Source organism: Nocardia sp. GCM10030253 (assembly GCF_042675075.1).
Classification (GTDB): Bacteria; Actinomycetota; Actinomycetes; order Mycobacteriales; family Mycobacteriaceae; genus Nocardia.
In genome coordinates this window covers 339,538-452,186 of sequence record NZ_JBHTDL010000012.1, presented here as the reverse complement: position 1 = coordinate 452,186, position 112,649 = coordinate 339,538, and the positions used below count along the sequence as shown (strand labels likewise).

The following is a 112,649-nucleotide window of genomic DNA, read 5'->3' as shown; positions in this document are numbered from 1 at the left end:
GTCGAGCAGATTGCGACCTCTTGTCACGTGTGCGGGTGACAACTGCGGGAGTGTGTTCGGCTCGTGTCCTGACAGTCTGTCCGATAAATTCAGGTCCGCTGCGAAGTCGCCATCATTCGAGACGATATTGCGGTCCACCGCTCGTACCACGTCGGTGAACGTCCAAATATCTTCGGCGGAATTATCAGAGGCTGTTCCCAATGAATTGACCAGGCGCGCCTTGATCGACTGCGCAACGTTGGAGACCAAACGACTGAACAAAGAGATCCACTATTTCGACTCGAACTGCTTCAGGCTGTAACCGTTTTTCCGGTGCCCGTTGCAACGCATCGCGGCACCTGGGCAGAAAGTCTCTGCAAGCTCGGACCTGCCATCGTCGATGACCTCCATTTCTTTCTGACCAGCCTTGTGGACAACTCCCCGGATCCTACGGCCAATGTCTTCGCTGCGCGCAGCGTCCGGTAAGGCTGCTGACCGGCGATACGGCCCCCTCCAGCCACTCGCTCGCTACTGAAACCGGACCAGCTGGAACAGGGCGCGGAGTCGCCGGAATTGATGCGGATGCTCCGCCCGCATGGCGGCTGGGGCGCGTCGTGTGGGAGTCGGCCACACGCGGCTTTCGGTTGCTAGCGACCGCGTCCGGCCGCGACGCCGCCGAGGAGAGTGTCGATGACGCGGCTCGCGAGGGTGTCGGGGTCGGTGGTTGTGTCCAATTCGGTGGCGCCGTGCACGGTTTCGGTGATCAGCGCAAGGTAGACGCGGCGCACCCAGGTCAGGTCGGCATCGGGTGCGATGACGCCTTCGGTTTGGGCGCGGACAAGTACCGCATCGCATTTCGCGAAGACATCGGCCTGGATCCCGGCGACTTCGGCGTCGGTCACATCGATGCGATCGAGGGCGTACGCGGCGCCATACTTGATCTGGATGACGTTGGCCGTTGCCTGATGCAGCGCGACCAGCGGCGGTGCGGTCTGTGGCCGGGCCGCGTCGACGGCCGCGTCCATCCGCCGCCATGCGGCGACCGCCATGGTGCGCACCAGATCCTCGCGGTTGGCGAAGCGTCGGTGCACCGTGGTCCGCGCGACTCCGGCGGCTTCCGCGATCTGTTCCAGTGTCGCGTTCGGGTTGTCGCTCAGCACTCGCTCGGCCGCGTCGAGGATGGTGCGCACAGTGCGTTCGGCATCGGCGCGCAGTGGTCGTGCGGAGGTGGACGGCATGGGCTCCTCTTCGCTGATATCTGCTGAACATAGTACATCCGGAGAGCTGTTCCAGATTTATGTGCAACATTGATGTTGCAGTTTCTGGAAATATGGCTACTGTTGTGTTGCATCCGATCGAAGGAGTCAAACATGACCCGCTCTGGAAAAACCGCTCTCGTCACCGGCGCTTCCTCCGGCATCGGCGCCGAGTTCGCCGCCGCCCTTGCCGCCCGCGGCGACGATCTCGTCCTGGTCGCCCGTTCGGTGGACCGCCTGGAATCCCTTGCCGCCGAACTCCGCGACCGCCACGGCGTCCGAATCGAGGTCATCGGCCAGGACCTCGCCGAGCCGGACGCCGCCACCCGCATCGCGAACGAGCTTGCCGCCCGGCGGCTTTCGATCGACACCCTCGTCAACAACGCGGGCTTCGGTAGCGCGGGCCGCTTCGAGGAGCTCTCCACCGACCGCGAACACGACCAGCTGATGGTCAATGTCGTAGCGCTGGCCGGCCTCACCCGCCGCCTGATCCCCGGCATGCTCGAACGTGGCAAGGGCGAAATCGTCAATGTCGCATCGACCGCCGCCTTCCAGCCTGCGCCCTACTTCGCCACCTACGCCTCGGGCAAGGCCTTCGTCCTCAACTTCAGCCTGTCGCTGTGGAGCGAATACAGCGACCGTGGCATCAAAGTCCTCGCCGTCTGCCCCGGCCCGACGGAGACCCCGTTCTTCGACGTAGTCGGTACCCGAAAGGCCGCCATCGGCGCCCCGATCGGCAGCACGACCCAGGTCGTGCGCTCCGCTCTGCGCGCACTCGAGCGCAACAAGGGCTACGTCGTCCCCGGCGCCCAGAACTTCGCCTCGGCCCACCTCATGCCCCGCCGCCCACGCACTTTCGTCGCCCGCATCGCAAAGCTGGTCACCCGTGGCGTAGCCGACGCCGCAAGCCAAGCGAGTGTGACGCGTGCTGCCGTCTGACCCCGGAATGGCATGCCTGCCGGGCGTGTTGCGCGCTGTCGTCTGACGCCGGAATTATCCGCGGTGGCATGGGCCGCCCAGAAGCCGAGAGCGCTCGCGAACGAAACATGGCTGCGTCGAACGCCTGATCTGCCCGAGCAGCTCCTCCGTCGTGTCCCGTTCGTCGGGAGTGTGGCTGGGTGGGCTGCCGGGCGGGGCGGGTGGCGTCGGGTAGGCCGGGGGAGATGAATGCCGCTGGCGGAGAGGTGGTGCAGTATCGACAGTATGGGCCCCACCACGGGACCGCGTGTCCCCGAGAGCATCGACGACTTCCGTGCGTCGGCCGGCACCAGGCTGCGCCGATTCCCGCACATCGAGGTCCCGGATGCACCGGACATCCGCCGCGCCGCAGTCCTGCTCTGCGTCGTCGAGCAGCCTGCGCTGTCGGTGATTGTCATCAAACGCGCCTACCGCGGCCGCAACGCGGGACAGTGGGGCCTGCCCGGCGGCCGTGTCGACGCAGGCGAGACCATCGAGCAGGCCGCAATCCGCGAACTCCACGAGGAACTCGGCCTCACCGCAACCCCCGCCGATCTCCTCGGCCGCCTCGACGACTTCCCGGCCGCCTCCGGATTCGTCATCACCCCCATCGTCGCCGCCCTCCCGGACGCCTCCGCGCTCGATCCGAGTCCCGATGAGGTCCACTCCGTGCACCTCGTGGACCTCGCCAGGCTGGCCGAAGACGATGTGCCGCACTGGGTTCACCCGAACGAGGCCCTGCGACAAAGCGCCCTCACCGACAACGGGCTATCGGCAACTCCCGAAGGTCCCGGCCTACTCCAAATGCGCCTCGCGGCGAACATGACCATCCATGCCCCGACGGGCGCAATGCTCTGGCAGTTCCGCGAAGTCGTCTTACTCGGCCGCGACCCCGACGCCGCCCGAATCGCCCACTTCGCCCAACCGGATTGGACCCGCCACTAGCGGTGCCGGGAACCGTGGCCACCGCGCTGAGACATTCCGCCAGAACGGGAATGGCCCGGCAGGTAGCCGAATGCCGCATCGGGACCGGAAGCTCCCGACTCGGCATTCGGCTCAACGGTGAGAAATCAATCCGCCCAAACGGATTCGATCGGCGTCGCCTCCGTGGGCGGCGGGGTGGGGGTGGCACTCGGGGTGCGGGAGAAACGCGGGGCCGGTGCGTGCTGGACGACGCCGTCGAGCTCGATCAGACCGGTGCGGGCGACGATGTGTGGGTTCTGCTCGGCCTCGGTGAAGGTGAGGACGGGGGTGGTGCAGGCATCCGTGCCGTCGAAGATCTCGGCCCACTCGTCGCGGGTCTTGGTCTTGAACTTCTCGGTGAACAGCTTCTTCAGCTGGTCCTGCCCGTTGGGGTCGATCTGCATCGGCAGGCCGTCGGGATCGATCTCGAGGCCCTTCAGCAGCTCGGCGTAGAACTGCGGCTCGATCGCGCCGACCGCCATGTACTTGCCGTCGGAGGTCTCGTAGGTGTCGTAGAAGGCCATACCGGTATCGAGCAGGTTGGTGCCGCGCTCGTCCGACCACAGGCCCATGCCGCGCATGCCCCAGATCATGTGCGAAAGGGCAAGGGCGCCATCGATCATCGCCGCGTCGATCACCTGGCCCTTGCCGGAGTTCTGCCGCTCCACGAGCGCGGCGAGGATGCCGAACACCAGGAACATCGAGCCGCCACCGAAGTCGCCGACCATATTCAGCGGCGGCACCGGCCGCTCACCCTTGCGGCCGATCGCGTTGAGCACACCGGTCAGCGAGATGTAGTTGATGTCGTGGCCCGCGCGGTCGGCCAGCGGGCCGTCCTGGCCCCAGCCGGTCATCCGGCCGTAGACCAGCCGAGGGTTGCGCGCCAGCGTGGCATCCGGTCCGAGACCCATGCGCTCGGTGACGCCGGGGCGGAAGCCCTCGATCAGCACATCGGCCTTCTCGACCAGTCCGAGCACCTTCTCGATATCGGCCGGATCCTTCAGATTCGCCTCGACAATGGTGCGCCCACGCCACTGCGGCCGTTCCATGAAGCCGGGCAGCAGGTTGGGCCGCTGCACCCGCACCACGTCGGCGCCGAGGTCGGCCAGCAGCAGCGCCGCGTGCGGACCCGGTCCGATACCGGCCAGCTCGATGACCTTGATGCCCGCGAGCGGGCCCTGCTCACGGGGATGGCGGCCGGCGGAGCCGGCGGGGTGGGTAAACCCTGTGGCGATGGATGGTGTGCTCACGCCCTACCTCGGTTCGTCGTTGATCCTGTGCACCGGCGAAGCGGTGCGTCCGCCCGGGAGCGGCCCGGGGTGTATTGACAGTATGACAATAACGTCGGATCGCCCGTTCGGACCCTCGCTGTGCTCAGATCCAGCCGAATCGGTTGACCACGACGAGCCTATGGAGCGCGGTCTCCAGCCATGTCGACCGTCGGTCCACGATGGCGAGCGCAACTCGTAGCCGACAGCTCCTCTCAGCGGTTCGGGTCGAACGGTTCGGTGCCGAGGACCAGCGAGAGTCCCGAGATGCCGGAATGTGCTCGGGCGTAAGCAAGTTCGTGGCTCATGTCACCGATGCTGTTGACGATCGGCAAACCGATGCCAAGAGTCGACAGTGTGCCGAGGGCATAGCCGTTGCGGTCGAGGAAGGCGCTGCCGCTGTCGCCGGGTATCCCTGGCATGGTCACGGTCAGCGCGTGTGTCCAACCGGTGGTAACAAGCCCGTCGGCCTTGCTCTGGCCGGTCCGAGGGGACAGTTCGGCGATTCCGAACCGCAGGCCGGAGTTGCCGTAACCGTAAACGCGGTCACCGATGCCGGTTCCGGTGGTGTTGAGGCCGACGGGACCACCCCAGTACGGCACGCTCGGGTTGACCTTGCGGATGTCCTCGGGGGCGACCTTCACCAACGCGAAATCGTTGTAGGCGCAGGTATTGTGGTCCTGCTCGCCGTTCTGCTGCATGGCCAGCCAGCTGCTATAGACCAGATGACCGGTACCGACGACCTCACCCGGGAACGTCAGTAGGCTGCCACGGTTGAAGGTTACCGCGGTGCCGAGGGGGAGACTGTCAGCGATGCAGCCGTCGGGGTCTATCAGGTTCCCGATACCCGTACCCGCGCAGTGTGCGGCCTGACCGAGGTACACGTTGCCGGCATTGTCGACGAAGGTGTAGTTCGCTGTGCACTGTCTCGCACCCTGGGTGTTGGTCTGCACCCCGGGCGTTACGGTGGCGGACGCGGCGGACGCCCATCGGTGCCCCGACTTATCTGCGGCAAGGGTGAACTGCTCGGCGCTACCGCTACCGGGCCACGGCTGTGACGACGCAGTGCCGCATCCGGCAATGAGAATCGCGCCGGTGGCTGCGACGACGGCGGTCACGGTGACCGCGAGCGCACGGTAGAGAGTGGATCGCTGCATGAATATTTCCCTTTCACTGTGATGTTCGACCGCTCTACTGCGCCGTGGCCTCCTGGCGTGGCACCCATGGCGATATTAGTAGCTGATGCTTAGCTGAACGTCGGATAGGGTCGCGAGAACGCGGACCCGCTGTCGGCTGGCAACAGGTTTCGGCGCATGCTGCGTGGACCCGAAATAGAGCCGGGGCAGGCCGCGCAAGACCGGCACCAATACCTTTGCGCCCAAGCGCTCGGCCTCGGCAACGGTGGTGCTCACGTCGGCCACCTCCACGCGGAACCAGCCGATACGCCAGAATTCAGGCAGCGTGACACGACGCCACTACCGGAGGGACCAGCAGTGAGTATGTGGGGTGAGGTCGTTGTCGGCCTGGTAATTCTGGTGGGACTGTTGGGGATAATCGTCCCGATACTCCCCGGTGTCATCCTGATCTTCGGCGCGATCGCGGTCTGGGCGTTCGTCGAGGGCGGCGCTACCGCGTGGACCGTTTTCGCCGTCAGCACCGCGTTCCTTGTGCTGTCCGGGATCATCAAATACACCTGGCCCGGCCGAAAGATGAAGGACGCGGGTGTCTCCAACCGGGCCCTCTTCCTCGGGGCGGTCCTGGGCATCGTCGGGTTCTTCGTGATCCCGGTGGTCGGTCTGTTCGTGGGTTTCGTTCTCGGCGTCTACCTTTCGGAACTCCAGCGCCTCCGCGAAAACCAACAGGCATGGCAGGCAACAGTTCACGCGCTCAAAGGTGTCGGCCTGTCCATGATGATCGAACTGTTGGGCGCGCTGCTGGCGACAGGAGTCTGGGTCATCGGCGCGATAGTGACGTAGCCGAATTCACCTGGCCCGCAGTATCGGCGGGGTCAGGGGTGACGCAGTCCGCGGCCGGATCCATGTTCTGGACGCGGTTCATCTTCGCGAGGCCCGCGACGCGGGGACTATTCGATCGCCGGAAACGGGATGGTGTCGGCCACTGTTTCGAGTTTCGGAAGTTGGTCGCGGCGCAACGGCAAAGTCGGCTGCTCCGCGCGGAACAGGGGAGTGGTCGGGTTGACATCGGCGGGGATTTCGCGTGCGCGTGCCGGGAGCCGGTAGAAGGCGCGGGCGTTGTCTTCGAGGACCTTGAACATATCGGTGCCGACGACGTCGCAGATCAGGTCGACGTCGGAGTCCTCGAAGGGGCGACCCGCGCGAGTGCCGGGGAGGTCGGTGCCGAACATGAGGGCTTCGGGGTTGACGGCGTGAATGCGGCGCAGTGTGTCGGCGACGTTCATGGCGACGCGGCCGAAACCTGTTGCCTTCACGCGGGCGCCGCGGTCGACCAGGTCGAGCAGGTACGGCAGGCCCTCATCGGACATGCCGAGGTGGTCGATGGAGAGGGCGGGGAGTTTGGAGATGACGGGCTGTAGCGAGCCGAGCATCTGACCGTCGATGTACACCTCGACGTGCCAGCCGACCAGTTCGTGTGCGCGCAGTGCCTGCAGGGTCATCCCGGTGATGTCGGCGGCGGCGCGCTTGAGGTTGAAGCGCAGCGCGCGAACGCCGATCCGGTCCAGTTCGATGATCTCGTCGTCGGTGGCGTCGAGATCGAGGCGGGTCACGCCGACCCAGCCTTCGCCTAACTCGGCGAGTGCGGCCTTCAGATAAGTCTGGTCGTTGCCTTGGAAGGAGCCGCTGACCACGGCACCACCGCCGATATCGAAGCGCGACATGCGCTTTCGGTAGTCGGCGATGGTGAACGGGTCGGGCAGGTAACCCTCGTTCTCGGCCAGCGGGAACCGCGGGTCGAAGATGTGGAGATGGGCATCGAACACTTGTACAGAATGCCTCAGTGTCGGAGTTTTCGCTGCCGCAGACGTGACAGTTATTCCGCTCCCCGCAGGGATTGATCCTGTGCGATCAGACCTTGCGGCCGCTCAGACCTTGTTCGGCTCGCTGGCGCGCAGCATGTCTTCGCGCTCGACGACCTTGACCCGCTCGCGGCCTTCGGGCTCGCCGAGGGCGCGCTCGTGCGCGTCGAGGCGGTACCAGCCCTGCCAGGTGGTGAACGGGATGCCCTTGCCCTCGAGGAACTCGGTCACCGCGTCCAGCTCCGGCTGCGCCGCCGGGGTGAAGTTCGTGCTGTCGTCCAGCAGGCAGGCCACGGTCTCGTTGGCGTCGCCCTTGGTGTGGCCGATGAGGCCGACGGGGCCGCGCTTGATCCAGCCGGTGACGTAGGTGGCGGGCAGGTAGCGCTCGGCGCCGTCCGCGTTCTCGTCGCCGATCACGCGACCCGCCTCGTTGGGCACGGTGCCAGCCTGGTCGTCGAACGGCAGGTTGGTGAGGTTCTGCGACAGGTAGCCGACCGCGCGGTACACGGCCTGGACGTCCCACTCCCGGTACACGCCGGTGCCCTTGACGTTTCCGGTGCCATCGAGCTGGGTTCGCTCGGTGCGCAGGCCGACGACCTGGCCGTTCTCGCCGATGATCTCCGATGGGGACTCGAAGAAGTGCAGGAACAGCTTGTGCGGCCGGTTGCCCGCGTCGCGGATGGCCCACTGCTCGAGGGTGTTGGCGATCATGTCGACCTGCTTGGAGTGCCTGCGCGCGGCCTCGGAGCCCTCGTCGTAGTCGATGTCTTCGGGATCGACGATGACCTCGATGGTCGGCGAGTGGTCCAGCTCGCGTAGCTCCAGCGGGGTGAACTTCGCCTGGGCGGGACCGCGGCGGCCGAATACGTGGACCTCGATCGCCTTGTTGGCCTTGAGGCCCTCGTAGACGTTCGGCGGGATCTCGGTGGGCAGCAGTTCGTCGCCGGTCTTGGCGAGCACCCGCGCCACGTCCAGCGCGACGTTGCCGACACCGAGGACGGCGACCTTCTCGGCCTCCAGCGGCCAGGTGCGCGGGACATCGGGGTGCCCGTCGTACCAGGACACGAAGTCCGCCGCGCCGTAGCTGCCGTCGAGACCGATGCCGGGGATGTCCAGGGCGCGGTCGGCGTTGGCGCCGGTGGAGAAGATGACCGCGTCATAGAAGGTGCGCAGGTCGTCGAGGGTGATGTCGGTGCCGTAGTCGATGTTGCCGAGCAGGCGCACCTGCGGCTTGTCGAGCACCTTGTGCAGGGCGGTGATGATGCCCTTGATACGCGGATGGTCGGGCGCGACGCCGTAGCGGATCAGCCCGAACGGGGCAGGCATGCGCTCGAACAAGTCGATCGACACTTCCGCATCGGATTTCATCAATGCGTCGGCGGCGTAGATACCGGCCGGTCCTGCGCCCACGATCGCGATGCGGAGCGGGCGGGTCGCTGCACTCTGTTCGGTCATCTCTTACGCGCACCCTTATGGTCGAAAACAATTAATGGCGTCGGTCTTAGCCTAGGCTAACTCGACGCGCCGCTGTGGTTGCCCCTGGTATGCGGACACTGGCGCTGGCTCGCTGGCATATCGGCTATGACAGCAGGCCGCAATCTCGCGATTCTATCGGTGGCCCGGAGGGCCGCCCGCGCCGGTGCGGTGACCTTCGGGATGTCACAGCGGCCTCCGCTTCACTGCGTACCCACGGCGCGCCCCGACATACACAGTAGCGACGCCGATCGTCCGCGACGTGTCGCCGAGTTCGGGGGCGGGCGCCGGATACCCCCGCGGACCAGGGATCATCGTGGACATGACCGATCAGCGAGACACCGACGGCGACCAAGTAATCGAGGTCGATCAGACCGACTCCCGCTCCGCGTGGCCGTTCATCGCGGCCGCGGTGGTCGCGGCGGTCGTGGTCGTCGCGATCGTGCTCGGCGGACTGCTGTCACCGGCTGAGAAAAATGTCACAGAAGCCGACCGGATCGCGGCCGCGGTCCGCAACTACGCCGACGCACGCGGCCGTTCGGATATCACGCCGCCGCCAGGTGTGGCCTGCGACGGATTCGACGAGGGCAAGTCATCGCTGGCGCCCCAACTCGGCGGCATCGAAACCGGAAAGTCGGTCGAGATAACCAAAATCGAGAATCCGATGGTCAACGGGAATCGGGCGAAGGCGACGGTGACGACGAAGGTCGACGGCAAGGAGACGCCCGCGACCTGGAATCTGACGCGATCCGGCGACCGTTGGCTCATCTGCGGTTGACTCGTCCTGCGTCGTGAACTGGGGTTTGACAGGGTGACCCCCGCCCAGGCAATCTCAGAACCAGGTCATGAGAACCAGCGTCAAGCCCCGGCTTGCTGGTCGGCAACCCTCCTCCGCGGCGGGGTGCTCCGGGTGACGACCTGGCCGCGCACCGAAACCCAGGTGCGGCAAGAGCGGATTCACAGGAGGTCCACATGAGTTATGCCGGTGACATCACCCCACAGCAAGCGTGGGAACTATTGCGGGACAACCCCGAAGCCGTCCTGGTGGACGTGCGTACCGAAGCCGAATGGCGCTTCGTCGGAGTTCCCGACACCACCTCGATCGAGCGCCCGACGGTGCTGATCGAGTGGGTCGACGGAACCGGCACCCGCAACAGTGCCTTTGTGGAGCAACTGACCGAGGCACTCGACGGCCGCGACCCGGAGGCCCCCGTGGTGTTCCTGTGTCGCTCCGGCCAGCGTTCCGCGCATGCCGCCGACATCGCGACCAGCCTCGGGATCGGCCCGTCCTACAACGTGCTGGAGGGCTTCGAGGGCGGCCTCGACGCGACCGGCCATCGTGGCGGTTCCGGCTGGCGGGCCATCGGACTTCCGTGGCGGCAGTCGTGATCACCGGCGGTTCCTTCGACAAGCCGCTGCCCGAGGGCGTCGGTCCGGCGACCCTCGGCGTGCGAGGTGGCTTGCGGCGCTCCGGTTTCGAGGAGACGGCCGAAGCGCTGTACCTGACCTCCGGCTTCGTCTACGAGAGCGCCGAGGCCGCCGAGGCCGCGTTCACCGGCGACGTCGAGCATTTCGTCTACTCCCGCTACGGCAACCCGACGGTCGCCATGTTCGAGGAGCGGCTGCGCCTGATGGACGGCGCCGAAGCCTGCTTCGCCACGGCCAGCGGTATGTCCGCGGTCTTCACCGCGCTTGGCGCGCTGCTTGGCGCCGGTGATCGACTCGTGGCCGCGCGCAGCCTGTTCGGCTCCTGCTTCGTGGTGTGCAACGAGATTCTGCCGCGCTGGGGCATCGAGACCGTCTTCGTCGACGGCGACGACCTCGACCAGTGGGAGCAAGCGCTGTCGGTGCCAACCCAGGCGGTGTTCTTCGAGACACCGGCCAACCCCATGCAGACGCTTGTCGACGTGCGCCGGGTCACCGAACTCGCACACGCGGCGGGCGCGAAGGTGGTGCTGGACAACGTTTTCGCCACACCGCTGCTGCAGCGCGGCTTCGAACTCGGCGCCGACGTTCTCGTGTATTCCGGCACCAAGCACATCGACGGCCAGGGTCGGGTGCTCGGCGGCGCGATTCTCGGCGAGCACGATTACATCGACGGCCCGGTGAAAAACCTGATGCGCCACACCGGCCCCGCGCTGAGCCCGTTCAATGCGTGGACTCTGCTCAAGGGCCTGGAGACCATGCCGCTTCGGGTGCGTCATTCGACCGCATCCGCGCTGCGCATCGCCGAGTTCCTCGAGGGCAACAAGTCCGTTGGCTGGGTGAAATATCCCTTCCTGGAATCACATCCGCAGCACGCGCTGGCCACCAGCCAGATGAGCGGCGGCGGGACCGTGGTCACTTTCGAGTTGAACGCACCCGCTGACGAGGGCAAGAAGCGCGCCTTCGAGGTGCTCAACCGGTTGCGCATCGTGGACATCTCCAACAACCTCGGTGACTCCAAGACCCTGATCACCCACCCGGCCACCACCACCCACCGCGCCATGGGCCCGGAGGGTCGCGCCACCATCGGCCTGACCGACGGCGTCGTCCGCATCTCGGTAGGCCTCGAAGACGTGGAGGACCTCCTCGACGACCTGGACCACGCCCTCAGCTGAGTCCTGAACGGCGAGCGGGACATGGTCGTGGCGAACGTCGGGTAGCGAACATGTCATGTCCCGTTCGGCGACCCTCCTGTGGCGGGACCGGTTGGTGCCTACCCTGGAGGTATGCGGATATCGGTGGCTGCGGACGAGTTCGTCGGGGTGGCTGAAGAGCTGATCGAGGAGCTGCATCGGCGTGGGCTCGAGACGGTCGCGCATGGAGCGCTTTCCGAGGTGGAGCGCGACGACTGGGCCTGGGCCAGTGAGGCGGCGGCGCGCGATGTTGCCGACGGGCGAGCCGAGCAGGGCATCGTTTGCTGCTGGACCGGAACCGGTGCGTCGATAGCGGCGAACAAGGTGGCCGGTATTCGGGCCGCGCTGTGTGGCGACGCCGCCACCGCGGCCGGTGCGCGCAAGTGGAACGACGCGAATGTCCTTGCGCTGAGCCTGCGTACGACCTCGAAGGCCGTGTTGACGGAGATCCTCGACGCGTGGTTCGAGGCGACGCCGAGCCACGAGTCCGACGATCGGGCCAATATCGCCCACCTGTCGAAGATCGAGCGCACGCGCTGAGCGGCTCCGCAGGGCGTGCGCCCGAAGTATTGACAGCATGTTGTCAAACATGACAGGATACTGTCATGCCTACGCAAACAGTTCACATGGCCGTTTACGACACCCTCGCCGACTGGGAGGTCGGTGCCGCCACCGCGCACATCAACAAGCAGAGCTGGCACAGGGAACCCGGCAAGTTCCAGGTCAAGACCGTCGGGCTGACCTTGGATCCGATCACCACGATGGGCGGGATGCGGATCGTGCCGGATGTGGTGCTCGCCGATCTCACACCCGCGGACAGTGCGATGCTGATCCTGCCCGGCGCGGAAACCTGGGAGACCGGCGAACTCGACCCGTTCGCTCGTAAGGCCGCGGAGTTCCTCGATGCGGGCGTTCCGGTCGCGGGTATCTGCGGTGCGACCTTCGGACTGGCGAAGCAGGGTCTGCTCGACACTCGCGCACACACCAGCAATGTCGCGGAATACCTTGCCTACAGCGGATATTCGGGTGGCGATCGCTACCTGGACGAGCCCGCGGTGACGGACGGTGATCTGATCACCGCGGGCGCGACCGCGCCATTCGACTTCGCTCGCGAGGTGCTGCGCAGGCTCGGTGTGTACGAGCCGCACGTACTGGATGGCTGGTACCGGCTCTTTGCGCACAGCGATCCGGCAGGCTACGCCGTGCTCGCCGAGTACGAGGCGCAGCTCGCCGGAGCATCCCACTGAGGGACAATTCCACGGCGATCCGATCGGACGGTCGGATCGCCGACGATCCGCACCGAGGAGATGGCATGGCCGGTACCGAAATCCGCGCGGGGCAGTTCCGGCACGAGGCGGCCTGCTCGGCATGAGCGATACGCCCGAACAGGAGCTCTTCAGCACCGCCGCGATCATCTCGTTCCAGCTGAACGGCCAATTCCTCACGATCGCAGAGGAACTGGCGCGGCCCGCGGGCTTGACCGCCGCCTGGTGGCAAGTGATCGGGGCGGTGCTGCACGAACCGCTTCCGGTGGCGGGCATTGCCAGGGCAATGGGCATTACTCGCCAGAGTGTGCAGCGCATCGCGGACTTGTTGGTGGACAAGGGACTTGCCGAATACCGCCCGAACCCCGCGCATCGTCGCGCGAAGCTGGTCGCGATCACCGACGCGGGCCGCAATGCCATAGCCCGCATCAACCCACAGCACGCCGTCATCGCCCAGCGCCTTACCGCCGAACTAGGTCCCGAACAGCTCGCCCTGACCGTGGACGCCCTGACCAAACTGTCGGCCGCCCTCGACGCCATCGCCGACACCGAATCCTGATCGACAGGCCGAACACCCCTTGTTGTGGCTGAGCACCCTGTGTACCGGGTGTTCGGCTGGGATGGGGGGTGTTCGGACGCGGATCTATTCGAACGGGGTGCTGGTGCGGCCGACCAGGTCGGCGACCGAGTCGACTACCAGGGTTGGGCGGTAGGGGTACTGCTCTACCGACGCGCGGGTGGAGATACCGGTGGTGACCAGAATGGTCCGCATGCCCGCCTCCAGGCCGGAAACGATGTCGGTGTCCATACGGTCGCCGATCATCACGGTGGACTGCGAATGCGCACCGATCCGGCGCAGTGCCGAACGCATCATCAGCGGGTTCGGCTTGCCGACATAGTACGGCTCCTTGCCGGTCGCGCGGGTGATCAGCGCGGCGACCGAGCCGGTCGCGGGCAGTAGGCCGTCGCGGGACGGGCCGGTGGCGTCCGGGTTGGTCGCGATGAAGCGCGCGCCCCGCTCGACCAGGCGGATCGCGGTGGTGATCGCCTCGAAGGAGTAGGTGCGGGTCTCGCCGAGCACCACATAGTCGGGTTCGCTGTCGGTCAGCACGTAGCCGATTTCGTGCAGTGCTGTGGTGAGCCCGGATTCGCCCACCACGTAAGCGGTTCCGTTCGGGCGTTGGTCGTTGAGGAAGGTGGCGGTGGCCAGGGCGGAGGTCCAGATGGCCTCCTCCGGGATGTCCAGACCGGTGTGCCGCAGCCGGGCCTGGAGGTCGCGCGGGGTGCGGATCGAGTTGTTGGTGAGTACCAGGAACGGGATCTCGTTGGACCGCAGCTCCGCCAGGAACTTGTCGGCGCCGGGGATCATGTGGTCCTCGTGCACCAGCACGCCGTCCATGTCGGTGAGGAAGGACAGGATGGGCTCATCGTTTGCGGTCACCAGACAATTGTCCGCTATGGCGCAGCCGGACGAAGTCCGCCTTCGGTTCGCGCCGGGCGGAGCGAAGGCGAAGCAGCCGCCTGATGCGCGCGATCGTGGGGAAGGACCGCTCGGTGCGACCCTCCACCCATCGCCGACTGTCACTGACTATGGTCGAGGGCGGTCGTGAAAACTTGTGCGCAAATGCGGCCGTCGGCCCGGCGGGAGGTCCGCACGGCAATGGCGGCCGGGTGAGGCACCGTCGTGCGGCGCTGATCCGCGCAAGCGGACTACAGCGACACGATGCAGCGTTGATACGGCCGGAAACGGAGTGCGGGAACGCCCGCACACGAACCGTGGCAGCTAAGCGACAGGAGTGGCGCACATGGGTGAGCTCAAGCTCGGGTACAAGGCATCAGCAGAGCAGTTCGGACCTCGGGAGCTGGTCGAGATCGCGGTGCTCGCCGAGGAACACGGGCTCGACAGCGCCACCGTCAGCGACCACTTCCAGCCGTGGCGGCACAAGGGCGGGCACGCGCCGTTCTCGCTGGCCTGGATGGCCGCGGTCGGCGAACGCACCAAGCGCATCCAGCTCGGCACCTCCGTGCTCACCCCGACCTTCCGCTACAACCCCGCGGTGATCGCGCAGGCCTTCGCGACCATGGGTTGTCTGTATCCGGACCGGATCATGCTCGGTGTCGGCTCCGGTGAGGCGCTCAACGAGATCGCTACCGGATTCACCGGCGAATGGCCGGAATTCAAGGAACGTTTCGCCCGCCTGCGCGAATCGGTGGACCTGATGCGCGCCCTGTGGACCGGCGAGCGCACCGACTTCGAGGGCCAGTACTACCGCACCGTCGGCGCCTCGATCTACGACGTCCCGAAGGACGGCATCCCCGTGTACATCGCCGCGGGCGGCCCCCTGGTTGCCCGCTACGCGGGCCGCGCCGGCGACGGTTTCATCTGCACCTCCGGCAAGGGCATGGATCTCTACACCGAGAAGCTGATGCCCTCCGTCGCCGAGGGCGCCGCGAAGGCGGGACGCACCGTCGACGACATCGACCGGATGATCGAGATCAAGATCTCCTACGACACCGATCCCGAACTGGCCCTGGAGAACACCCGCTTCTGGGCCCCGCTGAGCCTGACCCCCGAACAGAAGCACAGCATCACCGACCCCATCGAAATGGAAGCGGCCGCCGACGCCCTCCCGATCGACCAGATCGCCAAGCGCTGGATCGTCGCCAGCGACCCCGACCAGGCCGTCGACCTCATCAAGCCCTACCTCGACGCAGGCCTCAACCATCTGGTCTTCCACGCCCCCGGCCACGATCAGCGCCGCTTCCTGGACCTCTTCCAGCGCGACCTGGCCCCTCGCCTGCGCATGCTCGGCTGAGCAACGAACGACGGACAGGCGCATGGCCGTACCTTCGGCGGTTGCCGCGGCCATGCGCACAGCGCGCGGTGCATTTCCGAGCCACCTGCGGGCCCCCAGTTCTGGGGCGTCGGATTTTGTTGTGCTGGAAGCTGTTCCAGGGAATGATCCGGTCATGTGATGAACAGACGAATTAATGGAGCTATCCTCCTGGCCGCGTCCGCTGTGGCCGTAGTGTTTGCGCCCGTGACCGCGGGCGCCGCGACACCGTTCAATGCGCCTGAGGTCACCTTCGCGGGCACTGGAACAGGGACAGTGACGGCGACGCTGCGCAATCCGAACGACCGGGGTCAGTGCTGGGCGGAGGCCGGAGTCGGCCCCGAGAACAACCACGTGTTCTTCGGTGGCTCCCGCCCGGAGTCGCTGGCCAACCCCGGCCAGACGATCAAGACGTCGTTGGAAGGTCTCGAGCCCGGGACGACGATCACGGCAAGGGGCGGCTGCGTGAACGGCGCGGAGTTCGAATTGTCGGAGCTGGTCACTGTCACCGTCCCCGCCGGCAAGCCCGCAACCGGTAGCTTCGGGGGCTAGCGGCATCGAAGGTGTGGTGGCGGCAATCTCATAGCCGCCACCACGCCACCAAGTCCTTCGAGGGACCAGGACCGGCGAAAACCCGTGGGCCGGAGAATCTCAGGCGCGGGTGAGAGTGAAGATGCGCAGGTCGCGGGTGGTGCGCGAGCGGTAGGCCTCGTAGGCGCCGGTGATTTCCACGAAGCGCGCGAAGACCGCGTCCTTGTCCTGGTCTTCGACGGGGGTGGCATGGACCTGGATGCGCTCGCCCGCGATGGCGACCGTGGCCTCCGGGTTCGCCAGTAGGTTGTTGGTCCAGGCCGGGTGCTTGGCCTGCCCGAAGTTGCTGCCGATCACGTACAGCTTGTCGCCGTCGTGCACATAGAGCAGCGGCTGGGTGCGGGGCTGGCCGGACTTGCGGCCGATGGTCGTCAGCAGGATGACCGGCGCGCCGATCGGGCCGAGCACGGTGTACTTGGCGTCGGTGCGTTCGAGGAGCGCCCGATCCAGCGGCGTGATGGCGCGGATGAACCAGGACCCGGGCTTGGTTGCGGCGAACTTGTTCGCTACGCGGGAAAGGACATTGGTGCGCGAACCCCACTGCTGGTTCGGGAACTGCTCAGCCATGTCCGGACTATAGGTGACGTTCTCGCCTCCGCTTGCCCGGGCACGTCTATGGACGGACTTCGTCGGCTGTGCCGCGGACTTCATCGGGCTTGGCTCTACCGCGTCCATGACCTGATCGGAGCTCAGCGCGGCGGACCACCCGGTCGTATCGGCGCCCGAGATTTCGCCCGTGATGAGGGTCTCGCCGGCCGGTTATGGTTGCCACGCGTTCACTAAGCTTTCGAATATGGCCGATTCTGCTCTATCCGCTGTGTACATCGCGTCTCCGGAGGGTGACACCGGAAAATCGACGGTGGCGCTCGGGGTACTTCAGATGCTGTGTGCGACCACCGCCCGGGTCGGGGTGTTCCGGCCGATCACTCGATCGACCACCGAGCCGGACTACATCCTGGAGCTGCTGCTCGAACACAGCACCGCCGATATCGACTATGTGCAGGCCACCGGGGTCACCTACGACCAGGTGCACGCCGATCCCGACGCCGCCATCAGCGATATCGTGATGCGCTTCCACGAGGTTGCCAAGGTGTGCGACGCGGTGGTGGTGGTCGGCAGCGACTACACCGATGTGGCCAGTCCGAGTGAGCTCCGTTTCAACGCCAGGATCGCGGTGAACCTGGGCGCCCCGGTGCTGCTTGTGGTCCGCGGCTCCGGCCGCACCCCGGAGGAGGTGCGGCATCTGACCGAGCTGTGCGCGAGCGAACTGGCTCTCGAACACGCACAGCTGGTCGCGATCATCGCCAACCGCTGCGATCCGACCCAACTCGACAAGGTGTGCACAGCACTGCGTGGCTTCGATGTGCCGTCCTGGACATTGCCCGAAGTGCCGCTGCTGATTTCGCCGACCATGGCCGAGCTGTGTACCGCGATCGACGGCGAAATGTACAGCGGCGACCCGGAATTGCTGCAGCGTGAGGCGCTGCAAATCATGGTCGGCGGCATGACGGCCGAACATATTCTGGAGCGACTTGTCGACGGCGTGGTGGTCATCGCGCCGGGCGACCGCTCGGACGTGCTGCTCAGCGTGGTGAATGCGCATGAGGCTGAGGGTTTTCCTTCGCTGTCGGGCATCATCATGAACGGCGGCATGTTGCCGCATCCCGCGGTCGCGCGACTGATGACCGGTCTCAAACCGAAGCTACCGATCCTCACCACCGAGCTCGGTACCTACGACACTGCCAGCGCCGCCTACCGCACCCGCGGCCGGATGGCTGCGGGCAGCCCGCGCAAGGTCGACACCGCCCTTGCTCTGATGGAGCAGCGGGTCGATGCCGCGGATTTGTTGCGGCGCATCGACGTTCCGCGTAGCTCGGTCATGACGCCGCAGATGTTCGAGTACCAGCTGATCGAGCGGGCGCGCGCGGACCGCAAGCGCATCGTGCTGCCCGAGGGCGATGACGACCGCATCCTGCGCGCCGCGGGGCGGGTGCTGCAACGCAAGATCGCGGACCTGGTCATTCTCGGCAACGAGGGTTCGATCCGCGCCCGCGCCGCCGAACTGGGCGTCGACATCGATGCCGCGCAGGTGCTCGATCCGGCTACCTCGGGATATCTGGACGATTTCGCCGAGGAGTACACCGAGCTGCGCGCACACAAGGGTATGACCGTCGAGCGGGCCCGCGAAACCATGACCGACATTTCGTATTTCGGCACCATGATGGTCCACAAGGGCATCGCCGATGGCATGGTGTCCGGCGCCGCGCACACGACGGCACACACCATCCGGCCGTCGTTCGAGATCATCAAGACCACGCCCGGCGTCGCTACGGTGTCCAGCGTGTTCCTGATGTGCCTGGCCGACCGGGTACTCGCCTACGGCGACTGCGCGGTGGTCCCAGATCCGACCTCCGAGCAACTGGCCGATATCGCGATCTCCTCGGCGGGCACCGCCGCCCGGTTCGGCATCGAGCAACGGGTGGCGATGCTGTCGTACTCGACCGGCGAATCCGGTAGCGGCGCGGATGTGGACAAGGTGCGGGTGGCGACCAAGCTGGTCCGCGAACGCGCGCCGGAACTGTTGGTGGAGGGCCCGATTCAATACGACGCGGCGATCGAGCCGACCGTCGCCACCACGAAGCTGCCGGATTCCGAGGTGGCGGGCCGCGCAACGGTGTTCGTGTTTCCCGACCTCAACACCGGCAACAACACCTACAAGGCGGTCCAGCGCAGTGCGGGCGCGGTCGCGATCGGCCCGGTGCTGCAGGGCCTGCGCAAGCCGGTCAACGATCTATCGCGCGGAGCCTTGGTCGCCGACATCGTCAACACCGTCGCGATCACGGCGATTCAGGCGCAGAAGGAGTGAATGGGCGTGTCCCGTGGCACAGGGAAGGCGCAATGCGGAACATCCATGCCGTGATCATGGTTGCTGACCGTGTGCGAGAGCACCGCGGGACACAGGAGGCATCATGAGCAGCGCGAGTGCCGATGATCTGGTGCTGGTGATCAATTCCGGCTCGTCATCGATCAAATATCAACTGCTGGACCCGGAGACGGGTTTCGTCGCGGCCTCCGGCATGGTCGAGCGGATCGGCGAGCAGAACGCGGGGATCGAGCATCATGCCGACGGGAAGACCGTCGAGCATCACGGGCCGATCGCCGATCACACCGCAGGGTTGCAACTGGTCTTCGACATGTTCTCCCGGAGCGGACGCGACCTGGCGAGCCAGGGGGTGCGCGCGATAGGCCATCGGGTGGTGCACGGCGGCGAGGTGTTCTACCGGCCGACGCTGATCGATGATGCCGTGGTCGCGGCGATCTCGGACCTGTCTTCGCTTGCGCCGCTGCACAACCCGGCGAACGTGGCAGGCATCGAGAGTGCCAGGAAACTACTGCCGGGCGTACCGCAGGTCGCGGTATTCGACACGGCGTTCTTTCACGGCCTGCCCGATGCCGCCAAGACCTACGCCATCGATGCGAAGGTGGCTGCCGCACAGGGTATTCGGAAGTACGGTTTCCACGGCACCTCGCACGAGTACGTCTCGGGGCGGGTCGCGGAGCTGCTCGATCGCGATCCCGCTGAGCTGAATCAGATTGTCTTCCACCTGGGTAACGGCGCTTCGGCATCGGCGATCAGGGGCTCTCGTCCGGTCGATACGACGATGGGTCTGACGCCGCTCGAGGGTTTGGTGATGGGCACCAGGTCCGGCGATCTCGACCCCGGCATCGTGCCACACCTGATGCGCTCGGCTCACCTGGATATCGACCAGGTCGACGAGCTGCTGAACCGTAACTCGGGCCTCAAGGGACTGTCGGGTGTCAACGATTTCCGCGAGCTGCAACGGCTGATCGACGAGGGCGACGCCGCGGCGAAGCTCGCCTATGACGTGTACATCCACCGGCTGCGCCGCTACCTCGGCGCGTACCTGGTCGAACTGGGTGGCGTCGACGCCATCACCTTCACCGCGGGCGTCGGGGAGAACAGCCCACAGGTTCGCGCCGACGCCCTTGCCGAGCTCGCCCGCTTCGGTATCGCCGTGGACCCTGTGCTCAACAGCGCGAAAGACCGTGCGGCCCGGCATATTTCGGCACCGGGAGCCGAGGTGGCCGTGCTGGTCGTCCCGACTAACGAGGAACTGGCCATCGCCCGCGCCGCGCAGCGCGTGGTGGCAGCCGGGCAGGTCTAGAAACCTTCACGAAATCCTCATGGTCGGTACGCCACCATTGGTATCGGATCAAGTTCGCCGGCCCACCGAGATCCCGGGCGACCCGATCCGCGTGCTATCGGGTTCGCGATGCCCTCGCCCCTCCCGAACTGCCCGCTCCGGCTGCCCCCGGAGCTCGCTGGATGTGCGCGGATCCTGGGTTCTCGGTGTGCCACCGCTAGCGACTGCTTGCAGGTCGCTCGAAATCACACAGCGACAGCGATCCGACCCGGCCGGTCTTCCCTCCCGGCCGGGTTTTTTCTCAGATCCAGGTCTTGGCTCGGATGGCGTTGGCCAGATCGACCAAGGCGTAGCGATGGTTTCGGCCCGGTGCGCTTCTGGCCAAAGCGCGCAGGTTTGTTTCGGTGCCTTCGCGCAGGTCGCGGTCGGTGAAGGGGGCGCCGAACAGCGTGGCGTCCTGCCGCTTCGGCGTATTTCCCGCTTGCAGCCAGGCCAGCGCCGCGCCGAGTACCAGGACGCGCATCTGGACGGCGCGGCTCTCGCCCTTCGGGATGGCAAGTATGCGGGAGGCGGCGATGTGCAGTGTCGTTTCCTCGAGGTCGGCCACCGGTGCCGCGGTGAGCAGGAGCAGTACGGAGGTCATTCGAGCGGTGGTGTAGTGCCGCGACGCGGCGGGAACCTCGTCGAGCGCCTGCACCGCATCGGCGACCCGGCCCGCCGCGGCCAGCTGCCTGGCCAGGCCGAATGCGGCGCTCACCACCGCGCGATCGGTGCGCCATACGGTGTCGTAGAACTTCTCGGCATAAACCCGCCATTGCTCCGGATCGTCGGAATCCCAGTGCTGCAGTATCAGTTCCGCCGTGGCAGCCAGCGCCAGCTTCGGCGCGATCTCCCCCGGCAGCACCTGCAGCACCGCGTCGAAACTGGCGAAAGCCTTCTCGTAGTCCAGCTCCAGCAACTGGGCCTGGCCGATATGCCAATCGATACGCCAGTCATGATCGGCGGGTATCCGCGACAGCATGCCCAGCACGGTGGCCGACTCGCCGAGGTCGAGTCGCACCCGCGCCTCGGCGATTGTCAGCTCCAGATCCATTGTCTCCGGTGCGTTGTCGGGATCGGACTCGGCGCGCTCCCGCGCTTCGCGCAGTGCTTCCAGTGCCTGCTGTGGGTCCGGGTGCACCGCGGCGGCGAGCAGTGGTGCGGATGGATCCATCGGATCGATGAGCGGAACAGGAAGCGCCGCGGCGACATCGCGCGCCCGGAGCTGACTGCTGCGGCCGATTCCGTCGGCGTAGGCATCGGTCTGACTGATCAGCTCGTCGGTGCCGAAACTGGCGCGCTGCGGGCTGAACACCGTGGACAGCTGCGGATGTTCGGTCCCGGTCTCGCCGGCCAGAATTTCCCGCAACACCCCCGCCAGCTGTGCGGACATGGCGCGAGCGGAGGGGAAGCGGTGCTCGGGATCGGGATCGGTCGCCGACAACAGCAACCGGTGGAAGAACTCGTGGCGCTCGAGCACGGGATATCCCGCGGCGTCGGGAATTCCGTCGAGATAGCGGCCCTGCTCCATCGGCATGCTCAATGTAAGCACGGCAAGCGTCCGCCCGACGGTGTAGATGTCCGACGCCACAGTCGGTCCGGTCCTTGCGATTTCGGGAGCCTGGAAACCCCTGGTGCCGTATAGGTTTCCGTACGCTTCGAGCGTGGCGACAGCACCCAGATCGATCAGCTTCACCTGATCCTCGGTGACCATGATGTTGTCGGGCTTGAGGTCGTTGTAGGTCAATCCGATCGAGTGCAGGTAGTCGAGCGCGGGCAGGATCTCCAGCAGATAGGCAATGGCCTCGGCGACCGGCATCCGCTGGTGCCGCGGATAGGTGTCGAGGATGTCGCGCAGCGATTTGCCGCCGACGTATTCCATGACGATGTAGCCGACCGTCTCCCCGTCCTGGCCGGTGTGCTCGACGAAGTTGTGGATCTTGACGATGCTGGGATGCGCTACCTCGGCAAGGAATTGGCGCTCGGCAACGGCAACGGCCTGGGCCTCGCCGTCACCCGCGTGCAGCAGGCCTTTGAGTACCACCCAGCGGTCGCTCACATTGCGGTCGATCGCCAGATAGATCCAGCCGAGCCCGCCGTGGGCGATGCAGCCCTGGATCTCGTATTGGTTCGACACCAGGTCACCAGGGTGCAGTGAGGGCCGGAAGTCGTAGGGCGCGCCGCAGGTTCCGCACGTTCCCTCGGTCGTTGAGGGCCGGATCGCGGTAGCCCGGCCGACCGGACTGCCGCAGCGCCAGCAGAAGCGTCTGCCTTCGGAGACAACGGGATCGGTGAGCATCGCATCGAGCGGATCGGCGGGCACGATGGTCGGGATCGACACCAATCCAGCGCCGAGCCTGCGGACCGTCGGGCGCGAGCGGACGGTGCGCACGCTGCGGCCGGAGGTCCGCATCGTGGCATTCGAATTCGGCTCCGACTGCGGCCGCCGAGTGTCGACCGAGAAATCGGCCGCCGTGCAGCCGGCGGCTGCGGATTCGGCCATGGTGCCCGACCCGCTGTTCTGGTCGGCCGCCGGTCGAGCCGCTTGGGTGCCTGCTAGGTCGCTGTCGGCCGCATCCGCCTGCTGGGCAGGCGATTCATCCCCGCCGGAACCGGCGGAATTGTCCGGGGCAGCACCATGCTTCGTCGTCATCGGCGGTCAGTCCAGATAGGTTGGCTCGGGTGGCGCGGGCGCGGGGCCCAGCACCGAAAGCCACTGCCGATAGATTCTGGTCCAGGTGCCGTCGGCCCGGATCCGCTCCAGCGTCCCGTTGACGGAACGCACCAGATCGTTGTTGCCCTTGGGGATGCCGAGGCCGTACGGCTCGACGCTGATGCTGCCGCCGACCAGATGAGTGTAGGGATCCTGCGCGGCCAGCCCGGCCAGGATGGCGTCGTCGGTGCTCACCGCGTCGACCTGGCGCTGCTGCAGAACCACCAGGCAATCCGCCCAGGTCGGCACCGAGAGGATGGTGGCGCCGGGCTGTTCTTGGCGGATCCGGTCCAGCGAGGTGGTGCCGCGCACCACGCACACTCGCCTGCCCGCGAGGTCGCTGAGGCCGTTGATGCCCGAGTTCTTCACCGCGAGCACTCGCTGGTTGGCGCGCAGGTACACGGTGGAGAACGAAACCTTCTGCCACCGTTCACAAGTGATCGTCATGGTCTTGGCGACCAGGTCGACGGTGTGATCCTGCAGGGCCTGCTCCCGGTCGGCGGAACCGAGACTGCGGTATTCGATCAGATCCGGGCTGCCGAGCAGATCGCGCGCGACCTCCTTGGCGATATCGGCGTCGAAGCCGACGACGGCACCACTGACCGGATCGCGGAAGCTGAACAGGTTGCTGCCCGTGTCCAGTCCGACCACCAGCCTGCCGCGGGCGCGGATGGCGTCGATGGTCGGCCCGCTGGCCCCCGAGGTCGGCCGCAGGCTGGCGGTCGGATCACCGCACTGTGATGTGGCCTGCGGTGTGATCGGCGTATTCGGTAGCACGGGAATGGCTTTGGCGGGCAGCGGCGGTTCGTTGTAGCGGACCGTCTTGGCCGGTGCGGACGAGATCGAGTCGCTGGCACAGCCGCCGATAAAGGCGACGGCGACGAGGGCGGCGGCCAGGATGCCGCGGGTCGTGGTCATCGGTACTCCCGCAGTCGAGGCCAGAGGCCGAGGCCGACCCAGCCCGCGGCAAGAATGCCGAGCACCATGGCGCCGGTAGCCAGGAAGTCGAGTACTCGGGCACCCTGGGAGATCTTGCCGCGCAAGGTGTCCCTGGTATCGGCAAGTGCCTGGCCGAGCGACGCGTCCAGTGCCTCCACTTGCGCGGCGGCATCCGCGGTGCCGGGGCCGGTGGCGACGGCCGCGGCGCCGTTGAAGTCGCCGTGGGCAAGGGTTTCGTTCATCCGTTGATGCGCGGCGCGCCAACGCGCGAGTGCGGTACGGGCAGTCGCGACGTCCCCGGCCGCGGGCGCGCGCGTCGGGTAGCCGTCGAGCAGTTCGGTGAGCCGGGCGATGCTGTAATCGTAGGTGCGGTCGTAGTCGCCGGTCGCGTCGCGCCGTACCAGCTTCAGTGTTTCGGCGGAACGCGCCTGCTGGGTCAGGATTCGACTCTCGGTCAACCGGGAGGCGGGCACCGCGGCGCCGTCGCGGCCGCTGATCATCGATCCGGCCGAGATCGACCCGGCAACCACGGTCCACACCAACAGGATCAGCATCGCGCCCGAGGCGAGCAGCAGTCCCGGATTGATCACGCGATGCCAGCGCTTGGCCAGCTCGACCTGTGCCCAGATCAAGAATCCCAATGCGAGTATCAGCAGCACGATGGCGGGCCATGGCGGCCGCACATGATGGCGTTGGGCCGCGTCGACGGCGCCCGACCGGTGGTCCTGCAGTTCCTGAGCCATCGGCAGCAGTATCGTCTGCATCTGATTCGATGCCTCGCTCAAATACGCCGCGCCGACCGGGTATCCGCTGCGATTGTTCGCGCGGGCCGTCTCGATCAAACCCGAATACACGGGCAGGCCGGTGCCGATGCCGGTCCGTAGTCGGGCGTCGGGGTCTGCAGCTTCTACGGGGGCGTGTCCCGACAGGGTCACCAGCTCCTCGGACGCCTCGCCGAGTGCCTGGCTGTATCGGTCGCGCACGGCTGCCGGTTCCAGGCCGCCCGAGATGAACGCGGTACTCGCCGCGGCGTCCGCGATGGACAGCGTGGTGTAGAGGCGCTGGGCGGATTGCGCGTCCGGTTCTGTGTCGTTCAGCAGGATGTCGAGCGCCTGCTGCCGATCGCTCACCGTCGCCGCCGTCACGATGCCTGCCGCCAGGCATAGGCCGATGAGGACCAGGGCGATCGCGATCAGCCGCCCCGGTGAGGACTGCGCGAACGATCGCAGATTGGCCGGGTCGAGATGCTCTCGCACCGCCGAGCTGCGCGCCGCACCGAGATGCTTGCGCGCGGGCTCGGTAACGACCGACGGCGGCTGCGCAGCCGTCGCCTGCTCGGTGCGAGCCATCTCCACCTCCCCGGTTTTGTGGCGCACGTACGCGCCGTGTCGGAGTTTATTGTGGTCTTACCGGTGCCGTGGCGTGTGAAACACCCCTGCCACGGCTGGATGAGGATGGGTTTGCAGATGCGTGGTGACGGTGACGGTTGGTCGCGCGACCCGGACGGCTTGCGACACTGGGGCCGCTTCGGCGCCGCTGGGCTGCTGCTTCGCGCTCCGCTCGCTGGCGGTGGTTCTGCCGTGTTGTTGCAGCATCGCGCGCTGTGGAGTCATCAGGGCGGCACCTGGGCGCTGCCCGGCGGCGCCCGCGACAGCCACGAAACTTCTGTGCACGCGGCGGTGCGCGAGGCATGGGAGGAGGCGGGGATCAATCCGGCCGATGTCCGGGTGCGCGGGGAGCGCGTCACCGCGTCCTCGTCGAGCGGCTGGACTTACACAACCGTGGTCGCCGATGCCGTCATGACCCTGCCGACCAGTCGCAACCGCGAGAGCACCGCGTTGGCCTGGGTGCCGGAGGACGAGGTCGAGGCCCGGCCGCTGCACCCCGGCTTCGCCGCTTCCTGGCCGTCGCTGCGTGCGGCCCCGGCCCGCGTCTTCCTCACCGATGTCCCGGATGCTCCCGCCATCACGGCCGCGTTGCCCCGCACGGTCGACCTGGCCGACGAAGGTTTTGTCTGGCTGCACTCCGACCCCGAAGGCCCCGGCGGCTACGCCCGCATCATCGATCCGATGGTGGTGGACGCGGTTGCCACGGACATACCGCCGGATCAGGACTCGGCCCCGGTCGCCGTTGCGGTCGATCCGATCCTCTCGCTCACCCGTGTTCAGGTGCTGTCCTGACCGCTAGGCATTTTCGAGTAGCACGGCCTTGAGCTCCCGCGCTGCGGCCTCCGGATCGCGGGCTTCGGTGATGGCCCGCACCACGACAATGCGATCGGCCCCCGCCTCGAGCAGTTCCGGCAATCGCGGGCCGTCGACACCGCCGATCGCGAACCAGGGCCGGGTGGGGTGGGCGTCGGCGGTGGAGCGCACCAGATCCAGCCCGGCGGCCTGACGGCCCGGTTTGGTCGGCGTCGTCCACACCGGGCCGGTGCAGAAGTAATCGATGTGCTCGTCGACAGCGGCGAGTCCGGCCTGTGCGCGATTGTGGGTAGAGCGGCCGATCACCACGTCGGGTCCGAGGATGCGCCGGGCGTACCAGGGCGGCAGGTCACCCTGGCCGAGGTGCAGCACATCGGCGCCTGCCGCCAGCGCGATATCGGCGCGGTCGTTCACCGCGATCAGCGCACCGTGCCTGCGGGCTGCCGCCTTGAGTTCGGCAAGCGCGCCGAGCTCAGCCTTGGCCTCCAGCGGGCCGAACTTCGCCTCACCGGGCGAGCCCTTGTCCCTGAGCTGAATGATGTCGACGCCGCCCGCGAGCGCCGCTTCGGCGAACTTGGCCAGATCGCCCTTATCCCGACGAGCGTCGGTGCAGAGATAGAGCCGTGCGGTTGCCAGACGCTCCCTGGGCGGTAGGAGCCGGTACGGGTGGGAGGGTTGCACGCCCTCGACCGTAGCCGCGCTAACGTGGGGATGCGAATAGAAGGCAGGTGAAACGGATGCGGACTTTGGCTGTCGTCGGTGGCGGCGCCATCGGACTCGCGGTGGCCTGGCGGACCGCGCAGGCGGGCTGGACGGTCACCCTTTTCGACCCCGCCGTCGGGTCCGGCGCTTCCTGGGTTGCCGGTGGCATGCTCGCACCGCTGTCGGAAGGCTGGCCGGGGGAGGACCGCGTCCTCGAATTCGGTGCCGCCTCGCTGGCCCGCTGGCCGGATTTCGCCGAGCGTATTCAGGCCGCGACCGAGGTATCGGTATTCGTCGCCGACGAAACACTGACCGTTGCGCTGGACGGTGCCGATGCCGCTGACCTGCGCACCGTGGCCGACTGGGTCGGCAGTCGCGGCTACGAGCTGCGACTGTTGGATCGGGCAGGCGTGCGTGCGCTGGAGCCCGCGCTGGCCCGCACCGTGCGCGCCGGTCTGCTCGCACCCGCCGAGCCCGCCATCGACAACAGGCGTCTGCTGGATGCGCTGCGGCGGGCCTGCGTGGCCGCGGGAGTCGAGTTCCGCGGCGAATCGGTCACCGATCTCGATGCGCTGCCGCACGATCAGATCGTGCTCGCGGCGGGCGCCGCCTCCGCCGGGCTGTGGCCCCAGCTACCGGTTCGCCCCGTCAAGGGGGAGATCCTGCGCCTGCGGCATCGGCCGGGCGCGACGCCGCCGCCGACGCGGGTGATCCGGGCCCGCGTGCACGGCAGGCCGGTCTACCTGGTGCCGCGGGCGGACGGAATCGTGGTCGGCGCAACGCAATACGAGGCAGGCTTCGACACCGCGGTGACCGTGGCAGGTGTTCGCGACCTGATCGCGGATGCCGAGGCGGTGCTGCCCGGTATCGGCGAATACGAATTGGCCGAGGCCAGTGCGGGTTCGCGGCCGGGGACCCCGGACAATCTGCCGCTGATCGGCAGGCTCGCCGACCGGATCGTCGCGGCGACCGGCCACGGCCGCAACGGCATGCTCGCCGTACCGCTCACTGTCGACGCGGTGCTGAGCCTGCTCGGTGGAGCGGTGCTCGCCGAGGCGGAAGCCGCCGATCCGCAACGCTTTTCGGCGCCGGACGCGCCGTCCTTATCGTCGTCCGCAGGAGGAATTCGATGACCGCGACCTCATTCCCCATCGGTGTCACCGTGAACGGTCAGGACCACGAGTTCGCCGAAGCACTCACGGTGCGTGAACTGCTCGACCGTCTCGGGCTGCCGAACCAGGGCGTCGCGCTCGCGGTGGACGGTGCGGTGTTCCCGAAGTCCCGCTGGGGCGAGCCGGTCGGCCGCGGCTGGCAGATCGAGGTGCTCACGGCGGTCCAGGGTGGCTGACGCACTGGAGAGCGGGGGCGCGCTGGAGATCGCGGGCAAGCGGTTCGGCTCCCGGCTGATCATGGGTACCGGCGGCGCGGATAACCTCGCCGTACTCGAGGAGGCGCTGATTGCCTCTGGCACCGAACTCACCACGGTCGCGATGCGCCGAGTCGACGCGGTCGGCGGCACCGGTGTGCTCGATCTGCTGAAGCGCCTGGACATTACGGCCCTGCCCAACACTGCGGGCTGTCGTACCGCCGCCGAAGCGGTGCTCACCGCGCAGCTGGCGGCCGAGGCGCTCGACACCAACTGGGTGAAGCTGGAGGTGATCGCCGACGAGCGCACCCTGCTGCCCGACCCCATCGAATTGCTCACCGCCGCAGAACAATTGGTCGACGCCGGTTTCGTAGTGCTGCCCTACACCACCGATGACCCCATTCTGGCCCGCAGGCTGGAGGACGCCGGCTGCGCCGCGGTGATGCCGCTAGGCGCCCCGATCGGCACCGGCCTCGGCATCGGTAACCCGCACAATATCGAGATGATCGTCGCCGCCGCGGGCGTCCCCGTCATCCTCGATGCGGGCATCGGCACCGCGAGCGACGCCGCATTGGCGATGGAACTCGGCTGCTCGGCCGTCCTGCTGGCCACTGCGGTGACAAGGGCCAAGCGTCCCGCGCTGATGGCCGCCGCCATGGCCGACGCCGTCCGCGCGGGTCATCTCGCCCGCCAGGCCGGCCGCATCCCCAAGCGCTTCTGGGCGCAGGCGTCATCCCCTGCACTCGCTGATCAGTAGGGGACATCCGCAGGCCCCTCGGGGTCGAGGTCATCCTCGAGGATGATCCGACTCGACACTTTCTATTGACGCGCCCGGCTCGTTTTTACGGAATGCTGGTGGTCATGATCGAACTGAGGGGCCTGACCAAGCACTTCGGGCAGACCGTAGCGGTTCAGGATCTGTCTTTCACCGTTCGACCCGGACAGGTGACAGGCTTCCTTGGACCCAACGGCGCCGGTAAATCGACCACTATGCGGATGATCCTCGGGCTGGACAAGCCCACTGCGGGCACCGCACTGATCAACGGCAAGCCTTACCACGAGCTCGACCACCCGCTGCGAGCCGTCGGCGCGCTGCTGGACGCGAAATGGGTGCATCCCAATCGCTCGGCGCGTGCCCACCTGCAGTGGATGGCCGCATCCAACGACATCGCATCCTCGCGCGTCGACGAGGTGTTGCGACTGGTCGGCCTGTCCGAGGTGGCGGGCAAGACCGCGGGTGGTTTCTCGCTCGGCATGTCGCAGCGGCTCGGCCTGGCGGGCGCACTGCTCGGTGATCCACAGGTGCTGCTGTTCGACGAGCCGGTCAACGGCCTCGACCCCGAGGGCATCCTCTGGATCCGGCGGTTCATGCAGCGGCTGGCCACCGAGGGCCGCACCGTGCTGGTGTCGAGCCATCTGCTCTCGGAGATGGCGCAGACCGCCGAGCACCTGGTCGTGATCGGCAAGGGGCAGTTGATCTCCGATACGACCACTCAGGAATTCATCGAACGCGCCTCGGAAGCGTCGGTGCGGGTCCGCAGCCCGCAGCTCGAACAGCTGCGCAGCGTGCTCACTTCCAACGGCATGACCGTGCGTGAGGACGGTGAGGGCACCGACGGCCCAGCACTCGTCGTGGCGGGTGTGACCAGCGATGACGTCGGCAAGCTCGCGGGCGCGAACGACATCACGCTGTTCGAGCTCACGCCGCAGCGGGCCTCGCTGGAAGAGGCATTCATGCGGATGACCGGCGGCGCGGTGCAGTACCACGGCGAAGGCTTCGATCAGGTGATGGGAGGTGCGCTCTGATGGGCGTGCTGGCAGCAGAACGAATCAAGCTCACCTCGACCAGGTCGCCCTGGTGGTGCTCGGCCATCATCGTGGTGCTCGGCATCGGATTGTCGGCGCTGTTCGCGCTGGTCGTGCGTTCCGCGGGTGACAACCCCGCCGAAGGGACGCCGACGCTGGACATCGGCACCGCGACCGCGGGTGTGACCGGCTTCGGCATCATGGTCCTGATGATCATGTCCGCGCTGACGGTGACCAGCGAATACCGCTTCGGCGTGATCCGGACGACGTTCCAGGCGGTACCGAACCGGACGAAGGTCCTCGCGACCAAGACCGCTCTGGTCGGCGGCTTCGGTGCGGTGCTCACCACCATCATCGCGCTGATCGCCATTGCCGTCGCCAAGGTGGTCGGTGGTTCGAAGGCGGCCGCCGATATTGTCCTCGAGGATCATTGGCGCTCGGTGTACGGCATCCCGATCTACGCGTTCCTTGCCGTCGCACTCGCCATCGGAATCGGTGTGCTCGTTCGGCAGTCGGCCGCGGCGATCTCCCTGGTTGTGTTGTGGTCCTTGCTGATCGAGCCGCTGCTGAGCGCATTCGGCAGCTTCGGTCGCAATGTGGCGCCGTTCCTGCCCTTCCAGAACATCACTCGCTTCGTGAGCTCTTCGGAGTCCACCGCGAACTGGCACTGGGGCGTGTGGGGCAGCCTGGCCTACTTCACCGCCTTCGTGGTGATCGTCTTCGGTGCGGCGCTGGTGGCAGTCAACCAGCGCGACGCCTGATCCGAGAACTACCCGAGTAGCCCTACCTCGCCACTCGGGTGTGGGGCGCGTGACCTTGTCGGGAGGACTCGCGCGCCCTTCTCACCGCCTGCCACTGCCCGGTGGACGGTGTGACCGCCGGTCCGGTGTGTGAATCCCCTTCCACACCGGGCCGGCGGTCTCGTTTCAGGACAATTGGGACCGCTTGTGAACATCCCGGAAACTGTGAAATAGGACGCTTCCCTCTGGAATCCGTGCTAGGTAGCATCGGTCCCAGCAACCATCACGTTATCCATCGGCGGACCCAATGTAGTGCCCGCTCCGTCCGATCGAGAGGTTGCCGGTGACGACAATAAGTAACCCGCCGACGGTAGGTCGGCTGAGATACGCTCGGGGCGTGAGCGAAACACCTTCCGGCGGTGCTGAGCCCGGGTCGGGGCCGGAGGAGACCGGCGGCGTGCCGCCGGAGGTAGTCATCCCGCTGGTACCTGCCGACGAGGACGATTCTCCGCGTCGTCCGGCTCCAAAACTTCGCAGGGGGCAGCTTTCCGCACTGATGAACGCGGCCAATCAGCGACCGGATCTGATCGGCGCACTGCGCAAGGCGCGCGAGCAGCTTCCAGGTGATCCGGCTTTCGGTGACCCACTGTCGGTTTCGGGTCCTGGCGGCGCTCGCGCGGTCGCCCGCGCTGCGGACAAACTGGTCGGTGACACACCTAGCGCGGCCCGCGAGATCGGCTTCGGCGCGCTGCAGGTCTGGCAGGCCATGCTGGAGCGAGTCGGTCGCGGCAGAGGTAGCCAAGAGATAACTGTGATGTTCACCGATCTGGTGGCGTTCTCCGGTTGGTCGCTGTCGGCGGGCGATGAGGCGACCCTTGAACTATTGCGGGTGGTTGCGAAGGCCATCGAGCCGCCGATCGCCGATCGCGGCGGTCATGTCGTCAAGCGCATGGGCGACGGCGTGATGGCCGTATTCACCTCGGCCGATCGCGCGGTCCGCGCCGCGGAGCACGCCAAGCGCAACCTGGCCGGCGTCGAGGTCCGCGGCTATCGCCCGCAGATGCGCGTCGGGCTGCACACCGGTTCCCCGCGTGAGATCGGTGGCGACTGGCTCGGTGTCGACGTCACCATCGCGGCCCGGGTGATGGAGGCGGGTGGCAACGGCAACACGATGTTGTCCGAGGCGACGCTGGAGTCACTGCATCCCGAGACGCTGGAGGAACTGGGGTACACGGTGAAGCCGTATCGGCGCAGTTTCTTCGCCGCCCCGCTCAGTGGCGTCCCGGAGGATTTGCGGATCTTCCGGTTGTCGTCGAACTGACGGGTGGTCGCGTGGCCGCCTACGTCATCCAGGCGATTGCGCCTGCCGCAGCGAGTACCGCACACACGGCCAGCGCGATCGACAGTGGGCGGACGGTCTTCCAGGTGGAGTAGGCGCCGCCGAGGAGGAATCCGGCGAGGGCGAGCAGGAGGATGGAGGACACGCCGGGGAGCTTACTCCCAGCGTGTGGGGGCAAAGGGAAGCGTGTGCAATTAACAAGCACGCGTGCTTGCTTTTTTCTCGCTCGGATGTGATGCTGGTCTCCGGTACGCGGACTTCACTGGTGCGGCAACGCGGCTGCGCCGGGACGGTTCGCCGCACAGGAGGGCTTCCAGCCGATGAGTGGGCATTACCCGTCCCGGGTCCACCCGTCTCGAGCCGTCGATAGGACTGCTTCGACGAAAGAGGAGTCGCGTCCGGAGGTGATGGGGCTGTGAGTGGGCATTACCCGTCCCGGGTCCACCCGTCTCGAGCCGTCGATCGATCGGTTCGACGAAGGCGGAGTTGCGTCTCGAGGGGATCGGTATGAGTATGCTGGCCGCCGATCCGGAGGTGATCCGGATCGGCAACTGTTCCGGGTTCTACGGCGATCGGCTCAGTGCGATGCGCGAGATGCTCGAGGGCGGGCAGCTCGATGTGCTCACCGGCGACTATCTCGCCGAGCTGACCATGCTGATTCTTGGCCGGGATCGAATGAAGGATCCCAGCCTCGGCTACGCCAAGACTTTCGTGCGCCAGATCGAGGACTGTCTCGGGCTCGCGCTCGAGCGCAACGTCCAGATCGTCACGAACGCGGGCGGTCTCAATCCCGCCGGGCTGGCGCAGAAGCTGCGCAAGGTCGCCGCGGATCTGGGCCTGGACGCGAAGGTCGCCCATGTCGAGGGTGACGACTTGCTCGGCAGAGCAGGCGAACTCGGCCTCGGCGCACCGCTGACCGCCAATGCCTACCTCGGTGCCTGGGGCATTGTCGAATGCTTGAACGCGGGCGCGGACATCGTGGTCACCGGTCGCGTCACCGACGCCTCGGTGATCGTCGGCCCGGCCGCCGCCCACTTCGGTTGGGGCCGAGCCGATTACGACCAGCTGGCCGGTGCGGTGGTCGCGGGGCACGTCATCGAATGCAGCACCCAGGCCACCGGTGGCAACTTCGCCTTCTTCAAGGAGCTGGCCGATCTCGGCCGCCCCGGCTTCCCGATCGCCGAAGTGCGCAGCGACGGCAGCAGCGTCATCACCAAGCATCAGGGCACCGGCGGCGCGGTCACCGTGGACACCGTCGAAGCGCAGCTGATGTACGAAATCCAGGGCGCGCGCTACGCCGGACCGGATGTCACCGCGCGGCTGGACACCATCCGGCTCGGTCAGGACGGCCCCGACCGCGTGCGGATCAGCGGTGTGACCGGCGAGGCACCACCGCCGCAGCTCAAGGTTTCGCTGAATACACTCGGCGGTTTTCGCAACGAGATGGAGTTCATCCTCACCGGATTGGATATCGAGGCGAAAGCCGAACTGGCGCAACGTCAGCTGGAGTCCTGGCTGCCCGTGCGGCCCGCGGAGCTGACCTGGACGCTGGCTCGTCTCGATCGACCGGACGCCGAAACCGAGGAGCAGGCCAGCGCGCTATTGCGCTGTGTGGTTCGCGATCCCGACCCCAACAAGGTCGGCCGCGCATTCTCCAATGTGGCGGTCGAACTGGCCTTGGCCAGCTACCCGGGCACCAGCTTCACCAGCCTGCCCGGCAACGGCTCGCCATACGGTGTGTACACACCCGGATTCGTCGATGCCACCGAGGTTCCGCACGCGGCAGTGCTCCCGGAGGGCACCCGGGTCGACATCGCGCCCGCATCCGATACCGAGGAACTCGCCGAACTCGCCGAACCAGAACTTCCGGAACCGTTGGCCACCAGCGAGACTCGCCGGGTACCGCTCGGCACGATCGCGCTGGCGCGCAGTGGCGACAAGGGTGGCAACGCCAATATCGGCGTCTGGGTACGCACCGATGACCAGTGGCGCTGGCTCGCGCACACGCTCACCGTCGAACGGATCAAAGAGCTACTGCCCGAAGCCGCTTCACTGACCGTCACCCGGCATGTGCTGCCGAATCTGCGTGCCGTGAACTTCATCATCGAAGGCATGCTCGGGAAGGGCGTGGCCTACCAGGCCCGATTCGACCCGCAAGCCAAGGGGCTCGGCGAATGGCTGCGCTCGCGTCACATCGACATCCCATCGGAGCTGTTGCAATGAGTGAGCACTACCCGCCAAGCGCCCACCCGTATCGAGCCGTCGACACGACTGCCTCGACGCAAGGGGAGTCGCGTCCGGAGGTGATGGGGCTGTGAGTATTGCGGTGAGTCCCTGGAACACCCCCGAGCGCCGCGAATTGCGCGCCACCGTACGAGGTTTCGCCGTACGGGAGGTGCTCCCGTACCTGGACGACTGGGAGCGCGACGGCGAGATTCCGCGCGAACTGCACAAGAAGGCGGGTGCGCTCGGCCTGCTCGGCATCCAATTCCCGGAATCCGCCGGCGGTTCCGGCGGTGACGGCATCGACGCCATGATCGTCTGCGAGGAACTGCACCAGGCAGGTGGCTCCGGCGGCCTGTTCGCCTCGCTGTTCACCTGCGGTATCGCGGTGCCGCACATCATCGCCTCCGGCAACGAAGACCTGATCGAGCGCTTCGCGCGCCCGACCCTGGCCGGTGACAAGATCGGCTCACTCGCCATCACCGAGCCGGGCGGCGGCTCCGACGTCGGCCACCTCACCACCACCGCGCGCCGCGACGGCGACCACTACATCGTCAACGGCGCCAAGACTTACATCACCTCGGGCGTCCGCGCCGACTTCGTCGTCACCGCGGTGCGCACGGGCGGCCCTGGTGCCGGCGGTATTTCGCTGCTCGTCGTGGAGAAGGGCACGCCGGGTTTCACGGTGAGCCGCAAGCTCGAGAAGATGGGCTGGCTTGCCTCCGACACCGCCGAGCTGTCCTACGTGGATGTCCGTGTCCCGGCGCAGAACCTGGTCGGCGCGGAGAACTCCGGCTTCTATCAGATCGCTGGCGCATTCGTCAGTGAACGCGTTGGCCTTGCGGTGCAGGCATATTCGCAGGCCCAGCGCTGCCTGGACCTGACCCTGGAGTGGGTTCGCAACCGCGAGACCTTCGGCCGCCCGCTGATCAGCAGGCAGTCCGTGCAGAACACGGTGACCGAAATGGCTCGTCGCATCGATGTGGCCCGGGTCTACACCCGCGACGTAGCCCAGCGCAGCGCGAACGGCGAAACCGATCTGATCGCCGAGGTGTGCTTCGCCAAGAACACCGCCGTCGAGGCGGGCGAATGGGTGGCCAACCAGGCCGTGCAGCTGTTCGGCGGCCTCGGCTACATGCGCGAATCCGAGGTGGAACGGCAGTACCGCGATATCCGCATCATCGGCATCGGCGGCGGCACCACCGAAATCCTGACCGGCCTGGCGGCGAAACGATTGGGGTACCAGTCTTGACGACACTACGCACGACGCTCGATACCGGATCGCCGGAGTACACGGCGGCCGCCGAGGCCATGACCACCAAGCTCGCCGAGGTGGAGGCCGAGTTCGCCAAGGCGATCGCCGGTGGCGGCCCGGACAAGCTGGCCCGACATCGCAAGCGCGGCAAGCTGACCGCGCGCGAACGCATCGAGCTGCTCATCGATGAGGATTCCCCGTTTCTGGAGCTGTGCGCGCTCGCCGGATGGGGCAGCGAATTCCACGTCGGCGCGAGCACTATCGCCGGAATCGGCATCGTCGAGGGCGTCGAGTGCATGATCGTCGCGCCCGACCCGACGGTGCGCGGCGGCACATCCAATCCGTGGACGCTGCGAAAGACCTTGCGCATCAACGATATCGTGCGAGAGAACCGGCTGCCGGTGATCTCGTTGGTCGAATCCGGTGGCGCGGACCTGCCGACGCAGAAGGAAGTCTTCGTTCCCGGCGGTCGGATGTTCCGCGACCTCACGCAGGCCTCCGCGGCGGGCATCCCGACCATCGCGCTGGTTTTCGGCAACTCGACCGCCGGTGGCGCCTACATCCCCGGCATGTCCGACCACGTGGTGATGATCAAGGAACGCTCCAAGGTGTTCCTCGGCGGCCCGCCCCTGGTCAAGATGGCCACCGGTGAGGAGTCCGACGACGAATCGCTCGGCGGCGCCGACATGCACGCGCGGGTCTCGGGTCTCGCGGACTACTACGCGCTCGACGAGCAGGACGCGATCCGCATCGGACGCGCCATCGTCAAGCGGCTCAACTGGAAAAAGCAGGGGCCCGCGCCACGCACCGAGGTGATCGAGCCGCTGTACGACCCGGCCGATCTGCTCGGCATCGTCCCGCCGGATCTGAAGATTCCGTTCGATCCGCGCGAGGTGATCGCCCGCATTGTCGACGGCTCCGATTTCGACGAGTTCAAGCCGCTCTACGGCAGCAGCCTGGTCACCGGATGGGCCGAACTGCACGGGTATCCGGTCGGCATTCTGGCCAACGCGCGCGGCATCCTGTTCTCCGAGGAGTCGCAGAAGGCCACCCAGTTCATCCAGCTGGCCAACAAGTCGAACACCCCACTGTTGTTCCTGCACAACACGACCGGATACATGGTCGGCAAGGAGTACGAGCAGAAGGGCATCATCAAGCACGGCGCGATGATGATCAACGCCGTCTCCAACTCGAAGGTGCCGCACATCTCGGTGCTGATGGGCTCCTCCTACGGTGCCGGGCACTACGGCATGTGCGGGCGCGCCTATGACCCGCGCTTCGTCTTCGCCTGGCCCAGTGCGAAGTCCGCCGTCATGGGCGGTGCGCAGCTGGCCGGTGTCATCTCCATCGTCGGGCGCGCGGCCGCCGAGGCGAAGGGTCTGCCCTTCGACGAGAACGCCGATGCCGGAATGCGCGCCATGATCGAGGCCCAGATCGAGGCCGAGTCACTGGCCATGTTCATGTCCGGACGGCTGTACGACGACGGCGTGATCGACCCCCGCGATACCCGCACCGTATTGGGAATGTCCTTGTCGGCCATTCACAATTCCCCGATCAAGGGCGCCGATGGCTTCGGCGTCTTCCGAATGTGAGGGCAAACATGACAGCATCGCGAAGCGATTCGATGAGGGGTGGTGGCCGGGCGACGGGTGGGCTCACGAACGTCCTGGTCGCCAACCGCGGCGAAATCGCCCGCCGGGTATTCGCCACCTGCCGCCGCATGGGCCTGGGCACCGTCGCTGTCTATTCCGACGCGGATGCCGCCGCACCGCACGTCGGTGAAGCCGACGCCGCAGTTCGTCTTCCTGGCAATACCCCCGCGGAGACCTACCTGCGCAGCGAGCTGATCATCGAGGCCGCGCTGGCCACCGGTGCCGATGCCATCCACCCCGGTTACGGATTCCTCTCCGAGAATGCCGATTTCGCGCGTGCGGTGCTCGCCGCGGGTCTGGTATGGATCGGCCCGCCGGTCGAGGCCATCGAGCAGATGGGCTCGAAGGTCGCCGCCAAGAAGATGATGGACGCCGCCGGTGTGCCCGTGCTCGCCGAACTCGATCCGGCCGAGGTCACCGAGGCGCATCTGCCCGTGCTGATCAAGGCCTCCGCGGGTGGTGGTGGTCGCGGCATGCGTGTGGTGCGCAGCCTCGGCGACCTGGAACCCCAGATCGCCGCCGCACGGAGGGAAGCCGAATCCGCGTTCGGCGATCCGACCGTATTCTGCGAGCGCTATCTGGAGACCGGCCGCCACATCGAGGTCCAGATCATGGCGGACACCCACGGCGCCATCTGGGCGGTCGGCGAACGTGAATGCTCCATTCAGCGCCGCCATCAGAAGGTGATCGAGGAAGCGCCCTCGCCGCTGGTCGAGCGCACTGAGGGCATGCGCGAGCGCCTGTTCGAGGCGGCGCGGCTGGCCGCCGGTGCTATCGGCTACACCGGCGCGGGCACCGTGGAATTCCTCGCCGACGAGCAAGGCGAGTTCTTCTTCCTGGAGATGAACACCCGCTTGCAGGTGGAACATCCGGTGACCGAATGCACCACCGGACTCGATCTCGTTCGGCTGCAACTGGATGTCGCGGCCGGGGTCGCGCTGCCGTTGTCGGCACCCGCGATGCGAGGGTATTCCATCGAGGTCCGGTTGTATGCCGAAGATCCCGCACACGACTGGCAGCCACAGAGCGGCACCGTCCATCGGATCGACATCCCCTCGGTAATCACCGAATTCGATGTGCTCGACAAACCGGGAGTGCGACTGGACACCGGCGTCGTCGACGGCTCGGTGGTCGGCGTGCACTACGACCCGATGCTCGCCAAGGTCATCTCCTACGCCGAGACCCGCGCCGAAGCGGCTCGCCTGTTGGCGACCGCCTTGCGGCGCGCGAAGATTCACGGCCTGGTCACCAACCGGGACCTGCTGGTCCGAGTGCTGCGGCACCCGGCGTTCCTGGCGGGCGACACCGACACGGCGTTCTTCACCACCCACGGATTGGATACGCTGTCCGCGCCCTTGATGTCCGAAGCCGATGAGGCACTCTCGATCGTCGCGGCCGCACTCGCGGACGCGGCGGCGAATCGCAAGGCGGCCAGGGTCGGTGGCGGTCTGCCGGCAGGCTGGCGGAATCTGCCCTCCGAGGCGCAGCGCAAGTCGTACGAGAGCCGGACAACCGGCACCCACGACATCGCCTACCGTCCCACCCGCGCCGGCGTAACCGTCGATGGATATGACGGCCTTGCCCTGGTCGAATCGACGCCCGATCGGGTGGTGCTCGCGGTCCCCGGCGAACGCGGTGCGGTCCGAAGGTATTTCGATATCGCCCGCTACGACGATCTGGTCTGCGTGGACTCGCCACTGGGACCGGTCGCCGTGCGCAGGCTGCCGCGCTTCAGGGACCCGGCCGACCAGGTCGCCACCGGCTCGTTGCTCGCGCCCATGCCAGGCAGCGTGATTCGGCTCGGCGCCGAGGTCGGCAGCCGGGTCGAACAGGGCCAGCCCATCCTCTGGCTGGAGGCGATGAAGATGGAGCACACCATCGCCGCACCCGCCGACGGCGTGCTCAGCGCCCTCAACGTCACCGTCGGCCAGCAGGTCGAGGTCGGTGCCGTTCTCGCAGTCGTGGATCCAGTCGACGAAGACAACCAGGAGAAGGACTCATGAGTTTTATCGAAACCGAGGAGCAGAAGGCGCTACGGGCCGCGGTCGCCGCCCTCGCGTCGAAGTACAGCTACCGCGACTACGTGCTGCCGAAGGCGCGCAAGAACGAACCGCTCACCGAATTGTGGGACGAGGCAGGCAAACTCGGCTTCCTCGGCGTGAACCTGCCCGAGGAGTATGGCGGCGGTGGCGCGGGCATGTACGAGCTGTCGCTGGTGATGGAGGAGCTCTCCGCGCAGGGCGCCGGTCTGCTGCTGATGGTGGTCTCCCCGGCCATCTGCGGCACCATCATCAGCAAGTACGGCACCGAAGAGCAGAAGCGGGAATGGCTCGGCAAGCTCGCCGACGGCACCGGCAAGATGGTCTTCGGCATCACTGAGCCGGACGCCGGGTCGAACTCGCACCAGATCACCACCACCGCGCGCCGCGACGGCGACGACTGGATCCTCAACGGCCGGAAGATCTTCATCTCCGGTGTGGACCAGGCCGAGGCCGTGCTCATCGTGTCCCGCACCGAGGACCACAAGACCGGCAAGCTCAAGCCCGCACTGTTCATCGTGCCGACCGATGCCCCCGGGTTCGTCAAGACGCCCCAGGAAATGGATATCATCGAGCCGGACCACCAATTCACGCTGTTCCTCGACGACGTGCGGCTGCCGTCGGATGCCTTGGTCGGCAAGGAAGATGCCGCGCTGATGCAATTGTTCTCAGGTCTGAACCCCGAGCGCATCATGGGTGCGGCCATGGCCGTCGGTCTCGGCAGGTACGCCATCGATCGCGCCGTCGAATACGCCAAGGAGCGCACGGTGTGGAAGACGCCGATCGGTGCGCACCAAGGTATATCGCATCCGCTTGCCCAGGTGAAAATCGAGGTGGAGCTGGCCAAGCTGATGATGCAGAAGGCAGCGACGCTGTACGACGCAGGTGACGAGATGGGCGCGGCCGAGGCCGCGAATATGGCGAAATACGCTGCGGCGGAGGCGAGTATCAAGGCGCTCGATCAAGCCATCCAGACCCATGGTGGCGCGGGCCTGACCAAGGAGTACGGCCTCGCCGCTATGCTCGCCGCCTCGCGGATCGGCCGCATCGCGCCGGTCAGTCGTGAAATGGTCCTGAATTTCGTCGCCCAGTACTCCCTCGGCCTGCCCAAGTCGTACTGATATCGCAGAGGAGGCTCGATGACCGAGACATCCACAGCGCCGTACGTGCGCTACGAGGTCCGTGACGGGTTCGCGGTACTCACGCTCGATTCACCGCACAACCGCAACGCGCTGTCCTCCAAGCTGGTCGCCGAGCTGCTGAAGGGCCTCGACGACGCGGCGACCGATCCGGCGGTGCGGGGAATCGTGCTCGCCCACACCGGCAATACCTTCTGCGCGGGTGCCGACCTGACCGAGGCGAGCAACGCCGATCCGGCCGTGGCCGCCGACGAGCGCACCCGTGTGATGATCGGTGTGCTGCGCGGAATCGTCGAAGTTCCGAAGCCGGTGATCGCGCAGATCGACGGCAATGTGCGTGCCGGTGGTATGGGCATCGTCGCCGCCTGCGACATCGTGGTCGCCGGGCCCGGCAGTAGTTTCGCCCTCACCGAGGTGCGAATCGGTTTGGCGCCGTTCATGATTTCGCTGACGCTGCTGCCGAGGCTCAGCCCACGCGCGGCAAGCCGCTACTACCTCACCGGGGAGAAGTTCGGCGCCGACGTCGCCGAGCAGATCGGTTTGGTCACCATCACCGCCGAGGATCCGGCGGCCGAGGTGGCGCGGCTGACCGCGGAACTGCGCAAGGGGTCCCCGCAGGGCCTCGCCGAGGCCAAGCGGCTGGTGAATGCGGCCATCCTGGCCGAGTTCGATGTGTCGGCCGAGGAGCTCGCCAAACGTTCCGCGAGCTTCTTCGGAACCCCCGAGGTGCACGAGGGCATGACGGCCTTCCTGCAGCGCCGCCCACCGAGCTGGGCAGAATAAGCCCATGGCGACACCCCACGGACCCAAGCAGGACCGCAGCCGGGCAACCCGGCAACGGCTGCTCGAGGCGACCATCGACTGCCTTGCTGAAAAGGGCTGGGCGTCGGCGACGGTGTCGGTGGTCGCCGAACGGGCCGGGGTGTCGCGTGGTGCGGCGCAGCATCACTTCCCGACACGGGAAGATCTGATCACCGCGGCATTGGAGTACATGTTCGATACGCGGACCGATCAGGCGAGGGCAGAGGCCGACACGGTCGCCGCCGTCGCCGACGGTGTCGCGCGCACCGAGGCGGTGGTGGCCGGACTGGTCGAGTCCTACACCGGCCCGCTGTTCAAAGCGGCACTCCAGGTGTGGACCCATGCCGCCGCCGATCCGGCCTTGCGCGAGCGGATCGTCCCACTCGAAGCCAAGTTCGGCCGCGTCTCGCACCGGCGCGCGGTGGCCGCATTGGGTGTCGACGACTCCGATCCGGTGACCCACCACCTCGTCCAGGCCACCCTCGACCTGGCTCGCGGTCTCGGTCTCGCCGACGTCCTCACCGACGACTCCGCCCGGCGCAAGGAAATCGTTCAGCAATGGGCGGCCACCCTGCACGCCGCCCTGAATGCGCCCCGCTGACCCAAGCCGACTAGCCAGCGGGTCGAACTTCGCTTGTCGACCTGCGCAAAGCTGGCGTTACGCACAGTATTTCGGTGACTCCGCGGCGCAGGCAACCAGGCCGACGCTGATTACGGGCGGTGTCGTCTCGGTCGGTGTTCGGGGTGATGTCACACTCGCCTCGGCTGTGTCGTCCTCTCTGTGAACGCGGAACACCGCAGCCGAACACAGGAGGAATCATGTCGAACACCAAGAAGATCGCAGTGGCCGGAGCGACCGGACGGCTGGGCCGCCACGTGGTGGATGTGCTGAACGAGCAGGGCCACGAGGTTGTCGCGTTCTCCCGGAAGAATGGGGTTGATATCGAGACCGGCGCGGGGCTGGTCGAGGCGCTCGACGGGGTCGAGGTGGTCATCGACGCGTCCAGCACGCCGTCCCCCGACAAGGACATCGCGACAGAGTTCTTCCGTGCCGCTGCCAAGAACCTGCACGAGGCGGGGCAGAAGGCAGGCGTCGAGCGGTTGGTTGTGGTGTCCATCATCGGCATCGATGGTTCGGTCGCGGGCTACAACGCCGCGAAGCTCGCCCATGAGGCGGCGTTGCTGGAGGGGCCGCTGCCGGTGCAGATCCTGCGGGCCGCGCAGTTCCATGAGCTGGTCGAGGTCATGACCCAATGGGGAACCCAGGGTGACGTGGCGTACCTGCCGAACATGCGCACCCAGCTGGTTGCCGCTCGCACGGTCGCGGAGACGTTGGTCGAGCTGGCCGTCAATCCGGTTCCGGAGTCGACCGACGGACCGTTCCCCGAGGTCGCGGGCCCGCAGCCGGAGACGATGGCGGGCGCCGCCGCGACGCTGGCGGCCCGCGTCGGCCACCCGGCTCAGATCCAGGAGAGCAGCGACCAGGCCAACCCGGACCGCGAGCAGTTCGAAAACGGCGGCCTGCTGCCCGGTGCGCACGCCAAGCTGGCGGGACCCAGCTTCGCCGAATGGGTCGAGGCCAACTACGCCGCGGTCAACTGACGGCCGTAATACTTTCCACCCGAACACAATTCGCCCGGCGACGAGTCGCCGGGCGAATTGCGTTCCTGCTCATTTACATCACGCATCAAGCCTGCGGCACGACACTTTTCACAAGATTGTCCGGGAGCTGCACGTGACTCAGTCTCTACTGTGGGTTAGCAGAGTCCTTGTTGCTGGAGGTGTGCGGCATCGATCGCGTAAGACGTGGAACCGATGAATACGCCGAGGAGCCCGCCGATGATCGCTCCGGGGATGGCGCCGATGAAAAAGAGGGGCAGGCCCACGATTCCACCGAGGACGGCGCCTATCGCCGCGCCTACCGCCGTTCTGATCTCGATGGTGTCACCCAGCAACAAGCACTTTTCGATCTCGGTCGCACGCGGAGTCGGTTCGGATGCGGCGGCGATCGGATCGGGCGATTCCGCTGGTGCGGCTGATGCGGTGGACGCGAATCCGACGGCGAGTGCGATCGCGACCAGTGCGCCGACAACAGTTACGACGAGTCTCGTAATGGTTCTCACGATTTCCCTGATTGTTCGGTGTTGACACGTGACCTGATGGTGGCTGCGGCCCCGACTGGCGTCGTCACGCGCGGTCCAATCATCGCTGGAGTCCGCAGTCCGCGAGGGTTTTCGGATGAAAGCCTCAAAAATAGGAATGCGCCAATAGCGAGGGCACCCTGATCGCCCGTATCCGATGCACCACCGGACACACCTTCTTCGAACCGAGCACCCGCTACACGGGGTGTCCGGCTATGGCACGGGGTGTCCGGTGGTGAGCTCGCTAGGCGGCTGGCGCGCCCGCGCCGATTCGATGAGACGGAATCGACGCGGGTCGGGGCAGGTCAGTGCGCGACCGTCAGGTTGTACATCGTGACGCCGTCTACCTCGGTGGCGGTGAAGTTTTCCTGCACCCACTGCGTGATCTCGGCGCTGGTCGAGGTTCCGGAGGAACCGGGGCCGCGGCCGCCGCCGATGAAGTAGTGGATTTTCCCTTCGGCTACATACTGTTTGAACTGCTCGAGGGTGGGCGAGGGGTCGCTGCCGTTGAAGCCGCCGATCGGCATTACCGGCAACTCGGTGGCCAGCTGGAACCCGGCCGCACTGTTGGAGCCGACCGCGGCCGCCACCCAGGTGTAGTCGCCGCTGTTCTGTTGCAGCTTCGCGGATACCTGATCGCTCGGTTTGCTTGCCATGAGCATATTGCCGGGGCCACCATCCGCGCCGCTTGTCTGGGTGCCGGATGCGCCGGTCTGGGTGCCGGGCGTGGTGTTGTTGTTGGGCGATGGCACACCGGGTGCGCCTGTCTGGCCGCCACTTGGTGCAGCGCCGGTACCGCCTGGCGGCACACCCGGTGCAGCGTTCGTACCGCTGGCAGATCCGGGGCTGCCATCAGTCGGTCTTGCTCCGTCACCGGGAATCCGGCTGTTGGACTGTGGGTTTCGCCCATCCGCGCCACGGGGTCCGCCATCTGGGCCGTTCGGTCCGAACCCGCCCGGTCCATGCCCACCGCGCCCGACATTCGGCCCGGCGGACGGAATCGATCCCGTATGTGCCGTCCCGATCGTGTGCACGGAGTAGGCGACCGGCCCGGCCAGCCCGACCAGCGCGACAGCCAATGCCGTGACGATGGAAAGCTTCCGCGGCATGGGGAACGCCACGGCCACGGTCGCCATCACCCCGACAACCAGCACGGCCCATCGCAACCACGGCACGAAACTCGCACTGCGCGACAACAACATCCATGCGGTCGCCGTGGTGAGTCCGACGGCGAGCGCCAGCGTCAACCGAACCCACAGGCGGTTGCGACCCCGCCACAGCAGCACCGCTCCCGCACCGACCAGCGCGGCGACGGCCGGAGCCAAGGCCACCGTGTAGTACTGGTGGAAGATCCCCGCCATAAAGCTGAAGACCAGTCCGGTCACGAGCAGCCAGCCACCCCAGAGGATCAGCGCCGCGCGTTGGGTGTCGGTGCGAGCAGCTTTGCCGCGCAGCAGGATTCCGGCAACCAGCGCGACCAGCGCAGCCGGAATGAGCCAGGCGATCTGACCGCCCTGGGCGGGCTCGAACATGCGGGTGATGCCGGTGCTGCCCCACATCCCGTTGCCACCGGCCGGAAGTTCGCCGCCGGGCCCGACGCTGCCGGTCTCATCGCCGTTCAATCGGCCGAGTCCGTTGTAGCCGAGGGTCAGTTCGAGGATCGAATTATGCTGCGAGCCACCGATCCATGGCCGTGATGAGGCAGGCCAGAGTTCCACGATCAGCAGCCACCATCCGGCTCCGGCGATCATCGCCGCACCCGCCGCGAGCAACTGCGATATCCGCTTGCCGAGCTTCGGCGGACCGGCGCTCGAGTAGGTCAGTGCCAGCGCGGGCACCACGAGCAGCACCTGCAATTGCTTGGTGAGGAAACCGAACCCGATGAGCAGACCGGTCAGCACCAGCCAGCGGGTGCGGCCGTCCGCTACCGCCCGTGTCATCGCCCATGCCGCCGCGATCATCAGGAATACCAGCAGCGCGTCCGGGTTGTTGAACCGGAACATCAGCGCCGCGACCGGAGTCACCGCCAGCACCAGCCCGGCAAGCAGTCCGGCGGCCGGGCCGAACGGCCTGCGCACTGTGGCCCACAGCACTGCCACCGAGGCAACGCCGAGTAGTACCTGCGGAACCAGAATGCTCCAGCTGTTGAGCCCGAAGGCCCGTACCGACAACTCCATCAACCACAGCGAGGCAGGCGGCTTGTCGACGGTGATCGAGTTGGCCGCGTCCGACGAGCCGAAGAAGAATGCCTGCCACGACACCGAACCGGCCTGCACCGCAGCGGAATAAAAGGAATTGGCCCAGCCGCTCGCACTGAGATTGCACAGGTAGGCGACCGCGGTACCGATCAGCAGCAAGACCAATGCGAGGTATTGCCAGCGGGTATCGCGCTTGCGCGACGGTTCGGCAACCGCCGAGGTCGGCGGCGGATTGATCAGCGTGGTAGTCATCGGTGATCTCCTTCGCCGAGGTAGTCCTTGGTAGCCATCGCCGGTCGGTCGCCCGGGTTCCGGAAGACCCACCTGAGGCCGACGAATCGGGTCAGCGTGGCGATCAAGTTGGCCATCACCAGCACGAACAACTCGAGATGGACCGTCGCGCCGGGTGCCCAACGGTGCAGTGTGAACAGCGATCCGCTGGTCAGCGCCAAGCCGATCCCGAAGATCACCAAGCCTTGGAACTGGTGCGACACCGCGCCGCGCGACCCGCGCACCCCGAAGGTGAAGGCGCGATTGGCGGCAGTATTGCCCACCGCGGTGATCAACAGTGCCAGGAAATTGGCGGGCTGCGCGCCGAGGAACGATTGCAGGACAACGTAAAGCAGCAGGTAGGCCAGGGTGCTCAACACCCCGACAATGGCGAAGCGCACCAGCTGCCCGACCATGCCGAGCGGCACGCCCGCCACCAGCGGCTCCCGCCCGATCGCCTGACGCAACTCCTCCAGCGGCAGCGCACCGGTGGCCAGCGCACGGCCGAGCCGCCCGATGCCGCGCAAGTCCTTGCGCGCGGTGTCGACGATGTCGACGCGGCTGTCGGGGTCATCGATCCAGTCGACCGGCACCTCGTGAATGCGCAACCCGGCCCGCTCCGCCAGCACGAGCAGCTCGGTATCGAAGAACCACTCGCCGTCGCGCACCAGCGGCAGCAGCCTGCGCGCCACCTCGGTGCGCATTGCCTTGAATCCGCACTGTGCGTCCGAAAAATGTGCCTGTAGTGAGGCTTTCAGCAGCAGGTTGTAGCAGCGGGAGATGATCTCGCGCTTGGGTCCGCGCACCACCCGCGACGATGCGCTCAGGCGGGTGCCGATCGCCAGGTCGGAATGGCCGGAGATGAGCGGAGCAACCAGCGGGAGCAGCGCATTGAGGTCGGTGGACAGATCGACGTCCATGTAGGCGACCACTTGGGCGTCGGAATGCTCCCACACGGCCCGCAAGGCCCGGCCTCGCCCTTTGGCGTCCAGATGCACTACGCGCACATCGTCGAGTTCGTCCGTGAGCAGCCGCGCGACCTGCATGGTGTCGTCGGTGCTCGCATTGTCGGCAATGGTGATGCGCGCCGGGAACGGAAACCCGTCGCGCAGGTACTCGTGTAGCCGACGCACGCATACTCCGAGGTCGGTCTCCTCGTTGTAGACGGGGATCACCACATCCAGCACTGGTGTGATCACCGCTTCGGTCGGTTCCGCCAGGTGCACGGCGGTCGCGGTTTCGGTCATGTCGACTACCTTCGACACCCGCGCTGGCGTGCACCTGGGTCCCAGCTGTGAGGTTGCTGGGGAGTGGTTCTATCGGCGGCGCCGAATGCGCACGACACTGTCCGTGCGCCGCCCGACCTGGCCATCCGGTCCGGTCACGTCGCGCTCGACTTCGTCCGCCGTCTCGACCTGCCACGTCTCCTTGTCGAGGCCGAGACCGTCGACGACCTCCGCAATGGTCGGGAAGTGCACGTCGAACGGCGCCTCGTGCTCGTGCACGAACGACGGCCACCCCGCATGCCCCGCGATCAGCAGCACCCCGCCCGGCGTTACCGCCGCCGCGGACCGTCGCAGCACCTCGGTCCGCTCGTCGGCCTGCGCGACGGGCGAGTGGAAGAACTGCGCGGACACCAGATCGAAGGACCCGCCAGGGAACGACTGCGTCAGATCGTGTTCCGCCCAGACGATCCGGTCTTCGACCCCCGCATCCCGCGCGTGCCCGGCAGCTCGCCGCAAGGCGGTCGCGGACACATCGACCGCGGTGACCCGCCACCCCTGCCCGGCCAGCCAGATGGCGTCGCCACCTTCTCCGCAGCCGAGGTCGAGCGCGCTTCCTGGTGTCAGTGCGGCAACTTCACGTACCAGCAGCGGGTTGGGATTGCCGGACCAGACCTGGTCGCGGTCTCGGTAGAACTCCTCCCAGAACTGCTGGGTGGCGCTCGATTCAGAGGTCTCGGTCATGGGTTGGGCTCCTGTCGCGGTCGCAGGCGAGTGGTTGTCCACCGCCATCGAATGATGGACGCGCCGTCCTGCGCAGGGCCACTTTTCTTGCTGTTTCGGCAAAGCGCGTCAACTGTGGCCCAGTGCACTCCTGCTCTGATGTCACACATCGGGGGGCTACTCAGTCATCTAGACAGAACACCGAATACCAACGAAGCGATTGGGCTGACCCCAGTCGGAAATGATCGGAGAGACCAATGACGTCGACCATCCTGCTCACCGGCGGCACCGGCACCCTGGGCGGCCATGTCACGCCGCTGCTGCGGGAGGCCGGCTACCCGATTCGCCTGCTGAGCCGCGGCAACCGCGAGGCTACCGAGGGCATCGAATACGTGACCGGTGACCTGCTGAAAGGCGAGGGCATCGAGGCCGCGGTCGCCGGGATCGACACCATCGTGCACCTCGCGGGCGGCCCGAAGGGCGATGACGTCGCGACGCGGAATCTGGTGACGGCCGCGGCGGCGGCTGGAGTGAAGCACTTCGTGCACATCTCGGTCATCGGCGCGGACACCATCCCGCTGGGGTACTTCCAGGCCAAGCTCGGCGCGGAGCGCGCCATCATCGAGTCGGGATTGCCGTACACGATCCTGCGTGCCGCCCAGTTCCACGACCTGGCGCTGAAGACGGTGCGGGCGATGGCGAAGATGCCGATCGTCCCGGCTCCGAACGCGATCCGGTGGCAGCCCGTCGATTCGCGTGAGGTCGCCGCTCGACTGGTGGAGTTGGCGAACGGCACCCCGGCGGGTCTGGTGACCGATCTGGCGGGCCCGACGGTGTACACGTTGCCGGACCTGATCCGCAGCTACCTGAAGGCCGCGGGCCAGCGCCGCCCGTTCCTGCCGATCCGCGTGCCGGGTAAGGCGGGCAAGGCCTACCGCGCGGGCATCAACCTGAACCTCGACAGCGCCCAGATCGGCAAGCGCACGTGGGAAGACTTCCTCGCCGAACAGCTGGGCTGAAATCCCGCTCTCCAGCGGAAAGCCGGCATCCGAGCCACCCGCCGTAGCGTACGGTCAGGGGAACGGGACCGTTCAGGTCTCCAATCGAAGGACTCCGATGTCCGATAAATCTCCGCGCAGTGGCATGACGAAGAAGTCCGGCAAGTCTCTCAAGGAAAAGCGAGCGGAGAAGAAGGCCAAGTCGGCAGGGGATGCGGCCACCGAGTCCACTTTCCTGCCCAAGAAGCGCTGACTCCCGAATATTTTTGGTCCTGCTAGTCGAAGTCGATCTCGACATGGTCGGTCAGCGGTACCGACTGGCAAGCGAGGGTGAGGCCGAGGGCGAGGTCGGCGTCGACGAGGGTCTCGTTGCGCAGCATTCTGACCTTGCCCGCGCGCACCGTGCAGGCGCATGCGCTGCATTCGCCCGCACGGCAGGAGTAGGGCGCGTCGTAGCCGTTGGCGAGCAGGGTATCCAGCAGCGTGGACGTTCGTGGCCATGGCAGTTCGATCGTCCGGCCGTCCAGCTGCACGGTGGCGGTCGCGACGGCGTCTGCCTGCCACCGGCTCGGCGCGGCCGCGGCCGCCACCTCGATATCGGCGAAGGGGTCGCCGGTGAGTGACTGGAATTTCTCGTGGTGAATGTGCTTGTCCGGCATATTGATCGCGTGCAGTGCGGCCGTGCAGGCGGTCATGAAGGGGCCCGGTCCACAGAGGAAGGCCTCGTAGGCCGGGTAGGGGACGAGCAGATCGCGCAGGTCGTCGGCCGACGGCAGTCCCCGTTCGGATTCCAGCCAGTGCAGCACGGTGCAGCGGTCGGGGAATTCGGTGGCGATATCGTCGAGTTCCGCGCCGAAGATCACCGAATGCGCGTCGTCGTTGGCATAGACCAGTAGTACTGTGCCGGAGCCCGCGATCAGCGCGGATTTGGCGATCGACATGATCGGCGTGATCCCGCTGCCCGCGGCCAGCAGCAGCAGATCCGCGTCGAGCGACTTCGGGACGAAGACGCCCGAGGGCGCGAGCACACGCAGCCGCATACCGACCGAGGCGTTGTCGCACAACCAGTTCGACGCATATCCACCGATCGTGCGCTTCACCGTCACGATGGCGTCGTCGTCGAGATAGGGCGAGCTCGACAGCGAGTAGCAGCGCGCTACCGACCCGGATTGTTCGCTCGGCACCTCGAGGGTGAGGAATTGCCCTGGGTGATAACGGAATCGAGACACCAGCTCGTCGGGGATCTCGAAGACCAGCGAGACCGCGGCGTCGGTCTCCTTGATCACTTCGACGATCTCCAGCGTGTGTACGTGTGAATTCGCCATGGCGGGCGCCTACAGCTCGATGCCGAAACGTGCCGCCGCACGGCGGCCGAGCCGATACAGCGGCACACCGAGATCCTCGTAGCTCGGGCCGAGAACCCGTGGGATGAGGTCGAAGCCCCGTGCGTCGGCGCCGATCAGCACCCGGGCCTTGTTTCGCCGCACGCCGCGTAGAATGATCTTGGCCGCCGAGCTCGGGCGCGTCATCGTGATCGACTCGAATCCTTTACGCACCGCCTCGATGTCGGTGCCTTCGGGGATGCCGCGCGCGCTCACCGCGATATTCGTCTTTACCCCACCGGGGTGCACACATGTCACGCCGACCGGATGCCCGGCGAGCCGCATCTCCTGTCGCAGCGCTTCGGTAAAGCCGCGTACCGCGAATTTCGCCGCATTATAGGCACTTTGGGTGGGCACCCCGATGAGCCCGAACACCGATGACACATTGACGATGTGCCCGTCTCCCGACGCGATGACATCCGGCAGGAAAGCCTTGGTGCCGTGCGCGACACCCCAGAAGTTGATGTTCATCAACCAGTCGAAGTCGTCCCACTCCATGTCCTCGACATCGGCGCTCAACGCCACGCCCGCATTGTTGATCACCAGATTCACGCCGCCGAACTCGCCGCGCACATCGTCGGCATGGGCGTATACCGCCGCCCGGCGCGCGACATCGAGCTCGTAGGGAATCGCTGTCGCACCGAGCTTTTCGCAGCGACCGGCGGTATCGGCCACCGCGCCGGTATCGATATCGGACAGCGCAAGCCGGGCACCATGCCGCGCCAACTCCAGCGCGAGGGCGCGGCCGATCCCGGACCCCGCACCGGTGATGACGGCAACTTTGTTCTCGAAGCTCTTCATGACCTCTCCTCGCGCTATGACGTGATCGAAGTGGGGAAGGACTGGGCGGGAACGTCTTCCAGCACGATGGTCGGCCGAACCACCGGACTCGACCGAGAGCCGAAGAATTCGTACTCGGCGGGGTTCACGCGCCTGGTCTGCCGCCAGTACTCCCAGGTGAAGCCCGACCACAGCGTCCGGTTGTTGCCGTGCTCGTCCAGATACCAGCTCTTGCAGCCACCGGTGTTCCACACCGAACCGGCCAGCCGGTGCTGCAGCCGCGCGTTGAACCTGTCCTGGGCGGTGCGATGGGGTGCCAGCGCCACCGCGCCCTGCTCCCGCAACTGCCGAATCGCCTGCAATACGTAGTGGATCTGCGATTCGATCATGAAGATGATCGAGTTGTGGCCGAGCCCGGTGTTGGGGCCGAGCAGGAAAAAGGCATTGGGCATGTCGGCCACCGTGATGCCGCGATGCGCCTGCACGCCTTCCTCGGTCCATCGCCGCGTCAGGTCGACGCCGTCGCGTCCGGTGATCGAGAGGTTCATGAACGAATCGATGACGTGGAATCCGGTGCCATAGATAATCACATCGACCGCGCGCTCGACACCGTCGGCCGTGACGACGCCGCCGGCGGTGAGGTGGTCGATCCGCCCGGTCACCAGCTCCGTCTTCGGATCGGCGAGCGCCGGATAGTAGGTGTCGGAGCCGAGCAGCCGTTTGCAGCCGGCCCGATAGTCCGGCGTCACCTGTGCACGCAACACCGGGTCGGCGATCTGGCGGTTGATGTGTCGCTTGCCGACCCACTCCACCGCTCGCAATAGATCGGGCCGACGATTCATGGCATAGGCGCCGACCTCGGCGGTCCAGTAGATCCCGTTGCGCACCGCGAAACGCAGCCAAGGCACCCGGCGCAACGCGCGCCGGAACCCCTCGGAGAAGACCACGTCCGCCCGCGGCAGTACCCACGGTGGCGTGCGCTGGAACACCATCAGCTCGGCAACCTCGTCGACGATCTCGGGCACGAATTGGATTGCGCTCGCACCGGTTCCGATCACCGCGACCCGCTTCCCCGCGAGCGTGACACCGTGATCCCACCGCGCGGAATGGAAGGCCGCACCGGTGAATTCCGCGCTGCCCGCGAACTCCGGAACGCTCGGCACGTGCAGCGCGCCGATCGCGGAGACGATGAACTGTGCGACGTACTCCTGTCCATCGATGCTGAACGCGTGCCACCGCTGCTCGGCATCGTCCCAGTAGCCGCGGTTCATGTGCTGGTGGAACCGAATGTGTTCGCGCAGGCGGTATTTATCGGTGACCTCCTTCAGATAGTCGAAGATCTCCGGCTGCTGGGAGAACAGCCGCTGCCAGTTCGTCCGTGGTTCGAACGAGTAGGAGTACAGGTGGGTGGGCACATCACAGGCACACCCCGGATAGGTGTTGTCCCGCCAGGTTCCGCCGATCTCGCCCGCCTTCTCCACGATCAAGTAGTCGCCGATCCCGGCCTTGTCCAAGGCGATGGCCATGCCGAGCCCGGAGAATCCGCTGCCGATGATCAGCACTCTGGTGCGAACCGGTGCCATAGTCATGCCGCTTTTCGGTCGAATTCGTCGAGTACGTCCTGCGGTACCGTGCGCGAGAGCTTGTAGAGCAGCCGTGTCACCGCGCCGTCGAGCATCCCGACCTCGTGGGCGAACCGGAGCAACGGCTCACCGGCGAAGGTCGCGTTCACCCGATAGTTCGGCGAGGTGAAAGCCGCGAGAAAGCCATGCAGCGGGCTGATGCCGACAGACCGATACACCTTGGGATTCACCAGCACCGGATAGACGCCGAGCACCATGACCGCAAACAGCAAGCGGTGAAAGGCATTCGACACCGGACCACGTGCCTCGATGGCCCTGACCAATTCCTCGCGCGCATAGGTGATGTGCCGCGCTTCCTCCAGCACATGAATCTTCATCAGCTGGCGCACGTGCGGTTGTACATCGGTGTCGTTCAGCGCCTCCCGCTGCAGTCGATCGAGAATCTCTTCGATCAACAGCGTGCCCGCGTACGCCGACGGCCCGAGCGGGATCATGCTGGTGAACCGGAGCAGCCTGCGGCCGAGGCCGGGCGGCACGTACGGTGGCAGCCCGGTGAGGTTCACCAGCCTGCTGAACATGGTGGAATGCCTTGTCTCCTCACCAATTTCGGCGAGCGCGTAGCGGGTGTGGTCGTCGGCGAGCCCGTCGCCTTCCAGCACCGTCCGCAACAGCATGGTGCTCAGTCCGGCTTCGGCGACGATTCCGAAGCTCAGCACGCTCACCAGTTCGTGCAGGCCGAGTTCGGTGCGCTGTTCGGGCGTCAGCCGATCCCACAGTTTCGTGCCGTACAGCGACTGTCGATGCTCGGGCACCCAGCGCTTGTCCGGTGCGATCGGTGCGTCCCAATCGATGTCGAGCTCGCCGTCGTAGGCACGCTCCGCCGATGAGCGCAACAGTCGCTGTGCGGTCTTCTGCCGGTCGCCGACGGTCTTGCGCCGCACGGATGACGCGCCGGCGGTGGTGACGATCGAATGTGGTGTATCGGTGGGCATTTCACCGCTCTCCTGCCTGTGACCGGCGGCCACTCGTTGCGTGTATCGGGGATCCGTCGAGCACGCCTTCCGTGCGGAGGAAGCGACGGAAGGTCGAGGTGGCGTTGCGGGCATTGCGGCGGTAGGTGCCGCCGGTCACCGCGGCGGCCACGCCGATGATCGGGTGGATCCGCACCGCGCGGTACACGTCGGGATGGATCAGCACCGCGTAGGCGAGCGTTGTCATCGTGGCCAGCACCCATCGATGCAGTGCGGTGCCGATGGGACCGCGAGAAGCGATGGTGCGCAGCAATTCCTCGCGAGCGAGCTCGATGTGCCCGGCGCTGGTCGCCGCGTGCATCACGGTCAGCTGGCGCAGATGTGGTTGCACCCTGCCGTCCGCGGCGAGCTCGCGCAGAATCTGTGCGGACATTTCCTCGATGAGCAGCCGGAAGCCGAGTTCGCCCGGCCCCTTCGGAATCCAGAGGGTGAACTTCGTCAGCAGCCGCAATGGTTCGGGCAGCCGATAGGGCGGCAGTCCGGTGGCATTCACCAGCCTGCTGTACATGGTGGAGTTGCGGCTCTCGTCCTGGATGCACGCGAGGGTGAACCGGGTGTGGTCGTCGACGAGTTCGCGGCGCTCGACGACGTCGCGGAACATCAGCATCGACAGCATGGACTGGGCGTAGATGCCCACGCTCAACATGCTTACCAGCTCGTGTTTTCCGAGTTCCCTGCGCTGATCGGCGCTGAGTCGCCGCCAGAGCCGGGTGCCGTACAGCGATATCCGCTCTTCGGGCAGCCAGTTCTTGTCCGGGTCCGGCGCGGCGTCCCAGTCGATATCGAGGTCCGGGTCGTAGGCGCTCTCCGCGGTTCCGGCGAACAGCAACCGCCGCGCGGTGGCCTGCCGGTCGCCGATGTGGCGGCGTCGGCGTACGGCAGCGCCGGACGGCGTGGTGGCGGGCCGGAAACCGTAGTTGTGGCTGGACGTCATTGTCCCCACCAGCTCTCTCTGCTGATTTGCGCTCTAGCTATTCTACGAAACCCGCAATATCCAATACCCGAGGTACCTAATACCGACGGTTCCGTGTACATTTACGAGTGTGTCGCACGTCTCATGCGATGTCAACGCGGGAGTGTGCGTTAGGTTTTCACCGCTTCGGCGGCAGCCGGGAGGAGTCGAGATGAGCAGCGGTTTCGCCGACAATCCACATGACGGATCCGACTACATCGGGCCCGCGACCATCGTCGTGCACGACATGGAGATCCCGGTACGGGTGGAGCTACGCGGCTACCGCGAGCCGATCGACGGCATCTTCCGCTGGTTCGGCCGCATTCAGCCGAGCGACGACCTCGAGGCCGCGCTCGGTGACGAAAAGCGGACCCGGGTGACCATCCGCACCGAACACAGCGCGCGCGAGGGTTTTGTCGGTGATCCCGATCCTTGGCGCCGCTTGCGGATCATGGGCAAGAGCACGCCGCCGTTCCATGTTCCTACCGAGTTGTCCGAGGTGGAGTAAGTGGTTGGTACGGTCAATTTTGTGACGCAACGCGGCCGGGACAAAGACGAGGCGCCGCCCAAGCGCGTCGACGCTCGCACCGAGCGGTGGCGCGAGCATCGCAGGAAGGTGCGCGACGAGTTCGTCGACGCGGCGTTCCGTGCCCTGGACAAGTTCGGCCCCGAAGTGAGTATGGGTGACATCGCCAAGGAGGCAGGCGCGGCGAAACCCAAGCTGTACCGGCATTTCGAGGACAAGACCGATCTCTACAACGCCATCGTCGACCGGGTGCGCGACATGCTGTGGGAACGGATCATTTCCAGCATCGACCTGACCCACGATTCGGCCCGCGAACTGGTACGCCGTGGCGCGGCCGAGTACGTGCTCGTGGTGACCGAGCATCCGAATGTCTTCCGCTTCATGGTGCACAGCCACTTCACGCAGCAAGCCGATGAATCCGAGCGCGCGTTGCAGTCCGCCCGCCAATCGGCCAAGCGCGCCGCCGCTCTGTTCACCGGAATGCTGGAAGACAAATCGGTCGACGTGGCCAGCGTCGAACTGGTCAACTACTCGATCTTCGGTGCCGTCGCCTCGGCCACCGATTGGTGGCTGGGCGCGGACCGCCTGCAGGCACACACGATGCCGATCGAGAAATTCGTCGCCTACTTGGCCGAGATCATCTCCGCCCTCGCCGAGGCCAACGCCCGCCTGAACGGGATCGTCATCGACGCCGATCTGCCATTACATCAAGCATTTTCGAGTGTGTAAGCCGTACTGAACCACCGGTGGCGCCGACCGCGAGTGCGCGCTCTTAGCGGTCGGCTGCCGCATCCACACGAACCACGTTGTTCCTGTCGGGCCGCGTCATCGAGGCCAACTGTGTTTGCGACATGCTCAGTATGAACCGACCCACCGACAAGAAACGGCCGTCGGATCCGGTGGCAAAAGGCTGCCCTCCGTTGGGAGGGCAGCCTTTGTTGTCGTCGTGCCGGTTCATTCGGTTTTCATGGTGGCGATTCAGTTGTCGAGGGCTGCGTTGATCTTGCGGATCAGTTCGGATCCGGCCGCGCGCGGCCGAGCACCCTGGGACTGTTCGGCGGCGAGAACCGCGGTGTCGATGGTCCTGCGGAAGTTATCGATCTCCTCGGGCGCCTTGGAGTTGAGGATCTCGATCGAGGAGGTGAGAGCCGGGAAAACGATGTCGGCGATGTCGGCGAGGGTGCGGCCCTTCAGTGGCAGGCCGCGAGGCTTGTCGTTGAGTACGTGCCCGACCAGGCCGGTGGCTGTGCGCAGCGCGTTGCCCGCGGCAGTGCTGGCTTTGGTGGAGGCGATCACTGTGGGATCGCCTGCGGCGAGCAGGGTGACGACGCCGTAGGCGGCGGTCTGCAGGGTGCGGCGGTCGTCGGTGGTCAGGGTGGCGTTCATGATGTTCTCCCTTTTTCGGTTTCTGGGTGCCGTTCGTTCGGCGTGAAAATGACAATGCCCGCCGCCGCTGACATCGCGCTGACACGAACCCGGTCCCCGGACGTGGTCATGGAACCCGACCAAAACCCGTCGTCACGGGATTGCGGCCGACCGTGTCCATCGACCCGCGGCGATAGGATCACCTACTCGTGGACGTGGATACGGAAAACGGGATGGTTGCCATCCCCGCCGGGCGGGTGACGCTGTCGGATCGGCGGACCGAGCGCAGCTGGTCGGTCGAGCTCGGGCCGTATTCGATGTCGCGATTTCCGGTCACCCAGTCTCAGTACGAGCAGGTCACCGGTCAGCGGCCGAGTTCCGCGCACGGCGACCGGTTGCCTGTCGAGACTGTCTCGTGGTGGGACGCGGTCCGATTCTGCAACGCACTGTCCCGAACCGAGGGGTTGTCACCGGCGTATCGCCTCGACGCCGACGCCATCGAGTGGCTCACTTCCACGGACGGGTATCGGTTGCCGACCGAGGCCGAGTGGGAACACGCCTGCCGTGCGGGGACCACGGGTCCCCGGTATGGCGATCTCGACGAGATCGCTTGGTACCGCGGCAATTCGGATGGCCACATGCACGATGTGGGCGGCAAGCGGCCCAATGCGTTCGGCCTGTACGACATGCTCGGCAACGCCTGGGACTGGTGCTGGGACATCTACGATGCCGAGGTGTACGGCGACTATCGGGTGCTCCGCGGCGGCGGATGGTTCGACGAGCACTGGAGCTGCCGTGCTTCAGTGCGGCGTCGCAGCCACCCGAGCTTTCAGCCCGACGACGTGGGATTCCGCGTCGTCCGTTCGGTATTGACCTGATCGCGGCTTACGAGTGGCTCAAACGCCATAGCGGCGACACCGGACCGTGCCCGGCGCCGAGGTCGTAGGACGCGGCGAGGCAGCGGTAGGTCCACTCCTTGGCGAAGGCGACCGCGTCGGGGACCGAATAGCCGTTGGCGAGAGCGCAGGCAATGGCGGCCGCCAGGGTGTCGCCGCCGCCGTGGTCGTTGCCGGTGCTGATGCGTGGCGCGGAGAATTCCAGGAACTGCTCGCCGTCGAAAAGTAGATCTGTACTGAATTCGGACGAGCGCAGATGCCCACCCTTGACGATCGCCCACTGCGCACCGAGGGCGTGCAGCGCTTCGGCGGCGCGGCGCGCGCTCGGGTCGTCGGTGACCTCGATGCCGGTGATCAGCCGGACCTCGTCGAGATTCGGCGTCACCACGGTCGCGAGCGGAATGAGGGTGTGCCGCACCGCGTCCAGCGCCTCCTCGTGCAGCAGCGGATCGCCGTGCATGGACGCGGCAACGGGGTCGACCACCAGTGGAATCGTCCCGTCGCGTCCGATGCCGACCTCCCGGCTGACCGCGGCGACGGCCTCGATGATGGCGGTCGAGGCCAGCATTCCGGTCTTGGCCGCGCTGATCCCGATATCGCCGACCACCGTGCGCACCTGATCGGCCACGATCTGCGGCGGAATCTCATGAAAGCCGCTGACGCCCACCGAATTCTGCACCGTCACCGCCGCTACCGCGACGCACGCGTGCACCCCGCACAGCGTCATGGTGCGCGAGTCGGCCTGGATTCCGGCACCGCCACCCGAGTCCGTGCCCGCGATGGTGAGTGCGCGGACCGGGGTCTGTCCCTCGGATGGAAGAGGCAGCAATTTCACACCCAAGACCCTACGACCTGCCACTCCGAGAGGGGGCCCCGGAATCCCTGAAGTAAATGAAAACCATTATCATTAGCTGGTGACCACTTCATCGACCACCGACCTGCTGCCCGTCACCGTGCTGTCCGGCTTCCTCGGCGCGGGCAAGACCACGCTGCTCAACCACATCCTGGCCAACCGGGAGGGCCGCCGCGTCGCGGTCATCGTCAACGACATGAGCGAGGTCAATATCGACGCCGCGCTCGTCGCGGGTCAGGGACATCTAGACCGCACCGAGGAGAAGCTGGTCGAACTCACCAACGGCTGCATCTGCTGCACGCTGCGCGAGGACCTGATCGAAGCGGTCGGTCGCCTGGCCCGCGCGGGCCGGTTCGATCAGCTGGTCATCGAATCCACCGGCATCTCCGAACCCATGCCGGTGGCCGCCACCTTCGACTGGGAATTCGAGGACGGTTTCAAGCTCGGCGACGTCGCGCGGCTGGACACCATGGTGACGGTGGTCGATGCGTCGACCTTCCTCAACGAGGTGGCCCGCGGGCAGGCTCTTGCCGAGCGGAATCTGCAAGCGGGCGAGGGGGACGCGCGCACGATCGCCGACCTGCTCGTGGATCAGGTGGAATTCGCCGACGTCCTGCTCGTCAACAAGACCGATCTGGTGAGCGACGCCGTCGCCGGGGCGGTGGAAGCCACTGTGCGCAGACTGAATCCGCGTGCCGAGGTATTGCGCACGGAGCAGGGCATTGTGGACCTGACCGAGGTGCTCGGCACCGGACGCTACAACCCACTCGTTGCCGCCGAGGCCGCTGGATGGGACGAAGAACTGGCGGGCGGACACCTCCCCGAGACCGAGGAATACGGCATCCGCAGCCTGACCTACACCGCCGACCGGCCCTTCCACCCGGCCCGCCTCTCCGACGCGCTCGATCAGATGCGAGGCCTGTTGCGCAGCAAGGGTTTCTGCTGGATCGCCAGCCGGGCGGGGTTGGCGGCGGTCTGGTCGCAGGCTGGCCCGAACCTGGTATTCGAACCGGCCGCCTGGTGGACTTCACTGGAGGTGCCGCCGGGGCAGGAGATCGTCTTCATCGGCGTAAAACTCGACCGGGACCGGGTGCGCGAAATGTTGGACGCCGCATTGCTCACCGACGCCGAACTCGCTGCGGGACCACTGGATTGGGCCGGCTACCCTGATCCGTTCCCCGCTTGGGGTGAGCTGCACGAACACGCGTGAGCGGTGAGTGCCGCCATAGCGCCGTCGTCCGTGACAGCCGTCAGCGCGTCAGTAGTTCCCGCAGCGCGTTATCGATGAATACCGCTCCCTCGGGGTCGCTCCCGCCGCCGGTGAGATGTCCCCAGATACCGGGTACCACAATCAGTTTCGCGTCCCGCATGTGACCGACGGCCCACGCCTCGTCCTCCGGAGGGAAGTACAGATCCTTCAGGGCGGGCAGGGCTACGGTCTTAGCCGTGATGGCGGCCAATGCCGCCTCGGTGTCGCCGTCGAAACCCGGTGTCAGGCCGATGTCGGCGTGCTTCCACGTCCAGATCTGGGCGAGTAGATCGTTGGCGTCCGCCGTCGCGAAGATCGGCTCCCATAGGTTGGTGAGGAAGTCGTCGAGGGTAGCGAAGCCGACTTTCTCGTACACCCGCTCCCAATAGAACGCCTGCGACAGCGCCCAACCCGCGAGCACGCGGGCGAACGCGCGCAGGCCGAGGCGCGGCGGTTCCAGGTAGTCGCCGTCGGCGAAGGCCGCATCGGCGGTCAGGGCGTATCGCAGGCCGTCGAGGAAGACCTTGTTGTGCGGGCTGGTGTGTGACGAGCCGGTGATCGGCGCCAGCCGTTCCACCATGTCCGGGTAGCTGACCGCCCACTGGTAGGCCTGCGCCGCGCCCATCGAGGCGCCGGTGACAAGGGGCAGCCGGGTGATGCCGAAATGTTCGGTGATCAATTGGTGTTGGGCGGTGACATTGTCGAGGATGGTGACATTCGGGAACCGCGCGCGGTCGTATGGCGCTGGGGTATTGCTCGGCGAGCTGGAAAGCCCGTTGCCGAACAGATTCGGCACGATCACGAAGTAGCGGGTGGTATCCAGCGCCTTGCCAGGGCCGATCAACCACTCGTTGTGGATGTGGGTCCCCGCGAACCAGGTCGGGAAGAGAATGGCGTTCGACTTGTCGTCCGCGAGCTCGCCGTAGGTCCGGTATACCAGCCGGGCGTCGGGCACGGTTCCACCGGCGAAGGCGAAATCGCCGAGCTCGAAGATTTCGTGATCGGTCACACTCATGTCAAGCGACTATGACGCCGAGGTATTCCACGGCCGCGACCCACACATCCCAGGTCGGAGTGTGGGTCGCGGCCGGGCGGGCCGGTGGACACGAGCCCGGTCCAACGCCGCGGCACGGCTCCTGCCTCAGTTCGAGATGCCGGGAGCCTGCCGGAGGTAGGACGTGTCGGTCAGCTGCTCGAGCATGAACTCCGCGATGTCGGCGCGGGCGATCTTCAGCGCGAGTCCGGTCTCGTCGGAGGGGAATCCGCGGCGGTAGCTGCCGGTGCGCGGGCCGTCGGTGAAAGCGCTCGGGCGCACGATGGTCCAATCCAGATCGCTGGCGCGGACGTACTCCTCCTGCTGCACGTGATCGGCGTAAGCCTGGCGCAGCAGCATGCCGAACATGACGTACTTCCACAGGAAGTTCAGGTTGCCGCGGCTGTCGCCGACACCGAGGGTGGTCTGCGCGATGAGCCGCTTCACCCCGGTCCGGTTCATCGCCTCGATCACCGCGCGGGTGCCCCCGGCCCGGATGACGCCCTTGCGGCCTGCGCCGAGCGAGATCAGCACCGCGTCCTGGCCTACGACGGCCCGTTCCACCGATGCCGTGTCGAGTACGTCACCCTCGATGATGTGCAGGCGCTCGTGCTGCTGCCCGACTCCGGCCGCACTGCGGGTGAAGGCCGTCACCTCGTGACCCTGCGCGAGCGCCTGCTCGACGACCTGACGACCGACGGTGCTGGTTGCTCCGAAGACTGCGATTTTCATGATGTTCTCCTTGTTCTCGAAAGCTGGTGTGCTGTTGATGAATCCAGTACAACAGCGACGAGTCCGGTGAACCATGGCCGCGCGTCTCGATGACATACGAGACTGTCTCGGGTCTGGAAACGCACCACGGCCCGCGCTCCGCAGGCGGGGCGCGGGCCGTCGTGTGGCGACGAATGCTCAGCTGAGCTGGGCGAAGAAACCCCGAATGTCGGCGACCAACACCTCAGGCGCCTCATGTGCGGCGTAGTGCCCCGCCGCGTCGTTGGCGCCACCCTGGACAGACGCGACGTCATAGGAGTTCCAGCTGACGATATTGCTGTGATCGCGCTCGGCGAACCGGCGGATCGACTGGAAGTCGCCCTTGAACATCGCCAGCGCGGTCGGGGTCTTGGTCGGCGCGGTCGGCTGCTGCGCGGCGTGCGCGTCCTCGTAGTAGAACCGGATGGACGAGCCCGCGGTGCCGGTGAGCCAATAGATGGCCACGTTGCCGATCACGAAGTCTTCGTCCAGGCTCTCGCCGAACAGCTGCGCGTTCCAGCCGAGCAGGCCGATCGGCGAATCGCTCAGCGCGAATGCCAGGGTCTGCGGCTGCTGGCTGTGCAGGGTGTTGAAGGCCATCTTGTTCTCGTGGAACCACTGCAGGTGCCCAAGCGCGGCCATGTCGTCCTCGGACAGGCCCTCGAATTCCGACGGGTCGCCGGACGGGAACGAAAACAATTGGGTGACATGAACTCCGACGACACGCTCTGGATCGATGCGGCCGATCTCGGGCGAGATCATCGAGCCGCCGTCGTTGCCGATGGCGCCGTAACGCTCGTAGCCGAGTCGGCTCATCAGCTGCACCCACGCCTTGGCGGTGCGGTCGCGGCCCCAGCCGGTGCTGCGGGTCGGTCCGGAGAAGCCGAATCCGGGCAGCGACGGGATGACCAGGTGGAAGGCAGGGGCGTCCGCCGATTCCGGCTCGGTGAGCGGGGCGATGACGTCGAGGTATTCCAGGATCGAGCCCGGCCAGCCGTGGCTGAGGATCACCGGGAGGGCGTCGGCCCGCGAGGACTTGATGTGCAGGAAGTGGATGTCCTCGCCCTCGATCTCGGTGACGAACTGCGGGTAGGAGTTCAGCTTCGCCTCCAGCGCCCGCCAGTCGAAACGATCCAGCCAGTACTCGGCGAGGGCGCGCACCCGCTCGTTCGGAACGCCGTAGGAGTCGGCGACGCCGCTCAGCTCGTTCGGCCAGATCGCCCGCTGCAGCCGGTTGGCCAGGTCGTCGAGCTGGGTCTGCGGGATGTCGATGGTGAAGGGGCGGATGTCGTTCATGATCTTCTCCTTGTGAAACGGAATGCTTCGTTCTGTTTAAGACTCTAGCAGAACGGATCATTCCGTTTCAAGTGCTACGCTGAAGTCATGCCGAAAACATCCGAGCCCCCGGTTTCGAAGGCCCTGCCCGGCCGTAAGGCGCAGGCGGCCCGCAATGACGGGCTGATCCTGGAGGCCGCGAGGGCGGTGTTCCTCGCCGATCCCAACGCCCCGATCGCCGCCGTCGCCGAACGCGCGGGGGTCGGGATCAGCGCTCTGTATCGCCGCTATCCGAGCAAAGAGGACCTCTTGCGCACCCTCTGCCACGAGGGCCTGCGCCGCTACAACGTGGAAGCCGATGCCGCACTGGAGGACGAGGACGGCTGGCACGGCCTCATCGGATTCCTGGAGCGGGTGGTCGACGCCGACGTGCACTCGCTGGCGGTCCATCTGGCGGGCACCTTCACACCGGACGAGTCGATACTGCCCGACGTCATACATTCGGGGGAGGTGGCCGAGGAGTTGGTGCGTCGCGCCCACGCTTCCGGGCGACTGCGTCCCGAGGTGACTACCCTTGACCTCGGCCTCATCCTGGAAGCCTGCGCCGCCATCTCGATGCCCGACCCGAAGCGCACCGCCCAGCTGCGCCGACGCGTTCTCGCACTACTCATCGCGGGTCTGACGGTGGACGGCGAACTGCCGGGTCCGCCGCCGGAGGCAGGCGAATTCGCATGGCGCTGGCAGCGGCGTCAGTGACTGGCGCCCGGATAGCCGATGATTTTGCGTTCGATCGACCGTCTGCACTGATACGGACATCCATGTCCACAGATGCGAAAGGGCTCGCAATGAACTGGACACTCGAGGTCGTGATCGTGCCGGTGTCGGACATCGATCGCGCCAAGGACTTCTACTCGCAGCGACTGGGTTTCGTGGTCGACCACGACACCAAGATCGGTGACGGCATCCGCATCGTGCAGTTGACCCCACCGGGCTCCGGCTGCTCGATTGTCATCGGCGAGGGCGCAGTCCCGAAGATGGAACCCGGCTCACAGCAAGGCCTGCAGCTGGTGGTCCCCGACATCCGAAAAGCCCACGCCGAGTTGGCCGCTCGCGGCGTCGAGGTCAGCGACATCCAAATCCTCGGCCAAAGCCCAACCCCAATGCCCGACCCCCTGGACAACGTGGGCTTCCTCTTCTTCACCGACCCCGACGGCAACGGCTGGGCCGTCCAACAAATCTCCACCCGCCCCTAGCCCCTCCACCCCCGCGACCGTGGGCACCCGGTCGCCCCACACCCCCTCCCCAGCCGTACACCCAATACACGGGGTGCGCGGTTGCTACACGGGGTGTTCGGTTCTCGGGTGGCGTCGCTGGCGAGGCACCCACAGTCAGACGGCCACGTTGGCAGCTGGTGCTGCGCATCCTGACACCCCGCGTCGTAACCGTGCACCCAGTACACCGGGTGCGCGGTTACGACGCGGGGTGTTCGGTGCTTCAATCACGCCGCGTGCGGGGGCGGGGAGGAGGTTGTCAGGCGGTGAGCGGCGGGTTGTTTGCGTCGGAACGATGGGTTGCGCTGTTGTCTATGGATTGTGCTCGAGGCGTAACCACAGCCAGATGACCACGTTGGGGCGCGGGGTGTCCGGTCGGACGCGGGGTGTCCGGTCCCTCGATCACACCGCGCGTGGGGGGGCGTGTGTGGGCGATGGGGGCGGGTTGTTTGCGTCGGTGCGACGGGTTGCGTTGTTGTCTATGGATCGTGCTCGAGACGTAACCACAGCCAGATGACCACGCTGGAACTCGACGTCGCGCACCTGGCTGCGGGAGGTAAGCCGGGTACGGCACTCGTCGTGCCCAGCACTGCCCCCGGTAATTCTTGGGCGGGCGAGCCTCTCGTGGGGGGCCTTCGTGGTGGGGTTTGTTCCCGGAACGCGCCCCGCTCCGGTTGCGGTGCGGGAGAACAGGTTGCGTTGGGGTGGTTTTCAGGGCAGTGCTGGGCGCGTCGTGTGGGGTACCCGGCTTACCTTCCGCAGTCAGGTGCGCGGTGTCGGGTTCCGGCGTGAGGACTGGCTGTGGTGGCGTTGTAGAGATTTTCGAGACCAAAGACGGCTGGTGTGCGGTGGCGGGTTCTGGTGTGGGGCTGGTTGTGGTGGCGTTGTGGGGATTTCGAGACCAGAGACGGCTGGTGCTGCGGCCTGACTCTCGAAGCAGGCCGGGCTGCTTGTGGTTGCCCGGCTAGGGGGACATGGCTGTGGCGGACGTCGAGAGCGTCCACCACCATGTCCGTTCGGCGCTATCCGCGATTGGCGAGTAGGAGGGTTTGGGTGCCGCGGCCGAGGGGGCCTTTTTCGTCGAAGAGGGCGGATTCGGCCAGGCCGATGCCGTGCGGTTGGGGGTAGGTGACGGCGTCGAGGCAGACCCATTCGCCTGCGGGCTGGCGGTGCAGGGTGACGGTGAGGTCGGTGTTGATGAAGAGGTAGCGGGACCAGTCCAGGACCGAGCTGACGCCGTTACCGGAGTCGGCGGCGGCGAGGGTGCGTTCCAGTGGGCTCGGGGTGGCGCCCGCGACGATCGGGTACTTGATCCGGATCCAGCAGATCGCCGGGCCGGGTTCGGCGAATGATCCTGTGATGAAACGGTATTCGATGCCGGTGTGGAAGCCGACCGGCTGGGTCGACGGGAACACCGACGGCACGGCCTGATCGGGCCCGGGGCGGATGCCGGAGGGGAGGATCTGCGTGGGCAGGTCCAATTCGGGCTCGGCGAGTTTGAAGCGCCAGGCATTGGCCTTCATGACCGGGCCGCGATCGCTGGACAGCGTCGCCTCGATGAGCTCGACGCTGCGGCCGGGGCGTGCGACGTGCGCTTCGACGGTCAACGGCTCCAGCGGGACCGGGCCGAGGATTTCCACGGCCACCCGGCCGACCTGGAATCCCTCCCGTGGTGCGCAGCGTTCGATCGCGTAGCCGAGCAGCGCGGACGGCGGCCCGGCATGTTGGGCGTCCGGCGACCAGGGGCCGCGGGTGAGTTCGGTCGAGACGAACCGATTCGGGTCCGCCGGATCCGGGAGGTAGAAGGCGTCGGCCACGTCGTTGTCCATCCATCGGGGCCGGCATCGTTGCCGGTCGGCGAGATTTTGTGCGGTTGACGATTCTCTTGGGACGGTACTCCGGGGGCAGCGGCGGTCGGGTCTAGGCCCGGCCGAACGCGAGGGCGACGTTGTGGCCGCCGAAACCGAACGAGTTGTTGAGCGCGTAGTCGATCCGTTGGGTGCGCGGCGCGCCCGCGACGATATCGAGGTCGATATCCGGATCGCGATTGTCGAGATTCAGTGTGGGCGGGACGATCTGGTCGCGCAGGGTCAGCATGGTCAGGATCGATTCGAGCGCGCCGACCGCGCCGATCGAATGTCCGAGCGCGGATTTCGGCGCGTAGACCGACGCATCGGGCACGACGGCCGCGATCGCATTGGCTTCCGATGCGTCACCGATCGACGTCGACGTAGCGTGCGCATTGACGTGTTGAATATCCGAAACCTGCAGTCCTGCAGTACTTATCGCCTTGAGCATCGCCCGGGCGGCGCCGATTCCCTCCGGATCCGATGCGACGATGTGATAGGCGTCCGAGGTGATTCCGGCGCCGAGTACCCGGCCGTGGATGCGCGCGCCCCGAGCCCGCGCATGGCGCTCGGATTCGAGCACGACCAGGGCTCCGGCCTCGCCGAAGACGAAGCCGTCGCGGTCCCGGTCGAACGGCCGCGACGCCCGCTGCGGTTCATCGTTGCGTGTGCTCATCGCGCGCATCATGGCGAAGCTCGCGATCGGCACCGCATCGATGTGGCCCTCGACGCCGCCCGCGACGACGATGTCGGCCTCGCCGGTACTAATCAGCCGCCAGGCGTGCGCGATCGCCTCGGAACCGGAAGAGCATGCCGACACCGGCGCGAAAACACCTGCCTGTGCACCGATTTCGAGTCCGACGGTAGCGGCGGGTCCATTGGGCATCACCATCGGCACCGACATCGGCGACACCTTCCGGTAGCCGCCGACGCGCATCGCGTCGACCGCGTTGATCAGCGCGTCGCCGCCGCCGAGGCCGGTGCCGATCGCGACGGCCAGCCGCTCGCGGTCCACCGCGGGCGCGCCCGCATTGCTCCAGACGCGGCGTCCGAGCACCAGCGCCATCTGCTCGACATAGGACAGTCGCCGCTGCTCGATCCGCGTCAACTGGGCGCCGGGTTGTGACGTCAGCTTGCCGCCGATCCGCACCGGCAGGTCGTATTCGGAGACGAAATCGTCCCCGAGCATTCCGATGCCGCTGTGTCCGGCCAGCAGCGCGGACCAGGTCGCGTCCGCGTCGTCGGCGAGCGATGTGGTCGCGGCATACGCGGTGACCACGACCGCGTCGCGAGCAGTACCGGGAGTTTCTGAAGCGATTGTTACAGTCACGGGAACATGGATACCTGTACCACTCGCTACAGTCAACCCATGGCCCGTCCACTCGACCAAGCAAAACGCGCCGAACTCCTCGCCGACGTCGTGCGATACATCGCCGATCACGGCCTCGCGGACCTGTCGCTACGCCCGCTCGCCGCCGAACTCGGCACCAGCTCCCGCATGCTGATCTACTACTTCGACACCAAGGAGGAGATGCTCGTCCAGGCGCTCACCACCCAGCGCCCCGATATCACGGCCCTGTTCGTGGACGTCTCCGACGCGGCCGAACTCCGTCGGCGATTGAGCGACTTCTATACGGCGAGCCTGTCGGGCGCGGGCGCCACCAGCGTGCGAGTCCTGCTACAAGTGCTCGGTGCGGCCTGCGCTCCACACAGCCCATACGCCGCCTACGCGAACGCCGCGATCGCCACCTTCGTCGCGGCCCTCACCGATGCCCTGCGTCGCATCGCATCGATCGAAGACCCGGAAGCCGTTGCCACACTACTGATTTCTGGCCTGCGTGGCGTCATACAAGACCGTTTGATCACCGGTGACATCGACCGCGCCGACCGCGCCGCCCATCGCCTTATCGAGCAGAACCTGCGCTGACGGTTCTCTGGATAGTGAATTCGACTCTTACCGACGAGCCGACCAGGCATCGCGAATCATGGATTCGATGTCGGAAGTCGGTGCGGTCCAGCCGAGTTCGTTGCGAGCCCGGCTGCTGTCGCTGACGAGTCGTGGTGGTTCCGCGACCGCAGGGCGGTGCTCGATCGGGATGTCGCGTCCCGTCACCTGTGAGGCGACGTCGATCAATTGCCGCACGCTGGTGCCGACTCCGCTGCCGATGTTGTAGCGCACGCACGTTCCATGGTCCGGCATCGTGGCGAGCGCCGCGCCGAAAGCCTTTGCGGCATCGGCGATGTACACGTAGTCGCGGACGGAGCTGCCGTCGCCGTTGAGTGTCAGGGTAGGGCTGTCACCGGCGGCCGCCGCGAGGATGCGCGGCAGGATTCGAGTGCTGTCCGGGTCCGGTCCGCCCGCAATGTTGAACAGCCGCAGGATCACTGCGGTGAGTCGCCCGGTGCGGGATTCGGCTTCGATGGCCTGTTCGGCGGCTTGTTTGCTCGCGGCATACGGATGGGGTGGGTTGTCGGGCAGGTCTTCGGTCATCGGCTGCCGTTCAGGTGCGCCGTAGATCGCGGCGGTGGACGCGAAAACCATGGCGCCGACACCCTCCGACGCCATGGCTCGAAGCAATGCCACTGTCCCTGCGGCATTGACATCGAAATACCGCTCGGGATCGGTGAAAGACTCACGAACGCGCGTGAGCCCGGCGAGATGGCACACCACATCGATGCCATGTACCGCCGCACACAGTGAGCTCGGGTCGAGGAGATCGGCAGACCGAACGGGCACCCCGTCCGGTACCCGCGAACGGTTGTTGTGGATAAGTCCGACAACCTCGTATCCGCTGTCGCGCAACGTCTCCGTGACTGCTGCTCCGAGGTAGCCGTTCGCTCCAGTCACGAGTATCCGCACGGCGCACCTCTCCTGGCCCAGTTCTCCGCATCACCGGTACCGCCGGGTTCGAGGCCGAACCCGGCAGTACCGGGATGAGGCTACGAAACCACCGGCAAGTAGACCTTGCCGCCCGCGTCGGCGAACTCGGCGGACTTCTCCGCCATGCCCGCTTCCAGCGCCGCATTCTCGTCGAGCCCCTGACGAGCCGCATACTCCCGGACATCGGCCGAGATGCGCATCGAGCAGAACTTCGGGCCGCACATGGAGCAGAAGTGGGCGGTCTTGGCAGGCTCGGCGGGCAGGGTTTCGTCGTGGTACTCGCGGGCGGTATCGGGATCCAGCGAGAGGGCGAACTGGTCGCGCCAGCGGAATTCGAAACGGGCCTTGGACAACTCGTTGTCCCGGTCCTGGGCGTGCGGATGGCCCTTGGCGAGGTCGGCGGCGTGGGCGGCGATCTTGTAGGTGATCACGCCGACCTTGACGTCGTCGCGGTTGGGCAGGCCGAGGTGCTCCTTGGGAGTGACATAGCAGAGCATCGCGGTGCCTGCCTGCGCGATGATCGCGGCGCCGATGGCCGAGGTGATGTGGTCATATGCGGGCGCGATATCGGTGGCGAGCGGGCCGAGGGTGTAGAACGGCGCCTCCTCGCACAGCTCCTCTTCGAGCTTCACGTTCTCCACGATCTTGTGCATCGGCACGTGGCCTGGGCCTTCGATCATCACCTGCACGCCATAGGATTTCGCGATCTTCGTGAGCTCGCCGAGGGTGCGCAGCTCGGCGAACTGGGCCTCGTCGTTGGCGTCGGCGATGGAACCGGGTCGCAGGCCGTCACCGAGGGAGAAGGTCACGTCGTACTTCGCCAGGATCTCGCAGAGCTCGCCGAAGTTGGTGTACAGGAACGATTCCTGGTGATGGGCCAGACACCAGGCGGCCATGATGGAGCCGCCGCGCGAGACGATGCCGGTGACCCGCTTGGCGGTCAACGGCACGTAGCGCAGCAGCACGCCCGCGTGCACGGTCATGTAGTCGACGCCCTGCTCGCACTGCTCGATCACGGTGTCGCGGTAGATCTCCCAGGTGAGTGCGGTCGGATCGCCGTTCACCTTTTCCAGCGCCTGATAGATCGGCACGGTGCCGACCGGCACCGGGGAGTTGCGCAGGATCCACTCGCGCGTCTCGTGGATGTTCTTGCCGGTGGACAAGTCCATGATGGTGTCGGCGCCCCAGCGGGTGGCCCACACCATTTTCTCGACTTCCTCCGCGATGGACGAGGACACGGCCGAGTTGCCGATATTGGCGTTGATCTTCACCAGGAACTTCTTGCCGATGATCGTCGGCTCGAGCTCTGGGTGCTTGTGATTGGCGGGGATCACCGCGCGGCCGATGGCCACCTCATCGCGCACCAGCTCCGGCGCGACACCCTCGCGGGCCGCGATGAACCGCATCTCGGGGGTGATGATGCCCTGCCGCGCCCAGGCGAGCTGGGTGGGCGGACCGGCGACCTCCGGCTTGCTCCAGCCGTCGCGCAGCTTCGGTAGCCCCGCCTCGACGTCGATGGTGGCCGCGTCGTCGGTGTACGGACCGGAGGTGTCGTAGACGTCGAAGTGTTCGCCGTTGGTCAGGTTGATGCGACGCACCGGAATGCGCAGGTCATCGACCTCGTGATAGTGCTTGACGCTGCCCTCGATGGGGCCCGTGGTTACGGTTTCGACAGGTGTAGTCGTCATGGAATTCCTCCCTACGCCGGCATTACCCGGTCAGGTTCATACGGTCGACAGCCCTAGCTGTCCTCTCAGCCCGCTGGTGCGAGCCCCCGTTGGCGATGTGAAATTTTCCCGGCCGACCATACCCGGTCACCTAGATGCTCCGCCCGATGATCGGACGAACATCCAGCCGCCGCTCCCGCTGCCCTCTCCCGCCCCGGTAGATTCGACAAGGTGAAATTCACCCTGGAAGTGGACCTGGACGTGCTGCCCGACGGCGTGGAAGCCCCCGCCGATCTCGCCGACGAACTAGGCCGAATCCTGCGCTACTGGGGCGGAAACATGAAGCACTACCAACTGGTCGAAGGCGACGCCTCCGACATCTACAACTCCGCCTACCGCCAAGTCGGCGCCTGGCGCATCGACTGACCCGCCGCATTCTTGCTTGGTGCAGGTCATGGGCGTGATGCGCTAGCGGTCAGGTGCGGGCATGGTCAGGCGGAGGTGTTGTTGTAGGCGTCGCGCATTGCTTGGACGTCGATTTTCTTCATGCCGAGCATGGCGGTCATTGCGCGATTGACGGCAGCGGGGTCGGGGCCGGTCAGGAGCTGGTCGGCTTCCGAGGGCCAGATCTGCCAGGGGACGCCGTATTTGTCATTGAGCCAACCGCACTCGATTTCCTGGCCGCCGTCGGCGAGCAGGGTCGTCCACAGCCGGTCGACCTCTTCTTGGCTGTCGCAATTGACCAGCAGGGACATGGCGTGGGTGTAGTGGTAGTCGCCGCCGCCGTTGATGGCGGTGAACTTCTGGCCGTTGAGTTCGAAGTCGACGAGCATGGTCGTGCCGGCCTCGCGCGGGCCTGCTTCGCCGTAGGGCACGACGTTGGTGATCTTCGAGTCCTCGAACAGTGAACAGTAGAACTCGGCTGCCGGCTCGGCCTCGGTGTCGTACCAGAGGTTAGTGACGATTTTCTGCATGACGATCCTCCCGAGTGAAGTTGCGTGCATCAATGCAGACGCTACGGGGGACCGGAATTCATCGCGGGCAGACGAAAAAAACTCGTCCCCGACCAGTCCGGTATCCGGTCGGGGACGAGCGGTTAGGCGGTACTTTCGATCAGCGCTCGCGCGGGCCGATGGGGAACCCGAGTGCCCCGAAGGTGGCGTTGAGGTTGATCTCGATCTGGGACAGCAGCGCGTTGGTGTCGGCCAGCATGGACACGACGTTGTCGGTGCGGCAGCCAACCTGCTCGGGTGCGTTCGGCGCGAGGCGCGACTTCAGCCAGTTGAAGGTCTGTCCCATGCCGAGCGACGGCAGCGTCAAATGCTCGCTCAAATGGTCGCGTGTGTAGACGACGGATGCGCCGCCCGCGCAATACTGCTGGGCCAGGCGGTCGTTGGTCCACCACGGGACCGCCTCGTCGAAGACCCCCTGGTAGAGGAATATCGGCGCGGTGGGGATATTGCGACCGAGCACCGTGGCGTCGAAGACCTCTTTGATTTCGGGAACCGCGAGGAAGTCCGCGATCGGAATTGTCAGCAGCCGTTGGTAATCGATGAACATCATGGTCAGTGCGTTGCGTGGCAGGCACTGTCGCTCGGTCCGGTCCATCAGCGCCCGCCCCTCAGGGGTCAGGTACCGGTCGGCGGCTTCCTTGAACTTCGGGTAGGCCTTGCGCAGCGAGGAGATGCCGATGCCGACGAGGCTGGAGAACATTGATCCGTTGACATGCAGCAGCGAAACCACATCCGACGTCGGCGCACCGAGCGCGACGCCCTTGACGTTCAGCTCGGGCGCATAGGTCGGCTGCATTTCAGCCGCCCATCCGCTGCCCATGCCGCCGCCGGAGTATCCCCACATGGCCACCGGGGTGTTCGTGCCATCCAGGCCGAGCGGCTCGAATCGTTCGGCCGCGCGAATCCCGTCGAGGGTCATGTAGCCGGGTTCTTCGGCCACCGTGAGGTGGCCGTCGAGGCCCTCGTAGTCCGGGATCGAGATAGCCCAGCCCTGGCTGATCAACGCGGCGAGCGCGATCAGCTCGCTCTGCGAATGAATGCCCTCCGCACCCGCCAGCCCGCTGCCTTGCTGTAGTACGAACGACGGCGCGCAGTCAGGGCTGGCGCTGTCGTAGTAGAACTGCAGCGACACCAGCGGCCTTGCCCGGTTCGGGTCGGCGCCCGCGGGCAGCACCACGGTCGTGACGGCCGCTGTGGGCTTCCCGAACAGATCGGTGGTGCGGTACAGCAGCTGCCACGAGCGCACATTCAGCGGCAGCAGCGTCATGACCGCGAGCTTCACCTCCCGCGACCGCAGGATGGTCCCCGGCTCATGGGATTCGAATCCCTCGGTCGGTTGGTAGAACGAATCATGTTGCGGCAGGGGCGGTGCCGCGACTGCCGGGGCGGTGAGCCCGCCGGCCAGCAACGCGGTCGTCAGCACGACGGCCATGGTCACCGCTGTCGCCACGGCGCGTACCGCGGTCCGGCGTCTGCTGTCGGTCCGATCTCCATTGATCACTGACACGTCAGTCCTTCCCTCATCAACGTGACAGTGATTACAACATGAACTCCTGTTACCAACAAGAGCTCTTGTTGAAATTGCTCCGGCTATGGTCGAGAGATGACCCGCAGCAAATCCGCCGCGCGGCCCGAACCGGAATCGGTGCGGCGCCGGATCCGCGGCCTCGACGCCGCACAGCGCAGCGCGCAGCGACGCAATCAGCTGCTGGACGCCGCCACCGAACTGTTTGCCGAACAGAGCTTTTCGGGGACGTCGATCGAGCAGATCTGCCAGCACGCTTATGTCGGAACCAAGGGGTTCTACGACCATTTCGATAGCAAGGAAGCGTGCTACATCGCGCTGTTGGTGAAGCTCACCGAGCAGATCCAGCAACGGGTCATCGAGGGCGCGGCCGACGCCGCCGGGCTGGATTGGCCGCAGCGCGCCGCCGCCATCGTCGCCGCCTTCGTGCATGCGATCGCCGATGATCCGCGGCTGGCTCGGGTGACCTTCGGTGAGTCGGGCGGCATTTCGACTGCGGTGGAAAAGCAACGGCGGATCAATCGGCGCTGGGCGGCAGCCTTCCTGGACAATCAGTGGTCCACGGAGCCCGCGGCGGACGCCGACGATGAGCATCGTCGGCTCGCGCTGGCACTCGCCACCATCGGCGGCATGTTCGAGCTGGTCACAGACTGGCTACACCACCACGACGACGGCGGTGCGCCCGATGCGGTCGACACCCTGATCGCCGATCTCACCCGTTTCCTCAACGCGGTGGACGCGGGCCGGGCGGCCGTCGGTCAGATCGGATGATGCCGGGCTGCGCTGCGGCCGTGGATATTTCGCGAGCGATCAGCTCCGGAACGATCAGCCGGCGCCCACCCCGTCGGTGAGCGGGCGCTCCGACCCGAACGCTACCGACCGGAATTGCCGCGCCGTAGCCCTCGATTCCAGGGGGGTCAACGCGGCGCGGCAGGAAGGACGCGGCCCCGGACCTCGCCGAGTCCGAGGCGCGTGCCCGCTGGGCCGGGGGCGGTCGCGGTGATGACCGCTTCGTCGCCGTCTTCCAGGAAGGTGCGCAGTTGCCCGTTGACCGGCACCGGTTCTATACCACCCCAGGACAATTCGATGAACGAGCCGCGCTGTTGCTGTGCTGGTCCGGAAATGGTGCCCGACGCGTAGAGGTCGCCCGTGTGGGTGGCGGCGCCGTTCGCCGTGAGATGGGCCAGCATCTGCGCCGGGGACCAATACATCCGGGAATAGGGCGGATGCGAGACCACATCGCCGTTCCAGCTCACCGCCAGGTCGATGTCGAGTCCCCACGGTTGTTCGTCACGCAGGTAGGGCAACGGCTGCGGGGTCTGCTCCGGCAGTGGGATGCGCGCTGTCTGCAGCGCCGCCAGCGGGGTCACCCACGCCGACAGTGAGGTGGCGAACGATTTGCCGAGGAACGGACCCAGTGGCTGATACTCCCAGGCCTGGATGTCACGCGCGGACCAGTCGTTGACCAGCGCGACACCGAAGACGTGCTCGGCGAACTCGTCCGTGCCGATCGGCGTGCCCAGCTCAGAGCCGACCCCGACGAGGAAGCCGAGCTCGGCCTCGATATCCAGCCGTCGCGTCGGGCCGAAATCCGGTGTGCCCGAATCGGTTCGACGCTGACCGCAGGGGCGGGTGATGTCGGTGCCGGACACGACGACGGTGCCGGACCGGCCGTGGTACCCGACCGGCAGGTGCCGCCAATTGGGCAGTAGCGGTTCGGAATCCGGGCGGAACAGGCGGCCGAGGTTCGTGGCGTGATCGATGCTGGCGTAGAAGTCGACGTAGTCGCCGATCTGTACCGGCAGCGCCAAGGTCACCTCGGCCAGCGGATGCACTGCCTCGGCGAGGATTTCGCCCTCGGCCAGCGTGCGGAGCCGATCGCGCGCCACACGCCAGCGCCGCGGGCCCTGCGCCATGAACGCATTGAGACTCGGCTGCGCGAAGACCGGATCATCGAGTGCCACGGCGAGATCGATGACCGAATCGGCCAGTCGAGCGCCGACGCGATAGTCGCCATGGGCGGGCGCGAACACGCAGTAGGGCAGGTTGTCGGGTCCGTAGAGCGAGTCGGGGCGGACCTCGATGCGCTTCATCACTGCTGTGGACCCCGATTCGACCAAGTCCAGGCGTAGCCGGGATCTTCACACGCCAGCGCGCCCTCGCCGAGTTCCAGCGGCCGGAAGGTGTCGACCATGACGGCCAGTTCGTCGAAGAACTCGATGCCGATGCTGCGCTCGTAGGCGCCGGGCTGCGGGCCGTGCGCGTAGCCGCCGGGATGCACCGATACCGATCCCTGGCCGATCCCGGAACCCTTGCGCGCCTCATAGTTTCCGCCGCAATAGAACATGATCTCGTCGGAGTCGACATTGGAGTGGTAGTACGGCACCGGGATCGACAGCGGGTGGTAGTCGACCTTGCGTGGCACGAAATTGCACACCACGAAGTTGATGCCCTCGAACACCTGATGGGCGGGCGGCGGTTGGTGCACACGTCCGGTGATCGGCTCGAAGTCGGCGATATTGAAGGTGAACGGATACAAATAACCGTCCCAGCCGACCACGTCGAACGGGTGGGTCGCGTACAGCATTCTGGTGCCGACCACGCGCCCGCCCGGCCGGTGCTTCACCAGGACCTCGACATCGGTTCCGGTCGTGGTCAACGGCTCGACGGGTCCGTGCAGATCACGCTCGCAGTACGGCGAATGTTCCAACAGCTGGCCGAACTTCGACAAATAGCGCTTCGGCGGTGTGATGTGACTGGATGCCTCGATCACATACGCGCGCAGCGGTTCGGGCCCACTAGGCAGCCAGCGATGCGTGGTCGCCCTTGGAATGAGCACCTGATCGCCCTGCCGCACGGGGATCGCTCCGAAGACCGTCTCCAGCACCGCCGCACCGGATTCCGCGTACACCAGCTCGTCGCCGATGGCATTTCGATACAGCGGCGAGCCGCCCTTGGCCACCACGTAGGAGATCCGAACATCGGCATTGCCGAGCAGCAGTCGCCGCCCGGTGACGGGATCGGTCTCCGCGGGAGTATCGCCGGGAAACAGATCATGCAGCCGTAGATGTCGATGGCGCAGTGGGTGATTCGGTGTAGTGGACTGGTCGGGCAGCTCCCACACCGTCGAGTCGACGATCGCGGGCGGCAGGCCGCGGTGATATAGCAGCGACGAATCGCCGGAGAAGCCTTCCTCTCCCATCAGCTCTTCGTAGTAGAGCTGGCCCTGCTCGTCGCGATGCTGCGTGTGCCGCTTCGGTGGCACCGCTCCCACCTGCCGATAGAACGCCATGACCGCACCTCCGGCTGCGCCGCTGGTCGGATATTTGATTCCCATCGTAGTGAGAGTTGTTGCCGAGTGGCGGGAAAAACGGCCGGATCAGTGCACATTTTGCCGGGACAACACCGCACTGCGCGGCATTTCGCCTAGTCATGAGGGCAACAGCTGAACAATTTTCAGACCTGCTCGCTGAATCCCCTCGTTGGCCGGGCAATCATCGGCTTGCGTTCAGGCCTGGCGCAACGCCCGGTATACCGCTGCGCCGACAAACGCTCCGAGGCTCTCCGGATCCCATCCGCCCTCGCCCGTGAGCAGCGTGCGCACCGCGCCCTCGCCCGCCGACACCCACAGCTCCACCAGCGCCGGCAACTTCCGCTCGGCGTCCTCGGTGCCCCACGCCCGCAGGGTCGGGCGCAACAGGGTGGTGCAGCGCTCGACGGCCAGCCTGCGGCCGCGGCCGAACGAATCCGCAACGGCCGGATCGGGATTGCCGTAGAGCAGCCGCCACGCATCGGGTCGTCCGGCCGCCTGCTCCAACAGGGCGCGGAAGCCCTCGATGAACACCGTCTCGCCCGCATCGACATCGCGCGGCGGCAGTACCTGCTGCAGGCCACCGACGAGGTAGCTCTCCTCGCGCTGGATGAGCGCCTCGATCAGCTCGACGCGATCGGCGAAGCAGGCGTACACCACCGGCCTCGTCACATTCATGCGATCGGCGATGGCGGCCATGGTGACCGCGGCGATCCCGTTCTCGACAGCGATCGCCAGCGCCGTGTCGAGTACCTGCGGCCTGCGGCGCTCGGGCCCGAGATGCTGTGCCCGTTGACGCGGCTGCACGGCCGACTCGCTACCCATGGACACCAACGATATCAGCGTAGTTGCGAAGTTCCCGCTGGTCTCGCGCGCCGAAGGTAAACTTCCTACGTGCTCGAACAATAATGCTACAGTCGCGAATGAAGTCGGCCGGATCGCGCCGGTCGGCTGACCTTTTCGAGCGACCTGCAAGCAGTCGCTACCGATGCCTTTTCGAGCGACCTGCAAGCAGTCGCTACCGATGCCCTTTCGAGCGACAGACCAGTCGCTACCGATGTCCTTTTCGAGCGACAGAGCAGTCGCTACCGATAGGCCGCACCCGAGGAGCCTGGAGATGTCGAAGCAGACCGAAACCCTGTTCAACCCGAAGACCAGCGAGTTCGCCGAGTTCGACGCGGAGACCCGCCGACTGCTGCGCGCGGTGGTCGACTGGTTCGAGGCCCGCGGCAAGGCGGTGCTGAAGCAGGAGGATCGGGACCGGATCTGGTATTCGGAATTCCTCGGCTTCGTCAAGCGTGAACGGGTGTTCGCGACTTTCCTCACCCCCGCCGCCGAGGCGAACGGCGATCCGAACAAGCGCTGGGACACCGCGCGCATCGCGATGCTGAGCAAGATCCTCGGCTTCTACTCCATGCAGTACTGGTACGTCTGGCAGGTCACCATCCTCGGGCTCGGCCCGATCTGGCAGAGCGACAACGCCGCAGCCAAGCGGCGGGCCGCCGCGCTGCTGGATTCGGGGGAGATCTTCGCTTTCGGTCTCTCCGAGAAGGAGCACGGCGCCGACGTCTACTCCACCGACATGGTGCTAGAGCCCGAGCTCGGCGGCGGTTTCACCGCCAGCGGCGGCAAGCACTACATCGGGAACGGCAATCAGGCCGCGATGGTTTCGGTATTCGGCCGCCGCGCCGACAAGCCGATCATCGATAGCTCGAAGGCGCTGGAAAGCAAGCCGACGCAGGAAGATTACGAGGGGTATCTGTTCTTCGTCGCGGACAGCAAGCACAAGAACTACAAGCTGCGTGGCAATGTCGTCGACAGCCAGATGTACGTGGCCGCCTTCGATCTGGAGAAGTACCCGGTGGCCGAGGAGGACATCCTGCACCGCGGTGAGGAGGCCTTCCATGCCGCGATGAACACTGTCAATGTCGGCAAGTTCAATCTCGGCTTCGGCGCGGTCGGTGCCTGCGAACATGCCTACTACGAGGCGATTACGCATGCGGAGAACCGAATCCTGTTCGGGCACCGGGTGACCGAGTTCCCGCAGGTGCAGTCGCTGATGACCGATTCGTTCGCGCGGCTGATGGCGATGAAGCTCTACAGTGAGCGCGCCATCGACTACATGCGCTCCGCGTCGCCGGAGGACCGGCGCTACCTGCTGTTCAACGCCATCGAGAAGATGACCGTCACTCGACAGGGGCAGCGGATCGTCGAGGACCTCGCGGACGTGATCGCGGCCCGTGGCTTCGAGAAGGACATGTTCTTCCCGATGGCGATGCTCGGCCTGTTCGGGCTGCCGCGCCTGGAGGGCACGGTGCACGTGAACATGGCGCTGTCGCTGAAGTTCATGGCCAACTACATGTTCCATCCGGCCGATGCCGGATTGGTCGCGCTGCGTTATCTTCCCGGCGCGGGCGTCGCACCGAAGAGCGCGGTACGGGCGGTGTCCGGTGCGCTGAGCTGGTCGAGCAGGCATCTCGCGCCGCGTGCCGGTGCGGCGGTTCCCAAGCTGCGCAAAGAGATTGCCGGTGCCAGCTACGCGCCGGTGCCGACCCGGCGGGACCCGGCCGACGACGAGTTCCTGTTCCGGCAGGGGCCGAGCAGTGGTCTCGGCCGGATCCGGTTCAGTGATTGGCGGCCGGTCTTCGACGCGTTCGCGCACGTGCCGAATGTCGCGGTATTCCTGGAACAGGCGCTCGCGCTGCAGACCTTGCTCGCGGCGGCGGAGCCGACCGCGACCCAGCAGCGCGACGTGGACTTCCTGTTCGCGATCGGTGAGCTGTTCACCGCCGTTCCGTATGCGCAGCTCATTCTCGAGCAGGCGCAGATCGACGGCACCAGCCCGGCGCTGCTGGACCAGATCTTCGACATCTTCGTGCGCGAGCTCTCCAAGCACGCGCTGACACTGCACGCCAAGCCTGCCGCGACCAAGGCGCAGCAGACTCGAGCGCTGGACCTCGTGCGTCGTCCGATCGCCGATCGGGCCCGGTTCGACGCGGTGCTCGCGCAGGCTCGGGCACACGCCGGCGAGTACGAGATGAATCCGTAGACCCCCAAAGCAGTTGAGATCAAGCCGGACACCGAACCGCTGAAGAACTGGGTGCGCTGATCCTCAGTCGGTGAATTCGGCGATCACTGGTGCGTGGTCGCTGGCGCCCTTGCCTTTTCGCTCCTCGCGGTCGACCACGGCGTCTTTCGCGTGGGCCGCGAGGGTGGGGGAGGCGAGGATGAAATCTATGCGCATGCCTTCTTTGCGTGGGAAGCGCAGCTGGGTGTAGTCCCAGTAGGTGTAGACGCCGGGGCCGGGGGCGAAGGGGCGCATGACGTCGGCGAAGCCGGTGTCGACGATGGCGTTGAAGGCGTCGCGTTCCGGCTGGGAGATATGGGTCTTGTCGGCGAAGTATTCGACGGACCAGACGTCGTCGTCGGTCGGTGCGATGTTCCAGTCGCCGACCAGGGCGATCTTGGCCTCCGGATTGTCGGCGAGCCACTTCGCGCCGTTGTCGCGCAGGGCCGCAAGCCATTCCAGCTTGTATGTGTAGTGCGGGTCGGTCAGAGTGCGGCCGTTCGGGACGTACAGGCTCCATACCCGCACGCCGGCGCAGGTGGCGCCGAGGGCGCGCGACTCCACGACGGGGGTGCTGATCAGCGATTCACCCGCGTCCTTGTCGAAGCCGGGCTGTTCGGGAAAGGCGAGTTCCACGTTTTCCAGGCCGACACGGGAGGCGATCGCGACGCCGTTCCACTGGTTCAATCCGACGTGGGCGACCTCGTAGCCGAGTTCATCGAAGCGCTCGAACGGGAACTGGTCGTCGCGACACTTGGTTTCCTGCATCGCGAGCACATCGATGTCCTGGCGGTCGAGGAAGTCCGCGACCCGATCGAGGCGGGAGCGGATCGAATTGACGTTCCAGGTCGCGAGACGCACGGATGCCTTCCTTCACAATGGGGTATAGGACCGTTCTACCGGAGGCCGATCCGTTCAGCGAGTGCCCTCCGGCGCGGCGTATCGGTACGCGTGGTGCTCGACGAAGCCCATCTCCTGATACATCGCCATGGCCGCGGCGTTGTCGGCCTCGACCTGAATGTAGGCGTGGGTGGCGCCGCGGGTGTGCCCCCAGCGCATCAGCTCGGCGCACACCAGCGAACCGAGCCCGTGCCTGCGATGGGCCGTGGCGACCGCGACACAGGTGAGCCCGACCCAGTGGCGGCCGTCCGGCGCGGTGGTGAGCGCGCCGCGGCCGATCGCGATCGGCCGCGGCAGGCCGAGCGACGCGAAGCCCACCTCGCCGTCCTGCACCGCGGTCAGCACCTCCTGCACCGGAACCGGTCTCGAAACGTGCTGTGCTGTTGGATCTTCACCCTTGAACCGGTGCATCTCCAGCCAGGCCGCGTCGGGTGTCTGTGTCACCCGAACCATCGGCGGCCCCTGCGGGAGGACGACGGTGTCGATGTCGATACCGAGCACGGCGGTCTCGCTCCAGGTGCGCCAGCCCGGCGGCACGGGAGCGAGACGATCGGGCAGCTGCAGCAACAGCGGCAGCCCGTGTGCGGTGAACCACTCGCCGATGCGGTGCATGGTCTCCGCGCCCAGCGCTGCGGGTCCGTCGGAATTGCCGAGCGGGACAGCTGAATTGGCGCGTCCGGTGTACCCCTTTCCGGCGCGCACCAGCCAGCCGTCGATCCAGGCGTGCTCGAGCCCCGGCCAGCCATTGGCCGCGGCGGCCTCGAGTGCCCGGATCTCCTTGGTGCGAATAGGTCTCGGCCCCAATGCTTTCAGCGCGACGACCCGGTCCGCTGCGACGGATACGACCTGCCCGTCGGCGGAGCGCACCGTCGGCGGATCCAGCGAGACGAGCTCGCCGATCACATCTGTGAGCGGTTGTGGATAACCGGCGGGCAGCTGATAACGCAGCACCACTCGGCGACCGAGCGGAAGATCGGGCAGCGCAGGGTCAGTCATCGTGTCCGAACGGATCGGGAACGGTGCCGGGAATCCAGCTCAATCCGGGCACGCCCCAGCCATTTCGCTTGATCGCCTTCTTCGCGGCGCGGGCATTGCGCCCGACCAGCACGTCGACGTAGAGGAAACCATCGAGATGGCCGACCTCATGCTGCAGCATGCGCGCGAAGAAGTCCTTGCCTACGATATCCACCGGCTCGCCGTGCTCATCGATACCGGTGACCCGAGCCCACTCGGCCCGACCGGTGGGGAACTGCTCGCCGGGTACCGACAGGCAGCCCTCTTCGTCGTCATCGGGATCGGGCATGCCCTCGGGGATTTCCGAGGTCTCGAGCACCGGGTTGATCACCGCGCCCTTGCGACGTGTCATCTTGCCGTCCGCGCCGATATCGGGGCAGTCGTAAATGAACAGCCGCAGCGGCACGCCCACCTGGTTGGCGGCCAGGCCGACGCCGTTGGCGGCGTCCAGGGTCTCGTACATGTCCGCGATCAGCTCCGCGAGCTCCTCCGGCGTCTGGCCGACCCGTTCCGTCGGGTTGTGCAGAACGGGGTCGCCGACGATCACGATGGGGAGGATTGCCATGGGGCAATTATTGCGGGGCGAGCCGGGCGACGGGGCGTGAGGGTGCGTACACATCGTTGACAGGTGTTACCGGGGAGTAGTGAACACGCCGAGACGAGGATGCGGCATTCCCATCGGCCCGTGGTTGAATGATCCGCGACCTACAAGCATCATTTTTCGTCTGGTGGTTACTCGGCGAGGGAGCGAGATGGACGGCGCAGCGGCACGGAATCTTTCCGCGATCCAAGACAGCCCTTCTGCGAGCGAAGATGTCACGGTAGAGGTCTCGACACAGACCGACGACGGTGACAGCGACGGTTTGAGCCGTCGCGAACGCGAAATTCTGGACTTCGAACGTAAGTGGTGGAAGTACGCGGGGGCCAAGGAAGAGGCCATCCGCGAACTGTTCGGCCTGTCGCCGACCAGGTATTACCAGGTCCTCAACGCGGTCGTGGACCGCCAGGAGGCGCTTGCCGCCGACCCGATGCTGGTGAAGCGACTGCGCAGGCTGCGGGCGAGCAGGCAGAAGGCCAGAGCCGCACGGCGGCTCGGCTTCCAGGTATGACCCGTTGCTGTGAATAGAGACTAGGGTCGAGCAGGTGAGCTACCCGAATCCCACCTCCGGGGGACCGCCGCTGCGTGCGCTGGCGATGGTGTTGATCGCGTTGGCCATCGTTTTCGCGGGCCTCGGTGCGATGTCGCTGTCGAATTCCGACACCGACACCTCGGGCGCAGGCGAGTCGGAGGCCGCGACGCCCGCGTCACAGGTTCAGGCAACGTCCGCTGTGGTCCGGACTACAGCCGCCGCGCCGACGTCGGTGGCGGCCACCACCACCACCGCGACATCGACGACGACAACGCCACCGGCGACAACGGCCGCCCTGAATCGTGCGGTGCCGGTGCGGGTGCTGAACAACAGCCTGGTCGTCGGATTGGCGTCGCGCACCGCGAGCCAACTCAGCGCCAGTGGCTGGAATGTCGCCGAAGTCGGGAACTATCCCGGTGAGAATGTCGCGAAAACGACTGTGTTCTATGGAAATACGCCCGGCGAGCGGGAAGCGGCCGCGGCGATCGCCGCGGAACTCGGCGCCAGCGCCGTACCGCGCAGTACCGGAACCGGTGACTCGGGTTCGGGTGTGACCGTCGTTGTCACGGGTAACTGAGGTCTGAGGCCCGCCGCGACACGGCCCGGTCACTCGTGCGACACGACGGGCGTGGCATCATCTTGTCCGGAACGAACGTGTCCACCCAGCTTTACTCGTAAACTCGGTACTCGTAAAGGAGTTCCCCCAATGGCCCCGTCCACAACTCGTCGCCCGTCCTGGCGGACTGTGACCCCGGTGCTTGCGGTCGCAGTCTTCGGCCTCGCTGCCTGTTCCAACAGTCAGGAGTCGAGTGACGTCAAGGGAACCACGCCCCCGGTGTGGACCGGCGAGTCCGCTCCGGCAGCCGGAACCGGTACCGAGCACGGCAGCGCCGACGCCAACAGCGGTGTGAAGGTCGAGCTGAAGGACCCCGCGGGCGCCGCTGTCGGCACCGCGAACTTCACCAAGGACGGTCACCACCTGCAGGTCGCGGTCGAGGCTCACGGTTTGCGGCCCGGATTCCACGGGATGCACATCCACCAGGTCGGCAAGTGCGAGGCCAACTCGGTCGCGCCCACCGGCGGACCGGCGGGTGCCTTCCTCTCGGCAGGCGGCCACCTGCAGGTCGGCAGCGCCAACGCACACCCGGCCAGCGGCGACCTGACCTCGCTCGAGGTCCGGGAAGACGGCATGGCGAAGCTGGTCACCACCACCGACGCGGTGACCCTGGAGGAGATCAAGGGCAAGGCCCTGATCATCCACGCCGACGCCGACAACTTCGGCAACATACCCAACCGTTATGTCCGAGCCGACGGCGTTGCCGGCCCGGACGACACCACTCTGGCAACCGGCGACGCGGGTGGCCGTGTCGCCTGCGGCGTCATCCAGTAGCAAGGTTCGATATGGCCGGGGCAGGAATCGAGCGGGTTCCCTTCCAAGGTTCGCCCCGGCCGACGATCGGTGTCGAATGGGAGATCGCGCTGGTCGACAAGGTCACCCGTGATCTGTCGAATACGGCTGCGGCAGTCTTCGATTCGGTGGGCGACCTCCGGGCGCACGACGGCACACCGCAGGTCACCAAGGAGTTGCTGCGCAATACTGTCGAGCTGGTCACCGGGGTGCACAACACCGTCGGTGAGGTGGTCGACGATCTGAGCGCCACCATGGAAACCGTGCGCCGCGCCGCCGACCCACTCGGTGTCGATCTGTTCTGCGCGGGCACCCATCCGTTCGCCCAGTGGACGGCGCAGCAGCTCACCCGTTCAGCGCATTACGACGAGCTGATCGAGCGCACCCAGTGGTGGGGTCGCCAGATGATGATCTGGGGCGTGCACGTGCACGTCGGGGTTTCCCACCGGGACAAGGTCTTTCCGATCCTGAACTCGATGCTGCTCTCGTATCCGCATCTACTCGCGCTATCGGCGTCCTCGCCGATGTGGGCGGGTTCGGACACCGGATACGCGAGCAATCGGACGCTGATGTTCCAGCAGCTGCCCACCGCCGGATTGCCGTTCCAGTTCGAAAACTGGACGGAGTTCGAGCATTTCGTGCACGACCAGATGAAGACCGGGGTGTTCGAGCAGCTCGGCGGCATGCACTGGGACATCCGGCCCGCGCCCAAGTGGGGCACGATCGAGGTGCGCATTTGCGACGGCATCTCGACCCGCGCGGAATTGGCGGCGATGGCCTCGTTCATCCACTGCTTGATCGTGGATCTCGACCAGCGGGTCGAGAACGGCGAACGGCTGCCGACGTTGCAGCCGTGGCACGTACAGGAGAACAAGTGGCGGGCCGCCCGCTACGGCCTGGACGCGATCGTCATCGTGGACGCCGACAGCAACGAGCGGTTGGTCACCGATGACCTGATTGATCTGCTGAACCGGTTGGAGCCGACGGCCAAGCGGCTCGGGTGCGCGGACGAGCTGCGACTGGTCGCCGAGATTCCGGAGCGTGGCGCGTCGTATCAGCGGCAGCGCAAAGTCGCCGCGGCCGCCCAGGGCGATCTGATCGCGGTGGTCGACGCCCTGGTCAAAGAGTTGGACCAGTAAGTTTTCACACCGTTTCGGTCGACTGTCGTTCAGTTGGCCAGTGGGGTGGCGTTCATCCCCCGTTTACTATGGTCGACGTGCTTGTCGAAGATCCGGGTTCCAGAGTTGGAAGTGCGAAGGCACGGATGCGTGTACCGCATGCCCGGGTGTGGGTGGCGGCTGCTGTGGCCGCCGTGCCGATCCTGCTGATCGCCCTGCAAATCGTGGCCATCGAGCAGGGCTTCGAAGGGCCGCTGGAGAGCCTCTGGCACGACTACGTCGGCACACCCAAGTCCATGTCGGTGCCATGGGCCGGGCTGTTGCTCGCCCTGGTCGGTATCTCGATGCGGCGCCGAATCATCGCGCTCGGCGCGGCCGTTGCCATCGACCTGGTGTGTGCCGGAGGGCGGCTGCTGGCAGGCGATCCGGTAACCGTCGGCAACGGCCCGGTGATCGTGCTCACCGGGCTCGCGGTGCTCGCCTGGCTGCGCTGGAGCGGCATCGAGCGGCGCAACGCGCTGCATGCCGCGGCGCTCGGCGCATTGCTGATCCTCGCCACCAAGGTGGGTGATGTCTGGCTGCACGTCACGGTGATCACCAGGCCGACGGTGCTCGACGAATACGTAATGCTGGCCGACCATGCCCTCGGCGATCCGTCGTGGGTGATGGGCCGGGTAGTCGACGCGCTCGGCCCCGCGGTCTACGCGGTGCTGCACTGGGTGTACATCGAGCTGCCGGTCGCGGCGATCGTCGTCGCGGTGTGGCAGCTGCGCCGGGTGGTCCCCACCGGGCAGTGGCCGACTCACTATCTGGTGCGGACGTTTCTGGTGCTGGGGCTGCTCGGCCCGGTCATCTACGTGATCTTCCCGGTGGTGGGTCCGATGTTCGCGTTCGGACCCGACGGCAACGGGCTGCAGGTCGGCAATTTCTGGCCGGGCGTGCTGCCGCCGATCGATCGCAGCCCCGCGCCACTTCCGTTCGACGCCGCGACGCCGCGCAACTGCATGCCGTCCATGCATACGGCCTGGGCGCTGTCGGTATTCCTGCACACCCGCCGCGACACCAACGGCGAGCGGGCCCCGCTCTGGCTGCGCTGGGGCGGCGCCTTCTGGCTGCTCGGCACCCTGACCGCGACACTCGGCTTCGGCTACCACTACGGCGTCGACCTGGTCGCAGGCGCGGTGCTCTGCCTGACCGTCGAGTCGGTGCTGCGTGAACCCGAACGCGGCTGGGGCCTGTTCCGCGTCCGGCTGGTCGGCTTCGGCGCCGCGATCCTCACCACACTGTTGCTCTCCTACCGCTACCTGGCCGTCCCGATGGCCGAATACCCGGTGCTGGCAGGCACGGTCGTACTTGCGCTGCTGGCGGCGATGGCCGCTGCCTTCCATGCCACCTGGTTCGCCGGGCGTCCTGGGGTCGCGTCGACGGATCAGGAGCTCGCCGCGTCCTCGGTGGGGTGATCCCGCGGTCGGGTACCGGTCCGGGCTTTCGCCGAGACGATGGGCGCCGGGCCTGACGAGGCTGAGGCTCAGCGAGATCGGTGCTCGGCGAGTCAGGGGCCGTCGATGTCGTCGCCGAGCTCGTTGACCCGGAGCAAGCCGTCGCGGTGGCGCTGTTCGCGGTACGCGGTGCGGCCGATCAAGTGCGCGATGACCGGGGCCGTGAGCAGGGTGAACAAGCCGACCAGGACCAGCAACCAGACGTTGCCGTGGCCGCGCAGTGGGATCGCCGCGCCCCCCAGTACCAGGATCAGCCCGATCACCTGCGGTTTGGTGGCGGCGTGCATGCGTGCGAGGGTGTCGCGGAAGCGCACGATCGCGATCGCCGCGGTCAGTGCCAAGACGGCGCCGGACAGGATCAGCACGGCGGAAACCCAGTGCCACAGTGTCATCGGGTGTTTGGCGCGGATACTCCCTCGTTCACGAGGGAGAGGAAGCGCCATCCTCCTTTCAGAGGTTGGGTCGCGGGGATTTGTCGGTGGTGTCGGTTACATTGCCGGGTGTGGATGAGGTGGTGCGGTACAGCTATCGTCTGCGCCCTGGCGTGCGGGCGGAGCGGGCGCTGGTCTCGGAGTGGCATCGGTGCCGGTTTCTGTGGAATGAGGCTGTGCACCAACAAAAGTCGGGTGGTCGTCTGTCCTTCGGCAAGCTCGGGAAGCTGCTCACCGAAGCGCGTGGCCGCAACGAGTGGTTGCGGGAGGGGTCGCAGGTCGCTCAGCAGCAGACGCTGCGTACTTACGCGCAAGCCCTGGACCATTCGTTCCAGGTGAAAGGGCGTGGCCGGCCGAGGTTCAAACCACGTAAGAAGGCGCTGCCGTCGCTGGAATACACCGTGCGCGGGTTCACTATCCGCGCTGGCAGGCTGCTCCTGCCGAAAGGGGTTTCCATCCCGGTCGTGTGGTCGCGGGAATCGCCGTCGGATCCGTCGTCTGTTCGTATCACCCGGGACAGTCTGGGGCATTGGTATGCCTCGTTCGTCGTCCGCCGTGCGGTGGAATCCGTGCCGGTAGCAGAGGGTGGTGTCGGTATCGACTGGGGTGTGACTACCACGGCCACGACCACCGACACCGAGTTCGATCTGCCGTTTCTGGGGCATCGGAAGCGGTGCGCCGCGGAACTGGCGAAAGCGCAACGGCGTATGGCGCGTCGGCACAGTGGTACACGCGGCCCCCAGTCCGCCGGTTACCAGCGGGCCACCCGGCAGGTGGCGAAGTTGCACAAGAAAGCGGCCCGTCGAACCCGGCATGATTCGCGGGTGTGGGCGAAACGTGTTGTCGCCAGTCATGGGTTGATCGCTGTGGAGGATTTCAGGCCGAAGTTTCTGGCGAAGTCGACGATGGCGCGTAAGGCTGCGGACGCGGCGATCGGTGGGGCGACGCGGGAGTTGATCGAGCGTGGTGTGCGGGCTGGCCGGAGGGTGGTGTTGGTTCAGCCCGCCTTTACGACGATGACGTGCAGTGACTGTTTTGCGAGAGCCAAGCGACTGGAACTGCGCGAACGAACTTTCCGATGCCCCGATTGCGGTTATACCGCTGGTCGGGACCGGAACGCTGCCGGAGTGATTCTGGTTGTGGCAGAACGCGGCCACATCAGCGTTGACGATGTGAGACAAGCGGATCACCTCCTTCGGGTGGGTGGTTCGGTTGCGGTCTGAGCTGAGAATCTCCTGCCTTCAGGCAGGGGAAGCGTTAACGGTCGTCCCTGACTCGGAATCGGGAAACGGCGGCCGAGCCGAGGAACCCGACGAGCGCCAACGCGACGATCGCGGGAAGCACGGTGGTGTCGTCGCTGTAGGCCGCCCAGACCGCGAGCCCGGAGGCGGCGATCGCCATCAGCGAGTCGATGCCGACGACCCGGTCCAGGGTGCTCGGCCCGGCCAGCACTCGGTAGCTGGTGATCACGGCCGCTGCCGTCAACAGCACGGCGGCGACAATGGCGACGACGGTCATTTGTTCACCTCCGGTGGCTCGGTGAGCTGCCATTCGGCGGGACGCTCGAACGAGTCGATCAGCAATCGCTCCAGCCGCCGGGTGGTCCGATAGAACTTGTCCACGGCCCCCTCGCTGCCCACATCGAGCACGTGGACGAAGACGACGCGGCGTTGTTTCTCGATCTCCAGCACCATCGTTCCCGGAATCAGATTCAGCAGATCCGTGCACAAGGCGAGCACCAGATCGGATTTGATCTCCATGCGCAGCCGCAGCACGCCGGAGACCGGCGGCCGGGCCGGCCGGATCGCGAACCAGGCCACCTGGAGACTGGATTCGAGCGCGTAGTACACGCTCACCACAATGAGTTCGGCCAGCGACAGCGGGTGCAGTCGCCCGGCGACCGGCACCCGCGGCAGTGGCAGTGTCACCATGATCAGCGCGGCGACGGCGAGCCCGGCCAGCAGGTTGGCGACGCTGAGGTCACCCCACAGCGCCATGTAGACGGCGGTCAGCCAGAGCAGGATGCCGACTCGGACGGCCCGCTCCCGATTCACCGCCGCGCGACCGAGGCTCATCGGACCGCTCCCGGCTCGTCTGTTCCCGAATTACCGAGCACCGCACGGATATACACCACGGGATTGCGCAGATCCGTCGCGGCGCGGTCGGCGATGCCGAGGATAGGCCCGGCCAGCACGGTGAGGCTGAGACCGACCGCGACCAGTGCCGTCGTCGAGAGCACCATCAGCACCGGCATGCGGCCCGGGTCGGTGCGTTCGTCGTAGAGCACATCGGTCGAATCCTCGATCAGGGTCGGCGGTTTCGCGGCCGTGAGATGGCCCTCCGGCGCCTCCGACCTCGGCCGCCAGAATGCCTTGCTCCACACTCGCGCGACGACATACAGCGTCAGCAGGCTGGTGACCACCGAGCCCGCCACCAACACCAAGGCCAGCACGCTGCCGTCCGCCGCGCCCGCTTGCAACAGCGTGACTTTGCCGATGAAACCTGAGAACGGCGGTATCCCAGCGAGATTGAGCGCGGGGATCAGGAAGAGCACGGCAAGCAGTGGACTCGCGGCGGCCAGCCCGCCGAGCCTGCGCAGCGTCACCGATCCGGCCTGCCGTTCGATCAGCCCGACCACCAGGAACAATGTGGTCTGTACCAGGATGTGGTGCGCCACATAGAAAACCGAGCCCGCCAGCCCGGCCGTGGTGGCGAGCCCGACACCGAACACCATGTAGCCGATATGGCTGACCAGTGTGAACGACAGCAGGCGGCGGATATCGTTCTGCGCGATCGCGCCGAAGATGCCGACCAACATGGTGAGCAGTCCGCAGACCAGCAGCACCGAATCGAAGCCGCCGTCGGGAAACAGCAGCGTGTGTGTCCGAATGATCGCGTACACGCCGACCTTCGTGAGCAGCCCGGCGAAGACGGCGGTCACCGGCGCGGGAGCGGTGGGGTAGGAGTCCGGCAGCCAGTTCGACAGCGGGAAGACCGCCGCCTTGATGCCGAACGCCACAAGCAGCACCGCGTAGATGGCGGTGCGAGTGCCATGGGGCACCTCGCCCATTCGGATGGCCAACTGCGCCAGGTTCAGCGTTCCGGTGGCCGCGTAGGCCAGCCCGATGCCGGTCAGGAAGATCAGCGACGACAGCATCGAGACCATCACGTACGCCACACCCGCGCGTATCCGGTCGGCGGTGGCGCCGACGGTCAGCAGCACGAACGACGCGGCAAGCAGGATCTCGAAACCGACGAACAGATTGAACAGATCACCGGCGAGGAATGCCGCCGAAACACCGGCTGTCAGCACCAGATACGTGGGCCGGTAGATCGAGGTCGGCTGGCGGGCGTCGCCGTCACGGATGTTCTGGCCCGCACCGTAGAGGGCGACGACCAGCAGCACGATGGACGAGACGAGCAGCATCGCGGCGGAGAGCCGATCCACCACCAAGGTGATCCCGATCGGCGTTTCCCAGCCGCCGACCTGCACGGCGGTCGTCCCGTCCCGATCGGCCAGGTACAGCAGCAGCCCGCAGATCACGACAACGGAGGTCAGCGCGAACAGCATGAGCGAACGCTGGCTACGTGGCTTGCGTCCCAACACCAGGGTGGCGGCGGCACCGAGCAACGGGACCAGCACGGGCAGCGGTGCCAGCACGGGCAGCAGATCCGGCGACAGGCTCAATCCTCCGGGTCCTCTCGCTCGCGCCGCGCGGCGATATCGACGTCTTCCCGGTCGTTCTGGACATCCTCCGTGGTGGTGAGGCTGTAGGACCGGTAGGCGAGCGCGAGGACGAATGCGGCGAGGCCCATGGTGATCACGATCGCGGTGAGCACCATCGCCTGGGCCAGCGGATCGGCCATCCGCTCGTGCGCGTTGTCGGCGTCGCCGCGAATCGGGGGTCTGCCGCTCGGTCCGCCGACGGTCAGGATCAGCAGATTCACCGCATTGCCGAACAGGATCATGCCGAGCAGCATCTTCGACACGGCGCGTTCGAGGATCAGGTATACCCCGCAGGCCACCAGTACGCCGACGAGGACCAGCAGGGTCAGATTTGCCGTCACGACCGGAAACCGCCGTTCGCCGACGCGGTTTCGTCGGTCGACAATTCCTTGTCCAGCCGCGCGCCGAGGCTGCGCAGCACGTCGAGCACCAGGCCGACCACGATCAGATAGACGCCGAGATCGAAGAACGAGGCGGTGACCAGTTTGATGTGCCCGAGCACCGGCAGCGTCACCTCCAGCATCGCCGAGGACAGCGGCGGCGCCCCGAACAGCAGTGAGCCGGCCGCGGTTCCCGCGGCCAGTGTCAGCCCGGCGCCGAGCACGTGACCCGCGTCGACGGGTAGTGCCTCACCGAGTTCGTACCGTCCGCCCGCGAGATAGCGCAGGGTCAACGCGAGTCCGGCGGTGAGCCCGCCCGCGAAACCGCCGCCGGGCGCATTGTGGCCGGAGAAGAAGAAGTACACCGACAGCACCATGATGGTCGGGAAGACCAGGCGGGTGGTGATCTGCAGGACCATCGATCGCTCCCGGCGATCGACGAGCCGACCGGCGGGCAACCAGCTCACCAGGTCCGGGTCGTAGTTCGGGGCGTCGACGGCGCGCGGCGCGCTGCCGAAACGGCGGCTGCGGAACACCAGCGAGGCGACACCGGTCGCGGCGACAACGAGCACGGAGATCTCGCCGAGGGTGTCCCACGCGCGGATATCCACGAGCAGTACGTTGACCGCGTTCTTGCCGCCACCGAATGTGTAGGCGGCGTCAGGGATCAGGCGCCAGATCGGTTCGGTGCTGCGTGCGGCGGTGGCGAACGCGGCGAGCGCCGCCACCGTCGCGCCGACCCCGGCGGCGAGCACCGCCCTTCGCATCTTGAAGGCGGCCGTGCGGCTGTCTTCGATCTCCGCGGGGAAGGCGCGCAACACCAACACGAAGATCACCAATGTCAGTGTCTCGACCAGGAATTGGGTGAGTGCGAGATCCGGGGCGCCGTGCAGCGCGAAGATCACACCGCACCCGTAGCCGGTGCCGCCGACGACCAGGACGCTGGCCAACCGATTGCGCAGCAGCGTCGCGCTGAGCGCCATGGCCGCCATGATCGACCCGACGGCCAGTTGCAGCGGCGAATCCCACAGGCGCAGCTCGACTCCAGTGCGGGTGCCGATCGCGAGCAACACCGGCGGCAGGACGATCAGCGTGCCGAGGATGGTCGCCTGGCTCAACGGTAGCGAACCCCGCTGCACCGCACCGGTCATCCGCAGTGACAGCCGGTCCATCGCCGCGAGGGTGGCGTCGTAGGCGCGGTCGGCGTTGCCGAATCTGGGCCGCGCGGATTCTCCGATGCGGGCGCGTACTCCGAACAGCGCGATGCCCGCGGCGATGATGAGAATCGTCAGCGCGAGCGGGGCATTGAATCCGTGCCACAGCGCCAGATGTGAATCCAGGATCCCTGGAAGGGTTTTCGCGTACGGGCTCAGCAGCTCGTCTACCCATGGTGCGGCCAGGCCCGCGGCCGAGCCCGCCACCGCGAGTACCGCGGGCGCTGCCAGGAAGAGCGCACCGGGCGCATGCCAGTGTCCGTTCCCCTGGCCGTCCGGAGTCCGATCCGCCGCGCCATGCAAGTCCGCGTCGTCCGCGCCGTGCCGAGCGGTCCCTGGCTTGTCCGCGAACGCTCCCCATACGAAGCGGATGCTGTAGCCGACCGTCAGCATGGATCCGAGCACCACTCCGGTGGCAAGGGCGGCCCTGGCCGGCCCGGCGAGCGATTCGGTGTCCAGGATGGCGGTCAGCGCACTTTCCTTGCCGACAAAGCCGAGCAGCGGCGGTATCCCGGCCATGCTGAGCGCGGCGAGAACCGCGACCGCGCACAGCACCGGTGCGCGGCGGCCGAGGCCGGACAGTCGCCGTAGATCCCGCGTGCCCGCCCCGTGGTCGATGATGCCGACCACCATGAACAGACACCCCTTGAAGAACGCGTGCGCGACGATCAGTGTGACGCCGGCGAGGGCAGCGTCCGGGGTGCCGAGGCCGACCAGCAGCATCAGGAAGCCGAGCTGGCTCACCGTGCCGAATGCCAGCACCAGTTTGAGGTCGGACACCTGTAGTGACCGGAACCCGGCCAGCAGCATCGACGCCACCCCGAGGGTCAGGATCAACGGATGCCATGCCGGGCTGCTCGCGAACACCGGCGCAAGCCGGGCCACCAGATACACGCCCGCCTTCACCATGGCGGCGGCGTGCAGATACGCACTGACCGGGGTCGGCGCGGCCATCGCACCGGGCAACCAGAAGTGCAACGGCACGATCGCCGATTTGCTCAACGCCCCGATGAGCAGCAGCACCACAGCGACATTCACCGCGTTGCCGTCCGGCGGCCGCGCCCGTGCGAGCAGGTCCGACAGCAGATAGCTGTCGCTCGCCTCGCCGAGGATGATGATGCCGACGAGCATCGCGAGCCCACCCGCGCCGGTCACCAGCAGCGCCTGGATCGCCGCCCTGCGGCTGACCGCCTGCTCGGCGTTGTGGCCGACCAGCAGGAACGACAACACCGTCGTGGCTTCCCAGAAGACGAAAAGCAGCAGCATGTTGTCGCTGGTGACCAGGCCGAACATGGCACCGGCAAAGGCGACCATCTCGGCAGCGAAAATCCCGAGCTGCGGCTCGTCGTCCTCGAAATACCTGGCGCAGTAGATCAGGATCAGCGTGCCGATGCCGAGGACGAGTGCCGACATGACGGCGGCGAGGGAATCGAAACGCAGATCGATGTTCATCTCGATACTCGGCGCCCACGCGATCCGAACCTGCTGTGTGCTACCCCAATTCGCGATCACCCATCCCAGGCCGCCGAGCGGGACGAGCGCGAGAACATAGAACGCATTGCGGCCCAACGCCCGCACACACAACGGTGCCGCGAGCGCGGCTGTGGCATGCGCGAGCAGGATTGCGAGCAAACTGCACTCCGTCGGGTCGGGGCGGCGGGGTGATGCGGGTAAATCCTACGCGGAGCGCGTGTTTTCGGTGGTTCGAGCGAGTATGGCGTCGGCCATGTCGGAGCGGATCGGCTATATATCCGCTAATTTTTCGTCGTCGGTGGATTCGTCCGGTTGCGGTCGGCTGCGCGGCCGGAAGCGGTGCAGCGCGGCCAACCCGACGGCCGAACAAATCGCGATCGCGAGCGCGGTCCGACCCGGTATCGATGAGCCGGTGGAGGCGCCGTGCATCGGCCCCACGTTGTGCTGGAGCCCTACCGCGGTGACGATCGAGGGCAGGTACAGGGCCGCGATCGCCAGCACACCGCTCGGGGCGTAGCGTGGCCACGCCGCGCCGCAGCAATAGCCCGCCGTCAGCGCGAGGGCGGTGCTGCCTGCCGCGAGTACGACGGCACCATCGTTGCTCGCGGTGACGATGGCGTACCCGGCAAGCCCGGCGATCAGCGTGATCGCGAGCGCCTTCGAGGGCAGCCGGATCCCGATGAACAGTCCGACGGCCGTCAGCGCGAGCACCACAAGCACGCTCCAGCCCGGGCGAGGGGCGTAGCCGATGGCGTCGGCGGCGGGAACCAGACTCGCCGCGAGGTAGACGCCTGCGCCATCGCGGCCGGGCAGCAGCATGGCCGCGGCCGTGGCGGCGAGTGTGGTCGCGGTGACCGCGAGTCCGATATCGACCGCGTGACTGACATCGGGTGCGTCCTCGTACTGGCGGGCCAGCCATTCGGTGACGGCGAGAACGACGAGCGAAAGCACCATGGCCGCGAGGATCGGCGTCACCGGGAGTTCGACGGCAATCCGTGGTGGCCGCTCTTGCTGCGGCCGGGAACGGTTCCGGTAGGCGCTGATCACCAGTAACCAAACCGCCGCCGCGATCAGCCATCGTGGCGGAGTTTCCAGCACCCGCAACGGGTCGCGATCGGTGATTTCGAGCAATTGGGCGAGGTCGCCGAATACGAAGAAGCCCGCGCCACCCAGTGCGAATCCGACCGCGGGCGCCGGCCTGCGCAGCACCGCCGCACCGAGCGCGCCGAGCAGGACACCCGCGCACACCGCGTCCAGATAGTTCTGCGTGGTCAGCATGTCGGGTGAGGAAACGTGGCGTCCGGCAAAGTGATTGATATACATGCCGAGCGCGCCACCGAGTGCTGTCGCCCACGCCGTCAGCGGGCGGGTGAAGGTGGTCACCACCACGGCGACCGCGACCGCGACGATCACGCCGATAGCGGCGCCGCGTGGCACGCTGTTGATGAGACTGGTCATCCGATACGGCGTGCTCTCGCCCGTCCACGTGAAGGTGATCGGCAGAAACAGCGCCACGCCGGCGACCGCGGCCCCCAGAAAGGCCGTGATCGTGTCGACCGCATCGCCGATCCTGCGCACGATGCGAACATACCTGTGTGCGGTCGTTGAATTTGTGGTTACCGATACATTGCCCGGCTATGTCCGACCTGCGGAAAGGCCAGTAAGACGCCGACTATGGTGAGTTTGCCCGGTATCGGCGACACCCCCGCGCCGCACTAGCCGCGGGTGTCGGCGTAGCGGCGTAGCGACTCCACCTGGTCCGGATCGAGCGAGGGCCGCACCACTGCCCTGGCCGCCGCGACATCGGCCGCGGTGACGTCGGCGGCGTCCATATTCCGCCGCATCGCGGTAAGCGCGGCCTCGCGCAGCAGGGCGGCACAGTCGGCCGCGGAGTACCCGTCCAGGTCGGCGGCGAGCGCGGCGAGATCGACATCGTCGGCCAGCGGTACCGCCCGGCCCGCCGTGCGCAGGATCTCCAGGCGGGCGTCGCTGTCCGGCGGCGGTACGAACACCAGTCGCTCCAGCCTGCCGGGGCGCAGCAATGCGGGATCGATCAGCTCCGGCCGGTTCGTCGCACCGAGCACCACCACATCGCGCAGCGGTTCCACCCCGTCGAGTTCGGTGAGCAGGGCCGCGACCACGCGGTCGCCGACGCCGGAGTCACCGCTCTGGCCGCGCCGCGGCGCCAATGCGTCCACCTCGTCGAGGAAGATCAGTGAGGGCGCGGAATCGCGTGCGCGCTGAAACAATTCGCGCACGGCCCGCTCAGAGGCACCGACCCATTTGTCCATCAGCTCTGCGCCCTTCACCGCGTGCACGCTGAGCTGGCCGGTGCCCGCCAGCGCGCGAACCAGGAAGGTCTTGCCGCAGCCGGGCGGGCCGTAGAGCAGCAGGCCGCGCGGCGGATCGATACCGAGGCGGGCGAAGGAATCCGGATGGCGCAGCGGCCAGAGCACGGTTTCGGTCAGCGCCTGTTTGGTCTCGACCATGTCGCCGACATCGTCGAGGTCGAGGCTGCCGATCGCGAGTTCGTCGACACCGGAACGCGATAGCGGCCGGATCACCTCGAGCGCACCGAGTAGATCGTCCTGGGTCAGCATAGGGTCCGAATGTTGTTTGCTTGCACGGGATGCCGCGCGCAGCGCCGCTTCCCGACACAGCGCCGCGAGATCGGACACCACGAAACCAGGTGTCCTTGCCGCGATTTCGTCCAGTTGCAGTTCCTCCGTCGGAACCTTGCGCAGCAGCTGCTCCAGCAGTGCCTTGCGTACCGCGGCCGTCGGCAGCGCCAGTGCGAGTTCGCGATCGCACAGGTCGGGAGCTCGCAGCCGGGTATCGATATCGGCCGGATGCGCGGTGGTCGCGAGGAATGCGACGCAGGGTTCGGCGACCGCCGCCCGCAGTTGGTCGAGAATGAGGGTGGCGACCGGTTCGGCCTGCGCGGGCAGCAGCGCGTCGATGTCGGTGATGAGCAGGATCCCGCCCTGTCCGGAACCGCTCTCGGCGACCGCCGCGGCGACCTCGCGCAACCGGATGCCGCTCTCGGCCGCGCCGATTGTCGGGCCGTCCAGCTCGATGACGCGGCGCGGTGTGCTCACCGAGCGGGCCAGAGTGGCCTTGCCCGCACCGGCGGGGCCGGTGATCAGCACCCCGAGATGCGGTGTGGCGCCGAGGGTTTTCAGCAATTCCGGCTCATCGAGCGCGAGGCTGAGCCACTCGGCGAGTTTCGCGGCCTGTCCGTGCGCACCCGCCAGATCCTCGACCGGGACCGCCGCTCGGCCGGTGCCCGCGCCCAACCCCGACAGCGCCCCGTTCGTCGCGGCCATGGCGGCCAGTTCGCCCGCCGCGGCCGCCGCGTGCGAGGCCTCGCCCACCGGGATCGGCACCCCGGCCGCCGCGCGATCGGCGGCCTCGCGCGCGGCGACCACGCCCGCACCCCAGACGACAGCGGTATTCGGCTGCACGCTCACCGGTGCGCGCCCTGGATCGGTGGCGGTCACGGTGAGCAGCTCGGTGGTCCACGCGATGCCGAAGGTGCGTGAAAGCGCCTGGGTGGCAGCCGAAGAACTGATATCGGGACCGAGGTCGCGTGGCAGCAGCGACACCGCGTCACCGACCGTCACGACCTTGCCGAGCAGCGCCTGACGCAGTGTCGCCGCCGGAATGGTCCGGGTGGCGTGCACCGACCCGCTCACCGAGATCTGTTTTGCGCCGTACACGGTCACGGGCGACACCACCACGGTGGCATCCTCGCGCAGCCCCGCGTTGGACAGCGTGACGTCGTCGAGCAGCGCCACCCCCGCGGGTGTGTTCGCGGGCGCGACCCCGACGACGGCGGCGGTCCGCCGCGACCCGACCAGCGCGATGCCGTCCCACTCACGCAGCCCGAGCGCGGTCAGCACCTCCGGATGCAGCCGGACCACGCCGCGGCGGGCATCGGCGGCGGACGGATTCAAGCGAGCGGTGAGAGCCAGTTCTGCCACCGTGCCATTCTGCCCGGGCGCGGGCGCGCCCGCCGAAAAATCCCCAGCGCGAGCGCCTCGATCCGCAATTCGCATCCCGTAAACGGAATTGTGAATGTTTTCACGGAACCGGGCGTCGCCTTGTTTCGTCGTCGGCCGCGCTGTGGTCGCAAGACTGCGTGGCGACCCGGTCGTCCGCCGATCGAATCGCGACTACAGCAATCGATAAATCGTGGCGATCCACGGTGGCGTGCGAAGGTCTAGCGCACTGTTTATCGCGAATATTTGCGATTTGTTGGGCGCAGATGTGCTGCGGTAGTCGTATTTCAGTTATGCCCTGGCGAACGAACTGTTTCGTGGTACGACAGCCCGCCGAGTCCGCCTCCGATGCTGGGAATCCCTTGTGGCCCAGCCGCTTGCGGACGCTGTAACGTCCCCGACGGTCGATCCGATCGGGTCGGCAGTCTTTTGGAGGGGATTCAAAGAATGAAGTTCGGAAAGTTCAGCGCGACCGCATTCCTGGCCATCGCCGCGGTGGGAATTACCGCGGGCACCGCTGACGCGCAACCGGCGGCCGTCGAGCAGACCGTGTCCACCTCGGGGGTCGAGCAGGGAATCGGCTACAACACCGCGCTGTCCCGTGATGCCAAGGTCGTGACCACCACCCTCGACGCGGGCAAATTCGCGCTCAGCGGGAATGGCGCCGCGGTGGCGGTGCAGGCCGAAAACGGCGCGGTCGTCGCCGAGGTGCCGCTGACGTTCGAGGTCGCCGGGCACGCCATCCCGGTGTCCTACAAGATCGACGACAGTGGTCGAAGCCTCACGCTGACACCGGAAGTGAGCCCGAAGGACATCGCCGATTTGAAGGACATCAGCGCCTTCGACAACTTCGTGCAGCAAGCCAGCCAGAACATTGTCGGCATGATCCTCGGCGGCATGCTCGGCGGATTCATCGGCGGTCTGCTCGGGTTCGGCATCTTCAGCCTCATCACCGGGCCGACCGGCATCGTCGTCGGTGCGCTCGCGGGCGGCGCGGCAACGGGCGGTCAGCCGTTCATCGACGCCTTGACCGCGCTGGCCACCGGCCAGCCCTGAGCAGTCACAGCATGAAAAACGCGCGTGCGCAGCCAGAGTGCTGCGCACGCGCGTTGTGTTCGGTCCTACTTTTTGACGATTCCCGCGGCAACGGCGACCGGGGTTTCGGCATTGCTCGGTGCCAGGCAGACCAGCTTGGCGGTACCGAGAGCGACATTCGGGCTCCCCGCGAAGGAGCTGTCCGGGTGCTCCGCGAGTATCTGCTCGATCAATGCTTTCTCCGCCGCGCCGTCGAGCGCCCTGAATTCGGCGCAGGTGGTGCGCGAGGCCGGGCCGAGCGACGAGTAGTCGGTCTTGGCAGGCGTTGTCGGAGCGCCCGCGCCGGTGGTCGCAGCGCCCGCGCCGGTGGTCGGCGCGCCCGCGGTCCCCGCTCCGGACTGGGACGGTGCCGAGGTGCTGGTGCCGGTCGTACCCTTGCGCAGGCCGTTGGCCTCGGCGGATTCATCCGACCCGCCGCAGCCTGCCAGCAGCAGAGCCACCGCCCCTGCGGCGAGGGCGATGGCGGAAGTTCGCTTCATAACGTGCATTTCCCGGTGACTAGAGGCGCCGGAGCCTCCAGCGCGTTCGGTGCAGCGTACCGGGTGCGATCGGGTCGTGGTCATGGGAGGCTCCGCAGCGGATCGGGCGCCGGTTCTCACCTACCGGCGCTGTCGCTCCACTGTGCGATGGGCGCCTTATGATCGCCCAAACGATCACTGAAAGTCAGTGAATGTGGGCCTGCCAGTCGGCGGGCACGCGCCCACGCGGGCCAGGTACCGGCTGGTCGGCCGGATGACTGGTCGGTGCGGCCAACTCCGGTCCGCTGCCGTACATCTCCTCGGAGCGGAAGTCCCAGAACCAATCCTCGCCGGGTTCGAAGCTCTGGATGAACGGGTGGCTGGTTTCTTTGGCGTGCTTGGATGCGTGCTGAGCGGGCGAGCTGTCGCAGCAGCCGACGTGCCCGCACTGGGCGCAGCGGCGCAGATGCACCCACCAGCCCTGTGCCGCTTCGCATTCGGCGCAGCCCGGTCCGCTCGGCGCGACGGTCGGGTCGATCCCCTCTAGCTCTTGCGTCATCGGTGACCTCCTGCGTTGGATTCCGGTTCGCCATGATTGTCGTCGGCCGGGTTCGCCTCGGCCTGATTCTCCTCGGAGCGGTGCAGCGGGAGCCAGACGGTGAATCGCGTATTGCCCGGCTCCGAGTCGAGCTGGATATCGCCGTTGTGCTTGTTCACCACGATCCTGAACGAGATGTCCAGGCCGAGCCCGGTGCCCTCGCCGACCGGTTTGGTGGTGAAGAACGGTTCGAAGATGCGGCTGCGCGCCTCGGCCGGGACGCCGGGCCCAGTGTCGCCGATTTCGACAACGGCGCAGTCGTTTTCGTGCCTGGTGCGAATCGTCAGGGTGCCCTGGCCGTTCATCGCGTACACCGCGTTGTCGATCAGGTTGGTCCACACCTGGTTCAGTTCTGCCGCATAGCAGGGCACCTGCGGCAGCGTGCGGTCGTACTCCTTGACCACCTGCACCCCGTCGCCGACCTTGCGACTGAGCATGACCAGTGTGCTGTCGAGCAGCTCGTGGATGTCGATCACCTGGAACGGCGCGCGGTCCATCTGCGAATACTGTTTGGCCGCACCGACGAGCGAGGAGATGCGGGTGGTCGAGTCGGCGATCTCGTTCATCAGCAGCTCGGTCTCGATGGTGTAGTTCAGCCACCGGATTGCGCCCTGGAAGACCTGGTCCGGGCATCCGTCGAGGGTCGCGGCCACGCGCTCGAGCCAGTCGACGTCGAAGCCGGCCTGCACGAAATTCGGCGCCAGATTCCAGGCGTCGCCGATACCGTGCTCCTCCAGCCATTCGCCGAGCAGGTCCTCGCGGTCGGCCGCTTCCATCGGCGTCAGCTCCGGCGCCTTGGCAACCTGCGCCGCCGCCTCCTCCTGCAAGCGCACGAGTGAGGCAAGGGATTCCGTGTCGAACTTGCCCTCGGCCATCATCGCCAGCTTGTGCCGCATCCCGGCGATCCGCTCACGCAATCCGGAGGTGGCGCGCACCGCGGCAGCCGCGGGGTTGTTCAGCTCGTGGGTCAGGCCCGCCGAGAGCGACCCGAGTGCGAGCAGCCGCTCGCGCTGGGCGATGCGTTCATTGGAGTTGCGGTTGCCGAAGAACGCGCCCTCCAGCATGTGCACCGCCATCGGGAACCACTCGTGCATCATTCTGGCGAAAGTGCCCGCGTCCAGCACGAAGAACCGTGATGGCCGCGGCACGGACATGGATCCGTTGTAGGTCTGGTCGACCTTGTCGCCCATGTAGGCCATCCAGGCGCCCGCGTACGCGCCTTTGTGGTCGGTGCGGACCATTTCGATCTCGGTGCCGCTGGAGAGTTTGGTGAGTACCACTTCGCCGTCCATCAGCACGTAGAAGCAAGTCGCCGGATCGCCCTCGCGAAAGACCAGGCCGGGTTCGATGGTCTCAACCCGTCCGTCCGCGCACAGCCAGTCGAGCTGTTGGTCGTCGAGCTTCTCGAACAGGAAAAGGGTGCGCAACTCCGCGGGATCGCAGACGAGTCGGCTGCTGCGCGCGGCAGTATCTTTCGAATTCATCTTCAGCCTCCTGATTACGCCAGATACCGGTGCACGAGCATGACCGCCATCGCGCCCTCGCCGACTGCCGATGCCACGCGTTTGGCCGAGTCGGCGTGTACGTCTCCGGCCACGAAGACCCCAGGCACACTTGTTTCCAAGTGATGTGGCGGCCGCGGCAATTCCCAGCCTGCTGGTCTGACACCGTCGACGAGCAGATCGGGCCCGGCCAGCACATATCCGGCTTGATCCCGCTTGATCACCCCATCGAGCCAGTCGGTCTGCGGTGCGGCGCCGATGAAGAGGAAAAGCCGCTCGGCCTCGGCCTTCTCCTCGACGCCGGTTTCGTTATTGCGCAGCACGATCTGTTGCAGGTGGTCGTCGCCGTCGGCGGAGATCACCTCGGTGCGGGTGTGCACCCTGATGTTCGCTATCTGCCCGATCTGCTGAATCAGGTAATGCGACATGGACTTGTCCAGTGAGTCCGCACGGATCACCAGGTGCACGGTGCGGGCATTGCGGGAGAGGAATACCGCGGCCTGGCCCGCCGAATTCGCCCCGCCGACGATGTAGACGTCATGGTCGGAGCACTCGGATGCCTCGGTCATGGCGGAGCCGTAATAGACCCCGCGCCCGGTGAAGTCGTCGACGCCAGGAGCGGAGTGGCGGCGATAGTCGACGCCGGTCGCGATGATCACGGTGTGCGCGCAGAGGCGTCCGCCGTCGGCGAACCGCACGGTGCGCGCGGATCCGTTCACCTCGAGGCCGACCACCTCGCGTGTCGTGATCACCTCCGCACCGAACTTGGCCGCCTGTCGCCTGGCCCGGTCGGCCAGCTGCGATCCGGACACGCCATCCGGGAAGCCCAGGTAATTCTCGATGCGCGAACTCTGCCCGGCCTGGCCGCCGGTTGCGGTGCGCTCGACGAGCACTGTGCGCAGGCCCTCGGACGCGCCGTACACGGCGGCGCCGAGACCGGCCGGGCCACCACCGACCACGATGAGGTCGTAGAAGTCACCGGTCGGGTTCGTGCTGAGACCGACGCTCTCGGCCAGCTCGCCGTCGCTCGGCTGTACCAGTGTCTGTCCGGCTTCGGTGATGACGACGGGACATCGTTCCGGATCGGCGCCCGCTGCCTCCAGCAGCCGCGCGCCTTCGGGTTCGTCGGCGAGGTACCAGCGGTAGGGCAGCTGATTGCGGGCCAGGAACTCGCGCACCTCCGACGACCGCGGCGACCACCGGTTGCCGACCACCTTGGTCTCGGTCACCGGCCGCTGCTCGCTGCTGCGCCAGGCCTCCAGCAACCCGTCGAGCACCGGATACAGCTTCTCCTCCGGCGGATCCCACGGCTTGAGCAGATAGTGGTCGAGATCGATGACATTGATCGCGTCGATCGCTGCGCTGGTATCGGCGTAGGCGGTCAACAGCACGCGGCGCGCGTAGGGGTGCAGGTCCATCGCCTGCTCGAGGAATTCGATGCCGTCCATGCCAGGCATCCGGTAATCGGCGATCAATACCGCGACCGGCTGGCCGCGCAGTTTCATCTCACGAAGCGCGTCGAGCGCGGTGGCGCCCGATTCCGCGCGCAGAATCCGGTAATCGGCGCCGTAGCGGCGACGCAGGTCGCGGACGACCGCGCGGGAGACCCCTGGATCGTCGTCGACGCTGAGGATGGCCGGCTTCGTAGCAGCGGGTGAAGTCACCTAACGAGTATGGAGCCTCGGGCTGGCCGTTGTCGTCGGCGTTTGCTCGCGGTCACACCCGATGCTTTCGCACCAAGTCGAGTTCGACTGGCGTGAGCAGGCGTTCGAGCAGCTCTTCTCGGGCGATCTTCTGGTTTGTGCTCGGAGGAGGCGAGCCACGGGCCATGGATCCGTCGGTGGGTTCGATAGCGGGAAGCAACGGAAGTTGTTCCGCGTGCCGACGATGTAAGAGAGAGCGCAGTTTCACGGCCGATCACCTCACGCTGGACGGGAAAGCTGGTGGCAGTGGCTGATGCTTCGTCTATCCGTTATTGTGCGCCGGCCATTACACGGGCAGGTAAATAAATCTCGAAAATGTGACGCGTTTGTCTTCCAACTGCCGCCGACTAGGATGTGGGTAATCGTCAAATCGTGCCGACGGACCGAAATATGTCCGGTCGCCGCAGTTCTCCCGGAGGCAGTGTTGCCGAAAAATCTCGAAGTCACGATCGATATCTCCGCACCCCCGGAGCAGGTGTGGGCCGCCATCGGCGACCTGAAGCGGATGCCGGAATTCAGCCCGCAGTGCGTTCGGATGTTCGCGCTCGGCACGCCGAAGGCGGGTACCTGGACGTTCAACCTCAACCGCGATGGCAAGAAGTACTGGCCGACCACCGCGCGGATCGTCCGCTATGAACCCAACCAGGCCTTCGCGTTCCGCATCAACGAGAACCGCAGCGTCTGGAGCTACACGTTGGAGCCGACCGCGACCGGCACCAGGCTGATCGAGCGCCGCGACGTCCCCAACGGCACCACCTGGTTTTCCCGCAAGGCGATCAATGCCGCGCTCGGCGGCGAGCAGCCGTTCGAAGAGCAACTCATGCGCGGCATGAACGAGACGCTCGGCAAGATCAAGACGGCGGTCGAAGCGCAGGTGTAGTGCGTAACTTCGCTCGCGAACCCGATGCCCCGACGGTGACTTACATAGTGAAAGTCACCGTCGGGGCATCGGCTGAATTATCGGGTGACTACTGCCAATTCGGCAGTGTCACCACCTGTGCGGCGTAGGAAAGGCCCGCGCCGAAGGCGATGAGCAGCGCGGTATCGCCCGGCTTCGACTCGCCGTTGCGTAGCAGCGCCTCCATGGCAAGCGGTATCGAGGCGGCCGATGTATTGCCGGTCTCTTCGATGTCGTTGGCCAGCGCGCAGTTCTCCGGCAGCTTCAGTACGCGGGCCATGATCTCGATGATCCGGCCGTTGGCCTGGTGCGGAATCATCGCGTCCAGATCGTCGGTGGACAGGCCGGCCCGATCGATGGCGTCGCGGCAGACCTTCTCCAAGGAGTGCGCCGCCCAGCGGAACACCGCGGTGCCCTCCATCGCCATGTAGGGGCGGACCGCGTCGAGCCCCTTCTCCTCGATCTCGGCGAAGAACTCCATCCAGTCCTTGTCCTGCCGGATCGCGTGATGCTGGGTGCCGTCCGAACCCCACACCGTCGGACCGATCCCGACGGTGTCCGACGGCCCGACCACCACGGCGCCCGCACCGTCGGCGAACAGGAATGCGGTGGAGCGGTCGGTCGGATTGACGGTGTTGGTCAGCTTCTCGACACCGATCACCAGCACGTGGTTCGCGGTGCCGCCGCGCACCAGATCCGAGGCGAGCGCCAGCGCGTGACAGAAGCCCGCACAACCGGCGGAGATGTCGAAGGCCGCCGCGCCGTTCATGCCGAGCTCGGTGGCGATGCGCGGTGCCGCCGCCGGGGTGAGCAGCAGATGGGTGGACGTAGCAACGATCACGCAATCGACATGGTCGACTGCGACCCCTGCGGATTCGAGCGCGTCGCGGGCCGCCGCGACGCTCATGCTCTGGATCGTTTCCGTTTCCGAAGCGAACCGTCGAGTCTTGATGCCCGACCTGGTCCTGATCCACTCGTCGCTCGAGTCGATCGGGCCCGCCACCTCATCGTTCGTGACGACCCGGGCGGGGCGGTATACGCCGAGCCCGAGGATCGCCGTGTGCTCTGCCCCGGTGTACTGGGCGATTCGAGCAGCCATTATGCGTCTCCTATGTACCTGCGGCGGCGCCGCCGGGTTGTACCCCGAAGCATGTAAATGAGTTCCTCATCCGCCCTCCTCCTACGTCGCCGTAGACATGAGGCCCCCTCATATTAGCCCCAAGATCGCCGAGTGGGCGTGCGTATTCTCACATTCGGCGGGTATACCCTCGGAGCACGCCTTTTCCTGTTGGCGGCATGCACCGACTAGTGATTCGAGGACAACATGCTGGGACTCGGGATTATCGGCTGGATCATCATCGGCGGGCTCGCCGGCTGGATCGCCAGCAAGTTCATGAAGACGGATGCTCAGCAGGGCATTCTCCTCAACATTGTCGTCGGCGTTGTCGGAGGTCTACTCGGCGGATTTCTGCTGAAGCTGCTCGGCGTCGATGTCGAGGGCGGCGGCCTCTGGTTCAGTTTCTTCACCTGCCTCGGCGGTGCTGCGATTCTGTTGTTCCTGGTGAAGCTGGTCACCAGTCGCAGGGCCTGAACTGACAGCACGTGCCACAGGCTCCGTTCCCGTAAGGTGTGATCGCTTGCGCTCGACCTATTGTTGAGGGGCGCAATCCATCTACACTGAGCACGAAAGAGGAGCCTGTGGCACGCCGTCCCACCCCGCCCGGCACGCCCGAAACCACTGGAGTCGGCCATGTCGTCGATCTGGTTCGGGCGGCGATTCCCCCGCTGCATCCCGCGGGTCTGCCGTTTGTCGCGGCGCCGCTCGCGATCGCGGTCATCGGTGGTCGCCGCAAATGGGTGCGCCGGAGCGGACTGCTTGCCGCGGCGGCCTGCGCGACGTTCTTCCGGCACCCGAACCGGGTACCGCCGAATCGGGCAGGCGTCGTGGTCGCGCCCGCGGACGGCGAGGTCGCCCTGGTCGACACTGCCTCTCCGCCACCGGAATTGGGCCTCGGCGACCAGCCGCTGCCGCGGGTGAGCATCTTCCTCTCGGTACTCGACGTGCACGTGCAGCGCACGCCGGTCTCCGGCACCGTGCGTGCCGTTTCGCATCAGCCGGGCCACTTCCGCTCGGCCGATCTGCCCGAGGCCAGTTCCGCGAACGAACGCAACAGCATGGTCCTGGAGACCCCGAACGGGCAGCAGCTCGTCGTCGTCCAGATCGCCGGGCTGCTTGCCCGCCGCATCGTCTGCGACGCGAAGGTCGGTGACGTGCTGACCATCGGCGACACCTACGGGCTCATCCGCTTCGGCTCCCGCGTCGACACCTACTTCCCGCTCGGCACCGAACTGCTTGTCGAGCCGGGGCAACGCACCATCGGGGCCGAGACTGTCCTGGCGGTGTTGGGCTCATCACCCGCCGAGTCATGATGGAACATGCCGTGTCCAAGCCTCGGCGCAGCCGGTCGATCCGGCTGTTGCCGAGCATCGTGACGATCCTGGCGCTGTGCGCCGGACTGTCCGCGGTGAAATTCGCGTTGGACGGCAAACTCGCTATCTCGCTCGCGATGGTCGGCGCCGCGGCCGTGCTGGACACCCTCGACGGGCGGCTGGCTCGCATGCTGGACGCCACCAGCAAGATGGGCGCCGAGCTCGATTCGCTCTCGGACGCCATCTCCTTCGGTGTCGCGCCCGCGCTCGTGCTCTACATCACCCTGCTGGACAGCAATAGCGCGGGCTGGATCATCGCGCTGATGTACGCGGTGAGCATCGTGCTGCGGCTGGCCCGGTTCAACACCCTGATGGACGACGACACCCGTCCGGACTGGTCGCGCGAGTACTTCGTCGGCGTGCCCGCTCCGGCGGGCGCGCTCATCGCGCTGGTGCCGATCGCGCTGTTCGTACAGTTCGGTGACGGCTGGTGGGTCGGCTTCTACGAGGTCGCGTTGTGGACCTTGTTCGCCGCCGCACTGTCGGTGAGCACCATCCCGACGCTGGCGATGAAGTCGGTGTCGGTGGCCCCGCAGGCCGCCGCCGGTCTGCTTGTGCTTGTCGCGGTCGGCGCGGCGGCACTGGTGACCTACCCGATCGTGCTGCTGCTGGTGCTGGTCGCGCTCTACCTCGGCCACATTCCGTTCGCCTGGCACTCGCAACGCTGGGTCGCCGCGCGCCCGGAAACCTGGCAGCACAAGCCCGCCGAACGTCGAGCTCAGCGCCGCGCCCAGCGGCGGATGCCCGCCATCCGTCGTCCGGCGATCCGCGCATCGAGCGCCCGCCTACGCCTGCGCCGCCCCGGTGGTCGGCAGCGTCAGGACGACCTGCCACGCTGATCGCCTCCGGCTCTCCTGGTTTCCCTTAAGGATTCGTCAAGCCTCGGCGCGCAGGCTGCTGAGGTATGAGCACTCTTGCGGCGCTCGGGGGTTTCCGGCGGTGGGGTTTCGATATCGGCGCTACCGGTAATCACCCTCGAGTCGGGTCGGGCACGAACGGTAGCGTCTTCTCGGGCGGCAGAGCGCGGAAGAAGGTGTGGGTGGAACCGGATGGATTGCGTCAATTCCAGGCGCATCGACCGCGGCTGTTCGCGCTCGCCTATCGGATGCTCGGATCCGCCGGCGAGGCCGAGGACGCGGTGCAGGAGATCTACCTGCGCTGGGATGGCGCCGACCGCACCGTCATTCGGTCCGCAGAGGCATGGTTGACCACCGCGGTCGTGAATCTGTGCCGCAGCTGGCTGCTTTCGGCGCGGGCTCGTCGGGAAAGCTATGTCGGGCCGTGGCTGCCGGAGCCGGTGCCGACGGCCGCAGGTGAGCTCGGGCCGCTGGAATCGGTGGAGGAGCGCGAGCTGGTTTCGCTGGCGTTGCTGACTGCGATGGAGCGATTGAGCCCGGTCGAGCGGGCCGTGTTCGTCCTGCGCGAGGCGTTCGGATACGCCCACCGGGAAATCGCCGACATGCTCACGCTGACCGAGGCCAATTCGCAGCAGATCTTCCGGCGTGCCGGTCTGCGGGTGCGAGAAAAGCGGGCGCGCTTCGATGTTCCCTCCGACCACGCCCGCGAGTTGATCGAGCGATTCTTGAAGGCGGCACGCAACGGTGACATCGAGGCGTTGGAGCGGATGCTCGCCGCCGACGTCACCTCGACGGCTGACGGCGGCGGCTTGGTCAATACGGCACGGCGTCCGATCGTCGGCGCGAACAAGGTCGCGCGCTACCTGGCCGGTCTGTTCCGCTGGGAGGTACCCGGCATGGAGATCGCGTTGCAGGAACTCAACGGTTCGCTCGCCGTCGTCGCCTGGGTGGCGGGGAATCCGTTGCTGGTTGTCGATGTGGCGACGACCGGCGACACGGTGACCGCGCTGCGGTTGATCGTGAATCCCGACAAGCTCGCCTATCTCGGCCGCGTCGCAGGTTCGCCCGCCTGAAGCCCGGGGACGATGGGGTGTGACACGGGCCATGCCCGGCGACTGTCATGGATCGGAGTGCTGTCTGGTCTGAAGGGTGTCGGCCTGTCGAAAAAGGAGCCACACCATGACCGGACAGCATCGGATTGTCGTACTCGGCGCCGGATACGCGGGGCTCGCCGCGGCCCGCCGATTTGCGAGCAAGGCGCCCGGTGCGCAGATCACCGTTGTCGACGGACTCGCGCAGTACGTCGAGCGAGTGCGGCTGCACCAACAAGCCGTCGGGCAGCGGATTTCGCAATGGGATCTACGAGAGTTGTTGGAGAGTAAGGGGATCCAGTTCGTCCAAGCGTGGGCAACGGAGATCGACACCGACGCCGCGCGGGTGATACTCGACGGCGCACCGGCTCTCGACTACGACTCGCTGGTCTATGCGCTCGGTAGCAAGGCGGACCCGGCCGGCGTGCCCGGTGTGGCCGAGCATGCCTTCTCGGTGGCCACCCCGGAGGACGCGCTCCAGCTACTGGAGCAGGCAGCGACCGATCGGATGATCGTGGTCGGCGGCGGCGCCACCGGCATCGAGATGGCCGCGGAAGCGGCGGAATCCCGGCCGGATTCGCGAGTGCTGCTGCTCAGTTCGGAGGAGCCGGGTGCCTGGATGTCGCAGCGCGCGCGGGCCCACGTGCGGCGGGTGCTGGAGCGGCTCGGGGTCGAAATTCGTTCGGATGCCAAGGTGATCGAAGTATCGGCCGAGGGCGTCCGGTTGGCCGATGGCGAACTGATCGAGTCCGCGACGACGGTGTGGACCACCGGGTTCGGCGTGCCGGATCTCGCGCGCAGGTCCGGTCTCTCGGTGGACGCCGACGGTCGGGTGCTGACCGACGCGACGCTGCGCTCGGTATCGCATCCGGATGTCTACGCGGCGGGCGACAGTGCGGTGGTCGACGGCCCCGGCGATCGTGAGCTGCGGATGGCCTGCGCGACCGCGCTGCCGACCGGGAAGTACGCGGCGGATGCCGTTGTCGCGAGGATGCGGGGTCGTGAGCCGCGAAAGTTGCGGTTCCGGTATGTGTTCCAGTGCCTCAGCCTCGGCCGACGCGACGGCGTCATCCAGTTCCTGCGCGCCGATGATGCACCGGGACGCACGGTGTTGACCGGCCGTACGGGCGCGTGGTTCAAGGAGCAGGTCGTGCGGGGCGCCGGGCGGGCCGCGCGTCCCTGAACATCGGTGGAGCCCTGCATATTCCGGCGCGGTGCGGATGCTTTGCCCGCGCCGGGCGGGGGTACGGCAAATCGTCAACTAATGGTTGACGCTCTCCGATCGTCAACCTATGGTTGACGCATGGCAACCAACATACGGCTCGACGATCTGATCGACGGCATAAAGAAAGCGCGTCCGGACGACGTGCTGGAACAACTCTCCGACGCAGTGGTAGCCGCAGGACACCTCGGCGAAGTAGCCGACCACCTGATCGGCCACTTCGTAGACCAGGCCCGCCGCTCCGGCGCGTCATGGACCGACATCGGCGCCAGCATGGGCGTCACCAAGCAGGCCGCCCAGAAGCGGTTCGTGCCCAAGGCGCCAGGGGACGCCGCGGCCATGGACCCCAACGCGGGCTTCGCGAAATTCACCCCGAGGGCGCGGGCGGTCGTGATGGCCTCGCAGGAGGCCGCGCGCACGGCGGGCAACGCCGAGATCGGCATCGAACACCTGGTCCTCGGGTTGCTGTCCGAACCGGAAGGGCTCGGTGCGCAGGCGATTGTCGTGCAGGGCTGTTCGCTCGAGACCGTACGCGAGCTCGCGACGGCGGGTCTCCCAGCTCGGGTGGACGAGGTACCCCCGTTGATCCCGTTCGGACCGGAGGCGAAGAAGGTGCTCGAGCTGACCTTCCGTGAAGCACTTCGTCTCGGCCACAACTACATCGGTACCGAACATGTCCTGCTCGCACTGTTGGAGCAGGAGAACGGCCTCGGCTTCTTCGCCGGTGTCGGCGTCTACAAGCCACAGGTGGAGACCCACCTGGTCGAACTGCTTTCGCTGATCGCCACCCAGCAGCCATGACCGGGAGATGGGCGCCGACATCGGAGGCGGCCAGATGATGGTCCGCCCGGCGCAGGTTCGGTGTCGCAGCCGAATCAGGCAGGTGCTGACGGGATTTCGTGCCGCCTACGCCGCCCGTGCCAGGCAGGCGCGGGTCCGGCGCAGGTCGTCGGCTCGACGGCGTCGAGCGGCCGTCCTCGGCGAACTAGCACAGCAGGGGCGGTCGAACGGATTACCGAACGTCCCTCAGCGCAGCATCGTCGGCACGCATCTGCGGGCCGGCTGAGATATCACCGGTCGGGCACGTTGCGGGCGAGTTCGTCGAGCCAGGCGGCGGCCGAGGCGTCGCTGGGGGCGCGCCAGTCGCCGCGTGGCGAAAGTGAGCCGCCGGAGCCGACTTTGGGGGCGTTCGGCAGTGTCGAGCGTTTGAACTGGCTGGTTTGGATGAAGCGGCGCAGGAATTCCGCCAGCCAGTGCTTGATCGTCGGCAGGTCGTATGCGTTGCGCTGGTCGGCGGGGATCAGGTCGGGCCAGCTGCCGCGCGTCCGGTCCGACCAGGCCTGCCATGCCAAGTAGGCGATGCGGCTCGGGCGGTAGCCGAAGCGAAGCAGGTTGTACAGGTGGAGATCCTGTAGCTCGTACGGGCCGACGGTGGCCTCGGAACTCTGGCCGGGGCCGGTGGCGTCGGAGTCGGTGGTGGGGATCAATTCCGGCGAGATTTCGGTCTGCAGGATCGAGGTGAGCACCTCGCCTGCCGCCGCGCCGAACTGATCGGTGTCCACGGCCCATGCGATCAGGTATTTGATCAGCGTTTTCGGTACCGAGGCATTCACGCTGTAGTGCGCCATATGATCGCCGACGCCGAAAGTGCACCAGCCCAAGGCGAGTTCGCTGAGATCGCCGGTGCCGACTACGAGCGCGTTGTGCTGATTGGCCAGCCGGAACAGGTGTGAGGTCCGCTCACCGGCTTGCACATTCTCGTAGGTGATGTCGTACTGCGGAACATCTTCGGCGGCGGGATGGTTCAGGTCACGCAGCATCTGCGTAGCGGACGGGCGGATATCGATCTCCTGTGCGCTGACCCCGAGCGCCCGCATCAGCCGGTGTGCGTCGGTGCGGGTGCGCGCGCCGGTCGCGAAGCCGGGCATGGTGTAGGCAAGTACGTTCGTCCGCGGCAGCCCGAGCCGGTCCATTGTCTTGGCCGCCACGATCAGCGCCTGGGTGGAGTCGAGCCCGCCCGAGACCCCGATGACGACTCGCTGGATTCCGGTCGCCCGCAACCGGGTGCTCAGGCCCTCCACCTGAATGTGGTGCACCTCGGCGCAGCGTTCGTTGCGCGCCATGGGATCGCTGGGAACGTAAGGGAAACGTGGAATTTCGCGTCGCAGCTCGACGGTGGCGGTCGGCACCGGCAGCTCGATCTCGATGCGCCGCAGCCGGACCAGCCGGTCCCGGTGGTCGTGCACATTGTCGGCGAAGCTGGTGGTGCGCAGCCGATCCGCGGCAAGCCGGGGCAGGTCGAGGTCTGCGGTGATCAGCTGTGGATGATCGGCGAACCGCTCGCCCTCTGCGAGCAGGTCGCCGTTCTCGCAGACCAGCGCCTGACCGTCCCACGCCATATCGGTCGTCGATTCACCATGCCCCGCGGCCGAATACAGGTAGGCGGCCAGATAGCGCGCCGAATGCGAGGTGCACAGCGCCCGCCGATAGTCGGCCTTGCCGATGACGATATTGCTCGCCGACAGGTTGACCAGCACGGTCGCGCCGGCGAGTGCGGCAAAACCGCTGGGTGGCAATGGAACCCAGCCGTCCTCGCAGATCTCCAGGTGGAAGACGAACCCGTCGAGATTGGTCGCGCTGAACAGCAGGTCTGCTCCGAACGGCGCCCGCTGCCCCGCGATCGTGATGCGGTCTTCCAGGTTCTCCCGTGCCGCCGCGAACTGGCGCTTCTCATAGAACTCGCGATAGTTCGGCAGATAGCTCTTGGGCGCCGCGCCGAGCACCACGCCACGGCTCACCGCGATCGCGCAGTTGAACAGCCTGCCCTGTGCCCGGACCGGCGCCCCGACCACCAGCACCGTGTCGATGTCCAGGCTCGCCGCCACCAAGCGCTGCAGCGCCGCGCCCACCGCATCGTTCAGCGCGTCCTGGTGAAAGAGATCGTCCGCGGTGTAGGAGGACAGCCCGAGCTCGGGAAATACCGTGAGCACCGCGCCCGCCTCGGCCGCCTGCCGCGCCAGCAGCAGCGTTTCCTCGACGTTGTAGGCAGGGTCGGCGACCCGGACCCGCGGCACCGCGACCGCCACCCGCGCGAACCCGTGCCGATAGAGCGATTCGAACGCCAGGTCGGGCATCGCCGTCCCCTTTCGGGATCGAGTCGAACGTGATCATGCTATTCCCGGCCACGCAGGCCGCCGCCCCAGCGCGGCCAATCGGCCTTCGGTGGCGGCTCGACGATCAGTGGTTCGCGTTCGATATCGGTCACGAACAGCGGTAGTCGAGGTGCCAGCTCGGCAAGGAGGGTGAGCAGGT

General features: G+C 66.6%; 109 protein-coding genes and 2 riboswitches (2 of these 111 only partly in view). Of the genes, 54 read left to right on the top strand and 55 right to left on the bottom strand.

The window, feature by feature from the left end; genetic code table 11:
- Together ACFQZZ_RS28430 and ACFQZZ_RS28425 are read right to left on the bottom strand one after the other, a co-directional pair.
- On the bottom strand, window positions 1-261 hold the 5' portion of the coding sequence (locus ACFQZZ_RS28430; protein ID WP_378686849.1) for a hypothetical protein. It extends 627 nt beyond the left edge of the window; the window shows 261 of its 888 coding nt (coding positions 1-261); it begins with the start codon at window positions 259-261; the stop codon falls past the left edge of the window.
- A gap of 365 nt (window positions 262-626) precedes the next feature.
- Complete coding sequence (locus ACFQZZ_RS28425) at window positions 627-1,217, bottom strand: TetR/AcrR family transcriptional regulator (RefSeq protein WP_378686847.1); 591 nt, start codon at window positions 1,215-1,217, stop codon at window positions 627-629.
- Between the two features lie 132 nt (window positions 1,218-1,349).
- Between ACFQZZ_RS28425 and ACFQZZ_RS28420 the strand changes: the two genes are divergently transcribed.
- Entirely contained in the window at window positions 1,350-2,174 is an 825-nt protein-coding gene (locus tag ACFQZZ_RS28420; RefSeq protein ID WP_378686845.1) for an SDR family NAD(P)-dependent oxidoreductase, read from the top strand.
- A gap of 264 nt (window positions 2,175-2,438) precedes the next feature.
- Complete coding sequence (locus ACFQZZ_RS28415; protein ID WP_378686843.1) at window positions 2,439-3,137, top strand: NUDIX hydrolase; 699 nt, start codon at window positions 2,439-2,441, stop codon at window positions 3,135-3,137.
- Window positions 3,138-3,262: 125 nt separating this feature from the next.
- Here ACFQZZ_RS28415 and ACFQZZ_RS28410 read toward each other — a convergent pair whose 3' ends face one another.
- The 3 genes from ACFQZZ_RS28410 to ACFQZZ_RS28400 form a co-directional block, all read right to left on the bottom strand.
- Window positions 3,263-4,390 (bottom strand): CaiB/BaiF CoA transferase family protein, encoded by a 1,128-nt coding sequence (locus tag ACFQZZ_RS28410; RefSeq protein WP_378687151.1) that lies wholly within the window; start codon window positions 4,388-4,390, stop codon window positions 3,263-3,265.
- 248 nt (window positions 4,391-4,638) lie between these two features.
- Complete coding sequence (locus ACFQZZ_RS28405; protein WP_378686841.1) at window positions 4,639-5,580, bottom strand: hypothetical protein; 942 nt, start codon at window positions 5,578-5,580, stop codon at window positions 4,639-4,641.
- 75 nt (window positions 5,581-5,655) lie between these two features.
- A complete protein-coding gene (locus ACFQZZ_RS28400; protein WP_378686839.1) occupies window positions 5,656-5,835 on the bottom strand; it encodes a hypothetical protein in 180 nt (59 codons plus the stop codon).
- Window positions 5,836-5,916: 81 nt separating this feature from the next.
- Here ACFQZZ_RS28400 and ACFQZZ_RS28395 point away from each other — a divergent pair, with 81 nt between their 5' ends.
- Window positions 5,917-6,399: a DUF456 domain-containing protein gene (locus ACFQZZ_RS28395; RefSeq protein WP_378686837.1), complete on the top strand. Its 483-nt coding sequence runs from the start codon at window positions 5,917-5,919 to the stop codon at window positions 6,397-6,399.
- A gap of 107 nt (window positions 6,400-6,506) precedes the next feature.
- Here ACFQZZ_RS28395 and ACFQZZ_RS28390 read toward each other — a convergent pair whose 3' ends face one another.
- Window positions 6,507-7,382 (bottom strand): amidohydrolase family protein, encoded by an 876-nt coding sequence (locus ACFQZZ_RS28390; RefSeq protein WP_378686835.1) that lies wholly within the window; start codon window positions 7,380-7,382, stop codon window positions 6,507-6,509.
- A gap of 102 nt (window positions 7,383-7,484) precedes the next feature.
- Window positions 7,485-8,873: an FAD-dependent oxidoreductase gene (locus tag ACFQZZ_RS28385; protein ID WP_378686833.1), complete on the bottom strand. Its 1,389-nt coding sequence runs from the start codon at window positions 8,871-8,873 to the stop codon at window positions 7,485-7,487.
- Between the two features lie 340 nt (window positions 8,874-9,213).
- On the opposite strand from ACFQZZ_RS28385, the gene ACFQZZ_RS28380 reads away from it, so the two are divergent.
- The 6 genes from ACFQZZ_RS28380 (at window position 9,214) to ACFQZZ_RS28355 (ending at window position 13,333) form a co-directional block, all read left to right on the top strand.
- Complete coding sequence (locus tag ACFQZZ_RS28380; RefSeq protein WP_378686831.1) at window positions 9,214-9,669, top strand: hypothetical protein; 456 nt, start codon at window positions 9,214-9,216, stop codon at window positions 9,667-9,669.
- Window positions 9,670-9,732: 63 nt separating this feature from the next.
- A riboswitch (SAM riboswitch) is annotated at window positions 9,733-9,849 on the top strand.
- Between the two features lie 14 nt (window positions 9,850-9,863).
- Window positions 9,864-10,280: a rhodanese-like domain-containing protein gene (locus ACFQZZ_RS28375; RefSeq protein ID WP_378686829.1), complete on the top strand. Its 417-nt coding sequence runs from the start codon at window positions 9,864-9,866 to the stop codon at window positions 10,278-10,280.
- Window positions 10,277-11,491: an O-succinylhomoserine sulfhydrylase gene (locus ACFQZZ_RS28370; RefSeq protein ID WP_378687149.1), complete on the top strand. Its 1,215-nt coding sequence runs from the start codon at window positions 10,277-10,279 to the stop codon at window positions 11,489-11,491. The genes ACFQZZ_RS28375 and ACFQZZ_RS28370 overlap by 4 nt, the downstream gene beginning before the upstream one ends.
- Window positions 11,492-11,602: 111 nt before the next feature.
- Window positions 11,603-12,049, top strand: coding sequence for an RpiB/LacA/LacB family sugar-phosphate isomerase (locus ACFQZZ_RS28365; protein WP_378686827.1), 447 nt, complete (start codon window positions 11,603-11,605; stop codon window positions 12,047-12,049).
- 65 nt (window positions 12,050-12,114) lie between these two features.
- Window positions 12,115-12,756, top strand: a complete 642-nt coding sequence (locus ACFQZZ_RS28360; protein WP_378686825.1) for a type 1 glutamine amidotransferase family protein — start codon at window positions 12,115-12,117, stop codon at window positions 12,754-12,756.
- Between the two features lie 121 nt (window positions 12,757-12,877).
- Window positions 12,878-13,333, top strand: a complete 456-nt coding sequence (locus ACFQZZ_RS28355; RefSeq protein ID WP_378686823.1) for a MarR family winged helix-turn-helix transcriptional regulator — start codon at window positions 12,878-12,880, stop codon at window positions 13,331-13,333.
- 84 nt (window positions 13,334-13,417) lie between these two features.
- Here the strand turns inward: ACFQZZ_RS28355 and ACFQZZ_RS28350 are convergent, their stop codons facing one another.
- Window positions 13,418-14,173, bottom strand: a complete 756-nt coding sequence (locus ACFQZZ_RS28350) for an HAD-IIA family hydrolase (protein ID WP_378687147.1) — start codon at window positions 14,171-14,173, stop codon at window positions 13,418-13,420.
- Window positions 14,174-14,579: 406 nt separating this feature from the next.
- Here ACFQZZ_RS28350 and fgd point away from each other — a divergent pair, with 406 nt between their 5' ends.
- Together fgd and ACFQZZ_RS28340 are read left to right on the top strand one after the other, a co-directional pair.
- Window positions 14,580-15,590 (top strand): glucose-6-phosphate dehydrogenase (coenzyme-F420), encoded by a 1,011-nt coding sequence (gene fgd, locus ACFQZZ_RS28345; protein WP_378686821.1) that lies wholly within the window; start codon window positions 14,580-14,582, stop codon window positions 15,588-15,590.
- A 225-nt stretch (window positions 15,591-15,815) separates the two neighbouring features.
- Window positions 15,816-16,160, top strand: coding sequence for a hypothetical protein (locus ACFQZZ_RS28340; RefSeq protein ID WP_378686819.1), 345 nt, complete (start codon window positions 15,816-15,818; stop codon window positions 16,158-16,160).
- Between the two features lie 99 nt (window positions 16,161-16,259).
- Here the strand turns inward: ACFQZZ_RS28340 and ACFQZZ_RS28335 are convergent, their stop codons facing one another.
- Window positions 16,260-16,766 carry a nitroreductase family deazaflavin-dependent oxidoreductase gene (locus tag ACFQZZ_RS28335; protein ID WP_378686817.1) on the bottom strand — a complete coding sequence of 169 codons (507 nt, stop codon included), beginning with the start codon at window positions 16,764-16,766 and terminating at the stop codon, window positions 16,260-16,262.
- Window positions 16,767-16,992: 226 nt separating this feature from the next.
- Here ACFQZZ_RS28335 and pta point away from each other — a divergent pair, with 226 nt between their 5' ends.
- Window positions 16,993-19,065 carry a phosphate acetyltransferase gene (pta, locus tag ACFQZZ_RS28330; protein ID WP_378686815.1) on the top strand — a complete coding sequence of 691 codons (2,073 nt, stop codon included), beginning with the start codon at window positions 16,993-16,995 and terminating at the stop codon, window positions 19,063-19,065.
- 103 nt (window positions 19,066-19,168) lie between these two features.
- Window positions 19,169-20,386, top strand: coding sequence for an acetate kinase (locus ACFQZZ_RS28325; RefSeq protein ID WP_378686813.1), 1,218 nt, complete (start codon window positions 19,169-19,171; stop codon window positions 20,384-20,386).
- A gap of 280 nt (window positions 20,387-20,666) precedes the next feature.
- Here the strand turns inward: ACFQZZ_RS28325 and ACFQZZ_RS28320 are convergent, their stop codons facing one another.
- Genes ACFQZZ_RS28320 through ACFQZZ_RS28310 form a run of 3 tightly spaced genes read right to left on the bottom strand, consistent with a single transcriptional unit; the run spans window position 20,667 to window position 25,405 of the window.
- On the bottom strand, window positions 20,667-23,057 hold the full coding sequence (locus ACFQZZ_RS28320; RefSeq protein ID WP_378686811.1) for a serine/threonine-protein kinase PknG: 2,391 nt from the start codon (window positions 23,055-23,057) through the stop codon (window positions 20,667-20,669).
- A 6-nt stretch (window positions 23,058-23,063) separates the two neighbouring features.
- Entirely contained in the window at window positions 23,064-24,035 is a 972-nt protein-coding gene (locus ACFQZZ_RS28315; protein ID WP_378686809.1) for a glutamate ABC transporter substrate-binding protein, read from the bottom strand.
- A complete protein-coding gene (locus ACFQZZ_RS28310) occupies window positions 24,032-25,405 on the bottom strand; it encodes a hypothetical protein (RefSeq protein WP_378686807.1) in 1,374 nt (457 codons plus the stop codon). The genes ACFQZZ_RS28315 and ACFQZZ_RS28310 overlap by 4 nt, the downstream gene beginning before the upstream one ends.
- A gap of 117 nt (window positions 25,406-25,522) precedes the next feature.
- Between ACFQZZ_RS28310 and ACFQZZ_RS28305 the strand changes: the two genes are divergently transcribed.
- Window positions 25,523-26,236 (top strand): NUDIX domain-containing protein, encoded by a 714-nt coding sequence (locus ACFQZZ_RS28305; protein WP_378686805.1) that lies wholly within the window; start codon window positions 25,523-25,525, stop codon window positions 26,234-26,236.
- Between the two features lie 3 nt (window positions 26,237-26,239).
- Here the strand turns inward: ACFQZZ_RS28305 and thiE are convergent, their stop codons facing one another.
- Window positions 26,240-26,938: a thiamine phosphate synthase gene (gene thiE, locus ACFQZZ_RS28300; RefSeq protein ID WP_378686803.1), complete on the bottom strand. Its 699-nt coding sequence runs from the start codon at window positions 26,936-26,938 to the stop codon at window positions 26,240-26,242.
- Window positions 26,939-26,994: 56 nt separating this feature from the next.
- Between thiE and thiO the strand changes: the two genes are divergently transcribed.
- The 6 genes from thiO (at window position 26,995) to ACFQZZ_RS28270 (ending at window position 32,192) form a co-directional block, all read left to right on the top strand.
- The gene (thiO, locus tag ACFQZZ_RS28295; RefSeq protein WP_378686801.1) at window positions 26,995-28,092 is read left to right on the top strand and encodes a glycine oxidase ThiO; all 1,098 of its coding nucleotides are present in this window, start codon (window positions 26,995-26,997) and stop codon (window positions 28,090-28,092) included.
- A complete protein-coding gene (gene thiS, locus ACFQZZ_RS28290) occupies window positions 28,089-28,307 on the top strand; it encodes a sulfur carrier protein ThiS (RefSeq protein WP_378686799.1) in 219 nt (72 codons plus the stop codon). Before thiO ends, thiS begins: the two co-directional genes overlap by 4 nt.
- Before the next feature lie 4 nt (window positions 28,308-28,311).
- On the top strand, window positions 28,312-29,082 hold the full coding sequence (locus ACFQZZ_RS28285) for a thiazole synthase (RefSeq protein WP_378687145.1): 771 nt from the start codon (window positions 28,312-28,314) through the stop codon (window positions 29,080-29,082).
- Between the two features lie 104 nt (window positions 29,083-29,186).
- Window positions 29,187-30,131, top strand: a complete 945-nt coding sequence (locus ACFQZZ_RS28280) for an ABC transporter ATP-binding protein (protein ID WP_378686797.1) — start codon at window positions 29,187-29,189, stop codon at window positions 30,129-30,131.
- Window positions 30,131-30,892, top strand: coding sequence for an ABC transporter permease (locus ACFQZZ_RS28275; RefSeq protein WP_378686795.1), 762 nt, complete (start codon window positions 30,131-30,133; stop codon window positions 30,890-30,892). Before ACFQZZ_RS28280 ends, ACFQZZ_RS28275 begins: the two co-directional genes overlap by 1 nt.
- Before the next feature lie 535 nt (window positions 30,893-31,427).
- Complete coding sequence (locus tag ACFQZZ_RS28270) at window positions 31,428-32,192, top strand: adenylate/guanylate cyclase domain-containing protein (RefSeq protein ID WP_378687143.1); 765 nt, start codon at window positions 31,428-31,430, stop codon at window positions 32,190-32,192.
- A gap of 19 nt (window positions 32,193-32,211) precedes the next feature.
- Here ACFQZZ_RS28270 and ACFQZZ_RS28265 read toward each other — a convergent pair whose 3' ends face one another.
- Complete coding sequence (locus tag ACFQZZ_RS28265) at window positions 32,212-32,355, bottom strand: hypothetical protein (RefSeq protein WP_378686793.1); 144 nt, start codon at window positions 32,353-32,355, stop codon at window positions 32,212-32,214.
- A gap of 362 nt (window positions 32,356-32,717) precedes the next feature.
- On the opposite strand from ACFQZZ_RS28265, the gene ACFQZZ_RS28260 reads away from it, so the two are divergent.
- The 8 genes from ACFQZZ_RS28260 (at window position 32,718) to ACFQZZ_RS28225 (ending at window position 42,921) form a co-directional block, all read left to right on the top strand.
- On the top strand, window positions 32,718-34,433 hold the full coding sequence (locus ACFQZZ_RS28260) for an acyclic terpene utilization AtuA family protein (protein ID WP_378686791.1): 1,716 nt from the start codon (window positions 32,718-32,720) through the stop codon (window positions 34,431-34,433).
- A 103-nt stretch (window positions 34,434-34,536) separates the two neighbouring features.
- Window positions 34,537-35,685, top strand: a complete 1,149-nt coding sequence (locus ACFQZZ_RS28255; RefSeq protein WP_378687141.1) for an acyl-CoA dehydrogenase family protein — start codon at window positions 34,537-34,539, stop codon at window positions 35,683-35,685.
- Window positions 35,682-37,280: an acyl-CoA carboxylase subunit beta gene (locus ACFQZZ_RS28250; protein WP_378686789.1), complete on the top strand. Its 1,599-nt coding sequence runs from the start codon at window positions 35,682-35,684 to the stop codon at window positions 37,278-37,280. The genes ACFQZZ_RS28255 and ACFQZZ_RS28250 overlap by 4 nt, the downstream gene beginning before the upstream one ends.
- Before the next feature lie 8 nt (window positions 37,281-37,288).
- Window positions 37,289-39,343: an acetyl/propionyl/methylcrotonyl-CoA carboxylase subunit alpha gene (locus ACFQZZ_RS28245; protein WP_378686787.1), complete on the top strand. Its 2,055-nt coding sequence runs from the start codon at window positions 37,289-37,291 to the stop codon at window positions 39,341-39,343.
- Window positions 39,340-40,500, top strand: a complete 1,161-nt coding sequence (locus ACFQZZ_RS28240) for an acyl-CoA dehydrogenase family protein (protein WP_378686785.1) — start codon at window positions 39,340-39,342, stop codon at window positions 40,498-40,500. Before ACFQZZ_RS28245 ends, ACFQZZ_RS28240 begins: the two co-directional genes overlap by 4 nt.
- 18 nt (window positions 40,501-40,518) lie before the next feature.
- Window positions 40,519-41,301: an enoyl-CoA hydratase family protein gene (locus ACFQZZ_RS28235; RefSeq protein WP_378686784.1), complete on the top strand. Its 783-nt coding sequence runs from the start codon at window positions 40,519-40,521 to the stop codon at window positions 41,299-41,301.
- Window positions 41,302-41,305: 4 nt separating this feature from the next.
- Window positions 41,306-41,920: a TetR/AcrR family transcriptional regulator gene (locus tag ACFQZZ_RS28230; protein WP_378686782.1), complete on the top strand. Its 615-nt coding sequence runs from the start codon at window positions 41,306-41,308 to the stop codon at window positions 41,918-41,920.
- A 218-nt stretch (window positions 41,921-42,138) separates the two neighbouring features.
- Window positions 42,139-42,921: an SDR family oxidoreductase gene (locus ACFQZZ_RS28225; protein ID WP_378686780.1), complete on the top strand. Its 783-nt coding sequence runs from the start codon at window positions 42,139-42,141 to the stop codon at window positions 42,919-42,921.
- A gap of 155 nt (window positions 42,922-43,076) precedes the next feature.
- Here ACFQZZ_RS28225 and ACFQZZ_RS28220 read toward each other — a convergent pair whose 3' ends face one another.
- From ACFQZZ_RS28220 to ACFQZZ_RS28205, 4 genes are all read right to left on the bottom strand, one after another.
- Window positions 43,077-43,442: a hypothetical protein gene (locus ACFQZZ_RS28220; protein ID WP_378686778.1), complete on the bottom strand. Its 366-nt coding sequence runs from the start codon at window positions 43,440-43,442 to the stop codon at window positions 43,077-43,079.
- A 323-nt stretch (window positions 43,443-43,765) separates the two neighbouring features.
- The gene (locus tag ACFQZZ_RS28215) at window positions 43,766-45,910 is read right to left on the bottom strand and encodes a glycosyltransferase family 39 protein (RefSeq protein ID WP_378686776.1); all 2,145 of its coding nucleotides are present in this window, start codon (window positions 45,908-45,910) and stop codon (window positions 43,766-43,768) included.
- On the bottom strand, window positions 45,907-47,175 hold the full coding sequence (locus ACFQZZ_RS28210; RefSeq protein ID WP_378686774.1) for a glycosyltransferase: 1,269 nt from the start codon (window positions 47,173-47,175) through the stop codon (window positions 45,907-45,909). The genes ACFQZZ_RS28215 and ACFQZZ_RS28210 overlap by 4 nt, the downstream gene beginning before the upstream one ends.
- Window positions 47,176-47,244: 69 nt before the next feature.
- Complete coding sequence (locus ACFQZZ_RS28205) at window positions 47,245-47,895, bottom strand: class I SAM-dependent methyltransferase (RefSeq protein ID WP_378686772.1); 651 nt, start codon at window positions 47,893-47,895, stop codon at window positions 47,245-47,247.
- 236 nt (window positions 47,896-48,131) lie between these two features.
- Here ACFQZZ_RS28205 and ACFQZZ_RS28200 point away from each other — a divergent pair, with 236 nt between their 5' ends.
- Both ACFQZZ_RS28200 and ACFQZZ_RS28195 read left to right on the top strand, forming a co-directional pair.
- The gene (locus ACFQZZ_RS28200) at window positions 48,132-48,893 is read left to right on the top strand and encodes an SDR family oxidoreductase (RefSeq protein WP_378686770.1); all 762 of its coding nucleotides are present in this window, start codon (window positions 48,132-48,134) and stop codon (window positions 48,891-48,893) included.
- A 97-nt stretch (window positions 48,894-48,990) separates the two neighbouring features.
- A complete protein-coding gene (locus ACFQZZ_RS28195) occupies window positions 48,991-49,125 on the top strand; it encodes a hypothetical protein (protein ID WP_378686768.1) in 135 nt (44 codons plus the stop codon).
- 22 nt (window positions 49,126-49,147) lie between these two features.
- Here ACFQZZ_RS28195 and ACFQZZ_RS28190 read toward each other — a convergent pair whose 3' ends face one another.
- From ACFQZZ_RS28190 to ACFQZZ_RS28170, 5 genes are read right to left on the bottom strand one after another with little or no spacing between them, the layout of a single operon-like run.
- Window positions 49,148-50,197, bottom strand: a complete 1,050-nt coding sequence (locus ACFQZZ_RS28190; RefSeq protein ID WP_378686766.1) for a 2Fe-2S iron-sulfur cluster-binding protein — start codon at window positions 50,195-50,197, stop codon at window positions 49,148-49,150.
- A 9-nt stretch (window positions 50,198-50,206) separates the two neighbouring features.
- Window positions 50,207-51,055, bottom strand: coding sequence for an SDR family NAD(P)-dependent oxidoreductase (locus ACFQZZ_RS28185; RefSeq protein ID WP_378686764.1), 849 nt, complete (start codon window positions 51,053-51,055; stop codon window positions 50,207-50,209).
- Window positions 51,056-51,069: 14 nt separating this feature from the next.
- Window positions 51,070-52,623 (bottom strand): flavin-containing monooxygenase, encoded by a 1,554-nt coding sequence (locus ACFQZZ_RS28180; RefSeq protein ID WP_378686762.1) that lies wholly within the window; start codon window positions 52,621-52,623, stop codon window positions 51,070-51,072.
- Entirely contained in the window at window positions 52,620-53,609 is a 990-nt protein-coding gene (locus ACFQZZ_RS28175) for a diiron oxygenase (protein WP_378686760.1), read from the bottom strand. Before ACFQZZ_RS28175 ends, ACFQZZ_RS28180 begins: the two co-directional genes overlap by 4 nt.
- A 1-nt stretch (window position 53,610) precedes the next feature.
- On the bottom strand, window positions 53,611-54,582 hold the full coding sequence (locus ACFQZZ_RS28170; protein ID WP_378686758.1) for a diiron oxygenase: 972 nt from the start codon (window positions 54,580-54,582) through the stop codon (window positions 53,611-53,613).
- Between the two features lie 190 nt (window positions 54,583-54,772).
- Between ACFQZZ_RS28170 and ACFQZZ_RS28165 the strand changes: the two genes are divergently transcribed.
- Window positions 54,773-55,108, top strand: coding sequence for a DUF4873 domain-containing protein (locus ACFQZZ_RS28165; protein ID WP_378686756.1), 336 nt, complete (start codon window positions 54,773-54,775; stop codon window positions 55,106-55,108).
- Between the two features lie 21 nt (window positions 55,109-55,129).
- Entirely contained in the window at window positions 55,130-55,855 is a 726-nt protein-coding gene (locus ACFQZZ_RS28160; protein WP_378686755.1) for a TetR/AcrR family transcriptional regulator, read from the top strand.
- A 249-nt stretch (window positions 55,856-56,104) separates the two neighbouring features.
- On the opposite strand, the gene ACFQZZ_RS28155 is transcribed toward ACFQZZ_RS28160, so the two are convergent.
- Window positions 56,105-56,512, bottom strand: coding sequence for a hypothetical protein (locus ACFQZZ_RS28155; protein ID WP_378686753.1), 408 nt, complete (start codon window positions 56,510-56,512; stop codon window positions 56,105-56,107).
- A 188-nt stretch (window positions 56,513-56,700) separates the two neighbouring features.
- On the opposite strand from ACFQZZ_RS28155, the gene ACFQZZ_RS28150 reads away from it, so the two are divergent.
- Entirely contained in the window at window positions 56,701-57,369 is a 669-nt protein-coding gene (locus ACFQZZ_RS28150; RefSeq protein ID WP_378686751.1) for a formylglycine-generating enzyme family protein, read from the top strand.
- 7 nt (window positions 57,370-57,376) lie between these two features.
- Here ACFQZZ_RS28150 and thiD read toward each other — a convergent pair whose 3' ends face one another.
- A complete protein-coding gene (thiD, locus tag ACFQZZ_RS28145; RefSeq protein ID WP_378686749.1) occupies window positions 57,377-58,222 on the bottom strand; it encodes a bifunctional hydroxymethylpyrimidine kinase/phosphomethylpyrimidine kinase in 846 nt (281 codons plus the stop codon).
- A gap of 79 nt (window positions 58,223-58,301) precedes the next feature.
- On the opposite strand from thiD, the gene ACFQZZ_RS28140 reads away from it, so the two are divergent.
- Window positions 58,302-59,450 carry a GTP-binding protein gene (locus ACFQZZ_RS28140; protein WP_378686748.1) on the top strand — a complete coding sequence of 383 codons (1,149 nt, stop codon included), beginning with the start codon at window positions 58,302-58,304 and terminating at the stop codon, window positions 59,448-59,450.
- Between the two features lie 40 nt (window positions 59,451-59,490).
- Here the strand turns inward: ACFQZZ_RS28140 and ACFQZZ_RS28135 are convergent, their stop codons facing one another.
- The 3 genes from ACFQZZ_RS28135 to ACFQZZ_RS28125 all read right to left on the bottom strand — a co-directional run bounded on the left by ACFQZZ_RS28135 (window position 59,491) and on the right by ACFQZZ_RS28125 (window position 62,568).
- Window positions 59,491-60,504, bottom strand: coding sequence for an alpha/beta fold hydrolase (locus tag ACFQZZ_RS28135; RefSeq protein ID WP_378686746.1), 1,014 nt, complete (start codon window positions 60,502-60,504; stop codon window positions 59,491-59,493).
- Window positions 60,505-60,630: 126 nt separating this feature from the next.
- A complete protein-coding gene (locus ACFQZZ_RS28130) occupies window positions 60,631-61,254 on the bottom strand; it encodes an NAD(P)-dependent oxidoreductase (RefSeq protein ID WP_378686744.1) in 624 nt (207 codons plus the stop codon).
- Between the two features lie 177 nt (window positions 61,255-61,431).
- Window positions 61,432-62,568: an epoxide hydrolase family protein gene (locus tag ACFQZZ_RS28125; RefSeq protein WP_378686742.1), complete on the bottom strand. Its 1,137-nt coding sequence runs from the start codon at window positions 62,566-62,568 to the stop codon at window positions 61,432-61,434.
- Window positions 62,569-62,655: 87 nt separating this feature from the next.
- Here ACFQZZ_RS28125 and ACFQZZ_RS28120 point away from each other — a divergent pair, with 87 nt between their 5' ends.
- Both ACFQZZ_RS28120 and ACFQZZ_RS28115 read left to right on the top strand, forming a co-directional pair.
- Window positions 62,656-63,303 carry a TetR/AcrR family transcriptional regulator gene (locus tag ACFQZZ_RS28120; protein ID WP_378686740.1) on the top strand — a complete coding sequence of 216 codons (648 nt, stop codon included), beginning with the start codon at window positions 62,656-62,658 and terminating at the stop codon, window positions 63,301-63,303.
- 89 nt (window positions 63,304-63,392) lie between these two features.
- Window positions 63,393-63,800 carry a VOC family protein gene (locus ACFQZZ_RS28115; RefSeq protein WP_378686738.1) on the top strand — a complete coding sequence of 136 codons (408 nt, stop codon included), beginning with the start codon at window positions 63,393-63,395 and terminating at the stop codon, window positions 63,798-63,800.
- Between the two features lie 1,040 nt (window positions 63,801-64,840).
- Here the strand turns inward: ACFQZZ_RS28115 and ACFQZZ_RS28110 are convergent.
- Both ACFQZZ_RS28110 and ACFQZZ_RS28105 read right to left on the bottom strand, forming a co-directional pair.
- On the bottom strand, window positions 64,841-65,647 hold the full coding sequence (locus ACFQZZ_RS28110; RefSeq protein WP_378686736.1) for a thioesterase family protein: 807 nt from the start codon (window positions 65,645-65,647) through the stop codon (window positions 64,841-64,843).
- A 91-nt stretch (window positions 65,648-65,738) separates the two neighbouring features.
- Window positions 65,739-66,995, bottom strand: a complete 1,257-nt coding sequence (locus tag ACFQZZ_RS28105) for a KasA/KasB family beta-ketoacyl-ACP synthase (protein WP_378686735.1) — start codon at window positions 66,993-66,995, stop codon at window positions 65,739-65,741.
- Between the two features lie 39 nt (window positions 66,996-67,034).
- On the opposite strand from ACFQZZ_RS28105, the gene ACFQZZ_RS28100 reads away from it, so the two are divergent.
- Complete coding sequence (locus ACFQZZ_RS28100) at window positions 67,035-67,592, top strand: TetR family transcriptional regulator (RefSeq protein ID WP_378686733.1); 558 nt, start codon at window positions 67,035-67,037, stop codon at window positions 67,590-67,592.
- 27 nt (window positions 67,593-67,619) lie between these two features.
- Here ACFQZZ_RS28100 and ACFQZZ_RS28095 read toward each other — a convergent pair whose 3' ends face one another.
- Both ACFQZZ_RS28095 and thiC read right to left on the bottom strand, forming a co-directional pair.
- Window positions 67,620-68,513, bottom strand: coding sequence for an NAD-dependent epimerase/dehydratase family protein (locus ACFQZZ_RS28095; RefSeq protein ID WP_378686731.1), 894 nt, complete (start codon window positions 68,511-68,513; stop codon window positions 67,620-67,622).
- A 92-nt stretch (window positions 68,514-68,605) separates the two neighbouring features.
- Window positions 68,606-70,234, bottom strand: a complete 1,629-nt coding sequence (thiC, locus tag ACFQZZ_RS28090) for a phosphomethylpyrimidine synthase ThiC (protein WP_378686729.1) — start codon at window positions 70,232-70,234, stop codon at window positions 68,606-68,608.
- Window positions 70,226-70,334, bottom strand: a riboswitch (TPP riboswitch). It overlaps the preceding gene by 9 nt.
- A gap of 110 nt (window positions 70,335-70,444) precedes the next feature.
- On the opposite strand from thiC, the gene ACFQZZ_RS28085 reads away from it, so the two are divergent.
- On the top strand, window positions 70,445-70,639 hold the full coding sequence (locus ACFQZZ_RS28085) for a hypothetical protein (RefSeq protein ID WP_378686727.1): 195 nt from the start codon (window positions 70,445-70,447) through the stop codon (window positions 70,637-70,639).
- Between the two features lie 65 nt (window positions 70,640-70,704).
- Here the strand turns inward: ACFQZZ_RS28085 and ACFQZZ_RS28080 are convergent, their stop codons facing one another.
- Together ACFQZZ_RS28080 and ACFQZZ_RS28075 are read right to left on the bottom strand one after the other, a co-directional pair.
- Window positions 70,705-71,187 carry a VOC family protein gene (locus ACFQZZ_RS28080; RefSeq protein WP_378686725.1) on the bottom strand — a complete coding sequence of 161 codons (483 nt, stop codon included), beginning with the start codon at window positions 71,185-71,187 and terminating at the stop codon, window positions 70,705-70,707.
- A gap of 139 nt (window positions 71,188-71,326) precedes the next feature.
- Entirely contained in the window at window positions 71,327-72,733 is a 1,407-nt protein-coding gene (locus tag ACFQZZ_RS28075) for a lipase family protein (RefSeq protein ID WP_378686724.1), read from the bottom strand.
- Between the two features lie 96 nt (window positions 72,734-72,829).
- Between ACFQZZ_RS28075 and ACFQZZ_RS28070 the strand changes: the two genes are divergently transcribed.
- Window positions 72,830-73,522, top strand: a complete 693-nt coding sequence (locus ACFQZZ_RS28070; protein ID WP_378686722.1) for a TetR/AcrR family transcriptional regulator — start codon at window positions 72,830-72,832, stop codon at window positions 73,520-73,522.
- A 146-nt stretch (window positions 73,523-73,668) separates the two neighbouring features.
- Here the strand turns inward: ACFQZZ_RS28070 and fahA are convergent, their stop codons facing one another.
- The 3 genes from fahA to ACFQZZ_RS28055 all read right to left on the bottom strand — a co-directional run bounded on the left by fahA (window position 73,669) and on the right by ACFQZZ_RS28055 (window position 76,886).
- Entirely contained in the window at window positions 73,669-74,844 is a 1,176-nt protein-coding gene (gene fahA, locus ACFQZZ_RS28065; RefSeq protein WP_378686720.1) for a fumarylacetoacetase, read from the bottom strand.
- Window positions 74,844-76,043: a homogentisate 1,2-dioxygenase gene (locus tag ACFQZZ_RS28060; RefSeq protein WP_378687139.1), complete on the bottom strand. Its 1,200-nt coding sequence runs from the start codon at window positions 76,041-76,043 to the stop codon at window positions 74,844-74,846. Before ACFQZZ_RS28060 ends, fahA begins: the two co-directional genes overlap by 1 nt.
- Window positions 76,044-76,259: 216 nt before the next feature.
- Window positions 76,260-76,886 carry a TetR/AcrR family transcriptional regulator gene (locus tag ACFQZZ_RS28055; protein ID WP_378686719.1) on the bottom strand — a complete coding sequence of 209 codons (627 nt, stop codon included), beginning with the start codon at window positions 76,884-76,886 and terminating at the stop codon, window positions 76,260-76,262.
- Between the two features lie 292 nt (window positions 76,887-77,178).
- Between ACFQZZ_RS28055 and ACFQZZ_RS28050 the strand changes: the two genes are divergently transcribed.
- Window positions 77,179-79,110, top strand: a complete 1,932-nt coding sequence (locus ACFQZZ_RS28050; protein WP_378686717.1) for an acyl-CoA dehydrogenase family protein — start codon at window positions 77,179-77,181, stop codon at window positions 79,108-79,110.
- 63 nt (window positions 79,111-79,173) lie between these two features.
- On the opposite strand, the gene ACFQZZ_RS28045 is transcribed toward ACFQZZ_RS28050, so the two are convergent.
- The 3 genes from ACFQZZ_RS28045 to ACFQZZ_RS28035 are packed head-to-tail and all read right to left on the bottom strand — an operon-like array spanning window position 79,174 to window position 81,607.
- On the bottom strand, window positions 79,174-79,989 hold the full coding sequence (locus tag ACFQZZ_RS28045; RefSeq protein ID WP_378686716.1) for an exodeoxyribonuclease III: 816 nt from the start codon (window positions 79,987-79,989) through the stop codon (window positions 79,174-79,176).
- Between the two features lie 54 nt (window positions 79,990-80,043).
- The gene (locus ACFQZZ_RS28040) at window positions 80,044-81,024 is read right to left on the bottom strand and encodes a GNAT family N-acetyltransferase (protein ID WP_378686714.1); all 981 of its coding nucleotides are present in this window, start codon (window positions 81,022-81,024) and stop codon (window positions 80,044-80,046) included.
- Window positions 81,017-81,607, bottom strand: a complete 591-nt coding sequence (locus ACFQZZ_RS28035; protein ID WP_378686712.1) for a peptide deformylase — start codon at window positions 81,605-81,607, stop codon at window positions 81,017-81,019. The genes ACFQZZ_RS28040 and ACFQZZ_RS28035 overlap by 8 nt, the downstream gene beginning before the upstream one ends.
- Window positions 81,608-81,794: 187 nt before the next feature.
- Here ACFQZZ_RS28035 and ACFQZZ_RS28030 point away from each other — a divergent pair, with 187 nt between their 5' ends.
- The 5 genes from ACFQZZ_RS28030 (at window position 81,795) to ACFQZZ_RS28010 (ending at window position 86,158) form a co-directional block, all read left to right on the top strand.
- Window positions 81,795-82,151 (top strand): DUF3263 domain-containing protein, encoded by a 357-nt coding sequence (locus ACFQZZ_RS28030; RefSeq protein WP_378686710.1) that lies wholly within the window; start codon window positions 81,795-81,797, stop codon window positions 82,149-82,151.
- 34 nt (window positions 82,152-82,185) lie between these two features.
- Window positions 82,186-82,749 carry a LytR C-terminal domain-containing protein gene (locus ACFQZZ_RS28025; RefSeq protein ID WP_378686709.1) on the top strand — a complete coding sequence of 188 codons (564 nt, stop codon included), beginning with the start codon at window positions 82,186-82,188 and terminating at the stop codon, window positions 82,747-82,749.
- Between the two features lie 129 nt (window positions 82,750-82,878).
- A complete protein-coding gene (locus ACFQZZ_RS28020) occupies window positions 82,879-83,562 on the top strand; it encodes a superoxide dismutase family protein (protein WP_378686707.1) in 684 nt (227 codons plus the stop codon).
- A gap of 11 nt (window positions 83,563-83,573) precedes the next feature.
- On the top strand, window positions 83,574-84,719 hold the full coding sequence (locus ACFQZZ_RS28015; RefSeq protein WP_378686705.1) for a glutamate--cysteine ligase: 1,146 nt from the start codon (window positions 83,574-83,576) through the stop codon (window positions 84,717-84,719).
- 125 nt (window positions 84,720-84,844) lie between these two features.
- Window positions 84,845-86,158, top strand: coding sequence for a DUF5933 domain-containing protein (locus tag ACFQZZ_RS28010; protein ID WP_378686703.1), 1,314 nt, complete (start codon window positions 84,845-84,847; stop codon window positions 86,156-86,158).
- A 92-nt stretch (window positions 86,159-86,250) separates the two neighbouring features.
- On the opposite strand, the gene mnhG is transcribed toward ACFQZZ_RS28010, so the two are convergent.
- Complete coding sequence (gene mnhG, locus ACFQZZ_RS28005; RefSeq protein ID WP_378686702.1) at window positions 86,251-86,589, bottom strand: monovalent cation/H(+) antiporter subunit G; 339 nt, start codon at window positions 86,587-86,589, stop codon at window positions 86,251-86,253.
- Window positions 86,590-86,699: 110 nt separating this feature from the next.
- On the opposite strand from mnhG, the gene ACFQZZ_RS28000 reads away from it, so the two are divergent.
- Entirely contained in the window at window positions 86,700-87,851 is a 1,152-nt protein-coding gene (locus tag ACFQZZ_RS28000; RefSeq protein WP_378686700.1) for an RNA-guided endonuclease InsQ/TnpB family protein, read from the top strand.
- Between the two features lie 34 nt (window positions 87,852-87,885).
- On the opposite strand, the gene ACFQZZ_RS27995 is transcribed toward ACFQZZ_RS28000, so the two are convergent.
- The 7 genes from ACFQZZ_RS27995 to ACFQZZ_RS27965 all read right to left on the bottom strand — a co-directional run bounded on the left by ACFQZZ_RS27995 (window position 87,886) and on the right by ACFQZZ_RS27965 (window position 97,405).
- A complete protein-coding gene (locus ACFQZZ_RS27995) occupies window positions 87,886-88,146 on the bottom strand; it encodes a monovalent cation/H+ antiporter complex subunit F (protein ID WP_378686699.1) in 261 nt (86 codons plus the stop codon).
- Window positions 88,143-88,682, bottom strand: coding sequence for a Na+/H+ antiporter subunit E (locus ACFQZZ_RS27990; RefSeq protein WP_378687137.1), 540 nt, complete (start codon window positions 88,680-88,682; stop codon window positions 88,143-88,145). The genes ACFQZZ_RS27995 and ACFQZZ_RS27990 overlap by 4 nt, the downstream gene beginning before the upstream one ends.
- 17 nt (window positions 88,683-88,699) lie before the next feature.
- On the bottom strand, window positions 88,700-90,316 hold the full coding sequence (locus ACFQZZ_RS27985) for a Na+/H+ antiporter subunit D (RefSeq protein ID WP_378686697.1): 1,617 nt from the start codon (window positions 90,314-90,316) through the stop codon (window positions 88,700-88,702).
- Window positions 90,313-90,696, bottom strand: coding sequence for a Na(+)/H(+) antiporter subunit C (locus ACFQZZ_RS27980; protein ID WP_378686695.1), 384 nt, complete (start codon window positions 90,694-90,696; stop codon window positions 90,313-90,315). The genes ACFQZZ_RS27985 and ACFQZZ_RS27980 overlap by 4 nt, the downstream gene beginning before the upstream one ends.
- On the bottom strand, window positions 90,693-93,581 hold the full coding sequence (locus ACFQZZ_RS27975; RefSeq protein ID WP_378686693.1) for a Na+/H+ antiporter subunit A: 2,889 nt from the start codon (window positions 93,579-93,581) through the stop codon (window positions 90,693-90,695). Before ACFQZZ_RS27975 ends, ACFQZZ_RS27980 begins: the two co-directional genes overlap by 4 nt.
- Before the next feature lie 111 nt (window positions 93,582-93,692).
- The gene (locus tag ACFQZZ_RS27970; protein WP_378686691.1) at window positions 93,693-95,000 is read right to left on the bottom strand and encodes a hypothetical protein; all 1,308 of its coding nucleotides are present in this window, start codon (window positions 94,998-95,000) and stop codon (window positions 93,693-93,695) included.
- A gap of 137 nt (window positions 95,001-95,137) precedes the next feature.
- The gene (locus ACFQZZ_RS27965; protein ID WP_378686689.1) at window positions 95,138-97,405 is read right to left on the bottom strand and encodes an AAA family ATPase; all 2,268 of its coding nucleotides are present in this window, start codon (window positions 97,403-97,405) and stop codon (window positions 95,138-95,140) included.
- Between the two features lie 465 nt (window positions 97,406-97,870).
- Here ACFQZZ_RS27965 and ACFQZZ_RS27960 point away from each other — a divergent pair, with 465 nt between their 5' ends.
- Entirely contained in the window at window positions 97,871-98,479 is a 609-nt protein-coding gene (locus tag ACFQZZ_RS27960) for a hypothetical protein (RefSeq protein ID WP_378686687.1), read from the top strand.
- Window positions 98,480-98,544: 65 nt separating this feature from the next.
- Here the strand turns inward: ACFQZZ_RS27960 and ACFQZZ_RS27955 are convergent, their stop codons facing one another.
- The 4 genes from ACFQZZ_RS27955 to ACFQZZ_RS27940 all read right to left on the bottom strand — a co-directional run bounded on the left by ACFQZZ_RS27955 (window position 98,545) and on the right by ACFQZZ_RS27940 (window position 102,740).
- Window positions 98,545-98,997: a hypothetical protein gene (locus ACFQZZ_RS27955; RefSeq protein ID WP_378686685.1), complete on the bottom strand. Its 453-nt coding sequence runs from the start codon at window positions 98,995-98,997 to the stop codon at window positions 98,545-98,547.
- 184 nt (window positions 98,998-99,181) lie between these two features.
- The gene (locus ACFQZZ_RS27950; RefSeq protein ID WP_378686683.1) at window positions 99,182-99,535 is read right to left on the bottom strand and encodes a UBP-type zinc finger domain-containing protein; all 354 of its coding nucleotides are present in this window, start codon (window positions 99,533-99,535) and stop codon (window positions 99,182-99,184) included.
- Complete coding sequence (locus tag ACFQZZ_RS27945) at window positions 99,532-101,058, bottom strand: ATP-binding protein (RefSeq protein ID WP_378686681.1); 1,527 nt, start codon at window positions 101,056-101,058, stop codon at window positions 99,532-99,534. Before ACFQZZ_RS27945 ends, ACFQZZ_RS27950 begins: the two co-directional genes overlap by 4 nt.
- Window positions 101,059-101,072: 14 nt before the next feature.
- Window positions 101,073-102,740, bottom strand: a complete 1,668-nt coding sequence (locus tag ACFQZZ_RS27940) for an FAD-dependent oxidoreductase (RefSeq protein ID WP_378686679.1) — start codon at window positions 102,738-102,740, stop codon at window positions 101,073-101,075.
- Between the two features lie 463 nt (window positions 102,741-103,203).
- Here ACFQZZ_RS27940 and ACFQZZ_RS27935 point away from each other — a divergent pair, with 463 nt between their 5' ends.
- The gene (locus tag ACFQZZ_RS27935; protein WP_378686678.1) at window positions 103,204-103,659 is read left to right on the top strand and encodes an SRPBCC family protein; all 456 of its coding nucleotides are present in this window, start codon (window positions 103,204-103,206) and stop codon (window positions 103,657-103,659) included.
- A gap of 88 nt (window positions 103,660-103,747) precedes the next feature.
- Here ACFQZZ_RS27935 and ACFQZZ_RS27930 read toward each other — a convergent pair whose 3' ends face one another.
- Window positions 103,748-104,776, bottom strand: a complete 1,029-nt coding sequence (locus tag ACFQZZ_RS27930; protein ID WP_378686676.1) for a beta-ketoacyl-ACP synthase III — start codon at window positions 104,774-104,776, stop codon at window positions 103,748-103,750.
- 225 nt (window positions 104,777-105,001) lie between these two features.
- Between ACFQZZ_RS27930 and ACFQZZ_RS27925 the strand changes: the two genes are divergently transcribed.
- From ACFQZZ_RS27925 to ACFQZZ_RS27900, 6 genes are all read left to right on the top strand, one after another.
- Window positions 105,002-105,268, top strand: coding sequence for a GlsB/YeaQ/YmgE family stress response membrane protein (locus ACFQZZ_RS27925; RefSeq protein ID WP_378686674.1), 267 nt, complete (start codon window positions 105,002-105,004; stop codon window positions 105,266-105,268).
- A gap of 107 nt (window positions 105,269-105,375) precedes the next feature.
- A complete protein-coding gene (locus ACFQZZ_RS27920) occupies window positions 105,376-106,107 on the top strand; it encodes a phosphatidylserine decarboxylase (protein ID WP_378686672.1) in 732 nt (243 codons plus the stop codon).
- Window positions 106,107-107,006 carry a CDP-alcohol phosphatidyltransferase family protein gene (locus ACFQZZ_RS27915; RefSeq protein ID WP_378687135.1) on the top strand — a complete coding sequence of 300 codons (900 nt, stop codon included), beginning with the start codon at window positions 106,107-106,109 and terminating at the stop codon, window positions 107,004-107,006. The genes ACFQZZ_RS27920 and ACFQZZ_RS27915 overlap by 1 nt, the downstream gene beginning before the upstream one ends.
- 65 nt (window positions 107,007-107,071) lie before the next feature.
- Window positions 107,072-108,097, top strand: coding sequence for an RNA polymerase sigma-70 factor (locus tag ACFQZZ_RS27910; RefSeq protein WP_378686670.1), 1,026 nt, complete (start codon window positions 107,072-107,074; stop codon window positions 108,095-108,097).
- A gap of 106 nt (window positions 108,098-108,203) precedes the next feature.
- Complete coding sequence (locus ACFQZZ_RS27905; protein WP_378686668.1) at window positions 108,204-109,298, top strand: NAD(P)/FAD-dependent oxidoreductase; 1,095 nt, start codon at window positions 108,204-108,206, stop codon at window positions 109,296-109,298.
- Between the two features lie 120 nt (window positions 109,299-109,418).
- On the top strand, window positions 109,419-110,138 hold the full coding sequence (locus ACFQZZ_RS27900) for a Clp protease N-terminal domain-containing protein (protein ID WP_378686666.1): 720 nt from the start codon (window positions 109,419-109,421) through the stop codon (window positions 110,136-110,138).
- 269 nt (window positions 110,139-110,407) lie between these two features.
- On the opposite strand, the gene ACFQZZ_RS27895 is transcribed toward ACFQZZ_RS27900, so the two are convergent.
- Together ACFQZZ_RS27895 and ACFQZZ_RS27890 are read right to left on the bottom strand one after the other, a co-directional pair.
- The gene (locus ACFQZZ_RS27895) at window positions 110,408-112,471 is read right to left on the bottom strand and encodes an NAD(+) synthase (protein ID WP_378686664.1); all 2,064 of its coding nucleotides are present in this window, start codon (window positions 112,469-112,471) and stop codon (window positions 110,408-110,410) included.
- Window positions 112,472-112,509: 38 nt separating this feature from the next.
- Window positions 112,510-112,649 carry the final stretch of a suppressor of fused domain protein gene (locus ACFQZZ_RS27890; RefSeq protein WP_378686662.1) on the bottom strand. It continues 535 nt past the right edge of the window, so 140 of the gene's 675 nt are visible here — the last part of the coding sequence; its start codon lies off the right edge, out of view; the stop codon is at window positions 112,510-112,512.

Bases quoted from the DNA above. Each gene is read 5' to 3' on its own strand.
- ACFQZZ_RS28425 (WP_378686847.1), bottom strand. From the start codon at position 1,217: ATGCCGTCCACCTCCGCACGACCACTGCGCGCCGATGCCGAACGCACT.
- ACFQZZ_RS28420 (WP_378686845.1), top strand. From the start codon at position 1,350: ATGACCCGCTCTGGAAAAACCGCTCTCGTCACCGGCGCTTCCTCCGGC.
- ACFQZZ_RS28415 (WP_378686843.1), top strand. From the start codon at position 2,439: ATGGGCCCCACCACGGGACCGCGTGTCCCCGAGAGCATCGACGACTTC.
- ACFQZZ_RS28405 (WP_378686841.1), bottom strand. From the start codon at position 5,580: ATGCAGCGATCCACTCTCTACCGTGCGCTCGCGGTCACCGTGACCGCC.
- ACFQZZ_RS28385 (WP_378686833.1), bottom strand. From the start codon at position 8,873: ATGACCGAACAGAGTGCAGCGACCCGCCCGCTCCGCATCGCGATCGTG.
- ACFQZZ_RS28380 (WP_378686831.1), top strand. From the start codon at position 9,214: ATGACCGATCAGCGAGACACCGACGGCGACCAAGTAATCGAGGTCGAT.
- ACFQZZ_RS28375 (WP_378686829.1), top strand. From the start codon at position 9,864: ATGAGTTATGCCGGTGACATCACCCCACAGCAAGCGTGGGAACTATTG.
- ACFQZZ_RS28365 (WP_378686827.1), top strand. From the start codon at position 11,603: ATGCGGATATCGGTGGCTGCGGACGAGTTCGTCGGGGTGGCTGAAGAG.
- ACFQZZ_RS28360 (WP_378686825.1), top strand. From the start codon at position 12,115: ATGCCTACGCAAACAGTTCACATGGCCGTTTACGACACCCTCGCCGAC.
- ACFQZZ_RS28355 (WP_378686823.1), top strand. From the start codon at position 12,878: ATGAGCGATACGCCCGAACAGGAGCTCTTCAGCACCGCCGCGATCATC.
- ACFQZZ_RS28350 (WP_378687147.1), bottom strand. From the start codon at position 14,173: ATGGACGGCGTGCTGGTGCACGAGGACCACATGATCCCCGGCGCCGAC.
- fgd (WP_378686821.1), top strand. From the start codon at position 14,580: ATGGGTGAGCTCAAGCTCGGGTACAAGGCATCAGCAGAGCAGTTCGGA.
- ACFQZZ_RS28335 (WP_378686817.1), bottom strand. From the start codon at position 16,766: ATGGCTGAGCAGTTCCCGAACCAGCAGTGGGGTTCGCGCACCAATGTC.
- pta (WP_378686815.1), top strand. From the start codon at position 16,993: ATGGCCGATTCTGCTCTATCCGCTGTGTACATCGCGTCTCCGGAGGGT.
- ACFQZZ_RS28325 (WP_378686813.1), top strand. From the start codon at position 19,169: ATGAGCAGCGCGAGTGCCGATGATCTGGTGCTGGTGATCAATTCCGGC.
- ACFQZZ_RS28320 (WP_378686811.1), bottom strand. From the start codon at position 23,057: ATGACGACGAAGCATGGTGCTGCCCCGGACAATTCCGCCGGTTCCGGC.
- ACFQZZ_RS28315 (WP_378686809.1), bottom strand. From the start codon at position 24,035: ATGACCACGACCCGCGGCATCCTGGCCGCCGCCCTCGTCGCCGTCGCC.
- ACFQZZ_RS28310 (WP_378686807.1), bottom strand. From the start codon at position 25,405: ATGGCTCGCACCGAGCAGGCGACGGCTGCGCAGCCGCCGTCGGTCGTT.
- ACFQZZ_RS28305 (WP_378686805.1), top strand. From the start codon at position 25,523: ATGCGTGGTGACGGTGACGGTTGGTCGCGCGACCCGGACGGCTTGCGA.
- thiO (WP_378686801.1), top strand. From the start codon at position 26,995: ATGCGGACTTTGGCTGTCGTCGGTGGCGGCGCCATCGGACTCGCGGTG.
- thiS (WP_378686799.1), top strand. From the start codon at position 28,089: ATGACCGCGACCTCATTCCCCATCGGTGTCACCGTGAACGGTCAGGAC.
- ACFQZZ_RS28280 (WP_378686797.1), top strand. From the start codon at position 29,187: ATGATCGAACTGAGGGGCCTGACCAAGCACTTCGGGCAGACCGTAGCG.
- ACFQZZ_RS28275 (WP_378686795.1), top strand. From the start codon at position 30,131: ATGGGCGTGCTGGCAGCAGAACGAATCAAGCTCACCTCGACCAGGTCG.
- ACFQZZ_RS28270 (WP_378687143.1), top strand. From the start codon at position 31,428: ATGAACGCGGCCAATCAGCGACCGGATCTGATCGGCGCACTGCGCAAG.
- ACFQZZ_RS28260 (WP_378686791.1), top strand. From the start codon at position 32,718: ATGAGTATGCTGGCCGCCGATCCGGAGGTGATCCGGATCGGCAACTGT.
- ACFQZZ_RS28245 (WP_378686787.1), top strand. From the start codon at position 37,289: ATGACAGCATCGCGAAGCGATTCGATGAGGGGTGGTGGCCGGGCGACG.
- ACFQZZ_RS28240 (WP_378686785.1), top strand. From the start codon at position 39,340: ATGAGTTTTATCGAAACCGAGGAGCAGAAGGCGCTACGGGCCGCGGTC.
- ACFQZZ_RS28235 (WP_378686784.1), top strand. From the start codon at position 40,519: ATGACCGAGACATCCACAGCGCCGTACGTGCGCTACGAGGTCCGTGAC.
- ACFQZZ_RS28230 (WP_378686782.1), top strand. From the start codon at position 41,306: ATGGCGACACCCCACGGACCCAAGCAGGACCGCAGCCGGGCAACCCGG.
- ACFQZZ_RS28225 (WP_378686780.1), top strand. From the start codon at position 42,139: ATGTCGAACACCAAGAAGATCGCAGTGGCCGGAGCGACCGGACGGCTG.
- ACFQZZ_RS28215 (WP_378686776.1), bottom strand. From the start codon at position 45,910: ATGACTACCACGCTGATCAATCCGCCGCCGACCTCGGCGGTTGCCGAA.
- ACFQZZ_RS28210 (WP_378686774.1), bottom strand. From the start codon at position 47,175: ATGACCGAAACCGCGACCGCCGTGCACCTGGCGGAACCGACCGAAGCG.
- ACFQZZ_RS28205 (WP_378686772.1), bottom strand. From the start codon at position 47,895: ATGACCGAGACCTCTGAATCGAGCGCCACCCAGCAGTTCTGGGAGGAG.
- ACFQZZ_RS28200 (WP_378686770.1), top strand. From the start codon at position 48,132: ATGACGTCGACCATCCTGCTCACCGGCGGCACCGGCACCCTGGGCGGC.
- ACFQZZ_RS28195 (WP_378686768.1), top strand. From the start codon at position 48,991: ATGTCCGATAAATCTCCGCGCAGTGGCATGACGAAGAAGTCCGGCAAG.
- ACFQZZ_RS28190 (WP_378686766.1), bottom strand. From the start codon at position 50,197: ATGGCGAATTCACACGTACACACGCTGGAGATCGTCGAAGTGATCAAG.
- ACFQZZ_RS28185 (WP_378686764.1), bottom strand. From the start codon at position 51,055: ATGAAGAGCTTCGAGAACAAAGTTGCCGTCATCACCGGTGCGGGGTCC.
- ACFQZZ_RS28180 (WP_378686762.1), bottom strand. From the start codon at position 52,623: ATGACTATGGCACCGGTTCGCACCAGAGTGCTGATCATCGGCAGCGGA.
- ACFQZZ_RS28175 (WP_378686760.1), bottom strand. From the start codon at position 53,609: ATGCCCACCGATACACCACATTCGATCGTCACCACCGCCGGCGCGTCA.
- ACFQZZ_RS28170 (WP_378686758.1), bottom strand. From the start codon at position 54,582: ATGACGTCCAGCCACAACTACGGTTTCCGGCCCGCCACCACGCCGTCC.
- ACFQZZ_RS28165 (WP_378686756.1), top strand. From the start codon at position 54,773: ATGAGCAGCGGTTTCGCCGACAATCCACATGACGGATCCGACTACATC.
- ACFQZZ_RS28155 (WP_378686753.1), bottom strand. From the start codon at position 56,512: ATGAACGCCACCCTGACCACCGACGACCGCCGCACCCTGCAGACCGCC.
- ACFQZZ_RS28135 (WP_378686746.1), bottom strand. From the start codon at position 60,504: ATGAGTGTGACCGATCACGAAATCTTCGAGCTCGGCGATTTCGCCTTC.
- ACFQZZ_RS28130 (WP_378686744.1), bottom strand. From the start codon at position 61,254: ATGAAAATCGCAGTCTTCGGAGCAACCAGCACCGTCGGTCGTCAGGTC.
- ACFQZZ_RS28125 (WP_378686742.1), bottom strand. From the start codon at position 62,568: ATGAACGACATCCGCCCCTTCACCATCGACATCCCGCAGACCCAGCTC.
- ACFQZZ_RS28120 (WP_378686740.1), top strand. From the start codon at position 62,656: ATGCCGAAAACATCCGAGCCCCCGGTTTCGAAGGCCCTGCCCGGCCGT.
- ACFQZZ_RS28115 (WP_378686738.1), top strand. From the start codon at position 63,393: ATGAACTGGACACTCGAGGTCGTGATCGTGCCGGTGTCGGACATCGAT.
- ACFQZZ_RS28110 (WP_378686736.1), bottom strand. From the start codon at position 65,647: ATGGACAACGACGTGGCCGACGCCTTCTACCTCCCGGATCCGGCGGAC.
- ACFQZZ_RS28100 (WP_378686733.1), top strand. From the start codon at position 67,035: ATGGCCCGTCCACTCGACCAAGCAAAACGCGCCGAACTCCTCGCCGAC.
- thiC (WP_378686729.1), bottom strand. From the start codon at position 70,234: ATGACGACTACACCTGTCGAAACCGTAACCACGGGCCCCATCGAGGGC.
- ACFQZZ_RS28080 (WP_378686725.1), bottom strand. From the start codon at position 71,187: ATGCAGAAAATCGTCACTAACCTCTGGTACGACACCGAGGCCGAGCCG.
- ACFQZZ_RS28070 (WP_378686722.1), top strand. From the start codon at position 72,830: ATGACCCGCAGCAAATCCGCCGCGCGGCCCGAACCGGAATCGGTGCGG.
- fahA (WP_378686720.1), bottom strand. From the start codon at position 74,844: ATGAAGCGCATCGAGGTCCGCCCCGACTCGCTCTACGGACCCGACAAC.
- ACFQZZ_RS28060 (WP_378687139.1), bottom strand. From the start codon at position 76,043: ATGGCGTTCTATCGGCAGGTGGGAGCGGTGCCACCGAAGCGGCACACG.
- ACFQZZ_RS28055 (WP_378686719.1), bottom strand. From the start codon at position 76,886: ATGGGTAGCGAGTCGGCCGTGCAGCCGCGTCAACGGGCACAGCATCTC.
- ACFQZZ_RS28050 (WP_378686717.1), top strand. From the start codon at position 77,179: ATGTCGAAGCAGACCGAAACCCTGTTCAACCCGAAGACCAGCGAGTTC.
- ACFQZZ_RS28040 (WP_378686714.1), bottom strand. From the start codon at position 81,024: ATGACTGACCCTGCGCTGCCCGATCTTCCGCTCGGTCGCCGAGTGGTG.
- ACFQZZ_RS28035 (WP_378686712.1), bottom strand. From the start codon at position 81,607: ATGGCAATCCTCCCCATCGTGATCGTCGGCGACCCCGTTCTGCACAAC.
- ACFQZZ_RS28030 (WP_378686710.1), top strand. From the start codon at position 81,795: ATGGACGGCGCAGCGGCACGGAATCTTTCCGCGATCCAAGACAGCCCT.
- ACFQZZ_RS28020 (WP_378686707.1), top strand. From the start codon at position 82,879: ATGGCCCCGTCCACAACTCGTCGCCCGTCCTGGCGGACTGTGACCCCG.
- ACFQZZ_RS28015 (WP_378686705.1), top strand. From the start codon at position 83,574: ATGGCCGGGGCAGGAATCGAGCGGGTTCCCTTCCAAGGTTCGCCCCGG.
- ACFQZZ_RS28010 (WP_378686703.1), top strand. From the start codon at position 84,845: ATGCGTGTACCGCATGCCCGGGTGTGGGTGGCGGCTGCTGTGGCCGCC.
- mnhG (WP_378686702.1), bottom strand. From the start codon at position 86,589: ATGACACTGTGGCACTGGGTTTCCGCCGTGCTGATCCTGTCCGGCGCC.
- ACFQZZ_RS27995 (WP_378686699.1), bottom strand. From the start codon at position 88,146: ATGACCGTCGTCGCCATTGTCGCCGCCGTGCTGTTGACGGCAGCGGCC.
- ACFQZZ_RS27960 (WP_378686687.1), top strand. From the start codon at position 97,871: ATGAAGTTCGGAAAGTTCAGCGCGACCGCATTCCTGGCCATCGCCGCG.
- ACFQZZ_RS27955 (WP_378686685.1), bottom strand. From the start codon at position 98,997: ATGAAGCGAACTTCCGCCATCGCCCTCGCCGCAGGGGCGGTGGCTCTG.
- ACFQZZ_RS27950 (WP_378686683.1), bottom strand. From the start codon at position 99,535: ATGACGCAAGAGCTAGAGGGGATCGACCCGACCGTCGCGCCGAGCGGA.
- ACFQZZ_RS27945 (WP_378686681.1), bottom strand. From the start codon at position 101,058: ATGAATTCGAAAGATACTGCCGCGCGCAGCAGCCGACTCGTCTGCGAT.
- ACFQZZ_RS27930 (WP_378686676.1), bottom strand. From the start codon at position 104,776: ATGGCTGCTCGAATCGCCCAGTACACCGGGGCAGAGCACACGGCGATC.
- ACFQZZ_RS27925 (WP_378686674.1), top strand. From the start codon at position 105,002: ATGCTGGGACTCGGGATTATCGGCTGGATCATCATCGGCGGGCTCGCC.
- ACFQZZ_RS27915 (WP_378687135.1), top strand. From the start codon at position 106,107: ATGGAACATGCCGTGTCCAAGCCTCGGCGCAGCCGGTCGATCCGGCTG.
- ACFQZZ_RS27910 (WP_378686670.1), top strand. From the start codon at position 107,072: ATGAGCACTCTTGCGGCGCTCGGGGGTTTCCGGCGGTGGGGTTTCGAT.
- ACFQZZ_RS27905 (WP_378686668.1), top strand. From the start codon at position 108,204: ATGACCGGACAGCATCGGATTGTCGTACTCGGCGCCGGATACGCGGGG.
- ACFQZZ_RS27900 (WP_378686666.1), top strand. From the start codon at position 109,419: ATGGCAACCAACATACGGCTCGACGATCTGATCGACGGCATAAAGAAA.
- ACFQZZ_RS27895 (WP_378686664.1), bottom strand. From the start codon at position 112,471: ATGCCCGACCTGGCGTTCGAATCGCTCTATCGGCACGGGTTCGCGCGG.